Source organism: Myxococcales bacterium (assembly GCA_016712525.1).
In the GTDB taxonomy this organism is placed as follows: domain Bacteria; phylum Myxococcota_A; class Polyangia; order Polyangiales; family Polyangiaceae; genus JAAFHV01.
On the sequence record JADJQX010000001.1, the window covers coordinates 1,721,806 to 1,835,119 of the forward strand.

Genomic DNA, 113,314 nt, shown 5'->3' on the forward strand with positions numbered 1-113,314 from the left:
AGCGCCTTCGAGGGAATCGTGCCCCAGTGCGTGCAACCCCCGCCCACGTCGTGGTGTCGCTCGACGACCGCGACCCTGAGCCCCGCTTTGGCCGCTTGCATCGCTGCGCCCTCACCGCCCGGGCCGGAGCCGAGCACCACGAGGTCGTAATGGGTCGAGCAAGAATCGGGTTCGGCCGGCGCGCTCATCGTGCTCGCGAGGCTACCACGAGCGGGGCGCGCGTGAGGCACCGCGCCACGTCAAGTACTCGGAAGCGCAAGGCTTTCGCGGGCCTCCCGACCGACGCAAAGGCCGCGGTGGCGCGTGGTGCGCGCGGCCGCCTTCCTTGACACGCACCTACGCGCGATCCAAGGTCATGCCGCTGCTGTCGGTGCGTTCGCGCGCGCCGAAGGAACGAAACGCCACGAGCCCGCCGTGTCCCGGCGAGGCGTGAGTCGCCCTTTTCTCCTTCGAAAGCAGCCATCATGGCCCTCCCTGGCTACGTGCGTCCGAGCTCGGACGCTACGTTCTTCCACGTCGACAACCCCCTTGGGGTCGACGTTCGTCTCTTCGCGAATTCCCGCGTCCCCTTCGAGGAAGACGCCTTTCACCAGCTCTTCGATTTCCTCGACGTCGTCCGCGCCATCGACGAGGTGCGCGCCCACGACCGCACCTCTCCCCATCCCTTCTTCGGCGACGCTCCCGCGGGCGTCGATCGCGTCGTCCTCACGCCCGACTTCCACAAAGGCGCGCTCGTCCCTGTGGGCACGGTCGTGCGCGCGAGGTCGTTCGTCGTCCCGAAGGCCATCGGGAACGACGTGTGCTGCGGCATGCGCCTCCTCGTGACCGATTTGCCGGCCGAGGCCATTTTTCCGCACCTCCCGGCGATCGAAGCGCGCCTCCGCGCCATCTTCTTCGGAGGTGAGCGCGACATCCCGATGTCTCCCCGCCAGCGCGAGGCGCTCCTCCGCGGCGGCCTCCCCGCGCTCCTCGACGTGGGCGAGGACAACGCGTCGCGCGGCATCTGGCGGCGCATCGATCTCGCCGCGGCGCGAGACGACGTCGCGCGCGTGCACCATGAAGGACATTTCCCCACGCGCAGGCTCTTCGGCTTCGAGGGGCTCGTGCGCTCTTCGGGGGCCGTCGATGGGCGAGATCCGCAGATCGGCTGCGTCGGCGGGGGCAACCATTTCGTCGAGCTCCAGCGGGTCGACGCGCTCCTCGACGGTTACGCGTCGCGGGCGTGGGGCCTCACGAAGGGGGCGCTCGCCATCATGGTCCACTCGGGCTCCGTCGGGCTCGGGCACGCCGTGGGCGGGCATTTCATGGAGCGCGCGCGGGAGGTGTTCCCGCAGGCCGTCCGTTCGCCGCGGGGCGGTTTTTTCCCGCTCCCCACGCACGGTCCGCGCGCCGAGGAGGGGCTCTTCTACCTCGACGGCATGGGCAACGCCGCCAACTTCGCGTTCGCGAACCGCCTCTTCCTCGGGGAGATGGCGCTCCGGGCCATCGCCGAGGCGACCGGCCGCAACGTGAGCGGGCGTCTCGTCTACGACGCGCCTCACAACGTGGTCTTCCGCGAAGGCGACGTCATGCTCCACCGCAAAGGTGCGACGCCCTCCGAAGGCCCGGAGGCGCCGGACTGGATCGGTCGCCCCGTGATCATCCCGGGCTCGATGGGGGCGGCGAGCTACCTGCTCGCGGGGACGGGGAACGGCGCGGCACTCGAGAGCGCCTGCCACGGCGCGGGGCGCGCGATCTCGCGTGGGCGAGCGGCGCATGCCCCGTCCCGTAGCTTCGGCGATGCGCTCGGGAAGCTCCGGGTTGTCGGGCCCATCGACCCACGATCTCCCATGCTGGCGCGCCGGCGCGACGTCCTCGCGAAATACGAGAAGCGCCTGATGGAAGAGGCCCCCTACGCCTACAAGGACGTCGAGCCCGTGGTCGACTCGGTCGAGGACGCGAACGTCGCGCGCAAGGTCGCGCGCCTTTGGCCCCTCGTCACGGTGAAAGGATGAGCCATCCTCACACGAGCCTCCGTTTGTACCGCTCGCCCCACTCGCGCAGACCGAGCAGCACGGGCTCGAGCGAGCGCCCGAACGCGGTGAGCTCGTACTCCACGCGCGGCGGCACCTCGGCGAACACCGTGCGCGACACGAGGCCGTCCTCCTCGAGCTCGCGGAGCTGCACGGTGAGCATGCGCTCGGTGCAGCTCGGGATCCGCCGCCGGAGCTCGCCGAACCTGTGTTTGCCTCCCTTGAGGAGCCAATAGAGCACGACGCCCTTCCACCGCCCGCCGATGACCCCGAGCGCGGCCTCGACCGCGCAGTTCGATCGATGGTCGTCCCCCCGTCGCGATCGGGTGGCTTCCATTTCCACGATACTTCCCTTTTCGGTAGTACCTGCGGTTTTCATGCGTACTTGCGCCATGGTTCGTACGGTACGACGTTGTCGCTCGTCTCGAAAGGAGCCCCCGTGAAAGCCTACGAAATCGTCCCCCGCGAAACGAAAGACCCGTTCGACGTGCTGGTTCCCACAGAGCGCCCGTCGCCCGAGCCCGGGCCGGGTGAGGTCAAGGTGCGCGTGCGCGCCGCGTCCCTGAACTTCCGCGATCTCTCGATCGCGCGCGGCGCGAAGGGCCGCGCCTCGCCGGTGGTCCCCCTGTCCGACGGGGCAGGGGAGGTCGTCGCCGTCGGGTCCGGCGTCTCGCGGGTCGCGGTCGGCGATCGTGTCGCCGCGTCGTTCTTCCCTACGTGGCTCGACGGTGACCTCTCCGACGCCCACCACGCCCAGGCGCTCGGAGGCGGTCGCGACGGCATGCTCGCCGAAGAGGTGGTGCTCCCCGAGGCGAGCTGGATCCGGCTCCCCGAGCACCTGTCGTTCGAAGAGGGCGCGACGCTCCCGTGCGCGGGCCTCACGGCGTGGCACGCGCTCTTCGAGGCGGTCACGCTGCGCCCGGGTGACGTCGTGCTCGTGCAGGGCACGGGCGGTGTGTCGGTGTTCGCCTTGCAGCTCGCGAAGAGCGCCGGTGCGCGTGTCATCGTCACGTCGTCGAGCGCCGAGAAGCGCGAGAAGGCGCGGGCGCTCGGGGCCGACCACGTCCTCGACTACGTGGCCGATCCCGCGTGGGGCGACGCCGCGCGCGCGCTGACGGGGGGGCGCGGGGTCGACGTGGTGGTCGACGTGGGAGGCCCGGGGACCTTCGATCAATCCGTGAAGGCCCTCCGGTACGGCGGCACCATGAGCCTCCTCGGGGTGCTCACCGGCACGAAAGGGGAGGTGAACACGTACGGCATCTTCCAGAAGACCCTGCGCGTCGCGGGCATCTACGTCGGCTCCGTCTCTATGTTCGAGCGCTTCGTGCGTGCCCTCGCCGCGAACCGCACGAGGCCCGTCGTCGACCGCGTGTTCCCGTTCGACGAGGCCCGTGCAGCCTACACGTACCTCGCGAGCGGGTCCCACTTCGGCAAGGTGGTCGTCGCGATTTGACGTCCCGTCGCGGCGCTCACCCGGCGGGGGGGCCGTCGTCCGTGTCGGGCCTCAGGTTGCCCAAGCCCTCGGGTCGATGCCGGCGCGCTCCTCGGCGTGGCGGAGGGCAGCCTCGCAGACCTCGTCCGTCAGGGGCGCGGGCCACGGCACCTCTCTCGAGCGCGTGTCGTAGTACCTCCCCGTCACGCCCTCGAGCGCGGGCGACGAGGCGAGGTGCACCGAAGAGCGCGAGGCCTTCTCGGCCGACTTCCCGCCGTCGTCGCGCATCATGAAGCGGAAGAGTGGCCACGCGAGGCGCATGAAGAAGGGCATGTCGCCCGCGGTCACGCTCTTCGTCATGCGCGTCACGGCTTGGCCGGGGTAGCAGACGTTGACCGTCGGGGCGATGCGGCGTGACAGCGCGCGCATGACCGCCATCATCGCGAGCTTGTGGTGCGAGTACCGCGTGAGGGGGACGAACGCGCTCGCGCCCTCGAGGTCTTCGAGATCGAGCTTGGCCGGGTGCGACCCTCCCGTGACGGTCACCACACGTGGCCGCTCGCCGCGCGCGAGGTGCCCGCGGAGCTCGTACGTGAGGAGGAGCGGTGCCAGGACGTTCACGGCGAACCCGGTCTCGATGCCGTCGGCCGAGAGCTCGGGGCGGCTCGCCATGAGCCCCGCGTTGTTCACGAGCACGTCGAGCTTCGCGAAGCGCTCCACGAACCCCCGCGCCACGGCTCGCACCCCCTCTTTCGTGACGAGGTCCCCCAGGACGAAGTCCACCGCCCCCGAGCCGGCGAGCTTGCCGCGGAGCTCGAGGACGGCGCGCTCGGCCGCGTCGCGGCTGCGCCCGGAGAGCACTACGGTCGCCCCGAGGCGCGCGAGCCCCTCGGCCGTGGCGAGCCCGATGCCGCCGGTCGCGCCGGTCACGAGGACGACGCGTCCCTCCATGGCTCGCTCTCCGCTCACGGCCGGGCCTCTGCATGTAGATGTGTGCGCACGCACGTATTATGGACTCCGGGCCACTTTGGGTCAACGATGGGGCATGGGCGAGCTCTTCACGAAGCTGGAACGCGCTGCCTGGGGCGGCTTCGTCGTCGCCCAGGGGCGGCTCTTCCAGCGCATCGAGGACGATCTTCGTCGCAAGTTCGGCATCACGCACGCGGAGCTCGAGGTGCTGCTTCGGCTCGCCTTCGAGGGGAACGGGCGCGCGCGCATCCAAGACCTTTCAGCTCGCAGCCTGCTCTCGCGCAGCGGCACGAGCCGCGCCGTGGATCGCCTCGTCCGCGCGGGCTACGTGGACCGCGTAGGCGCCGAGGAGGACGGCCGCGGCGCCTACGCCGTGCTCACGTCGCGAGGTCGAACGCACTTCCTCGCGGCGGCGAAGGCCCACGTGGCCCTCGTCCGGAGGGACTTTCTGTCGCACTTTTCGGCGGACGAGCAGGAGACCCTCGCGGGGTTCTGGCGACGCATCGCAGACGGCACCACCCCTACGGAGCACACCGCGCCCGCCGATCCCGAGCCACCGCGGCCTCGCGCAGCACGGCGCCGCCCCCGCGCGAAAGCGACCTCCCGCTGACGTGCGCGCCCGACCTGCACCCATCCTTCACGTCGCGGGTCGGTCGGGGGCTCGAGCCTCGCGCGGCGACGAAGCCGCCCACTCCGCCGACTTTTGGTAAGCTCGTGATCCCTTGGCGAGCATCGGTCATTTTGCGGTCGGGTTGGCGGCGGGTCGGGCCTACTCGAACGAGCCGTCGACCATGAAGAGGGCCATGGCGGCGTTCTGCGTCGTCTCGATCTGGCCCGACTTCGACGCCGTGGGGTTCCTCTTCGGCGTCGACTACGGCGATCAGCTCGGTCATCGCGGGGCGACGCACTCGATCGTCGTGGCGCTCGTCGTGGGCCTCGCCGCCTACGCCTTCGCCGAGCGCCGTGGCCTCCCCGCGCGTCGCACCGCGCTCTTCACGGCCCTCGTCGCCGTGAGCCACGGCCTGCTCGACACCATGACGTTCGGCGGTGGCCTCGGGTGCGCCCTGCTCTGGCCGTTCTCGGATCACAGGTTCTGGGCGCCGCTGCGCTTCATCCCCGTCTCGCCGATCGGCGCGCGCTTGCTGTCGGCGCGTGGTCTCTACGTGATGGTCGTGGAGCTGCTCATCTTCGCTCCGTTCTGGATCTACGCGACCTTTCCCCGGAAAAAGAAGCCCGCGGGCGACTAGGTGGCCTCGCTCTTCGCCCACGCCGCGCTCCCGCTCCTCGCCTCGAGGGCGCTCGCGCTCCCGAAGAGCCACGAGCGGCGAGCCCTCTTGGCGGGCGTACTGTGTGGGTGTCTACCCGACCTCGACGTCGTCACGTACGCGCTCGAGATCCGCGCCAACGAGCCGCTCGGGCACCGCGGGCTCTTCCACTCGCTGCTCGCGTCGATCGTGCTGGCCACGGTCGCGACGTGGTTCGTGGGGCGCGGCCTCGATCGCCGCGGGCCCGAGCACCGCCGCGTCTTCCTGTTCCTGCTCTTCTCGGCGGCGAGCCACGGCGTGCTCGACGCGCTCACACAAGGTGAGGTGGGCGTGGCGCTCTTCGCGCCGTTCTCGCCCGTGCGCGTCGCCTCGCCGTGGAAGCTCCTGCCCGCGTGCCCGGTCGGGCTCACCGAGTACCTCGGGTATTTCGGCCTCCTCACGTTCGCGAACGAGGTGCTCTATGCGGCCGCGCCGGTCGCGCTCGCGGTGTCCCTCCTACGTTCGCGCAGGCCCGAGCTCGCCGAGACGGAGCCCACACCTCGCCGTGTGCTCCTCGCGTCGGCCGCGTGGCTCGCTGTTGCCGTGGGCCTGCGCGTGGCGATGCCCGAGACGTTCGCGCCCACCGTCCCGCGCGTCCTCGAGCCCGTGGGCACGGCCGACGCGGGGCGCCTCGAGGACCTCCCGCGCGACGGATTGCCCGAGAACAAGCTCGTGACACGCCTCCCCGAGCTCGAGCGCCTCGGCCTCTTCGGTCGCCGCCTCGAGCCTCGCGCCGAGCCATGGTCCTCGACGTTCTTCCCCTCGTGGTACGGAGGCGAGGCAGGGCGATGGACCGAGGGCTCGGTCCGGCTCGGCACGCGCACGCTCACCGGCTTCGATCCGCCCACCGAGGCCGAGGCCCGCGCCTGGCTCACGAAGGCGGCCGGTGGAGACGCCTCCGCCGAAGCGAGGCTCTTCACGCTCGCGCCCACCGAGAAGGTCGACATCGCCTTCGGAAAGCTCGATTTCCCGGCCACGCGCCAGGGGCTCGGCCACTCGCACAACGGTCACCCTCGGTATTGGAGTGGGCGCTGCAACGGCGTCGCCACCGCGTCCCTCGTCGTGCCCGAGCCTTTTCGCGTCGTCGAGGTGGTCGGCCCCTCGGGGCAGAAGGTGCGTTTTCACCCGAACGACGTGAAATCGCTCCTGTCGGTCGCCTACTACACCGCGCAAGACGAGCGCATCGTCGGAGACTTCTGCCGCGAGGTCGCGTTCGACTCGGGCCGCACGTGCAGCATGAGCCCGGCCGTCTTGGTGATCGCCCTCGCGAACCGCATCGGCCTCGCGCGTGAGTCGTTCTTGATCGACGCGCTGCCCACGATCGCGAAGCAGTACTACGCCGTCGCCGCCGCCACGATCACGCTCACCGGCACTCCCCGCGCGCCCGGCACGACGCCTCGCGCACCTGCTCTCGACGGCAAGGTCGACCGCCTCGTCGACGTACGCATCGATCTCGTCGTGAGCTCGACGACCCTCTCCTACGCGAAGGTGAACGTGCCCGACCGGAGCGCACCCGACGGCAGCCGCTACACGCGTGTCGGCGTCGTCCCGGTGCCCATGTCGTACACCGCGGAGCTCGCGCTCGATCGCGACGGAGAGCTCGTGGGTGGCCGCTGGACGGGCGACCCCGCCGACGGCCCGGACGCCATTTTCATGGGCCTCGGAGGCCCCAAGCTCGAGCCCGACGGTCGCCTCTCGGCAGCCACCGAGATCCCCTGGGGCTTCGTGCGCGCGCTCGCCGAAAAGTCCGTCGAAGAGGGCCCCACGACGCCCCGCCTCGACCTCGCCACGTGCGCCACGTGCCGCTGATCACGCCTTCCAGCGCACACGCGCTCGCTACCGCGGGGGCTTCCTCGTCGCTGTCGGCAGAGGGACCAGGGACGGCCCTCGGTCCCCAAATCAACAGGCGACAAGGCGCCGCTCGGAGAACGCATGGAGAACTTGGAGCCTACGCTCGTCTTCGCGCGGGCCGGGCCGGAGGCGCTACGCGGGATCCATACGCGGAAGCGTGCGGATTGCAGGGCTTACCGCAGGCTCGGAGCGTTCTGGTCGTGACGCCGCTTGTCGCCCGCGCGCAGCGCAACCAAGGCCCAGGTCGAGGCGATGGCCGCAAAGACGATGTTGAAGCCATGCAGCCCGACCAGAGCGAGGGGGGCCGCTTCGAGGTGATCGAAGTGCGCGCCCGCATGGATGGCGAGCGCGACCGCAATGCTGCGGCCCGATCTCTCCATGAAGAGCGCGATCACTGGCGCGTAGGCCAGCGTGAAGAGCATATTCATGGCGAAGGTGAGCCAATCGAAACCGGAGGATGTCGGCGTTACGGCGTATGCGAGGTGCCACACGCCCCACATCAAGCCGACGAGCAGCGCTCCGCGCACGGCCCCCCATCGCTCAAGAGCGCGAGCGTGCAAGAAACCTCGCCACCCGAATTCCTCGCCAAGGGGGAAGACGATCATTGCCGCGAATGCTTCCGGGGTGAGCGGCAGGTGCAGCCAGCGATCGGGCGTTCCGCCGATCGCTGTGTAGGAGAGGTTCGCCGCGAGATGAATGGCCGCCGGTGCGAGGAACGCCAGCACGAGCCATTTCGGATGGGTCTTCCATCGTCCGAAGACCTCGCGAAGTGTCTTCCTTCGCCACGCCACGACGAGGGCCGCGAGTAGGGGGCCAAACGCGCTGACGCCCGCGAGGGCGATTGCGCCGGGCGACGGATTTTCGTGTGCCATCCATGCGCGTGCCGCGGGGGCTGCGCTCGTCCACGTGATGGCGCACGCGATTGCGAAAAATAGGGCGATGTCGCTTCCACGTCGTTGCATGCGCGGCTTGTAGACGCGCCTCACCGGGCGGTTCCCCGATGGCGGCATCGAACAGTCATTTTGGCGCGTGCTGTCAGGGATCGTTCCACCGTTTCATCGCGTGGTGCAGCGCCGAGTCGTCCGAGTAGCCGAGCTGCTCGGCGACCTGCGTGTACGTCATCCCTTTCGACAGTAACGCCGGCGCGAGCTCTCGTCGGAGGTGCTCGACGATCGACTCGAAGGTCGTTCCTTCGTCTTTCAACCTGCGCTGGAGGGTTCGAGAGCTCGTTGCCATCAGCTTCGCGGTTTGAACGAGCGAGCATCGTCCTCCGACGAGCGTCGCTCGGACGATGTCGCGAACGACGTTCGAGTGTCGAGAGCTAGGCTGCAGCCGTGCGATGGCCAGCTCGACTTGAACGGTGAAGATGTGTGCAAACGCTTCGTTTGCGTGTCGCAACGGAAGCTCGAGGACGTCACGCGAGAACACGAGCTCGCTCACCCGCGCGCCGAACACGACGTGCTCTCCGAAAATTCGGCAATGCTCGGTAACGTCCACGGGAGCCGCGTGGCGGAACCGAACGCATGCGGGCGCGATCTCGGTGCCCGAAAATGAGCGAACGCCGAGGACCACCTCTGCCAAAAAGCATTCGTCGGCGTGGCGTGCGGCGAGCCCCGCGTCGAAAGGCATCGCCGCCCGGACTACCACGCCGCGAGGATCTTCGATCAGCGCGGCCCGCGGCCCGTCCGTCCAATACGCTTGAATGCGAACCATTCGTTCGAGCGCAACGAGGACAGTGGGACTCGCCATGAGGAGCAGGAGCCCGGGGTCCATGATCCCCGGATCCTGAACGTCCCTTGCGAGCTTCAGACCGAAGTTTGGTTCGTCGATCAACGCGAGCAGGTGATTTTGGAGCCTCTCGGCGACCTCGTAGGGAAGCCGGGCACGTGGATCGGCGAACACGTCGGCCGTGAGACCGAGCTCGCGGATGGCGGAGCCGACATCCGCGCCCCGCCGTTCGCAGAAGCGCAGTGCTCTTGCGAGCTGGAGTGTCGAGATCGCCCCGGCGGAGGCCATGTGGAACGCCTGATGGTTCGCAACCGCCCCTGAAATCCGCGGCGGGTCCCGCCTCTCGCAGAGAGAGTGTGGGTCGTTACGATGGCGCGCCACACAAGATTCGAACTTGTGACCTTCGGCTTCGGAGGCCGACACTCTATCCAGCTGAGCTAGTGGCGCTTCGGGAAACGGCGTCTCTTACCGCGTTCCTCGCCAACCATCAAGCTACATTTGGGGCTCGTTCGCGGAACAATGGGTTCTGGTCAGCGGGACGACCGGTGGATCCAAAAACCACCAGCAAATTCTGCGGGTTACGGTGGGGTTGTAGAGTTCCACCTCACGTCATGGAGTGGGCGCTTCCAAAAAAAACTGTCACAACACGGCCCCAGATCGCATCCGGATCCCCCGGAACGACGGAGACGCCCACATGAAGCTCGCCCGCCTCGCTCTCGCCTCCCTTTTCCTCGCCGCGTGCACCACCGAAGTCATCAAGGTGGATGCGAACGGCAACCCCGTGGGCGGTGGAGGCTCGGGCGACAACGGTGGGCTCCCGTCGGCCCCGAAGTCCCCGGCCGCCAAGGTCGGCATCACGCAGATCGCGGTCTTCCAGGGCGTCAAGGTCCCCGTGGTCGCCGACGGCGCGCGCGTCGAAGAGCGCAACGCCCCGATCGTCGCGGGTCGCGCGGGCCTCGTGCGCGTGTACGTGTCTCCGGCCGAGGGCTTCACCCCGGGCCGTATCGCCGGCGAGCTCACCGTGAAGGGCGCCGACGGCAAAGAGCAGAAGTTCCGCGACACGCGCGGCATCTCGCGGGCCTCGTCCGACGCGACCGCCACCTCCACTTTGAACTTCGACCTCCCGGCCGACGCGTTCACGGTGGGCGCCACGTTCTCGGTCTCCCTCACGGACGACGGCGGCCAGGGGTTCAACGCGTCCCAAGCGCCTGTCCGCTACCCCGCGGGCGACGCCTTCGACGACCTCGGCGTGCAGGCGACGGGCGTCCTCAAGGTGGTGGTCGTCCCGGTGAAGTACGACGCCGACGGCTCGGGCCGCACCCCCGACGTGAGCGAGGCGCAGCTCGGAATCTACAAGCGCACCCTCATGGGGCTCTACCCCGCCACCGACGTGCAGGTCACCGCGCGCGAGCCCTACCCCTGGACGACCGCCATCACGGCGAACGGCGCCGGCTTCGACCAAATCCTGAACGCGATGGTGAGCCTTCGCCGCCGCGACCGCGCCGCGAGCGACGTCTACTACTACGGCGTGTTCGTCCCCCAGACGAGCTTCGAGAGCTTCTGCCGCCGCGGCTGCGTGAGCGGACTCTCGGGCCTCGTCGACGACGCGAGCGACTCGGCGCTCCGTGCGAGCGTGGGCCTCGGGTACGAAGGCACCGAGTCGGCCGACACGATGGCCCACGAGATCGGCCACGCGCACGGCCGCCCGCACGCCCCGTGTGGCGGCGCTCAGGGCGTCGACCGCAGCTTCCCGTACAAGGGCGGCACCATCGGCACGTGGGGCTACGACATCCTCTCGAAGCAGTACGTCTCGCCCGAAGAGGGCACCGACATGATGGGCTACTGCGACAACACGTGGGTCAGCGACTACACGTACGGCAAGCTCTTCGACCGCATCGTCGCCGTGAGCGGCGTGAACCAGGGCATCGCCTCGTCGGCTTCGGCGCAGGGCTCGCAGGGCGGCTCGCCGTACCGCACCTTCACGTTCGACGGCAACGGCGTCCCCACCTCCAGCGAGACGCTCTCCCTCGCCGAAGAGCCCAAGGGCACCGTGTCCGAGGTCGACTACCTCGGCGACTCCGGGGGTGTGGTCGGCCACGCGCGCGCCCACGTCTACAAGTACGACCACCTCGAGGGTGGCATCGTCGTCGTCCCCGAGAACGCCGCGCCGTACGCGAGCCTCCGGGTCCGCGGCCTCACGCGCGTGATGAACGTGAAGGGCCTCCTCGCCCGTCACTGAGCGCGAACGCGGGTTCGGCCCTCCCGGGGCGGCTTGGGGTGACCCGGCCGCCTCGGTGCCTTTCGAAAGCAAAAAGTCTCGTGAATTCGATGGTTTGGCGTCATCGTCGGTCGGATCTTCGGGTCGCCGCGTGGGTCGGATCTCGCGCGGTCGGTCGGGTCGCGCTCGTCCTCCGAGCGTCCTCGCCACGGAACGGGGGCGCACCTTGACACCCCGATGGACCTAGAGGAAAACCCCGCCATGGCCGACTCGCACGCGCACACCCTCCCCGAGCCGAAGACCCCGATGTGGCTGCCTGCCCTCGGCGCGACGCTCTTCCTCATGGCGGGCGTGTGGTGGGCGTACACGAGCTCGAGCCAGCACGAGACCGAGCACGAGCAGGCGAAGCCGGCGGCCTCCGCGCATCCCTGACGTCTCGCCGCGGGCGAGCCCGTTTTCTACATTGTGTTTTGGGGCAAAACCCCGTAACCGCGCACGCGATGAGCTCGCACCGCGTCATCGTCGTCGGCGCCTCCGGTTACTCCGGGGGTGTGCTCGCGCGTCTCCTCGCGTCCCACCCGCACCTCCGCCTCCACGCGGCCACGAGCGACGCACGCGCAGGCAAAAACGTGGGACGTGAGCTCGGCTTCTCGAGCGACGTCGTGTTCGTGCCGAACGCCGAGGCCGAGCGCGCCGCGGCCTCGTGCGACGTGGCCTTCCTGGCGACCCCCGCCGAGGTCTCGGCCGAGCTCGGGCCGAAGCTCGCCGAGGGTGGCCGCACCGTGGTCGATCTCTCGGGGGCCTTCCGCCTCGCGACGGGCGACGATGTGCGTGCACACTACAAGTTCTTGCACCCGCACGCGTCACGGCTCGGGGTAACGCACTACGGCCTGCCCGAGCTCTTCGGGGCGCCTTCGCGGGGCACGTTGGTCTCGAACCCAGGGTGTTACCCCACGCCGACGCTGCTCGGCCTCGGGCCGCTCGTGCGCGCGGGCCTCGTCTCGCCGAAGGGCATCGTGGTCGACGCCAAGTCGGGCACCACGGGCGCGGGTCGCCAGTCGAAAGAAGAGCACTCGTTCGCCGAGGTGGCCGAGAACCTGCGCGCCTACAAGGTGCTCTCGCACCAGCACGAGCCCGAGATCGCGCAGAAGCTCGCCGCGTTCTCTGGCAAGGCCGTCGAGGGCCTCGTGTTCACGCCGCACCTCCTCCCCGTGCGTCGCGGTCTTTTGTCCACCTGCTACGCGCGCCCGCTCACGTCGGCTCCCGCGAAAGACCTCGAAGCGTGCCTCCGTGACACGTACGCCGGGTCGCCGTTCGTCGAGATCGTGTCTCCCGAAGAGGTGACCTTGGCGAGCGTCGTGGGGACGAACATGTGCCGCCTCGGCGTAGCCGCGCGAGGCGACGTGGTGGTGGTGGTCGGCGCGATCGACAACCTGGTGAAGGGCGCGGCCGGGCAGGCCCTGCAGAACGTGAATTTGGCTCTCGGGTTCGACGAGGGGTGCGGCCTTTCGGGCCTGCATAGGAGCGCAGCATGAGGATTCCCAAGGGTTTTTCGTTCGCCGCGACCAACGCCGGCATCAAGGCCCACAAAAAAGACATGGCCCTCGTCGCGAGCGAGCTGCCCTGCAGCGCCGCCGGCGTCCTCACCGTGAACCGCGCCAAGGCCCCGCCCGTCGAGCACGCCGAGAAGCGCCTCCCTGGCAAAGGCATCTCGGCCATCGTGCTGAACAGCGGCAACGCGAACGCCCTCACGGGAGACGCCGGCCGCGAGGACGTGAAGGCCATCCACGCCGCCATGGCGCTCGCCCTCGGCATCCCGCAAGACGCCGTGCTCTCCATGTCGACCGGGGTCATCGGCGTGCGCCTGCCCGTGCAGAAGCTCGTCGCCGCGTGCGACGTGCTCGCCAAGTCGCGCGGGGAGGGCATCGTCGGCGCGGCCGAGGCCATCATGACCACCGACACGCGGGTCAAGCTCACGCACCGCATGCTCACGATCAAGGGCGCGACGGTCACGATCGCCGCGTTCGCCAAAGGCTCGGGCATGGTCGCGCCCGAGATGGCCACGGTGCTCGGCGTCATCACGACCGACGCGGCCATCGAGCCCGAGCGGCTCCAGGCCATGCTCGTGCGCACGACCGACAAGAGCTTCCACTCGCTCGTGATCGACAACGACATGAGCACGAACGACGCCGTGTTCATGCTGGCGAACGGCGCCTCGGGCGTCAAAGTCGAAGACCCGGCCGACGTGGCCGCCTTCGAAGAGGCCCTCACGAGCCTCACCGTGGAGCTCGCGCGCGCCGTAGCCGAGGACGGCGAGGGCGCCACGAAGCTCCTCGAGGTGCGCGTCGGCGGCGCTCCCGACGCCGAAATCGCCCGTGATCTCGCGAGGATGGTGGCCGGCTCGAATTTGGTGAAGGCCGCGATCTTCGGGGCCGATCCGAACTGGGGGCGTGTGCTCGCGGCCATCGGCTCGCGCATCGGCTCCAAGAAGTACGACGTCGACCCGAACCTCTCTCGCGTCTCCCTCCAGGGCGAGGTGGTGTTCGACGACGGCGGCCCCAAGCTCTCCGAGCCCGGCAAGCTCCGCGCGAAGATGCGCGAGCCGCAGGTGAAGATCGACGTCGACCTCCGGGCGGGGTCGGGCGAGGCCACCGTGTGGGGCTGCGATCTCTCGTACGACTACGTGAAGATCAACGCCGACTACATCTCGTTCACGAACGCGTCGCCCGAGGGCGTCGTCACGAAGGACGACAGGCTCACGAACTACAGCCCGAGCTTCAAGCGCTCGCTGCTCGTCGAGGCGCTCTCGTACATCGACAAATTCTCCAAAAAACGGGCAGTCGTGAAATACGGCGGCGCCGCCATGGTGAAAGACTCGCTCAAGGCGAGCTTCGCGAACGACATCAACCTCCTCTGCTCCGCGGGCCTCCTCCCCATCGTCGTGCACGGCGGCGGGCCCGAGATCTCGCGTACCCTCGAGAAGCTGGGCCAGGGCAAGAGCGAGTTCGTCGACGGCGTCCGCGTGACGGGCGTCGAGGACGTGAAGGTCGTCGAGATGGTGCTCACCGGCCGCATCAACACGGAGATCGTCTCCCTCTTGAACCAGAAGAGCGCGAAGGCCGTGGGCGTCTCCGGGAAGGACGCGGGCCTCCTCCGCGCGCGCCGCCTCTACGGCAAAGAGGGCCGTGATCTCGGCATGGTGGGCGAGATCACCCAGGTGAACCGCGACTACCTCGAGATGCTCCTCGAGAAGGGCTACGTGCCCGTGGTGTCCCCCGTCGGCCTCGGCGAGGACGGCGAGGGTTACAACATCAACGCCGACACGGCCGCGGCCGAGATCGCGTGCGCCCTCTCCGCCGAGAAGCTCATCTACCTCTCGGACGTTCCCGGCATCCTCGACAGCGGCGAGCTCATCAGCGAAATCACGGCGAGCGAGCTCCGCCGGCGCATCGACGACAAAATCATCGTCGGCGGTATGGCGGCCAAGGCCGAGAGCATCCTGCGCGCCCTCGCGGGGGGGGTCTCGTCGGTGCACGTCATCGACGGCCGCACTCCCCACGGTCTCATCGCCGAGCTCTTCACCGACCGCGGCATCGGCACGCTCGTGCGAAAGGACTGACCATGGTCATCGAGAACGCCGGCGGATCCATCGCGCGAACGGCCGCGACGGGCGCGGGGGGCATGATCCCCGAGCTGCTCGCGTGGAGCTCGTCGATGGACGACGACTGGGCCCTCGTCCGCGAGGACATCCTCGGGAGCTCGGCCCACGTGACCATGCTCGGCCGCCAGGGGCTCGTCGACAAGGCCGACGCGGGCACGCTGCGGGCCGAGCTGCTCTCCATGTTCGCCCTCGCCGAGCGCCGGGAGCTCTCGCTGCCCACGGGCGAAGAAGACGTGCACATGGCCATCGAGGCCCACCTCACCACCAAGCTCGGCGAGGTCGGAAAGCGCCTGCACACGGCGCGCTCGCGCAACGATCAGGTGTCGACGGCGCTCAGGCTCCACGTTCGCACCACGCGGGCCCACGTCGTCGCGAAGGTGGCCGAGCTCTCGCTCTCTCTCCTCACGCGCGCTCGCGCCGAGGCACAGCTCGTCTTGCCGGCGTACACGCACAGGCAGCGCGCCCAGCCGATCTCGGGCGCCTTCTTGATCGGCGCGTGGACCGCCGGTCTCCTCCGCGCGGGAAAGCGCCTCGCCGACGTCGACGTCTCCGAGTGTCCGCTCGGCTCGGGGGCGTGCTCGGGGTCGAGCTTGCCCATCGATCGCGCCCTCACGGCGAGCCTGCTCGGCTTCTCGGGCGGGCCGACCAAGAACGCGCTCGACACCGTGGGAGACCGCGATTTCTCGCTCGATTACGTGTTCGCGTGCACGCGCGTGCTGCTCGCCCTCTCGCGCCTCGCGACCGACGTGATCGACTACGCGACGAGCGAGTTCGGCTTCGTGAAGCTCGGCGACACGATCTCCGCGGGCTCGTCGATGATGCCGCAGAAGAAGAACCCCGACATCTTCGAGCTGGTGCGCTCGAAGGCCTCGTTCGGAGCGGGCAACGTCGTGCAAATGATGACGCTCGTGCGCGGGCTCCACGCGGGCTACAGCCGCGATCTCCAAGACGATCGCCGCGCCACGCTCGGCACGGGGCCCGTCACGCTCGGCGCCATCGAGGCCGTGTCGCTCGCGTTCCCTCACGTCGTGTTCGACCGCGACGCGTGCCTCCGCGCCGTGTCCGACGGGTCCACCCAAGCGACGGACCTCGCCGAGGCGCTCGTCCGGACCGGGCTCCCGTTCCGCGACGCCTACCGCGCCGCCGGGGCCCTCGTGAAGTACGCGCTCGGCAAGGGTGTGCCCCTCGCCCACGTGACCGAGGCCGACGCGAAGACTGTGCATTCTGCATTCGATTCGTCCGTGCTCGCCGTGCTCGATCCTCGCCGCGCCGTGCTCGCCAAAGAGAGCTTCGGGGGCACGGGCCCCTCGGCGGTCTCGGCGCAGCTCGAGGCCCTCGAGGCCGACGCACGCGCGCTCCTCGCCCGCTCCGAGGGAGACACCCTCGCCCTCATCGCGTCGCGCATCTCCGCGACGGCCATCTGAACCCATCGAAGAAAAAGGCCGGTGCGCCCATGTCGAAGCGCGATTTCCTCTATTTGACCTCGCTCGAGATCGACGAGCTCGAGTCCGTTTTGTCGCTCGCCGAGACGCTCAAGAGCGAGCCGCGTGGCGAGCGCACCAACACGCTCCGCGGGCGCACCGTGGCCATCGTGATGGAGAAGGCGAGCACCCGTACCCGCGTCTCGTTCGAGGTGGGCGTCGCGCAGCTCGGCGGGCACCCCGTGGTCATCGGCACGCAGGGGTCGCAGATCGGCCGCGGCGAGCCCGTCGTCGACACGGCGCGCGTGCTCGCCCGCTACTGCGACGCCATCGTGTACCGCACCTACGAGACGTCGAAGCTCCTCGAAATGGCCTCGTGCGGCGTCCCCGTGGTGAACGCGCTCACCGACGACGGCCACCCCGTCCAGGTCTTGGCCGACGTGTTCACCATGCGCGAGAGCCTGGCCGATCGCCGCCTCGGGCCGCTGCGCGGCAAACGCGTCGCCTTCGTGGGCGACGGCTCGAGCAACATGGTGCGCTCGTTCGTCGAGGCCGCGCCGCTCTTCCACTTCCACCTCGAGATCGCGGCCCCCGAGGGCTTCCGCCCGCCCGCCGCCGAGCTCGAGCGCGCCAAGCCCTGGGTCACCGTGCACGACCGGCCCGAGAGCGCCTGCGAGGGCGCGCACTTCGTCCACACCGACGTCTGGACCAGCATGGGCCAAGAGGCCGAGAACGCGACGCGGCTCAAGGCCTTCGCCGGCTTCACCGTGACGAAGGAGCTCATGGCGCTCGCGCACCCCGAGGCGCGCGTCATGCACTGCCTCCCGGCGCACCGCGGCGAAGAGATCACCGACGACGTGCTCGAGGGTGCGCAGTCGCTCGTGTTCACTCAGGCCGAGAACCGCCTCCACGTGCAGAAGGCGCTGCTCCTCTTCCTGCTCACCTGATCGCCTCGCGAGGCGTGATGACGCGATGACGCGACGCCCCGATCGTGAGGCGCGATCGGGTGTCGTGCGCGTGCGCGTGCGCGGTCTCGAGGCCTCGACTCACGATGTCCTCGTAGCTCACTGGGGTGTCGTTGATCCGGATGTGGACCTTTGCCGTCCTATGAAGGCAAATGTAGGCAAGCGTTCGTTGGGATTCGTCGTCTTGCCGTATCGGCTCGAGAATTCCGTCCACTACGGAAGAAAGCCATCCACACTGGAACATCGGCGTATGGCACGCCAGGTGCTCTAGGAGTCGTCATGGTCAAGCGCGTTCTTCTCGCCCTCGCCCTCGCGTCCTTCACGGTCATCGGTTGCTCGGCAGAGGCCAGCGACGGCAACGACGACGAGGTCGAGGGAGACACGGGGGCCTCCGAGTCCGAGCTCCGCAGCGCGGTGAGCTGCTCGACCGAGCGCATGGACGCCTACTCGGGCGGCTCGCGTATCGGCACCGTCGACGTCATCAAGGTCGGCGGCAAGCGCGTCACCAAGGCCACCGGCCACGCGTTCCTCAAGTGGCAGAAGGCGGCCCACGCGGCCGGCGTGAACATCGGCATCAACAGCGGCTTCCGCACGATGGACGAGCAGCGCTACTTCTACAATTGCTACCAGACCGGGAGCTGCAACGGCGGCAACCTCGCCGCGCGCCCCGGCTACTCGAACCACCAGAACGGCCGCGCGCTCGACGTGTCGAACTCGGGCAGCTCGTGGATGCAGAACAACGCGGCCCGCTTCGGCTTCCGCCGCACGGTCTCGGGCGAGCCGTGGCACTTCGAGTATTTCGGCGACGACCCGGGTGGCCCCTGCTCGGGTGGCAGCTCGCCCGCCCCGGACGACGCGAGCGGTGACGCGTGCCAGAGCGCCACGCTCGGCCGCGAGGTGCCCGAGCGCACGTGTGTGCAGTCGCGCAGCGACAGCCAGTGGTACCGCTGCCGTGACGGGAACTGGTTCGAGACCACGAGCTCGGACTCGCTCTGCTCCGCCCGCCACCCGCTCTGAAGAGCTGTCCGGCTCCGATTCTTGGGCAGATTCTGACCCCACACTCGAGGAGCCGGGTCCTCCGTCCCCTGGCTCCTCTTCGAGGCCCCTTCTCCGCGTTCCGAGCGCGGTGTCGGGGCCTCGGCCTTTCGTGCCCGATCGCGCGGCGCTACTTTCGCGACGCCGTGATCGAGTAGGCGGTGCCCCGTGTGCCGTACGCGGCGTCTTCCCACGCGGCGACCTTCAGCACGACGCCGGCGCGCTCGAGCGACAGGGCCAAGGCCTCTCCCGTGTCGACGGCGTCGGTCTCGGTGTAGCGCTCGCTGCAGAGGCGGCGAAAGTGGCCGATCGCGTCCCTCGGGGCGACCCCTGCTGCGACGAAGCGGTACGTGCGCACGGCGCCCTCGTCCTCGTAGGCGTCCGGTACGGAGCCCGGTAGGGGCGAGAGCTCGTGCCCGAAGGCGTCGATCTTCGGCGTGGGAAAACGCGAGCTCGGGCGCATCTGAGCGTGGTCGGCCGAGAACGTGAGCAGCACGCCGTCGAGCTCTTCGTGACCGTGTGCCCACGCGCTCACCGTGAGCAGAAGGTCCTCTTTCTCGAGCGTGAGGCAGAAGGTGTCTTTGCCGAGCACCGTGTCGAGCGGGCGAAAGTGGCTCTCCCGCGCGGCCTGCGTGTAGTGACCGAAGAGCTGCGGGATGCCGTCTCCGGGGCATAAAAACGACGTGCGCCGTGTGCCCTCGAGGTGCTCGTCGGACGATGGCATGAGCTCGCGGTGAAGCGGCATGCGCGTCGTCCACAGTTCGATGTGGTTCATGCTCCCCCCCTTGTGTGCCTTCGGTACCCGAAAGCTCCCCGAGCCTAGCGCGCACCGCTCCCTCGATCGACCCCGAGAGGACGCAAAAGGGCCTCGCGCAAACCTTTCGGTCTTCGCCGAGAAACACGACGCCCCCCCAGGCTCGAGGCCGGGAGGGGCGCGGGGTCACGCTTCGATGACTACGGTCAGTAGCCGGGCGGGCCACCGTAGCCGCCGCCGGGCGGGCCACCGTAGCCACCACCACCGCCGGGCGGGCCGTAACCCGGAGGCGGGCCACCGTAGCCACCACCGGGCGGGCCGAAGCCACCGCCGGGCGGGCCACCGAAGCCACCCGCGGGGGGCGGGCCAGGGGGAGCGCCGAAGCCACCCGAGAAGCCGCCGCCGAAGCCGCCGCCGTACGCCGGATCCTGGCCGGTGAGGCGCACGTAGACGAGGGCGAGCGCGAGCTGCATGAGCGGCAGCGCGACGAAGAGGCCCACGTAGCAGGCGAGGCAGCCGAGGAGCATCACGCCGGCCGACATGAGGCCGAGCAAGAAGAGCTTCGCCTTGTGGCCGTCGGTGGCCTTCCAGCTCGCGCCGAGGGCGTCGATCGGGCCCATGTTCTTGTCGACCACGAAGTACTGCGAGAGGCTCAAACCGAGGCCGAGGATGATGCCCGGCACGATGAGGAACACGTACCCGAGGGCGACGCCGAGGCCCATCAGGAAGAACGTGGCGAACATCGACGGGAAGCGGCCCATGGCCGAGAAGAGGTCACCGAAGCTCGGCGTTTGCCCCTTGGCGGCCGAGATCCAGATCTTCACGAGGCCCGGCTGAAACAGCATTTGGATGGCCATGCCCACGAGCGAGCACACGCCGTTGATCACCGCGTACTCGTCGCTGTGGGGCTCGAGCACACCGGCCCCGAGCAGCCCCGCCGGGATGAAGCTCGGCACCGCGCCGATGATCCCCGCGACGACCATCGAGAACACGAGCGTGACCCAGTTGGGGCCGAACTTGCTCCACGCGGCGCCGAGGACTTCGCCCGGCTCCCACGGCTGCGGTGCGCCCGACGTGGCTTGCGGTGGAGCGAAGCCTCCTCCGGGCGGGGGTTGGGCGGGTGCGGCGTACGGGTTGTAGCTCATCGCGTTCTCCTCGAAGTTCGGAGGGCGTCACGGTCGAGGCCCCCGAGCGCACGATCATAGGCGGCCCGAGCGTTCGCGCAAAGGTGCCTTGGCGGTCGCGGATTTTGTATGGGTTTCGATGGTTTACGGCGCTACTGCGCGCCGCGTTTGCTCGGCGGGGGGCCCGAGCGCGCCGACGTAGGGGACTTCTCGGTGAGGTCTCTCCGCGACTCGAGCCCCGGAGGAGCCGGTGTGCCCATCTTGGTGGAGCGCCGCTCGCCGCCGAGGCGACCCGAGTGACGGATGTCTTTTCCGCGCACCATGAAGACCACCATCTCGGCGATGTTCGTGGCGTGATCGGCGATGCGCTCGATGTACTTGGCGATCGATTGCACGCGCGTCGCGCGGTAGATGTTGCGCGGGTTCTCCATCATGTACGTGAGGAGATCGCGGAAGATCGAGGCGTAGTAGGCGTCGACCGCGCCGTCTTTCCCGATGACGTGCTCGGCGCGCGTGACGTCGGCCGCGACGAACGCGTCGAGGGCCTCGCGCAGCATGGCCTGGGCGGCCTCGGCCATGTTCACCACGTCGACGTAGGGCTTCAGCGGCGGCTCCTCGTTGAGCTCGAGGACACGTTCGCAGATGTTCACGCCGAGGTCTCCCATGCGCTCGAGGTCGGTCACGAGCTTGAGCGCGATCGTGAGGAACCGGAGATCGCTCGCGACCGGCTGCCTTCGGGCGAGGACACGCAGGCAGAGCTCGTCGGTCTCGACCTCGATGCGGTTGATCTGGCGGTCGGTCTCGAGGGTGCGCTGCGCGAGGTCCGAGTCGCGTTCGATGAGCGCCCTCATGCTCGCCGTGAGCATCTCTTCGACCTTGGCCCCCATGAGGAGGAGCTGCTCGCGGATCTTGCGGAGCTCGCCTTCGTACTCGCGGTCCGTGTGGGCTCGGCTCATCGGGCGTGGATTATGGCACCACTTGGTCAGAGGCCGGACGACGAATCGCGGGCCTCTTTCCGGCCCAAGGTGCTCGCGGCCGCCGCTCGCGCAGAGGCCGACGGTCACGATTCTCGAACAGACGAACATTGGCCGTTTGGGCCGGGACCCAGAACCGGGAGGTGGGGCCCCACCGGGCTTTGCGCGAACGGCCGCGGCGGAGGACAGCGTCCTCCGATGACAAGTCAGGCTAATCAGCGGTCTTGATCGAAGATCATGACCGCTGATTTAGCCGAAGCGACCGGTGATGTACTCCTCGGTGCGGGGGTCCTCGGGGCGCGTGAAGATGTCGTCGGCGAGGCCGTACTCGACGAGCTCGCCCAGGTAGAAGAACGCGGTGAAATCGGAGACGCGCGCGGCCTGCTGCATCGAGTGCGTCACGATCACGATCGTGTAGCGCTCGCGGAGGTCGTGAATGAGCTCCTCGATGCGCGCCGTCGCGATCGGGTCGAGCGACGAGCAGGGCTCGTCCATGAGGATGACCTCGGGCTCGAGCGCGAGGCACCGCGCGATGCAGAGCCGTTGCTGTTGGCCGCCCGACAGGCTCCCGCCGGGTTTGTCGAGCGAGTCTTTCATCTCGTCCCACATCGCGGCTTGCGTGAGCGCGGCCTCGACCACCGCGTCGGGGCTCTGCGCGCGGATGCCGTTCAGCCGGAGGCCCGCGAGCACGTTGTCCCGGACGGACATCTCCGGGAACGGGTTCGGCTTCTGGAAGACCATGCCGACCTTGCGGCGAATGCCCACCGGATCGACCGCCGAGCCGTAGATCGTCTTGCCGTCGAGGAGCACGTCGCCCGAGGTGGTCGCGCCCGGGACGACCTCGTGCATGCGGTTCAAGCAGCGAATGAAGGTCGACTTGCCGCAGCCCGAAGGGCCGATGACCGCGGTCACTCGGTGCTCGACCACCGGCATGGTGATGCCCTTCAGCGCGACGGTGTCGGGGAAGCGCGCGCCGAGGTCCTTCGCGAGCATCTTCTCGGCGAGCGGGGGCGGTGGGGTGCTGGGGGGCGGGTAGGTCGACATGGTCAAGTGGCGTCGCGGCTCTTTTTGGCGAGCGCGCGCGCCGTTACCTGGAAGACGAGGACGAGGGCCACGAGCACGAGCGACGCGGCCCAGGCCTGAGCGTGCCGATCGTCGTAGGGCGAGATCGTGTACGTGAAGATGGTCACCGGCAAGGAAGCCGTGGGCTCGCGCAGATCGTCGCAGAAAAAGCGGCTCTCCCACGCGGTGAAGAGGAGCGGCGCGGCCTCGCCCGACGCGCGCCCGATGGCGAGGAGGGCGCCCGTGGCGACTCCGCGTGATGCGGCCGGGAGCACGACCCTCGCGATCACGCGGTGGCGCGTGGCCCCGAGGGCGAGGGCAGCCTCGCGGAGCTTCTCGGGGACGGCACGGACCGCGACCTCGGTGGCGCGCGCGATCGACGGGATCATCGTGAAGGCGAGCGCCGAGGCCCCCGCGAGCGCCGAGAAGCTCTTGGCCCATACGACCACCACCGAGAAGACGACGATGCCGAGCACCACCGACGGGACCGCCGTGAGCGCGTCGGCCGAGACACGCGCCATGCGTACGAGCTTGCCCTCGCGGTTTTCGGCGAGGTGGATGCCCGCGAGCAAGCCCACGGGCAACGCGATCGCCGAGGCGAGCCCCATGAGGAGCAGCGTCCCCCAGATGGCGTTGGCGACGCCGCCGCCGGCTACACCCGTGGGGCGCGGGAGCTCGGTGAGCGTAGTCATCGAGAGGCCCCGGCTCCCTCGGCCCACGACCGACACGAGCACCGACGCGAGCAGCACCACCGTGAGCGCCGTGGCCGCGGCCGCCACACCGCGCCACACGGCCTCGGTCGTGCGTCGCGAGGTGAGGGAGACCTCGTTTCGTGCGTCGCTCATCGCGCGCCCCCGAGCTCTCCGTCCGCCGGGCCCGTCGAGAGCCCCGCCGTCTTTCTTCGGAGTGTGCGGCGCACGATGCCGTGCGCGCCCAGGTTGAAGGCGAGCGTCACGACGACGAGCACGAGGGCCACCTCGTGGAGCGCGGAGACGTGCAACGGATCGGAGGCGTGGGGGAGCTCGTTCGCGAGCACGCTCGCTGCCGTGTAGCCGGGCGCGAAGAGCGAGCCCGAGATCTCGGCGCTGTTCCCGATGACCATGGTCACCGCCATCGTCTCGCCGACCGCGCGCCCGAACCCGAGCATGACGGCCGCGAAGAGCCCTCGTCGGGCGTGGGGGACGACCACGTGGCGCAAGACCTCCCACTCGGTCCCGCCGAGCGCTTGCCCCGCCTCTCGCAGGCCCTGCGGCACGGCGAGCAGCACGTCCCTCATGACCGTCGCGACGGTGGGGAGCACCATCAGCGCGAGCACGAAGGCCGCGGCGAGCATGCTCACGCCCTGAGAGGGGCCGCGCAGCAGGGCCGAATTTCCCGTCGCGGAGGACACGACGGGGGCGGCGGTGCGGAGCGCAGGGGCGAGCACGAACACGCCCCACATGCCGTAGACGACGCTGGGCACCGCCGCGAGCGTCTCGAGGAGCGCTCCGACCGGCCCTCGAAGGCGCCGCGGGCCGAGCTCGGCGACGTACGCCGCGACGAGGAACGCCCCGGGGACGGCGAGCAGCAGCGCGAGCGCCGACGAGAGAAAGGTGCCGAAGAGGAAGGGGAGGGCGCCGAACTGCCCGTGCATCGGGTCCCACTCGGTGCCGGCGACGAAGCCGAGCCCGAAGACGTTGATGCTCATCTTCGAGCCCTTCGCGAGCACCACGAAGATCACCACGAGCGCGACCACGAGGCCCGCCGAAGCGAGCTGCGCGCCGTAGCGGAGGCCCGCGCCGAGGGCCGAGTCCTGGACCCGCCGTTCGCTCACGAGCGCGCTCCGCTCCATGCTTCGAGGGCCTTCCGTGCCGCGTCGCGCTCGGACGGGGTGAGCGGGCCGAAGGCCGGATCGTGCGGGCCGGGGCCGAACGTCGCCGCGCTCTGGCCTTCGCCGAGCGCCCACGAAAAGAAGCTCGCGACGAGCGTGGCGCGTGGCCCCGAGCCGACGTTCGAGATCGCGTAGATCGTGCTTACGAGCGGGTAACCGTTGCCCTCGGGCGACGGCGCGACGTACGCCCCGTCGGCGCCTTCGAGAGACGCGACGGAGAGCCCGCTCGATCGGGCGAGGCCGAGCTCGAGCACGCCTACGGCGCCGAGCGTCGACTTGAGCGACATGGCCACGCCGCCCGTGCCTCGCGCGCGAACGCCGGTGCCGAGGTTCGGCGCGTCTCCGGCGCCCGCGATCTCCCGAAAGCGCGGGCTCGCCGCCGCGACGTACTCCGAGAATTTCCGCATCGTGCCGCTCCCGTCGGCCCTATGCACGACGAGGACGGGCACGTCGGGGAGCACCTTGCCCGGGTTCGTCCGGGCGATGCGCGGATCGCTCCAGCGAGGGATCTCCCCGAGGAAGAGGCCCGCCAAGAGCTCCCTGTCGAGCTTGAGGTCGGAGACTCCCGGCAGGTTCGCGGCGACGGCCACGGCGCCGTGGGCGAGGGGGAGCTCGACGAACGAAGCGCCGGCGCGCGCGCGTTCCGCGTCCGTGAGGGGAGTGTCGCGGACGCCGAAGTCGACCGTCCCGAGCTCGACGAGCGTGAGGGCTCCCTCGGAGCCCGTGGGTTGGTAGTCGACACGGCCGGGGCCCGGGAACGACTCGGCCCATCGCGACACGAGCGGCGACGCGAGGCTGCCTCCCGCGCCGCGCGCGATCGGGGCGCGGTGGTCCCGCCCGCAGCCGAGCGCGATGACCATGGTCATCGAAACGAGGGCGGCGCGGGCGCTCACGCGAGCACCCTCGCCGAGGGCTGCTCTTTGGGGGTCACCTTTCGCGCCGGGAGGCTCACGGTGAACGAGGTGCCCCGCCCGAGCTCGCTCTCGACCTTCACGGCGCCGCCCATGGCCTCGGAGAGGTGCTTCACGATCGCGAGGCCGAGCCCCGTGCCGCCGACGTCCCGCGAGCGCCCCGGGTCGACGCGGTAGAAGCGCTCGAAGAGCCGCGGCAGGTGAGAGGCCTCGACGCCGGGCCCCGTATCCGCGATCGTGAGGCGGCAGAGGTGGCCGTCGACGTGGGCGCGCAGGGTGACCTTCGCGCCTTCGGGGCAGTACTTCACCGCGTTGTCGACGAGGTTCGTGACGACCTGCTCGAGGGCGCGGCGATCGGCGAAGACCGAGCTCTCGTCGTCCATGTCGACCACGAGGGTGATGCGCTTCTTCTCGGCGCGCTCGCGGAAGAGCCCGACCACGTGCTGGGCGAAGGGCCTCGTGGCGAAGAGCTCGGGGGCGAGCTTGAGCTCGCGCGACTCGATGCGGGAGAGGTCGAGCAGGTCTTCGATGAGGCGCTGGAGGCGCTCGGCGTTGCGCTCGATGATCGACAAAAACCGGTCGGCGGCCTTCGGATCCTTCTCGATGACGAGGCGGACGGTCTCGGCGGCCGAGAGCACGGCGGTGACCGGCGTGCGGAGCTCGTGCGAGACGTTCGCCACGAAATCGCGCCGGAGCGACTCGAGCCTCCGGATCTCGGTCACGTCGAAGAAGACGCCCAAGACGCCGCCGCCCGCGAACGCCGACGCGCGCACGAGCAGGCGCCGGGGCTTGAGCCCACCCACCTCGACCTCGCCCGAGGTCGCCGATTTTACCTTTCGGGCTTTGTCGAAGAGCTCCTTCAGCTCCGCGTGGCGCACCACCTCGAGGAGCGGCATGCCGACCATGTCGCCGCGCACGAGCAGCATCTCGCGGAAGGCCGGGTTCATGAGCGCCACGTTGCCACCCGCGTCGAGCAGCATCACGCCCTCTTGCATGCCTTCGAGGACACCGCTCACGAGATCGCGCTCGGCCCGGAGCTCTTTCAGCGTCGTCGTGAGGCTCGCGGCCAGCTTGTCGAGGGCCTGGCCGAGCTCACGCGACTCGGCCTCTTCGTTCGAGCCGAGGGCCCGGAAGCTCGCTTCACCCTCGTGGATGCGCTTCGCGGCGTCCGTGAGGGGGCGAAGCACGGCCATCGACGCACGCGCCGAGGCCTCGGAGACGATCTGCGCGAAGAGCGCGGACACGAGCCCGACCACGGCGAAGCGCACGCCCGTGAGGCCCCCGGCCTGCACGAGCGCACCCGTGCCCACGAGCGCGAAGAGCCCGAACGAAATGGGAAAAACCCTGCCGCGTACGCCCGTGCCCAACCCCGGTCACCCTGCGACGTCGGGGCTCTCGGCGAACCGATACCCCACGCCGCGCACGGTCTCGATGTAGTCGCCCGAGGTGCCGAGCTTCTCGCGGAGGCGCTTCACGTGCGTGTCGACGGTGCGCGTCGTGATGTCGGCCTCGATGCCCCACACGTCGTTCAGGAGCGTCGAGCGGCTCTGGACCCTATTTTTTCGCTCGAACAAGGTCACGAGCAGCTTGAACTCGAGGGCCGTGAGCTCGAGCTCTTGCCCCTCGGACCACACCCGGTGGGCCCCGCGATCGATCTTTAGCTTCCCGAACTCGACCTGATCACTCGGCTCGGGCTCGCTCGTCCCTCGCCTCAGGATGGCCTGGATGCGGAGGAGCAGCTCGCGGACACTGAACGGCTTCACGACGTAGTCGTCGGCGCCGAGCTCGAAGCCCACCACACGATCGATCTCCTCGCCCTTGGCCGTGAGGATGATCACCTGGGTGCCCTTGAGCTGAGGGTCGCTCTTGATTTGCCGGCAGACCTCGGTGCCGGACATGTCCGGGAGCATGAGGTCGAGGAGGACGAGATCCGGCTTCTTCTCGCGCGCGAGGCGGAGACCCTCGTCCGCCCGCCCGGCGAGCGTGACCTTGTGACCACCCTGCTGCAGGTTGAACTCGAGGATATGCTGGATATCCGCCTCGTCTTCGATGACAAGGATCTTCGCCATGAGCGCATCCTATAGGGTTCTTCCGTGACGGCCAGGTGTCATGGTGGGAGCTTGGGCGCGTCGAAGCATGGGTTATTTCGGTCTCGGCGCGGAGCGTCGCCCGCGGTCTTCGTGCGCGGCGCACGCGCGGGGAACGAGGAGAGGCGCATTGGGCGCCGAAATGATGAGCAAAAACATGGGTTTTGGCTCATAGTGTGCCTGCCCTCGTCCCGGCGCTCCCGCCCATGATCGACCTGGTCCGCGTCATCGTCGTCGTGCCCGCGTACCGCGAAGAGCGGCAGATCGGCCGAGTGCTCGCCACGCTCCCGGCTTCGGTCGACGCGGCGATCGTGGTCGACGACGGGAGCCCCGACGGTACGGCCGACGAGGTGCGCCTCGCCGCCGCCCGAGACCCTCGGGTGACGCTCGTGCGGAACGCCACGAACCTCGGCGTCGGAGCGACGATCGCGCGTGGGTACCGCGAGTCCGCGCGTCTTTTTCCGGGCGAGCGCGCGGCCCTCGTGGTGCTCGCGGGGGACGGACAGATGAGCCCCGACGACTTGCCTCGCGTCGTGGCGCCCATCGCGCGGGGCGAGGCCGACTACGTCAAAGGCAACCGCTTCGTGCTCGAGGGCGTGTCGGCGATGCCGCTCGGGAGGCGCATCGGCGGGCGCGTGTTCTCGCGCCTCACCGCGCTCGCCACCGGGCTCCCCATCGGAGATAGCCAGTGTGGGTACACGGCGCTCGATCGCGACGCCGTCTCGAGGCTCGACATCGACGATCTCTGGCCGGGCTTCGGGTACCCGAACGACCTCTTGGGGCAGCTCGCGGCGAGGGGCATGCGCGTCGTCGAGGTCCCGGTGGCGACCATCTACGGCGACGAGTCGAGCAAGCTCGGGGTTCGACATCTCCCGCGCATCGGCTGGCTCGTAGGGCGAGCCTTCGTGCGTCGCAAGGTGGCGGGGCGCTGAGCCACGGAGGGGCGAAAGGACCGAGGTGTGGGGCAAACGACTCGTCATGGCGAGCCCGCACACGATTTCGAAATGGACGGATGCCGGGCCGGACAACCCACCGTCATGGATCGTCGTTCTCCTGTCGCCCTCGTCGCCCTCGTCGCCCTCGTTGCCTGTGGAAGCGGTGACGCCGACGCGCCCGAAGCCTCGCCGCCCGAAGGCTCGCCCATGGAAGGGACCGTCGAAGACGCCTTGACCGGCTTCGACCCCGCGCGGGACTCCGATGGGTGCACGTTCCTCCCCGAGAGCAGCGAAGGCCGATCCGTCGCCTCGCGGCCCGCGATCGCGCTCCCTCGTCCGGTCCGTTTCTTGGATGGGTACAGCAACCTGAGCCAGGCGACGGCGTGGTCCGTGGGCGAGCACTGGCCGACGGCCCGGGACGCCGACGTCTCGTTCGCCGCCGCGGCGCGTCTCATGAACGTGGTCGGCGGAAAGACGCGAGACGCGGCGATGGTGAAGCGCCTCCGCAGCGAGGGGAAGATCTTCGCCGTGCACTGTGGCGACTACTACCCGAACCGCAAGGACGCGGAAAAACGCGAGGATCCCATCTTGGCCGAGGTGTTCGACGCCACGCGCCACACCGATTTCCTGCGGGCGAAGAGCGACTACCTGGCGGAGAAGTGGGCTCGCCCCTTCGTCAACGAGCTCGACGGGGCGCTCCCGGGCGGCTTCGATGCCATCGTGATCGACGAGGGCAACTCGGAGGACCGCGACGGCACCGTCTCGGCGAAGCTCTTCGTGGAGGCGCTGCGGAAGCTGCGCGTGCGAATCGGGAATCGTCTCGTGCTCGTGTACTCGACGGCTCCCGTGGCCGCGAGCGGCCGAGCCATTCCACCCTACAACCCAGGGGCCGCCGCGTACTCGCAGGTCCTCTGGGCCATCGACAATTTCGCCGATCTCTACCTCGTCGAGGTGTACGTCAAGGACACGAAGGCCGTGCCGCTCTCCACGTTCGACGCGCTCGCCTCGAACCTCGCCGTGCGTCGCCCCGCGTTGATGCAGAAGACGGTCTTCGCTCTGGGGATCGGCTGGGACTACCTGCGATACCCATGCGGATACCGCCCAGGCGAGACCATGACCTATCCCCATGGCACGCCCGGGTGCGCGCCCGCCATGACCATGTTCCAAGACGAGCTGACCGCGATCCGGGCCGGTGCGGCAAGTCGGCGGCTGTCGGCGACGGGGATCGGGCTCTACACCTTCTATCAGTCCGACGCGGCGACGGTGGCGGCCACGAGCGCGCTGGTGAAACGCTACTATCCGTAGGGCGTATGTGTGCGCGCGTGTGCACGAGGTCCCGTGCCTCGTTGTGCCGAGCTGCGGCTCGAGAGCCCGGCCCGCGAGACTGGCGCCGAGCTTGTGCGGCACGTGAGGTGTGCAAAGATTGACTCGTGGCGCATGCGCTCGGCCCTCGCGCCCCGCGGATCCCTTCCTTTCTAGGTCATTTCGCGCGGCATGCCTCCTGCTACGAGGCCCGCGACCCCTTGGACCACTGCCGCATCTGCCACGCCCGCGCGAGGAGAGACATGGAAGGGTTGCGCGTTTCGCGTCGTAAGGCGCTCCTCGGCGGTGTGCTCGCGAGTGTGAGCATCACGCTCGTTTTGGGGTGCAGTGGAGACACGCCCACGCCGCTCGCCGAGCCGAGGGGGCCCGACCTCGTGACCTCACCCACCGGGAGGGACGCGGCACCTCCGACGGAGCCCGAGCCGCTGCCCCCACGCCCGCGAGGGCCTCTGCCTCCCCGCACCGTCGCGCTCGACGTCGATCTCGGGCGTGTGCTCGCCGGCACTCCCGTGAAGCTCGACGTGCCCGCGAACGCCCTCGGGTTCAACGTGGTCGTGCGCGGCGAGGACGACGAAGACGAGGTGTCCATCACCCGAGTGACGAGCCCGTCGGGCGAGGTCGTGCTCCGCGACGCGATCGTCGTGGGGGGGACGTTCGAGTCGGCGAAGGGGCTACGCATCGCCGCGGCCGAGGTGCCGCAGAACCGCCTCGCGTCGACCGTCCCGCTCGAGAAGGGCGCGTGGTCGATCACAGTGGCTGGCAAGGGGACGCTCTCGGTCTCGGCGCGGGTGCAAATCTCCGGAGACGGGGAATTTCACGGGGGCGCGCTCGACATGCACGTCTATCTGCCGCGCGGCCTCGTCGTCGAAGATCCTGGCTCCCCCCACGTGGTCGACGCGGCCCGCGCCGAGCGCGACGCGTCGATCGAGGCGCGCCTCGACGCCTTCTATCGGGCCCTCGAGGCGACCACGGGCATCGTACGCGGCGACGTCACCTTCCACGACGTCGACCCGAGCTTTCGGCGCATCGCGACCAAGCGCGCGCTCGACGCGGCCTTCGCTGCCTCCGCGGGCGTCGTCGCCGACGGCCACCAGTCGGTGCACGTCATGCTCACGAACGAGCTCGCGTTCGGGAACGGCACGTGGGGCGTCGCGTCGGGTATTCCGGGCGCCGCGACGCGCACCGGCACACGCGCGAGCGGCGTCGCGCTGGCCCTCACAGGGGACAATTTCGCGTCCGCCGATGGCCTCGCCTTGTTGCACGAGGTGGGACATTTCGTCGGTCTCAACCACACGACGGAGCTCGTCGCCGGGTACGCCGATCCGCTCGCGGACACCCCCTCGTGCTCCGAGACGATCGACAGGTCACGGCCCTCGACCTTCGCAAGCTGCCCCGACAAGGACAACCTCATGTTCCCGACGCTCGTCTCCGAGAGCCTCGTGCTCTCCGACACGCAGCGCACGATCTTCCGAGGATCCCCGGTGTTTCGTGCGTTCGTGGGCCCCGAGACCGACGCTGGCGCACCCGACGGGGGCGAGAGCGACGCGGCCCTCCCCGACGCCGGGCCGCGCGCGCTCGTCCCTCGGCGTGGCCTCCCGGTGCTTCGCCTCACGCGCTCGGGGCGCGCGCTGTCCGCCGAAGAGGCGATCGTGCTCTCGGGCTCGTGTGGTACCGAGATCGGTGTACCCTACACGCGTGGGCCGGCGCTCTCGCGGGAGGTCTTGCTCCGCATCGCGAAGGACCCCGACCTCGCGGGGATCGTGCGCCAGCGCGCGGCCCGGCTCGCGGCCCACGCCCCCGAGCCCTGAAGACCCTCACGGCCGACTCAGAAGGCGTGACGTCGCACGCGCTCGAACACCCCTCCCGGCTCGGTCGAGAGCCAGAAGAAGGTGCTTCCCGTGAAGTCTCCGAGCCCGCGCTCGACGTTGCTCGGCGCCATCCACGGCGGCACGAGGCTGCCGTCGACCTTGGTCACCGTTCGACCCGTGAGGAGGTACCCGTTGGCCTTGCGGAGGTACGTCGGGTAGGTGCGCTGCGTCGTCGTTCCGGGGAGCACGACGGTCGGCCCGGGGACGGCCGCGCCCGTGCCCGTCCACGTGGTGCTCTCGGAGGTTCGTGCCCACGCCGTGGGCGGCATCGGGCCGGGGGGCCTCACGAGGTTCTGGCCCTCGAGCACGTCGTTCGTGCGGAAATACGTGGGAAACGCGGCGAACGAGGCGCTCTCGGTGGCCGTGTGGAGCGTGGTCTCGACGGTGATGGGGTTGCCAGGTGTCGTCGTGCCCGAGATGGTGCGTACGACCGCGAGCTTCGAGCCATCGGGGCTGAAGATCGCGAGCCTCGACGGCGTCGTGAGCGCGAACGTGTTGGCAGGGTGGGTCGCCAGGAGGGCGCCCCCGCGTGGGTTGCGCTCGTCGATCGTGGTCGTGGTGGACACGGCCACGCGCGAGCCGTCGCGTGAGATCGCGACCGGGAGGCCTTGGGCCTGGGTCCAACTGCCGAGGCGCGTCCACGTGGCCAGATCGTAGGCCGCCGGCTCCTCGGTGACGACGACCGTGCCGAGCTCGTTCACGACGACGCGCGAGGTCGTGGGGATCTCGCGGCGGGACATGAAGGCGCCTGCCGTCGTGTCGAGCACCTCGACGTGATCCGAGAAGGCGAGCACGAGCTTGCCGTTCTCGGCCCCGGCCATGCCTCGGAGGCGCCCGCAACCGAGCTTGCCGAACGTGGTGTAGGACGACGCGTTTCCGAACGCGACGCGGCCCTCGTCGTCGGACATGGCCCAGCCGCCCGTCGTCTCGTCGACGGAGAGGCTCGTGGGCCTCGCGAGCGGCGAGGTGGCGACCGGGATAAGTGTAGGTTGCACGCCTCTCAACGAGACGAGCCCCTGCGCGACCTGGACGTAGTGGCTCCGGCTCGTCATCGGCAGATCGCCACTCACGAGCTTCGGGTAGGTGGCGACGCGTGCGGCCGTCGGGCCCGCGAGCGATTCGATCGTCACCGTGTCGCCGTCCGTGCCGACCGAGTAGTTGCCGACCACTGTGCCCGTCAGCCCGACGCCGCGCTGCTTTCCGTCGATCTCCCGCACGGACGTGACCGGCGTCGGGCCCGAGAAGTCGTGCCAGACGGCGAGCTCCCCGTCGTCGCTGAAGCCGTCGAGGCCACCGGGGAGCGGGCCGACCACGCGTGCCGCGCCGGATTTCGGAATGATTTCGAAGCGATTCTCGAGGGGGCCCGCGAACCCCATCCAGAGCTCGCCCGGGCGCCCGACGAAGACTCCGTCGGTGTAGGGGAGCGCGCCGGGGGTGAGCAGATCGGCCGCGAGGACGCGACGAATGAGCGTGCCCGTGGGCGTGAAGAGCTCGATGGCCGCGTCGGTCACGAGCACCACGTACGAGCCGTCGACGGCCGTGAACGCGCGGTGGGGAGCCGCGGGCGCCGGGAACGTGTGGAGGACCGCGCCCGTGCGGAGGTCACGCGTCTGGTAGGCGCTGCCCTCGAGGGTGAAGAGGAGCGAGCCCGCCAGGTGTGCGGGTGGGCCGGCGAGCCCAGGATCGATCGTCGTGGCCGGGCCTTCGGCCAGCCGGTTTCCGGTTGCGACGTCCCAGAGCGCCCACCTCCCGAACATGTCGACGCCCGTGACCAGCCGGTCGCCGCGGCGCGCGGTGTTTCCTAGCCAGAGCGCGTCGTAGAACGTCTGGTCTTGCGCCGCCGCGGGATCGATCGTGCCGCAGGCTCCCGTGCGCGCCGGGATGGGCAGGTCGGCGTCCGTGCCCGCGTCGCCCGAGTCCGGGACGGACGTGTCGGGGAGCGACGTGTCGGGGACGGATGTATCGGGAGACGACGTGTCGGGGGACGACGTGTCGGGAGACGACGTGTCAGGGATCGATCCGTCCTGAGGAGGCTCGATGGGAGTGTCACCGCAGGCCGGAAAGAGGGCGGCGAGCGCGACGAACGCGGTGGCAGAGGCGGCGCGCAGCTTTTTCATGGTGGTGAGGTCGTTGCGAGATCGGTGCCATCGCGTGCACCTACGGAAAGGACGGGTCCTGCCTCACGCGCCGCAAATGGCGCACCACGCCCGCTACCCGTGCGCTCTCCCTTCAGCGCACGATGACGATCCCGTACGAGAGCGCGAGGTCGTCGGTGGCCTTCACCTCGAACGTGACGACCGTGCCCGCCTGGAGGCCGCTCACCGTGTCTCCCGCGCCGAGCACGAGCGTGGTGCCTCCTCGTCGCACGGTGACGTTGAGCGCCACGGCGCGGTCCATGGGCGACGCCGTGAAGCGTACGGCCGTGTCGCCCGCGACGGTCGTGTAGGTGAAGTGATCGACGTCGCCGCCCGAGTCGATACGGCCGCAGTTGAACGGGACGGGGAGGCGCGCGGGGATCGCGGCCGAGCCGTTCGGCTCTGGCTCGACACACGGGCCATCGGTCGCGGCGTCGACGATGGGTTTCGCGTCGGTTGAGGCGTCGGCGGGTGGCGAGACGGAGCTGCCGCTGTCTTCGGTGGAGGTCGTGATGGGGCCCGCCTCCGACCCCGAGCCCACGGGAGGCTCGCTCTCGGTCGACCCTCCGCTCGTGGGCTCGCCCGGTCCGCCATCGACGGCCGCCCCCGTGAACGCACCCGAGCACGCGAGCGCCGGGAGGACCGCGCCGATGGCGAAGAGGGCCAAGGAGAGAGGACGACGCATCACCAGCCGAAAGCGTAGCTCGCCCGTGCCCGGTCGGCATCTGCTCTGTAGGTTGCCGAAACCATTCGGTAATGTTTGCGTTATGGGGGCGTGGCCTGCCCGAGGGTAGACGCCGCGCGACCATCCCGGCTACGAGTCGCCGATGCGCAGCGTCGGCCTCGACTTCGGAACCACGAACAGCGCCATCGGTGTCGCCGAAGACGACGGGGCCGTGCGCCTCGCCAAGTTCCCCTCGGCGAGCGGGCCGACCGAGACGTTCCGGTCGATCTTGTATTTTGCAGCCGATCGCCGGGACGCGCGTGGTCGGCTCGCGCCCGTCGCGGGGCCACGCGCGATCGAGACCTACCTCGAAGCCGACGGGCAAGGGCGGCTCGTCCAGTCGCTCAAGTCGTACCTGGCGGATCGAGGCTTCCTCGCGACGAGCATCTTTCACAAGACTCACACGGTGGTCGAGCTGCTCACGCTGCTGCTCCGCGAGCTCCGCGAGGCCGCCGAGGCATCTCTCGGGCCGCTAGGCTCGCGCATCGTCGTCGGGAGGCCCGTGCGGTTCGCCCACGCCGACACCGAAGAGGACGAGAGCTTCGCCCTCGAGCGCCTCCGCGCCGCGCTCGCGAACGTCGGCTTCACGGAGGTCGTGTTCGAGTACGAGCCCGTCGCCGCGGCCTACTACTACGAGAGCACCCTCGACCGGGACGAGCGGGTGCTCGTGGCGGATTTCGGCGGCGGAACGAGCGATTTCTCGATCGTCGAGGTCGGGCCTTCGAGCCGAGGCTCGTCGAGGCGCATCTTGGCGAACGACGGCGTGGCCCTCGCAGGCGACGCGCTCGACGCGAAGATCCTCCACCACGTGGTGTCGCCGGTGCTTGGCCTCGGGTCGACGTACAAGGCCATGTTCGGCAAAGAGCTCCCGGTGCCCGTCTGGATCTACGCGAAGCTCCGCCGCTGGCACCACCTGTCGTTCTTGCGCACACCGAAGAACATGGAGCTCTTCGACGAGATCGCGCACGGCGCCGCGGAGCCCGCGCGCATTCGTGGGCTCGTGCACATCCTCGAGAACGACCTCGGCTACCACCTGTACCGCGCGGTCGAGCGGGCGAAGGTCGCGCTCTCGGGCTCGGGCACGGCGCGGTTCGTCTTCGAGGACGCACCGCTCCTCATCGAGGCCGACGTGTCACGCGAGGGCTTCGAGGGCTGGATCTCCGAGGAGGTCTCCGCCATGTCGGCGTGCGTCGATCGCGTGCTCGCCACCGCGGGGCTCGCTCCGTCGGACATCGATCGGGTGTTCCTCACGGGCGGCTCGTCGTTCGTGCCGGCGGTGCGGAGGATCTTCGACGAGCGCTTCGGGGCCGAGCGCGTGCGCACCGGGGGCGAGATGGTCTCGGTCGCGACGGGCCTCGCCCTGCGCTCGCGCGACGCGCACGCCTAAGGAATCCAGTGTGCAGCAAAACATAATGATTCCATGGTCTTACGTCTGGCTGTGCGCGCCGTGGAGCGGCCCGTGCCCGATCAAGGCCCGAACACGATCCCGTACGAAATGGGCGCGACCTCCATCGCGGAGACCTCGAACGTGAGGTTCGAGCCAGCGGTGAGGCCGCTCAGCGTGTCTCCGGCGCCGAACACGAGCGTCGTGCCGGCGCGCCGCACGATGACGCGGAGACCGGGCGCGAACGCGGCGGGCGACGCGGTGAAGCGGACCGTGGTCTCGCCCGACTTGGTCGTGTACGTGTAGTGGTCGACGTCCGTGATCTGATCGATGCGGCCGCAGGTGAAGTTCGGCGGCAGCCGTGCGGGCGCCGTGGGCGCTCCGTTGGGCTCGGGCTCGACGCATGGCCCGTCGGTAGAGCTGTCCGAGGACGACGCGTCTTGCGTGCTAGCGTCCGGTGGCGCGGAGCCGGTGCTCGAGCCGCTGGGGCTCGGCGTGCTCGGCGTGGGCTCGTCGCTCGTGGGCGTGCTCGACACCACCGAGTCGTCGGTGCCGCCGTCGGTCGCCGCGCCCGTGAAGGCGCCCGAGCACGCCACGAGGAGCAGCGCGCTCGAACGCGCGAGGAGGCGTAGGAGGCGGGTCGCCTGCGGAGAGCCCATACCGTCAGGGTATCGGCTCCCCGCACGCTTGGACACGCTCCTGGCGCACTTGCCGCTCCGGTCCGCAGGGTGAGCGGTGCGGCGGCCTCGTCAGTGGAACGTCTTGCCCGTGTCGGCCATGTCGACGAGGAGCTTCGCGGGCGTGAACCGCACGCCGAACCGCGCCTCGTAGCCGCGCAGGCGCTTCACGATCTCCTTCGCGCCCACGGTGTCGACGTAGCGGAATGGTCCGCCGCGGAACGGAGGGAACCCGAGGCCGAAGATGGCGCCGATGTCGCCGTCGCGTGCGCTCCGCAGGATGCCCTCTTCGAGGCAGCGCACCGCCTCGTTGACGAAGGCGAGGGCGCAGCGCATCTGGATCTCTTCGGCCGCGAGCTTCGTGCCAGGGGTCACGCCGAGGAGCGTGTACACCGAAGGATCGACCTTCTTTCCGGCCTGCTTTTTGTCGCCTTCGTAGAGGTAGAAGCCCTTCTTGTTCTTGCGGCCCGCGCGCCCGTCCTTGACGAGCTTCTCGAGGCCCGCGGGAGGGCGCATGCGCTCCCCGAACGCCTGCTGGGTGATCGTGCCCACGTGCGCGCCCACGTCGATGCCGACCTCGTCGATGAGCTTGATCGCGCCGACCGGGAACCCCCAGTCGAGCAGGGCCTTGTCGATCGCGTCGATCGCGACACCGTCGGCGACGAGGTACGCCGCCTCGTTCAGGTACGGGGCGAGGATGCGCGTCGTGTAGAAGCCGACGCCATCGTTCACGACGATGACGGTCTTCCCCTGGGATTTTCCGAGCGCGACGGCCGTGGCCACCGCCACGTCGCTCGTGGCTTTGCCGCGCACGACCTCGAGCAGGGGCATCTTGTGCACCGGGCTGAAGTAGTGCATCCCGACCACGTTCTCGGGCCTCGCGGCCACCTCGGCGATGCGCGAGATCGGGAGCGACGACGTGTTCGAGGCGAAGATCGTCGACGGCGACGTGTGCGCCTCGACCTCGCGCAAGACCGCGTGTTTGAGGGCGATGTCCTCGAAGACGGCCTCGACGACGACCTCGGCGCTCTTCATGCCCGAGTAGTCCGTCGTGCCCGAGACGAGCGCGAGCTGTTGATCGCGCTCCTCGCGGGTCATGCTCCGGCGCTTCACGCGCTCGTCCACGATCTCGCGTACGTACTTGAGCCCTCGCCCGACGCCCGCGTCGTCGCGGTCCTTCAGGCGCACCTGGATGCCGGCCTGGCTCGTCACGTACGCGATCCCGCCGCCCATGAGGCCCGCGCCGAGCATGCCGATCTTGTGCACCTCCCGCGGGGCGACGTTCGGGTCGTCGACGCCCGAGTCCTTCTTGAGCGCCGTCGTCGCGAAGAAGATGGACCTGAGCTGCCGTGACGTCTCGCTCACCACGAGCTCCCCGAAGGCCTTCGCCTCGAGCTTGGCTGCCTCGGAAAATCCTTTCTTTCCGAAGGTTTCCATCACGTCGAGGATGCGCTCCGTGGCCGGGTAGTGCCCGCGCGTCTTCTTGCGGGTGGCCTCGCGCGCCTTCGAGAAGAGCACCCTCTGCCCGATCGGGTTCTTCTCGAGGAGGAGCTTCGTGACGGCCTCGGCGTCGAGCTTGACCGACTTCTTCGCCTTCGAAGGCGCGCCCGACGCGAGCGTGAGGGCCAGCTTCGCGGCCACCTCGACGAGGACGGCCTCGGGGCACACCTCGTCGACGAGCCCCTGCTTCTTGGCCTTGGCGGGGCGCAGGTTCTTCCCGGTGAGGGCGAGATCGAGCGCCGTCGCGATGCCGGCGCGCTCGGCCACGCGGAGCATGCCGTTCGCCGCGGGGAGGAGCCCGAGCTTCACCTCGGGCAAGCCGAGCACGGTCTTTTTGTCGTCGCTCGCGACGATCGCGTGCGCGGCGAGGGCGAGCTCGAAGCCTCCGCCGAGCGCCGCTCCGTGCACGGCCGCCACGATGGGCTTGCCCGCGCGCAGCTCGCCGAGGCGCTTCGCGAGCTCGCCCGCGAGGTCTTCGGCGTCCTTGGCGACGCGGATGCTCGAGAGAAAGTCGATGTTCGCGCCGACGACGAAGGAGCCCTTCTTTCCGCTCCGCAGCACGATGGCGCGGACGTTCGCGTCGCGGCCGAGGGCCGAGAGCGTCTCGGTGAGCTCTTGCCCGAACGCGGGCCCGATGGTGTTGAGCGTCTCGTTCGGGTCGTCGATCGTCACCACGGCGACCTTGTCGTCGCGGAGCTCGAACGTCACGATGGTCTTCTTGGTCTCGTCCGTGCTCATTCGCCCACCTCCAGCACCACCGCCGCGCCCAGGCCGCCCGCCGCGCAGGCCGTGGCCAAACCGAACTTCCCGCCGCGCCTCTTGAGCTCGCGGAGCACCGTGGTCACCATGCGCGCGCCCGTGGCGGCGAACGGGTGGCCCAGCGCGAGCGAGCCGCCGTGCACGTTGAACCGCGTGTCGTCGATCTCGCCGATCGCCTCGCTGCGACCGAGCTTCTCCTCGGCGAACCGTCGCGAGCCGAACGCCTGCACATTGCACAGGATTTGGGCCGCGAAGGCCTCGTGCATGTCGACGAGGTCCATGTCCTTCAGGGTGAGGCCGGCGCGGTCGAGCGCGAGCGGCGAGGCGTAGCTCGGTCCCATGAGCATCCAGCCGGCCGGATCGAGCGCCGCGTACGCCCACGAGCGCAGGTACCCGAGCGGGGTGTACCCGAGCGCCTTGGCCTTCGACTCGCTCATCACGACGAGCGCGCTGGCGCCGTCCGTCAGGGCAGACGAGTTTCCGGCCGTCACGGTGCCGTACTTCTTGTCGAAGGCGGGGCGGAGCTTCTCGTACGACGAGAGCTCGCTGTCGTGGCGCACGAGGTTATCCTCGGCGATCGGCTTGTCGAACGATGGGCCGGGCACGACGTGCATGACCTCGTCGGCGAAGAGCCCGGCCTTCCACGCGGCCGAGGCCCGCGAGTGGCTCCTGTGCGCGAAGGCGTCTTGGGCGGCGCGCGTGATGCCGGCCTCTCGCGCCATCTTCTCGGCGCTCTCGCCCATCGTGAGGCCGGTCGTAGGCTCCTTGATCGCCGGCGGGACGGGCACGAGGTCCCTCGGCGAGAGCTTCGAGAAGATGCGAAGTTTGTCGGCCAGGGTCTTGGCCTTGCTCGCGTCGACCAGCGCGCTCGCGAGCCTGCGCGACACGGTGATGGGGACGTCGGTCGACGAGTCGGCGCCGCCGCAGATCGCCGCGGTCGACTGCCCGGCGAGGATCGACTCGGCCGCGCTCGTGAGCGCCTGGAAGCTCGTCGCGCACGCGCGGCTCACGCTGAACGCCTCGATGTTCTTCGGGAGCCCGGTGCCGAGCACCACCTCGCGCGCGATGTTGGGGGCCGAGACGCTCGGGACGACCTGCCCGTACACGCAGAGATCGATGATCTTCGGGTCGATCTCGCTCCTTTGGACGAGCTCGCGCACGACGATGCGAGCGAGGTCTTGGGCCGAGAGATCGCGGTAGGCCGAGGCCTGCTTGGCGAACGGCGTCCGGAGCCCGGCCACGATGGCCAGGCGCTCACGGCGCGGCGTACCGATGGCAGGCGCGCGGCTCGAGCCGCCCTTGGGCTCCTCCGCGCGCTTCGGTCCGTCGGACCCGCTCGACGCCTGCGCGGCCTTCGGCGCCGCCGCCGCGACCGAAACGCTGGCGCTCGCGCGGCCTCCCGACCCATTCGACCGATTGTGCTTCTTCGACATGAGAGCGCTCTCCCTTGTGGGTCCGCCTTGCCCACCGACCGAAGGCGGTGAATGACGGTTCAGTCACCTTGCGTCCGTTGGTGCGGCGCGTCAAGCTGGTCGGCGATGTGCTCGAAATCACGTTGATTTTCTCGTCTAAAGATGAGTTCGGGCGCTGACGCGCGATCTGTGGTAGGGGGCGAGAGTGGCGCGAACGCTCGCGCCCTTTCGCGGCCCGCCCCTCGGGCCGCTCGCCTGCCGCCAGAAGGTGCACGATGCCGACGCTCCAGGAAGTACTCACGGACGATTCGAAGAAGAGCCAAGTGATCAAAGACTGCTGCGAGCTCATCGACGCAGAAGTGAAAGACAAGGGCGGCATCTCGGGCTTGGCGATCAAGGCGGGCTTCAGCGCGGTGAAGGGCATCAAGCCCGGCTTCGTCGAGGGGGCCGTCGAGGACATGCTCCCGGAGTTCGCGCGCGTGCTCGACCCGATCTACCAGGACGCGAAAGAGCAGAACAAACCCGTCTCCGACTTCTTCGCGGCCAACGCGAGCCGCGTCGCCGACGCGCTCCTCGGCATCACGGACGCGAAGGCCCAGCGCGCGAAGAACCCGATCGCCAAAGGCGCCTACGAGAAGCTCCGCGGCTCGGCCAAGAAGAACGTCGAGGCGGCTGCCCCGCGGCTCGGCAAGATGATCGAGAAATACGCGACCTGAGCCGTTTCGCTCGGGTTGACGAGGGGAGCCACGCACCGGAAGTTGTCCGGGTGGCTCCCCTCGCTGCATTTCGGCGCGTCGTGCTCGTGGGCTCGTGGCTCGGCGCCGCCGCTTGTCACTCCGGTGCGAAGCCCGACGATCCGCCGCGGCCCGCTGCCCCCGCGGCCATCGCGCTTCGGGTCTCGTACGACGAGGTCCGCGCCGAGGCCCACGTCGAGGCAAGCTACCCGGCAGGAACGCGCGGCGTGTTCGCGGTCGAATCGGGCTGCGAGAGCTTCGTGACCGGTGCTCGCGCCTCGAGCTCGGGCGCCCCACTCTCGAACGCCGAGCGAGGCGACGATGGCACCGTGCACGTCGACTGCGCGCGTGGTTGCCGCATCGACTATGTCGTCGCCCTCGGCGCTGCGGCGCGCGCCAAGGCGTCGATCGACACGGCGCGCTCGTTCGGGCCCATCGTCGTCGCGCCTCCCTCCACGTGGGCGCTCTTGCCGGTCGACGCACCGGACGGTGAGCCCGTCGTCCTCGACGTGAGGACACGCGCCGGCACGCGCTTCGTGTCGGGCCTCGGCGCTTCGTCCGACGGTCTGCGTCGCACCACGGTGCGTGGCGTTCGTCGTGGCCCCTATTCGTCGTTCGGTCCGTTCGACGTGCTCGAGCTCCGAGAAGGTGGAGGGAGCCTCCTCGAGGTGGCGCTCCCACGTGGTCGTCGTCGCCCGGGCGACCTAGCCATCTCTCGGTGGGTCATGGCGAGCGCGCGCGCGGTGCGGGAGGGCCTCGGGGTCTTCCCTGCACCTCACGCGGCCGTCATCGTGATCGTGGTCCCGGGAGACGACGTGCACGTGGGCTTCTCGATGGGCGGGTCGTCCATCTTGGCGGTCGTGGGCGAAGACACGAGCGAAGATCGTCTCGCGCGCGACTGGGTTCTCACCCACGAGCTTTTGCACTTCGTCCTCCCGTCGCAACCCGAGGCTCGGGACTGGGCCGAAGAGGGCCTCGCGACGTACGTCGAGCCGCTCGTGCGGGCGCGCGCGGGGCTCGTCTCGCGAGAAGAAGCCTGGGCGGGCCTCGTCCGCGGGTTCCCGAACGGTCAGCCTGCGGCGGGAGATCGGGGCCTCGATCGCACGCGCACGTGGGGGCGCGTGTACTGGGGCGGAGCGCTCTTCTTCTTCGAGGCCGACTACGCGATACGTGCGGCGACGAACGGCAAAAAGACGCTCCTCTCGGCCCTCGGGGCGATGGTCCGCGCGGGGTTCGTGAACGGATCGCCCGCGTCGCTCGAGGCTGCGTTCGCCGAAGGGGATCGCGAGGTCGGTGCGTCCGTGCTCGTGCCGATGCTCGCGCGGTACGGCGTATCCCCCGAGGCCTTCCCGTACGAGTCCCACCTCGAAGAGCTCGGGGTGCGCCCTTCGGGGGAACGCGTCTCCCTCGACGCTACCGCCTCGCGCGCCGCGTGGCTCGGAGCGTTCTAGCTCAGTAGCGGTACTGCCACACCGTATCCATGGTGGCTTTGCCACGGTCTCCGACGGTCGTGGAGAGGGTCCAGTTCGGGGCGAATCGGACCACCACGCTGCCGAGGCTCTTGTCGGGCTCGTGGATCGGTGGTGTGCCGAGCACGTAGGCGAATTTCAGCCAGATATCGCGCGCGACCTGGACCTCGAACTCCGGTCGGGGGTTGTTCGCGTTCGTCATGTCGATGCGCGTCTGCGTCGTGAGCCCCGTGAGCCCGTCGAGCGCGGAGTCGAGGCCCTGGGCGAGGACGTTGCCTCCGAACGCCGCTGCGGCGCGCGTCGTCGCGTCGGGTTTCTGCCCGCTGCTCGGCGTCGCGTTGAATCCGTCGGCGGTCCCGAACACGATGAGCTGCAGGAGCTCGCTCTGGGGGCGCGCCGGCTCCGAGCGGAGCGTCACCTTGCCGGTCTTCACCGGGCCCACGAAGTCGGCGATGACACGCGTGCGGTCCTTCGCGGTCCACGACGCCGTGGCGAGCACCGTCGGGTTCGCTGGGTCCTGTGGGTCGAACGTGACCGTACCTCGCTCGATCGAGAACTTCTTCCCTTGGAGATCGAGCGCGCCCGAGACGAGCTGAACGGAGCCCGCGATCGCCGTGGTGCCCTCCTCGACGTGCACCCGTGGTTCCCCCGTGAGCTGCACCGTGACCATCGCGCCGCGCCGAACGTCGACGTCGCTCCCGAGCTTCACGGCGACGTCGAGGGTCGCTCCACCCGCGCGGCGTTCGTCGTCCGCTCCGCGACGCGCTCTCGGGGGGCGTGCGTCGACGAGCACGCCTCCCTTCAGGACACCGACCTTGATATCGGCGCGTTGCGGGAGCTCTTGCACGGCCTTTCCCGCGAGATCGGAGAGGCGCACGTGCAGGCTCGGGAGGTCGACCGACACCCGAGTGGCTTGGGCCGACCGCCTCACGGTGACGTCGGCGCGGCCGTACACATTTCCGAGCGTCTGCCCTCCGAGCATGACGTCGAAGGGGCGGGCCTTGGCGATCTCGAAGCGCGCGTTCGCGCCCGAGAGATCGAGCCCGTCGAAGCGCGCACGTGCGGCCCCGTCGATCCGTCCAGCGCCGTCGCTCGCGGTGATCCCCGTGACCTCGACTACGCCGCCCGGCAAGAACGTCACTTTGGCGCCTACGTCGCGGAGCTCTTGGCCGAGCGCCGTCGCCACGAAACCGACGTCGCGGAGCTCGGCTCCACCGAACATGCGCACGTCGGTACCTGTAGGGTCGGCGACTACACGGGCGTCGGCGTCGAGTCGACCATCGAGGTCGGCGAGGGCGCTCGCGACGAAGGGGCGGAGCGGGAGCAGTCGGAAGGACTTTGCGACGAGGCGCGCGTCGAGCGAACGCCGTGTGTCGAGGAGCGGGACGAGGCGCGCGCCCCAATCGACGCCGAGCACGAGGTTCCCCTCGAGGTGGCCGTCGCTCTGCTCGACGCGGAGCGCTCCCTCGACGCGCCCGCCCTTCGAATGCACTCGGACCGCTGCCTTCGGAGCCCGCGCGTCGGCGAGACCCGCGTCCGTGAGGCGAAGGTCGAGATCGAGCGCGGCGTCGTCGTGGAGCTTCGAGAGCGTGACGCTGCCGTCGACCGAGCCGCGCACGCGGTCGTCGCCGACGGGTGGGAGCGCCTCGAGCGCGAACGACTCGAACGTGAGCCGCCCCCCAGCCGACCAGGGGATTCGTTCGAACGGCTGCCCCGCGAGGAGCGGGGCGACGGGGACGTTCGCGTCGAGCTCCGCTTCGGCGCGGCCGCGGTTCGAGCCGACGAGGGTGGCAGAGGCGCGAGCGGTCGCTCCGTCGTAGGTGGCGCGAGCGGCGAGGTCGTTCGAGGCGCGAGCGCCGGCGAGCCCGAGGCGCTTGCCGATCACGTCCACAGTGAGGCGCGGGGAGCTCGGAGTGCCTTCGAGCACGAGCACGGCGCTGGCGCTCCCTGTCGTCCCCCGGGGGATGGGCTGAAGCTCCCGAGGCCACGACGCGAGCTCGCGCTCGTTCACCGTCACGCGGGCCGCGAGCGGGGTCGTGAAGAACGCTGCGCGGGCCGAAGCGAAGTCGCGCGCGAGGAGCGCATCGAGCGGCACCGTGCCCTTCGTGTCGACCGCGACGAGCTCGCCGCGGCGGTCGTAGGCGCGCGCGAACGCGGCGGAGAAGCCTGTCGCGCCGTCGATCGTCAGCGTGGCCTCGCCGTCGACACCGGCGACGCGGAGCGGGTCACCCCCGGGGCGCGCCACGAGGAGCTCGAGCCCCGCGGTGTCGATCGCTACCGAGAGCGAGGGGGCACGAGAGGCCGCGTCCCCCGAGAAGCTGCCTCGGAGGTGGGCGCGCCCTGCGACGGGTGCCATGGGCAGACCCGTCGGGGCCAAGAGGCGCGTGAGCCCGTCGAGGTCCGCTCTCGCGTCGATGGTGCCGGAGCCCGTCGCGGAGGCCCACGAAGCGGCGAGCAACGCAGGGCCCGCGAGTCGAACCTGGGTGACCTCGGCCTTCGCTGCGAGCGTGTCGCCGAGCGAGGCGTCGAGCTTCGCCGTCGCGACGTGATCGACGAGGCCTGCGTCGAGCGAGACGTCGGCTCGCGCGATGCCCGGGAATGCGCCGCCCGTGAGCCGAGCGTGGACGACACCCTCGGCGTCCGCGGAGCCGACCGTAGCGTCGGCCGAGAGCACGAGGCGGCCCGAGAGGCCTTGCACGTGAAGGAGAGAGGCGAGGTTCCCGAGCTCGACACCGTCGGTGCGCGCCGTGACACGCACGACGCCGTGGTCACGGGAGAGGCTCGCTTCGACGGGCGCACCGAGCCCAGTGATGGTGATGTGAGGTGCGGAGATGTGGGTGCCGAGCGTGATGGTCGGCGCAGCGGCGTGGAGCTCGGTGCCGTTCGCGGCGACTCGGACATGCGTGTTGTCGAGCGTGAGGCCGCCGTCCGTCGTGGCCGTCGTCGTCGCGTCGAGCCCGTGGATATGGGCCGGGCCCGCGTCGAGGTCGGACGCGTGGAGCGCTGCGGCGATGCGTGGCGCCGTCGCGCTTCCCTCGACGTGGGCCGAGAGGTGAGCCGTGCGCGCCCGTGTGGCGTTCCACGCGAGCCTCGCGACGGTCGCGTCGACCGTGGCGTCGACGGTGAGCGTCCCGAGGTCGAGCGAGCCCCGCGCATCGAGCCCGAGCGTACCGCGCCCCGGCTTCCCGAGGCGTGACGCTCGGGCGAGGTCGACGTTGCCCTTGGCGTCGAGCGAAAGGCGCCCCTTCGTCCCGTCCGTGAGGGCCCTCGGGAGTCGTGCATGGGCCGAGAGCGCGATGCCATCGTCGGCCGCTGCGAGCTCGGCTCGCGCGTCGCCCGTCGCGTCGAGGGTGGCGTCGAGCGTGGTCCTGGGGAGCGTGATCCCGCCGATGTGCGGGGCGTCGACGAGCTCGAGCCGGGCCTCTCCGGTCGTCGCGCCCGCAGCGGGGAACCTCAGCTTCGCCGTGAGATCGGCCCCGAGGCGCGAATCGGGCGCGCTCGGCGAGAAGGTCGCGAGCTCGGCGCCGCGCAGCGAAGCACCGAGCTCTACCTCACGTGGCTCCCGTGGCGTGGCTCGCGCGGTCGCCGTGAGCGTCGCGTGGTCGACGTCGAGGACTACGTGTGTGCGCACGTGCGAGGCGTCACCTTCGGCCTCGAGCGCGGCGGCGACGTTTCCTCGTGGCCTGAACGCCGGAACGAGCGCCCCGAGCACTCCGCACGTGGTCTCCGGGAGGCGAGCGCGCACGCGGGCTTTCCCGTCGAGCATTGCCGCGTCCGCGAAGAGGCTCGTGTCCGACACGGTCAGGCCCAGCACGACGCGGGCGTCGGGGATCGGTCGCGCCCCGCCCGAGAGCACCCGCCCCGTCGCTCGGAGGGTCGCGCGCTGCCCAGGGATCGCGCCGCGGGCCTCGGCGGAGAGCCCGTCGACGTCCACGGCGAGCGCGCCGCCCGAGAGCTCGAGGCGCCCGTCGAGCGGAGCGACCTCGACGTCGACGGCGACTCCGTCGCGGGGGCTCCCGAATATCCATGCGTGATGCACGTGAACGTGGCCGAGGCGGAGCTCCGGGCCGGGGCTTGAGCTCGGGACGGGAGGCTTCGGGCTCTCGAGCGCACGAAGGAGCTTCGGCACCGAGGAGGAGTCACGTCCGACGTCCACGGCCAGGTGGTCGGCGCTCACCTCGTCCAGCGCGACGACGAGCGTCGGCTGCGTCCCCGCCACGAAGCCTACGGCCCGGCGCGCGAGCGTCAGCACGTCGGCGCGCGCCGCGAGCCCTTGGGCCGAGATCAGCACGTCTCCCGTGTCGGAGACGAGCCGCGCGTCGATTCCGCTCACGCCATCGAGGCCGATCCGCCCGACGCGGTCGAGCACGATTCGCCCACGAAATTGCCCGTCGAGCGCGGCGGTCACTCCGCCCGCGACGAGCCTCCGTCCGCGTGGGGTGTCGACGTGCGCGAGCACGGCGACGACGAGCGCGACCACGAAGACGAGCAAAAGCGCCGCCCCTTTCCCGAGGGCCGCGAGGAGGCGTCGTGCGCGGGGTGCCGTTCGGTTCATCAGAACGCCTCTCCGATGCCGAGGGAAATGGCGATCGGCGCCCCGAGGAACGTCGCGGGCGCACGCTCGCTCGGATCCGGGCCACCCAGGACCTGTGCGCCCGGGATGCGGTAGCCGACGTCGAAGCGCAGTGGACCGACCGGCGTCCCGTACCTGGCGCCGAGGCCGCACGACAGGTGGAGGTGCGTGAGGCGGAAGTGGAAGCGCTTCCCCGAGACGTCGCTCGCGTCGCAGAAGGTGGCGGCCGAGAGCTGCCCGACGACGTCGACCCGGAGCTCGACGGAGGCCTCCCAGAGCGTGAACCCCCCGGTGGGGGTGCGGCAGTCGCCCTCGCACACCGTGGTGAGCCGCTGCGCCTTCTGCTCGGGCGTGAGATCGGTGACGTCGGCGTAGGGGCTTATCGCGCGCAGCGGATAACCACGGTTCGACGTCGGTCCTCCGGAGAAGAACCCACGGAAGTACATGAGCTGGTAGTCGAACGTGCGCTCTTCGAGGCTGAGCGAGCTCGGGTCTCCGTAGACGGCGCTGCCGTAGTTGAACGGCAGCAGCACCCCGACGGCGACCTTCGCGGCGAGGGTCGTGCGTTTCCCGAGGGGGACGTACCCGCGTGCCTCGGGCACCACCTTCACGTCCCGCGCGTCTCCGCCGAAGCCGGCCACCTGCATCGCCGTCGCGAAGAAGGCTCCCGAGTGAGGCTTCACCCGATCGTTTCGCAGGTCGACTTGCACGACCGCCTCGGGATACGACACCACGACGGTTCGAAGTGTGTCCGATCTCGTACCGATGTAGGTGAATGGGTAGGCGACCTGAAGGTTGTGGGCCAAGGTTCCGAAGAGGCGTTTGTAGGTTCGCTCGAGCCCGATCGCGTTCCGGAGCTCGCCGTACCCTTGTACGGTCGCGTTCTCGCGGGGATTCGGGTCGAGCAGTACGGGAGCGACGCTCCCACCCGGGCGAAGGAAGCCGCCGGTGCGGCCACCGAAGATCGCGGGTTGCCGGAGATCGAGCTGGAGCTTGGCCTCCGGGAGCGGCTTCTCGGGCGCGACGAAGTTGTTCACGCGGAGCGGGTAGAGGACGACCCCCGCGCCGACGTCGACACGAAAGACCCGGAGCCCGCCGAAGAAGTTCCGGTGCTCCCACCCGGCGAGGCCGTTCACCGCGGTCTTCAGCACGTCGAACTCGAGCCCGCCGCCGAGCCGGAGCGTGCGGAGCTTGGCCGGTGTCACCCTGACGCGCACGGGCACCTTGCCGTCGGGGCGCGGGCCACCCTCGAGAGAAGGCTCGATCTCGACCGACGAAAACACGCCGAGGTCGAGCAGCGCTTGCCGGGCGTCGTCCTGTGCCTGGGTGGAGTACGGGTCGTCCTCGCGGAGCGACAGGGCGGCGCGCACTTTGTCTTCCGGCAGGGCGCCGAGCCCCTCGATCGTGATCTCGCCGAGCCGTGCGGGCGGTCCGGGCTCGACGTGGTAGTGAACGGAGGCGCGATGGCTCACGAGGTCCACGTTCGCTTGTGCCGTGACCGTGGCGAACGCGTGGCCGCGGTCGGTGAGCGCGCGCGTAAGCCCTCGTTTTGCGCCGTCGTAGGCGTCTTCGTCGAACGGCGCCGACACCCCGAGCTTCTCGAGCGCGGCACGCCGAGCCTCGTCGCCGAGGCCGGGGTCGAGCCCGTCGAGCCCGTCGAGGCCGGAGATCCCGAGCGCGCCTACCGTGGTGAGCGGGCCCGGTTCGACCAAGATCTCGACTCGGACGTGATCGCGCGCCGTCGCGTGGATGCGACCGGCGCGGGCGTGCGCTTCGTAGTAGCCCCGCGCGCGGCATGCGGCCTCGATCCGCGCGAGGTCCTTCTGGAGCACCGAGGGCTCGAAGAGCGTGTATTCGTAAACGACCCCGCGAAAGAGCCCGAGGAACTTCTCGCTCGGCACCGTGGCGATTTTCTCGGCGAGCTCGTTCGTGTCGGGGCCGCCAGGGCGCCCGCTCACGTCGCGGACCTCGACGCCGTACACGGCCGAGCGCCCTTCGGGGATCGTCTGGCACCCGGCGCTCGCCAGGGCCGAAGCGATGGCCAGGACCGAGGCGAGCCCGTGGATCGAGGTCTTCCGTGAGCGCGCCGCGCCGAGCTCTCGGGGGAAGGCACGCGCTCTGCACGATGGTGGTCGTGCTCGCCGCCTCATGCGGTACCCCGAGCTTGCCAGGCCCCCCGCTGGCCGCGCACGTGACGGCCGACCTCGTCGCGATCGACGCGCCGCCGCCACCTGCGCGTGTCGAAGAGATTCCGCCGCGCCCTCGTGGAGTCGAGGCCGTGTGGCTCGACGGCGAGTGGGTGCTTCGCGGGTCGCGATTTCGCTGGCGCCGAGGGCGATGGGCGGAGCGTGTGCCGGGCCTCGCGTTCGCGCCGTGGTCCGTGGTCCGCGCCGAAGATGGTCGGCTCTTCATGGCCCCCGGCAAGTGGGTCGACGTTCACGGAAAGACCGTGGATCCGCCGCGCACGCTCGCCGAGGCCGAGGCCTCGAGGGCCCTCGTGGTCGGCGCTACGGGGGAGGAAGAGAACGTCGGGCGTGACCTCCGAGACAACCGCGACGGAGGGGCCGGCCCCCTTCGCGAGCGAAACGACGCGGGGGTACGTTGACCCGCGACGTGCTCTGGATGGCTCTCCAGTGCGTGTCGCTCGCGCTCGCGGTGACGTCGTGGGTCGCGATCGTCTACGGGCAGGCTCGCACGAGAGGCGTGAAGCTCGCGCTCGCTGCGGCGCTCGTGCCTCCCCTCGGCGCCGTGCTCGCGATCCGCGCGAGGCAGCCCGTGCGTGCGCTCGCCTTCGTCGTGAGCCTCTGTGCGTACGTGTCGACACGGATCGTGACCTGACGGCGCGCGGCGTGGACCCGCGGCGACCCCGTCGATCTACCACGCCCATCCGAACGAGCTGCACGGCGCGCCCTCGAGCGTGCCGTTTCGCCGCGTCGGTCTGCGCAGGCGTGAGCCCCGCCGTCAGTGCTCGGCCGTGACCGTGACCCCGCAGGTCGTCTTGGAGACGTCGAAACGCTGCGCCCATAGGTCGTTCACGCCGCCGGTGTAGGACACCTTCGTCGCCGTCTCGGAGGTCTTGGCGAGCCAAACCACGGTGCGCCCCTGGGGGTCGCGGTAGGCCTCGCCGTCGGCTTCGGAGGAAGCTGCGTAATACACGCTGTCGGGAGCGAGGCGGCCCACGAAATGGGCCTTCGCCGTCTCGGAGGGGACGCACGGACCCTCGACGAGGCACTGGTAGAGGCTCTCGTCGGAGTCGATCACGACGAGGTCGAGCGAGCCTTGCGCGAACACGAAGCCGACGGGGTTGTCGCCGCGGTGGGCGCGGTAGCTCGTGTAGGCCTTGCCCGTCTTTTTGTCCGTGATCGTGCGCACCTTCACGAGGTCGTCGTCGGTGGCGAGGACCGCGTCCTTCGCGTTCGTGACGCCGCCGATGCCGAGCACGAGCTGCTGCTTGCGAATGGCCGAGAGCGACGTCGTGGGGCGGATGGTGGTCTCCTTGCCGAACGAGAGGCCCGCCTTTTCGTCGAGCTCGTAGCGGGTCTGCCCGAAGAGGCACACCTGGGCCTTGGCGCGTGCGCTCACCTTGCACTCGTAGACGGAGTCGTCGCCGATGCGGGCGACGCGCGCGCCCGTCCCTTTGGCCATGACGAAGCCGTGCGGGTTGTCGCCCGCCGAGTAGCGGTAGTACGAGAAGACGCGACCCGAGGCCTTCTCGGTGACGTCGCGAACGAAGAGCTCTCCGTCTTGTACGAACCCGAGCACCGCGGCCGGCGTGGTGAGGCCGTCGATGCCCGCCGCGATCTCGACCTTCCGGTACTCGTCGAGCGCCGAGGCCGCCGTGATGCGCGTGACGGGCCCGAGGGTCAGCGCGCGCGACGCCTCGAGGGACTGGCGCGTCCGCCCGAAGAGGCACGCCGCGGCCGAGATGGCGTCCTCGCTCTCGTCGACCACGGCCTCGTCGGGGGCGCCCGTGGTGCCGTCGAGCGCGGACGCGCAGCCGATGAGGGCGCCTCCCGAGGCGATCACGAGGGACACGAAGGCAGCGAACGGAGACGGGGCAGTGCGCATGGGGCCTCGGAGGGTTGAGTCGCACGTGCACCTACATTGGCGGACCTCGTCGCGCAAGGGCCCGCAGCGTGTCGCTCTCGGTGAGCCAAGGCTCGGACGAAGGGCCGCACGGCGAAAGAAGGGCGCATCTGCGCACGACTTGCGTGAGGTGGCGTGGCCGAGCCCACGTGACAGCGTCTTTTTCGGATCGGCATAGGCGCTGCACTTCCTCTCGGCATGGCGCACCAAGTGACTCCTGCCCTCCCCCTCGACAGCTCGTTCGGCCCTCGTGCCCACCACGATCTCTCGCGTCGCGAGCTCGTGTCGGTGGCGCTCGGTGCCGGTCTCGCTGCGGCATGCTCCTCCGACGACGCCCTCGCTCCCGAGACGGAAGAGATGGCCTCGCGCGAGGCCAAGGCCGCGTACCCGAAGCTCAGCCCGACCACGATCAAGGGCACGTACGGCCGCACGCTGCCCGACGGAAAGACGGGCCGATATCAGGTGGCGTACGTCGGCGAGAAGTCGACCCCGGCCGGCACGTTCCATCGCTACCGCAGCACGAGGTCGGGGGCCGCGTCGGGCGCGGAGCTCTGGGTGAACCCGAAGGGAAAGGGTGTGTTCGAGCTCGGTGGCGCCGAGTTCTCGTCCGAAAATGCGGCGGCGCTCAAGGTCGCGAGCCCAGCGACGATCACCCTCGCCGCGCCGGTCGTGGTCGACTTGGGCGCGCCCGTCGGTGTGCCTCAAGCCGCGACCGCACGGGGCGACGTCGCGCTCGCCGGAAAGCCCGTCGTGTCCGCCGAGGCCAAGGGCACGTATACGGTCGTGGCGCGGGGCGTCTCGGTCGAGGGGCCGCAGGGGCTCGTCGTCGCAGGGTGCACGCAGGTGCGCATCGAGGCCGAAGTGCCTATTTTCTTCGGGGCGACGAGCCTCGGGCTCACGGCCGAAATCTGGTACTCGGAGACGCTCGGTGTGGTGCGTGGCGATCTCGGGGGCCCGCTCGCGGGCTTCGGGTGGGGCGTGAAGGGCTCGCGCGGCTCGCACGAGCTCGGCGACGGGTACGTGAGCGTCGAGGCGATGGACATCGTCGGCAAGGGCGCGTCGGCCTCGTTCGAGCTCTCGACCCGCGAGGCACACGGCGTGAAGGACGCCGACAAAGACTCTCACGCGAAGATGCTCGTGGAGCTCCGGTGGGCCGACGACGCGATGGCGAAGACCGACAAGCGCCCCTCGATCGATCCCGTGTTCGGAACCGATACGGGCATGTACTCGGCGACGCTCGAGCAGGTGCCCGTCTCCTTCTTGCACCCCGAGGAGAACGGCAAGGGCTACGTGTACTGGTACTACTACGTGGATCAAGCCGCGAAGAACCAGCCCGTGAACGGCATCGAGTACCACGCCGGTGTCCGCTACGACTCGAGCTTCTCGCCGCTCCGGGTCACCGCGCGTATCGTGTACAAAAAGGTGTAGGTTGCACGTGCGTGGGGCGACCTCGAGGCCGCTCCACGGTCAGTGAGCCGTGGGGCCTCCCGAGAGGGGGAACGTCGCGTCCAGGATGGGCATGGTCGCGAAGGCCGAGAGCGTACCTCCGCGTGCTTCGAAGCCGCGCACGTACACGACGCCGACGCGTAAGGCCAAGGCCCTCGTGGCGTAGCGCTCGGGGATCGCGAGCTCGAACACCCGCTTCGTGTCGTCGAGCCGAGAGTCGCCCGTCTCCGGTCGCAGCGCGCCCTCGCCGAAGGCGCGACGGTGTGCGTCCCAGTCACGATGAAGCGAGGTCTCGAGGTCGGCCACGATGACGCCCGTGTCGGGCTCTTCCAGCCATGCCCTCACCTGGAGCGCTCGAAACACGTCTCCCGTGGGCATCTTGTGGCCGACTCCGAGGGTCGCGAGAGAGAAGCTCGCGCTCTCGGGCGCCCGTGTGACGTCGCGTACCTCGATCGCCCTCCCGAGCGCGGCGGGATCCCGCGAGACACGAAAACGATGATCGGCGCGCCCCTCGCGACCGCGCCGCATGTGGCACGAGGCGCACGGTACGTCGCGGTAGCGGCTCTGCGCGTGCTCGCTCTCCGTGCTCTGGAGGAGCGTCGCCGAGCCCAGGCTCGCGAGCTCGTGGCATTTCGCGCACGGGACCGAAGCTCGCGGCGCGGACGCCACGGCCGCGTCGGTCGAGAGAGCGGCCGAACGCCCGTGCGCTTCGGCCCCGGGGTGGCAGCTCTCGCAGTCGATCCCTCGCGAGGCCCCGACAGCATCGCCCAGCTCGGCGCGCCGAGGCGCGTGGCAGGCTGCGCAAAAGGGGAGGGGCTCTTCGCGGTACGAAGCCTGAAAGTCCGGGCTCGTGAAGCTCTGCTCGTGCATCGAGCCGCGCCACCCCTCGACCTCTTCGGCGTGGCACGAGGCGCAGCCGCTCATACCGCCTCGCCCCTCGGAGGGTGGGGGCTTCGGCGGCGTGTGGTCGCACGCGGCGAGCGTCGCGCCGACCGCGAGCACGATCGCCGCGAGCGAGTCCCTCGTTCCCATGTCAGAACGCGAACGTCCCCTTGGTGACGTCGTAGGTGAAGGTGCGCGTCGGCGTGGGAACGCCGCACACCACCTCGGCGCGGAGATCGAGCGCCTTCGAGGCGAAGGTCGCGAGCGCCCGTGCCTTCTCCACGGTCGGGGCGAGCGCGGCGAGGTTCGAGGTCCCGCGAGCGTCGAAGCTCACGAACGTGATCGTGTCGCCGAGCTCCTGCTTCCCGCGGAGCTTCGCGCGGAGGCTCGGATAGTCCTTCGGAGGCTTCGGGGTCGTGTCGGCGAGCAGCACGACGACGGGCGTCTTGCAGGTCGCGTCGGCGGCAGGGGGCCATGGGTGGAGGCCTCGCCCCGTCGAGCCGTTGTCGCGGGTGTCGCGGCATCGCATGACCTCGCGCGGTCGCTTGGTTCGGTAGATCGCGCGGAACGGCTCGGGCGCCTTCCAGCCGTAGCCCTTCTCCACGCGGCGCACGTTCACGTAGACGTCGTCCGGCGCAGCGGCGATCACACCCTCCACGTGGAGCGGACCTCGTAGCTCGTTCCCGAACGGTGGCTCGGGCAACGGCACGGGCTCCCATACGCCGTGGTCGCGACGAAAGAGCGCGTCCGAGCCGCGGTCGCCCTTCCCCGGAGCGACGATCCAGAACGCGCCGCGGTCGACGCCCACGAGCGCTCCGGCCGCAGGCAGAGCCTCTTCGTGGATCTCGCCGCCGCGCTTCTCCTCGAGCCATGTCTTCGTCGGGAGCACGACGTAGAGCGTGTCGTCGGGGGCGATGGCCCAGCTGAAGCCCGGCGAGAGCCTCGGGTTGAGCTTCGACGGAGCGAGCGTCTCGCCGTCGTATACGAAGAGCGCGCCGTCGAGCTCGAGGATGGCGCGCGCCGACCCCGCGGCGAGCTTCACGCTCCCTCGGGATGGCGCGGGAAGTGGGAGATCGCGCACCGCCTTCGTCGGAGACCATCGCACGAGGGTCGTCGCGCCTTGCCCGTCGGCGACGCCGAGGACCTCTCCGTTCGCGAGCCTGGCGAACGCGTTCCCCGTGGCGAGCTGCGCGAGGTCGGCTCCCGGGACCTTCGCGTCGCGCACCCACCCACCATCTTCTCCGAGCACGCGGAACGACCAGCGCCCGCTGGGCTCGCCCCGTTCGGAGACGGCGTCGGCGCGCTCCGCGAAGAGAAAGCGCCCCGGGCCGTACGCGCCCGCGGCATGAAGCGAGAGCACCGGTGTGCTCCCGGTTCGCATGTTCCCGGCGTCGCCGAATTTCGCGCCGCTCGGGAGAACGAGCTTCCAGTCGGAGCCCTTCGAACCGCTCGTGTAGAAGTCGCTCGCCGAGACCATGCGGCTCGAGACGTCGACGATGGCCCACAGTTTGTCGGGCGCCGTCCCGCCGATCGCGCGAGGCGCCCAGAAGTCGAAGGCGCTCCCGAGCCCCCCGTCGGCGACCGGCGTGAGGCCCTCGTCTCCGACGATCTGCGCCGTGGTCGCTCCGCCGCGTGACCACGGGCCTTGGGTCATTCCGTAGGCAAAAATGGCTCCGTTCTCCAAACGGAAGACCTGGCCGTGGATGCACATCCCATCGACGATCGGGTAGAGCGGCCCCGGGCCACGCGCGCGTGTGCCCCACGGGAGCTCCGGGGCGGCCGCGGCATCGGGGCGCGCCTCGGCGTCGCGATCGGCTCGCGCCACCCCCGCTTCGATCACCGCGCTGCTCGAGTCCCCGGCCGCTGACGCGCCTTTGTCGACGGCGGGTTGCCCGACCGAGTGGCACCCCGCGAGGAGGCCGACGAGGATCGCGCGTGGAGCGCCGAGACGCGAGGCGAGAGGGGGAGGCGGAGAGGCGGCCATCGAGCGCATGAGAACGCCGCTCCTCCCCGTTGTCATCCATCGCGGAAGAGCCGTGGCGTCGAGGGCGTTCGCGAGAGGCGTGTCACACCTTCCCACGTTCGCGCGACGGAGAGTCATGGTCGCGTCGTCCCGCCTCGCTCTCGGGTCGCTCGTCTCGTTGCTCCTGGCGACGGGGTGTGCTTCCCACCTACCTCCGGTCTCCAAGGCACCGCGGAGGGTCGTTTCGTCGCGAGGCTCCAAGCCTCCCGAGAACGAGCCCCCGGAGCGATTCGAACGGCAGCCGCGCGACCTGGGGGCCGAGGAAATCCCGGACGAAGCGGTCGTTCGTGCGATCGCTGCCGTGCTCGCCGAGGACGACGCCGGCCGGCGGGAGGCGCCTCGGGTGCGCTGGGACAAGAAGAGCACTCCGAAGTATCTCGACAGGGTGATCGAGCGTTATGGCCTCACGGCGAAGGAGCGCTCGATGCTCTTCGAGAGCGGTATGGTCGTGCTCTCGCGCGTCCAGTTCCCGAGCTTCGGCGAGGCGATGCACGAGATTCACCGCCAAGAGCTCCCGCTCTTCGTCTCGGCCGACGCCGTCCTCCAGGCCGTGTTCCGCTCCCACGAGGCGACCCTGCTCGCCGCGGAGCGCGTGGCGGCCGATCGCATCGCCGAGATCTTGGACAAAGCGCACGCGACCCTCGGCGTCGAGGCGAAGGGCAAGAGGTACGACCCCGACGCCGCGAAGGACGCCGACCTCTTCTTGGGCGTCGCTCGGACGCTGCTCGGAAAGGGCGAGGTCGTGTCGCACTTCGGGCAAGGCAAGGCGATCGAGGCGATCGCGGAGCGCGCGCGATCGGCCGAAGGGGTCGAGGAGGTGACGATCTTCGGCAGGCCGCGTCGCGTCGATTTCTCGTTCTACGAGCCGCGTGGCGTGTACCTCGACGCGCCCGATCTGCACGATTATTTCCGGGCGATGGTGTGGCTCACGCGCCTCGAGATGAACCTCGTCTCTCGAGGGTCGCAGAGCTCGTCTCCCGTGCTGACGACCGCGGAGACGCCTCGCGAGGCGGAGCTCGCCCTCGTCCTCGCCGACGTCGTCGAGCGCTCCGGCGTGGGGCCCGACGTCGAGAAGATGGACGCTTACGCTCGTGCGCTCGCGGGACCTCGTGAGGACGTCCCGCTCTCCGCGCTGACCGGGTTCGCCAAGGCGCGCGCGATCTCGCTCAAGGACCCGGCCTCGGCGCAGGCCGCGCTCGCCGCCGCGATCGGCAAGGGATACACGCGCACGGTGAACCACCACGTGATGCCCCAGGACACGACCGAGGAGAACCTGCCCGTGATCGCCACGTTCTTCGGCGTGTCGATCCCCGCGGATTCTCGGGCGATCGTCACCCTCGTCCCGAGCGACGCCCCGGTGGCTCACGTCCCCCGCGGGCCGGAGCTCGGGTACTTGATGGGGGCCGACGCAGGCATGTCCTACCTCGACCCGAGCGGAAACCCGGCGCTCCTCCGCAAGGCTCGCGCCGATCTCGAGCGAGGCCTCGGCGGCAAGGACCTCCACGCGACGTGGCTAGACCTCGTGCGGGGCGCGACCCGGGTCCCGGCGGGGGTCGTCCCGAGCTTCGTCGGCACACGCGCCGCCTCGGATCGCCGCGTCGCGATCGGGATGGCAGGCTACGCCCAGATCCACCACGCGCACGTCCTCCATACGTCGCAGGTCTACGATTTCGCGGGCTGCGAGATCCCCGACGCGTACGTCGAGCCTACCGATGGGGCCCTCGACGGCGTCGTCGCGTACGCCGAGCGGCTCGCCCTCGCCGCCCAGAAGCTCCCTCACCGCGACGCCGAAGGGGCGCGTGCGATCGTCGACGACGCGGGGCGGCTCGCCGAGACGGCCCGTGTGCTCCGCAAGATCGCCAAGAACGAGCTCGCAGGTCACGCGCCGAGCGCACGCGAGCTCGCCTTTCTCCGCATGGTGGCCGAGTACGTTCCTGCCCTGCGCGGCTACACGGCGACGGAGCCGGGCCGCTACAACGGCTGGTATCCGAGGATGCACACGTCGCGCGCGAGCGCGTTCGAACAAGTGCCGTACTCGGTCGACTACTTCACGTCGACTCGGAAGAACGAGGTGGCCTTCGTCGGCGAGGGGAGCCCTGTGCTCGGGGTCTTCGTGGTCGACACCGGGGGTGAGCCGAGGGTCATGGTGGGGCCCGTGTCGCGGGCGTTCGATCGTGTTCGCCCCCTCGGAAAGCGTGTGCTCGTCCCCGACGCCGACGACGCGCAGCCGAAGGGGAGCCCGATCGTTTCGGAGCCCGCGCTCGCGGCCCACGAGAAGAGCTTCGTGGCTCCGCTCGCCACGGTGCCGGGCGTCGACGTCACGGTGACCGACGACGAGGTGACCGTCACGAACGACAAGGCATTCTCCGGGGGAACGTTCGAGCTCGTCGGGCCTCATGGGGAGACCCTCGCGCGCGCCGTGGTCCCGAAGATCGCCGCACGGCCCCGCCGCCCTGGCCATGAAGACGACCCCGCCTCCTCGGAGGAGCTCACCGAGGTCCACGTGCCGTTCGTACCCGCGAACGGAAAACGCAGCGGTGAGGCCTCGACCTACCGGCTGCGCCTCGCCTCCGGCGAGGTATGGACGAGCCGCGGAATGGGGATGGGGCTCGAGTACGACACGCACTGACACGTGGTCGAAAGTAGCCTCTTCGTACGTGCGAGGAGGCCTCGACGCGCGCCTGCACATCGGCCAAAGTTCGCCCGTGCAGAGCTCCAGGACGATCGGCGTGGTGGCATCGCTCGTGGCCGTCGCCGCCCTCGCCGCAGCGTGTGCGTCGCCTTCGGGGCCGGCGTGTGTCGGGTCGGTCTCGGAGGCGCTCCGCGTGTGCCAAGGGCCGAACGTCGTCTCGGGGATCGACGTGTCGTCGTACCAAGGGAACGTCGACTTCGCGCGAGTGGCCGCCGCAGGGAACGGGTTCGTCTTCCTGCGCCTCTCGTCCGGGCAAAACGTCGACACCAAGTTCCAGGTGAACTGGCAGGCCGCCAAAGCCGCGGGCTTGGTCCGCGGGGCCTACCAGTACTTCTGGCCTGGCCGCGATCCCGACGCGCAGGTGGACGTGATGGTGCAGACGCTGAAGGCTGCAGGATACACGCGCGACGACCTCCCGCCCGTCCTCGATCTCGAGACCCTGGACGGTCAACCGGTCGCGGCCGTGGTCGCGTATGCGCAGCATTGGCTCCGTCGCGTCGAGGACGAGCTCCACGTGCGCCCCCTCGTCTACACCGCGAATTTCATGTCGAACGTGACCCAGACGTACTTCTCGTCGTACCCGCTGTGGGTCGCGAACTACGGTGTCACGTGCCCGCTCATGCCCACGGGGTGGACCAAGTGGGTATTTTGGCAGAGCAGCGATTCGGGGCGCGTCGATGGCGTCGTGGGCAACGTGGACCTCGACACGTTCGATGGCACCCGCGCGGACCTCCTGGCATTCGCGCGTGGGAGCCACCTGGTCGGTCCGAGCGACGCGGGGGCCGACGTGGCGCCGATCTCCGACGCGGGCCCGCGAGACGCCGCCCTCTCGTTCGACGCCGAAGTGCCTCCCCCACGGCCGAAGCCCGTGCTCCCGAACGTGACCCGCCCCGAGCTCGTCCCCGACGTTCCCTGTCCCTGAGAGCCTCGGGCTCCGGTGTCAGCGGACGAGCACCCTGGCGAACGAGACCTCGGTGCGATCGCCCCCCGCCCCGTTGAAACACGCGACGTTGCCGGCGCGCGGTGCGCGTCCGCAGAACGAGCTGCTCCCGACGCCCAGGAACGAGTCCGGGCTGCCGCAGTCGGTCGCGTTGCCCGAGTCGTTGCCGAGCATGCCGATGCGGACGCGCGCGCCTCCGCGAACGACCGAGAACCCTTCGGCGCTGCAAGCGGGTTGAAGGGAGCTGCCGGGCACGAGGTCGAGCCACGCGGTGCGCCCCAGGTTGGTCGGCTCGGCCGACGCCACGAGCTCGGCGAGAGAGGCCTTCGGGGCCGCGATCTTCAGCGCGCGGGTCGTCGCTTTCGTGTCGAGCTGGAGCGCGACTTCGGCGAAGGGCACGTCGTGGAAAGGCGCGAGCTTCGCCTCGCTCGTCTTCGAGAGGGAGGCGTCCGTCTCGTTGAGGAGCCGTGCCGTGGTCCACAGGTTGGAGTCGAAATCGAAGGTGTTTTTGCTGCCGTCGATGCGCATCACGAGGGTGAAGCCACCCCCGAAGAGCTGCATGTCACACCCCGCCGGATAGGGCGTGGGGGCGGCCTTCGGTTTGATCGTGTACACGGCCGAGACCGACGTGGGGCGCTCGTCTTGGAGCTCCTTGCAGCTCGTCGGGAAGCGGCACGCCCCGGCCTCGCACACGAGACCCTCGGCGCAGTCGCGCGTCATCCCACATCCGCGGCCTGTCGCGCACCCCTTCGAACATCGGCCGCCGCAGTCGACGTCGGTCTCGTCGCCGTCGCGTAGGCCGTTCGCGCATTCGTCGATGGGCGCGGGCTTCGAGGTGTCGCCCGTGGCGTCGCGAGCGTCGTTGCCTGGGGAAGCGTCCTCGCCGGGTGACGGCTCGGCCTCTGGCGAGGCATCGACGATCGGCAGGGCCACCTCGGAGAGATCGAACGAGAGCCCACAGCCGATGCCGAGCACACCGAGCGCGAGAGCCGAGAGCGAGTGTCGGAGGTGGAGCGGGCGCGACATGGCAGAGGAAACCTTGCTCCCCAGTCCCAAGCGAAGCGTAGCACGCAGCGGATTCCGGCGCCCCGCGCATCCCGATCTGCCCATTCGGCATTTGGGGCTGCGTGGCGCTTCGTGTGAAGGGCGGGTGGGACGTCGTCGAGACAAATGGATTCGGGACGAGCCGGACAATTCTTGGGAGAGGTGCGCGGCGCGTGCCCCGCGCTCTTCCCCTTCCTTGGAGCCCACCATGTCCACACGTCTTCTCTCGTTGGTCTCCCTGTCCGCGTGCTTCGTGGCTTGTGCCGTCGGAGCGTGCTCGTCTTCGCCGATCGGGCCTGGGCCCGACGCTGGGCCCGACCTGCCGGATACCGGTGCCCCGTCGCCGGACGGTTCCTCGCCGACCGAGCCGGACGGTGGCCCGGGCGATGCCGCGGCGCCCGACGCCGCGCGCCCCGACGCCACGACCGCGGACGCTGGTAGTTGCGCCGTAGCCCCGTCTCCCGGGCGAGGGGTGGTCGAGGTGCTCACGCCAGCGGCGCTCGGGTTCGAGGTCTCGTCGCTCGGGGTCGTGTGCGACCGAATGGCCCTCTCGAGCGAAGCGAAGGGTGCGGCGCGTTGGTGGGAAGGGGGGACGCTGCGCACGTGCAAGGTCGGCGCCTGCGCGTCGACGGCCGCAGTCGTGCCCTCGTTCGATGTCCACACGAAGACCCGCTTCGTTCGAGAGGGTCATGGGCTCTTGGCCTACGGTGGGACCCAACCCTTCTCGCTCGCGAGCGGGCCGCTCGACACCCCGGGTGACGTGATTCGCGTCTCGAACGACGGTTCGGCCACGCGGCTCGGGACCATCCTCGATCCGGTCGCGGGAGCCGCGGCCACGTTCGGTGGGCTCACGTTCGTGGGGACCTCGCTCGTGCTCGACGTGCGGACCTACCGGAATCACGGAAACGGTAAGGGAATCATGGTGATACGGGACGCGCTCGGTACCCCGGCGGTGGTCGACGTCGTTCGCGGCGGTGAGGTCGACGGGTACTCGGTGGCCACGACCCCCACGAGGCTCTTCGCGCTCGGCGAGGGGTACGGCAGCACGTCGCTCGTGGACGTGGCCGCCGCCAAGACGACCACCTTCTACGGAGGCGCGTTCCGCAAGGGGTTCTTGTGGGGAGAGCGCCTCGTCGGTGTGGGGTGGGATCGGGCGAGCAGCGCGCCGAACACCCAGGTCGCCTGCGAGAGCGACGGCGCGTGCACGTCACCCTCGGTGATCGTGAACCCCGCGCTCCCGAACGACGGGTACCTCGGGATCGTGAAGGACGCCATCGTATGGCACGAGCGCACGACGCCCGAGGCGACGACAGGCACGATCAAGGCGTGTGGGCTCGCGACGTGGGGCACCGCGGCGTGTGTGCCCGAGACGATCGCGAGCGACGTGCCCACGCCCGAGGGGGACGCCCACACGGACGGCCAATCAGTGTATTTTGCATCGAACGGGAGCGCGGTGCGGGTTGGCCTCTGAAGGGCGGCGCCTCGCGCTTCCCGACGATCGCGCGGAGGCGGGGCCGGCTCGGAAGGAGCCCGGGCTCGCCTCACGCGCGCGCCGGGACGATCTCGCTCACGGGTCCTTCGTAGCGGAGGGCCCAGTAGAGCGGCAGCGGCACGAAGAGGCCGGAGACGCGCATGAGCTCCCACCCGAGCAGGAGCTCTTGGCTGCCCTCGTTGACCGCCACGAGGGGCGTGTAGCCGAGGCGCGCGAGGTCGAAGAAGGGGTTTCCCGCGGCGCCGTAGTCGAGAAAATGCGTCCCTTCGTAGCCGCGAGGGAAGCGCGCCTCTCCGCGTTCGCGCACATGGTAGTGACCGAACGTGAGGGCTTTGCCTCGCCGATCGCGCATGGGGACCCTCGGTCCGTCGATCCCGTGCTGCTCCATGCGCACGTTCCACCCGCGCACCCCGTTGCCCCGCTCGTCGCGCACGAACGTCTTCCGGAAGGTGTGCCAGAGGAGCTTCCTCGCGAAGCCCGGGAGGCTCAGGTCCACACCGAGGTACTCGTTGCCCGCGAGCGCGTTCGGGTCGAGCGGGTGGCCGTTCAGGAGGACGCCGTGGAGCGCCTTTGCGTCCATGCCCATGAGATCGTCGAGCGTGATCATGCGGATATTCTCGGGGTAGCGAGGGCCGGCGATGCGCCGACCGCGTGACGTGCGGCGTGTGTGGCGAGGGCCATGATGGCCATTTGAGGGTTCACTCCGAGGCTCGTGGGGAACACGCTCGAGTCCGCGACGTAGAGGGCTCGTGTCGCGTGGTGGCGGAAGTCGAGACCGACGACGCTCTCGGTGGGGCGGCTCCCCATGCGGCACGTGCCGAACATGTGCGTGATGGCGGCGGTGTAGGCGGCAGGGCTCTCCGGTCCTTCGCGCTCGAGCCGGACGAGGTCCTCGACGCGCGAGGTGCGCGGCGTGAAACCTCGCACGCCCGGCGAGACGTGGTCGGCGCCGGCGGCCAGCATCATCTCGCCGAGCACTCGCAGCCCTCGCCGGTAGAGCGCGACGTCGCGCCGCGAAGGGGAGTAGACCACCACGGCCTTCGAGCCGACGAGGCGCACCCGGCCGCGGGCATTCGAGCGGATCGCGCAGCCCCAGTCGACCTGGTGGGCGAGATCGTCGATCTCCTCGGCGAACGTACGGCCCACGCCCGAGAGGCGGCTCGCCATCACCGCGAGCCCGAAGCCGAGCGCCTCGAACTTGAGCCCCTCGCGGCGGAGGCCGGTGACCTCGTGGCCCTGCGTCGCGCCCTCCCACATGCGGACCGGCTCGGGGAATCTCCCTGCCATCGACACACCGGGGTGGCATTGGAAGCCCTCGCCCACGGGGCCAGAGCGGAGCCCGCTCTTCATGAGCAGCGCCGGGGTCTGCACGGCGCTCGCGGCGACGATGACGGCGACCTTCGCGTGGACGACGACCTCTCCACCGCCGGCCGCGCGCCCGCGCACTCCGGTGGCCCTCCCTCGGGAGATCAGGATCGAGGTCACCTCGACCGACGAGAGCACGCGGGTGCCCGTGGCTTCGGCGTCGGCGAGGAGGGTCGCGTCGACCGAGGCCTTTTTCCCTTTCGGGCAGCCCTGCATACATCGACCGAGGCCCTCGCACCCCGTCACGTTTCGCCGAATGGGGCGATGCGCGAGGCCGAGCGCCTCGGCGCCGCGTGCCATGAGCAAGTTCTTGGGGCCGGCGATGTTTCGCTCCGTGTCACGGACGCCGAGGCGCTCTTCGAGGGCGCCCGTGGTCTCGTCGACGAGCTCGAACGGGAGGGCCTCTCCGAGCTCGGGGTCGTTCGCGACCCATTCGGCGTGCACGTCGCGCGGGAGGCGCCAGCAAATCGCCCCGTTGATGGGCGAGCTCCCTCCCACCATCTTGCCTTGCACGAAGGGCGTCGGCGCTCTCCCCACCACGACGGACGCTCCGAGGTCGCGGTACATCGACGCCATGGCCTCGAACGACGACTCGGGGAACTCCGAAGGTGCGAACCACCTGCCCTCTTCGATCACGACCACCTGCGCGCCGAGGCGCGATGCTTCCCGCGCAGCGGCGGAGCCCGCGGGTCCGCTCCCGACCACGACGACGTCGGTCGTGATTGTGTAAGATGCACGAATGTTGCGGCCGTCCGTGCGGTTCATCGGGGCCTCCGAAACGCCGACTCGACATCGGGGGACGAGAAGTAGGCGAGGCTCGCGACGACCTTGAGCACGTCGAACAGCGGGCCGAAGGCTCCGAAGCGAGCCGCGCGCGTGACCACGGCCTCGCGGGACTCGGCGTCGAGCGCCGTGAGGGGCCGTGTGTGCCCGAAGAGCCGCGGCGCGAGGCTCCCGACGACCACCACGGCGACGAAGAGCCCGAGCCGGAGGTGAGAGGGGGAGACCGCGCCGAAGCGGGCCCAGAACGCGCGGAGATCGAGCTCGGAGAGCGCGGGGAGCTCGGGCCTCGGCCTTGGGAGCACGGCCGCGAGCACGGCGTCACGGAGGGCCTCGTGGGAGGGGATCATGCGCGCGCTCCCTTCTCGAACGAGCGCGCGAACCGCGAGACGGTGGTCGCGTCGATCTTGCGGAGGACGGCGTCGATGGTGGCCTCGGCCTTCGGTCCCCCCGTGGCGAGCGCGGCGAGCACTTTGCCCATGGCGCGGGCGTTGTTCTCGGGGGTCGCGTACATGGCGGCGACCAGCCGGGGCGATTCGTCGAGGACCTTGGCGAGCGTGTTGAACACGGAGAGCGCGACGATGTTGCCCGTGATGCGAAGGAGCGCCCGGGCGAACCCGAGGTCGGCCGCGACCAACGCCCGGGGATCGGCAGGATCCGCCGCCGCGAGGGCCGCTGCGGAGGCGGAGAGCTCGCCCGAGCGCGCGAGGATGTCGTCCCGGTGCCGTACGATCAGACGTACCGCGAGGGAGCGACGGAGCTCGAGGAAGTCTTCGAGGACACGCGTCGCCCGCTCGGGCTCGTCCTCGAGCGCGACGAGCCAATACGGGACGAGGCCGACGTCGCCGGCGTCGGCCGGGTCGTTCACGTGGAGACCGCTTCCTTGCCTGGCCTCGACGATCCCTCGCGCCTCGAGGCGCGCGACGACGCGCTGGATCGTCGACGGGTTCACGCCGTTCTGGGCCGCGAGGTCCCGCACCGTGGGGAGGCGCGAGCCTTTCGCGAATCGGCCTCGGAGGATGTCGAGGGTGAGGGAACGCTCGATGTCGGCGACCGAGGTCTCGGGGCTCCGTGGGAGGCTCATGACCAAGTGTGTGATTCAATTGTGTCACACAGTCAAGGCCTCGGGTCTCTTTTTCGGCCCTCGCCCGGTCCGGCCCGGAACGTGCAAAAGCCGACGATGTGCGCGCCTTCCCAGACCTCCGTCCCCCGCGAGCGTTCTTCCCTCTCGTCGTCGTCGGCAGCGCGGCGCTCCTCGGATCCGCCGTCGGCGCGTGCGGCTACGACTGGTCCACGCCACCCGAGAGCACCGACGCTTCGTCGCGCGACGACGGAGGTGCCGGGCCCGAGAGCGGTCCTTCGGGCGAGCAACGCGTGTGCTCGTCGCCGCTCGAGCCGTGCGATGCGGGTTGCCCATCGACCGCCGCGAGCCCGTGCTCTCTCACGTGCAACGGGGGGACGTCGTGCACGGGAACGTGCTCGCGTGCAGGGTGCGCGTTCGTGTGCAACGCGGGCGCTTCGTGCGGCTTTTCGTGCTCCGGCGGAGGCTGCACGGTCGAGTGCGCGCTCGGCTCGTCGTGCAAGGCGGATTGCTCGGGGGGTGGCTGCACGTTTCGATGTGGGCTCGGCGCGTGCGAGACGTCGTGCTCCGGCGGAGGCTGCACGGTGCTCTAATCCGTGCGTCAGTCGTGACGCGCCCGTGCCCTCGGGGCGTCGCTTTCTGCGTCGCCTTTGGCGCACCGCGAGGCCCCGTCGCAGGTGCACGAGCTCGCTCCTCGGAACGTGGAGCAGCACGCGCCACACGCGGCGACGAGAGCCTTCCGCAGCGACGTGCGCGCGCGGTGAAGCCGCACCGAAGCGGCGTTCGGCAGGAGACCGAGCTCGCTCGCGGCACGGGCGACGGGCTCCCCTCGTACGTCGACGGCGCTCACGAGGGACGCGGTCTCCGGGCTCAACGTACGGGAGAGGAGCGCGGTGGCACACCCGCACGCTCCTCGCTCGACCTCGGTCTCGTCCGCAGGTAGCTCGTCGAGCTCGTCGACGTCGGCCCGCGGTCGCTCCGCGCGTTGGGTGTCGACGAGCTCGTTCTTCACGATGCTGTAAAACCAGCCCCGCTCGCGACCGGGGGCGGGGCCGCGAGCGCCTCCCATGGCCGTGTGAGCTTTGAGCGCGGCGGCCTGGAGCACGTCCTCGGCCTCGGTCTCGGTGGCCCCACGTCGGCGCAAGAACGCGAGGAGCGCCCCCCTCTCCCTGCGTAGGAGAGCCATCACGGGGTGCTCCTCGCGTGTCGTCATCGCTTCTCCGCCGCCGGGTCGGTGGGCCCACACTCCCTGGCTGCGCACGAGCAGGGGCTGCACGTGCACGGATCGCAGGCGCAGGGCGCGGCGCAGCACGACGTTCGTTCGTTCGTTCGTTCGCTCTTCGTCGAGGTCTTCTTCGGGTCGGTCATGGTCGTTCTCCTTCGGTGCCCGAGCGTGTCTCGGTGCGTTCGAGGGGAAGACGGCGGCGCCACGATCGATCTTACGTGCCGACGGAGGAAAATCGCACCGTCGCGTAAGTGTCCGAAATTAGGGGCGAATGCTGGGCGCGAAGTCGGCCGGGGCCGTGGGCTCGGGCGCTCGTGTCGCCCTGTGCCTTGCCGTCGTGGGCACCGCAGATAAAGTCCTCGCATGCGCAAGAGCTATCGCGGGGTAGGGCCCCTTCTTCTTTTGGTCGTCGCGGGCGGCGCCGCGTTCACGGCGTGTGTCGGGGACGACCCGGTGGCCACGTCCGACGCCGGCGGTAGCCCCACCACGACCGCGACGACCACCGCGCCCACGGCGACGACCACCGGGACGACGGCCCCCGACGGCGCGACCCCCGCCGACGCCGAGGCCGACACGGCGATCGCGCCGCTGCTCGACGCGGCCCCCGATGGAACGACCCTCATCGACGGCGCCCCGCTCGACGCGGGCAAGCCCATGCCGACGTGCCGCTTGCCCACGCAGAACCCGCTCGCGTTCAACCTCCGTTGCGCGGCGAGCCCCTCGAACCCCACCCCGGGCGGGCGAGTCCAGAACGGCACGTACGTGCTGAACGGCGCGTACGGTCCGCTCTTCTGCCCGAGCGCCTACATCTTCGGGAGCGCCGAGGTGTTCTCGCAAGATGGGGAGCAGTTCCTTCGGTACAACGTCCTCAAGAAGACGGCCACGAACGACCCGGGAACGTCGGTCTCGGGCACTCACTGGCTCAACTACGATTCGGCTTCGGGGCGGCTCCGCGTCGAAGAGATGTGCGATCCGCTCCGCAAGGGGAACGTGCGAACGGGCGAAGTCTCGGTGCAGGGCGCCGATCTCGTCCTCACGTTCACGGGTGGCCAAGAGCGTTGGCAGATGAAGTGAGCGCGCCCTCGCGCCCTGCGAATGCTCCGTCGTGCGCGGCGTGAAATCGGTAGTCTCGAGCTCATGCGCTGCCCGTATCCGGAGAGCATGGTCGATTTCGAGCCCGAGCTCGTGGCTCGCGGCACGCACGAGCTCACCGCGCTCGGGGAGGTGCTCGCGCTGGCCGATCCCGAAGGGCTCGTCGAGCCGAGGAGCCGCGTCCTCTGCGCAGGGCTCTCGCACCTCGGGGTGCTCGCTCACCGCGCTCTCGGAGGCGGCGCGAGCGAAGCGGACGTCTCTCGCGCGTCGGCGCTCCTCTCGCTCGTGACGAAGGTCGACGATCAGATCATCGACGCGCTGCCGTTCCACGGAGGCTCGGAGACCCCCGAGGGGGTCGTTCGCGCTCGCACCACGGAATACCTCGACGCGACCCTCGCCGCGATCGTGGACGGCAAAACGCGCTCGCCTCGCCTCGAGCTCGCCGCGGAGCTCGGTCACAGGCTCAGGGCGCTCGCCTCGACGCCCGCGCGCCTAGAGTCCATGTGGGCCACCCTCGCGGAGGGCTTCGCCATCCAAGCCGACGCCGTGGCGACGCTCACGCGCCACCCTGCCGAGGTCTCGCTCGAGCGCGTGTCTCGCGTCACGCGGGAGATCAGCGGGGCGTGGCTCCACATGATCACGGCGGTCGGTGCCCTCCCGAGCGATGCCACAAGGTCTCTCACCGCGGCCGAAAAGCAGGGCTTCTTCGCGTGGGGCTCGGCGATCCAGCGCGCCGATGCGCTCGCCGACCTCGAGAAGGATCTCGGCGACGGGCACCTCTCCACGTACCCCGGTCGCCTTCTCTTCGACCTTTGCCCCGGCGAGTACCTCGAGGCCGTGCGCACCTTCGACGGGGACGCTCTCTATGCGCTCGTGCACCGCGAGGGCGTCGACGATGCCTGCCTCGGCGACACCGGCGAAGATCCGCGCGCGCTCGAAGCTCTCGGCGCTTTGGGCGAAATACCGAGTTTGCTCGCGTGGATTCGCGGCTATCTCGTAAGGCGGTATCGGGCTCATCCGCGCGCCCGCGGAGCGGCGTACGTCGTCGCTCCCGAGCGGGGCGTGCTCTTTCCTTCCGCGTCGAGGGGGCTTTCATGTTCGGGACGTTGAAGCCGCATTCGTGTGGGCTCGCGTGCGACCGTCGCCACGCGTACGCGACGTTCTATTGTGGGCTCTGCAAGGGGCTCGGCGACCACTTCGGCACGGCCACTCGCGCGCTCCTCACGTACGACGCCGTGTTCCTCGCGCTCGTCGTCGACGGGCTCATGGTCGAACGGGCCGCCCCCGACACGTGCCGATGCCCGATGTTGCCGCTCGTCCACAGGCCCACGGTTCGCCCGGACAGCGTCGCCATGCGCTACGCGTCGGCCATGCAGCTGCTGCTCGTCGATCAGTTCTTGGCCGATCGCAGCGAAGACGGAAAGCGGGTCGCGAAGGTGGCCCGACCGCTCCTCTCGAGCCGTGTCACGCACGCGTACGCGATGCTCGGCGAGCTCGGTGTATCGATGGACGAGGTCCGCGGCTTCGAGCAGGTGCAGGCTCGTGTGGAGCGCAGCCTCGACGCCGACGGGCACGCCGCCTCCGAGCCGACCCGCCGGGCGCTCGGGCTCGCGTTCGAGCGTATGACGGGGCTCCCGGGCGTATCGGAGGAGGTCGCGTCCGATGGAGCGCGGGAGGCGCTGCGTGAGCTCGGTCGCGCCCTCGGCGGGGCGATTTACCTCATCGATGCGCTCGACGACCTCGAGAAGGATCATGCGAGCGGCGCCTTCAATCCGTGCCTCGTCCCAGGGCGAAAAGGCCGTGGCCGCGTCGTCTCGTGGCCTCGTGTCGTGCGTGTGTGGGATGCCCTCTCGGTCGATCTCGCCGCCCTCGACGCGCTCGCGCACACGCTCCCACTCTTGCGTCACCGTGACCTCGTGCGGGCCGTCGTGGTGGGAGAGCTTCGTCGCACCGCGAGGGCCGCGGCAGAGCGGGCGCACGCCTACGCGCGGGCCGAAGGAGAGCGCGAACGCCAGGCGATGGGCGTCTTCGCTCGAGGGCTCTCTTCGCTCGTCGCGGCCTTCGTCTTCGCGTGGGTGTGGCTCCTGTCCCATACGGCGTACGCCCAAAAGGGAGAGACGAAGTCCAAAGATGCGTCCGTCGACGCGAGCGCGAACGACGCGTCGGCGCCACCGAGCTGGCTCCCCAAGCTCCCGAAGCCCACACCCTCTCCGTCGGAGTCGGCGTCGCCTTCGAGCGGGGACTCGCCCGGTGTGGACCCCGCCCTCGATCCGACCGCGACCCCACCATCGGGGGGCGCCAAGGGGAAGGGTGATCCTCCCGAGGTGAAAGGGAAGGGCGGGTCCAGTCGAGGGTGCGGCTGCCTCGACGCGTGCGGAGGCTTTCGTTCGTGCTGCAACGACTGCCCGATCTGCAAAGGCTCCGACCCGTGCGCCTCGTGCTGCAAGTGCGGAAATGGGAAAGACTGCTGCAACTGCTGCGATAGCTGCAAGGGCTGCGACGGCTGCTGCAAGTAGGCGCGCGGCAGACGTGCGCCGAGCGAGTGCGCGCTTGACCGCCAGCGTGGACGCCATCGGCGGCGCGTGCCGGTGGTCGTGTAAATGCTAGTAGTTTCGATAGTTTGTGCGCTTGCGTCGTCTCGACGACTCAGTCGGTCGCGAGGCCCGCGTCCCCGAGACCGAGCGGCCCTTCGGCGCTCGTCACGGAGAGCGAAGCGGGCGACGTTTCTGTCGCCGAGGCCCCTGCCATGGCGCGCATGCCCACGAGCGCGAGGGCGGCGGTGAGGCCGAGCGCGACGGCGGTACGCGCGCGACGGCGATCGCGAGAGACGATCGTTCGCCGTGCCTCTCCGAGCACCTTGGCGGCGCGTGCCTCGTCCCAAGGAACGTCCGCCACGCGGGACTCCTGCACCATGCGATGGACGATGCTCATCGGACGAGCCTCTTCTCGAGCCGAGCCTCGGCCTCGGCGATGCGCCGCTTCACCGTCGCGAGGGACACCTCGCACGCCGCGGCGGTCTCCGGGAGCGTGAGCTCGTCCACGCGGTGAAGACAGAACGGGATGCGAAGCTCGTCGGGCAGCGTCTCGAGCGCCGCGTAGAGATCGAGATCACGCTCGCGCTCGCGTGGCACGTCGGCGCGGATCATCGCCTCGAGCCACCGGAACCCGAAGACGCGGAAACGCCGACGCTTGGCGAAGAGCCGCCGCACGCGCCGGACGGCGAGGAGGCGTACCCACGCGCGCACGGGCACGCTCGGGTCGCGTGAGTCGAGGCCGTCGCGGACGTCGAGGAAGGTCTCTTGGACGACGTCGTCGAGGTCGCGGTCGTTGCCCATGAGGCGGAAGGCGAGCTCGGCCACGTGCCGCGCATGGGCCGCGTAGATCGACTCCAGCGTGAGGCCATGGCTCGCCCCGTCGGCTTCGGCGGCGAACGAGGGCTCGACCGCGTAAGGGGTGGGGAGGGGAAGGTGCATCTGCCGTACCGACGCGAGAAACCCGCATCGGCTCAAATTTCTTCCCGTGAGCCGCTCTCGCCTCGTTCGCGTGGCCTTGGGCGTGCCCGAACGATCCCGCGCCGACGGCTCCGCGCCACTTTCCCCCTCTCTCGGGCTCCTCTTGCTCGGGTTCGCGGCGTTCGTCGCGCTGCTCCTGCCCGAACGAGGTGTCGGTGACGGGGCCGAGCTCTCCGTGATTTCGCGTGCCCTGGGAGCTCCCGGCGCGTTCGTGACCAAGCCGCTCGAGGGCCCGTTGCCCGTCGCTTTCGTCGCGACCTGCTTTCGCCTGACCGCGCGTTACGGTCTCCTCCTCGCGCGCGTCGGCTCGGCGTCGCTCGTGGGTGCGGCCATCGCGGCCACGTTCGTGGCGACCGCGAGGCTCGCGGGGCACCGGGCAGCCGTGTTCGCGGCCATCGTGCTCGGGACGTCGCCCGTCACGATCTCGCTCGCCGGTACGGTCGAGCCCGACGCCGCCACCCTCGGGTTCGGAGGCATCGCCTTCTCCGCGGCGCTGCTCGTCGCGCACGGGGGCCTCTCTCCTCGTCGGATCTTGGTGTGGGCGAGCGTGGGGCTCGCCGCCGTGGTTGGAGGTATCGCGACCCGAGGTGTGCTCGTGGGCGCCCTGCCGGCGTTGGCGCCCCTCCTCGTCCCCAGCGAAGGTAGGTCACGGTGGGCCCGCGTCGGTGTCGTTTTGGTCGTGGGGATCGTCGCCGGCGTGGGCGTGGCGCTGCTCCCGAAGGCCGAAGGCAGCGCGGTCACGTTCGAGGCGCCGCTCGTCAGGCTCGGTCACGTGCTCTTTCCGTGGAGCCTCTTCGTGCCGCTCGTCGTCGCCAAGCTCGTGCGCGAACGAGGTGGCACGCGCCATACGCTCGCGTCGTCGGTGCTCGCGGGTTTCGGCGTCGTCGTGCTCGTGGACCTCCTCGCGACGCGCTCCGGGGCGAGCTTCGTCCCGGCCTGGCCGACCCTGCTCGCCGCGGGCGTCGGGCTCGTCGCGAGTGAGCCAGGAGGCGTCCGGCCGAGCGCGATGGTCGCGGCCTCGGCGATCACCCTGCTCCTCGGTCGCGACGCCGCGAGCTTCCCGGAGCATGCGCTCGCTCCCTACTCGGGTGTGCCGCTGCCCGCTTCGGTGATCCCGAGGCTCGCGCTCGTCGTGCCGCTCGTCACCGGTCTCGCCGTGCTCGGCATGCTGGGCCACGGGGTGCTGCGGCGCGTGCAGCGTGGCTCCTCGGCGGGCGCGTTCATGGTGGCGGCAGGCTCGCTCTCCGCGATCGTCCTCGTTCTCGGGCATCACCGCGCCGTGGCCATGGCGACGAGCTCGTCGTCGGTCGTCGCGAGCTACGTCGCGCGTCGGACCTCGCGGTCGCGTCTCGGCGTGCTCGACGTGCCCAAAGCTCACCTCGGCGCGCTGGGCGTATCGGCCGACGCGGAGCTCTCGAGCGCGGAGATGGCCGCGAGGTGGCTCGTCGAGGATCCTTCACGGTGGCTCGTCGTTCGCCGAGAGCGGCGTGTCGAGGTGTCGGCGGCCTTCCGCGCGCTCGTGGGCCGCAACGTCCCCGAGGTCTCCGATGGCCACGAAGGGGCGCTCCTGCTCCTCACACAGGTCCCCGCCGGCCGCCGCTCGAGCCCCCTCGACGATGTGGTCGGCTCTCGCCTCCCGGACGGGTTCACGCCGCTCTCGGCTTCGTTCGACGTCTCCGTCGATGCGCTCGGGATTCGTCTCCGTGACGGGCGCGGTCGAGCCGTCACGGCGCTGTCGCCTGGCGAGTCCGGGATCGTCGAGGTCGCGTACCGAGCGCGTGCGGCCGTTCCGCCCGGGTACTGCAGCTTCGTGCACGTCGACACGGCGCCCGTGCGAGCCACGCACGAAGACTCGGTCATCGCCGACTATCCCATGCGGTACTGGCGCGAGGGAGACGTCGTCGTCGTCGCTCACCCGATCGTGGTGCCTCGAGGCGCGAGGCCGGGGCGCGCCACGGTGCTCTTCGGCCTCGGCGTGAGCCCCTGCGCGGACGACCGAAGGTCTCTTGTAACTGTTGGTAATCATGTCGGAAATCGTGTCGTTGGAGGGGTGCTCGATGTCCGCTGACCTGCGCTCTCGTGGCCTCTCGGCGCTGGTCGCCTCGATCGCGTTCGTCCTCCTCGTCGCGGCCTTCACCGTGCCCGTGCGAGGAGCTCTGGCCGCGCCCGCTGCGGTCGTGTGCGCGGTCGTGTGCGCCCTCGCCGTCGTACGAGTCTTCGTCGTCTTGCCCGAAGGGGCCGTTTCCGTCGACGTGCGGTCGGTGGTCGTGCTCGTCGGGGCCGCGTGTGTCGGTCTCCAGGTCTCTCTCGTCCTCGCGGTGTCGGGGCGGCTCGGTCCCGTGGGGGCGGGCGCGCTCGTCACCCTCGCCTCGCTCGGTGTCGTCGCCGTACTCTTCCACGCGCGGGACCTGGCCTGCGGGCGCCGCCGTGGAGCCTTCGTCCGAGATCCGCTCTTCTTCGGGACGGTGCTGCACGTGCTCGTCCTCGTGCCCATGCTCGGCGCCTTCTCGCTCGTCGATCCGTGGGAGACGCACTACGGCGAGGTCGCCCGGGAGATGGTCGCGCGCCGCGATCCCCTGTCGCCGTTCTGGGCCAACGAGGGCTTCTTTCGTACGAAGCCCGTGATGGAGATGTGGCTCCAGGCGGCCTTCTTTCGCGCGACCGAGGTCGACTGCGCGTCGGGCAACATGCTGCGCGGGAGCGCTTCGGCCGCTGCGGCGCCCGAGTGGGCCGCGCGTGCCCCGAACGCGGCGCTCGCCATCGTGGGTGGGCTGATGCTCGCGGCAGGGGTCGCGCGTGCGTACGGGAGACGCGCGGGCTTCTTCGCGCAGGTGATCTTGGCGACCACGGCCCACTACGCGCTGCTCGGGCATCAGTCGACCACCGACATGCCACTCGTCGCGTCCATCTCCGCGAGCTTCGGCGCGCTCTCGGTGGCCATCACCCGCGCTTCGAGCGCCGCGCCTGCGCCGCGCACCGTGCGCCTCTTCGGTGTGGAGCTGCCGGCCGCGCCCCGCACGGCGTTGATGGTGCTCTTCGTCGCGCTGCTCGTCCCCGAGCTCGCGCTGCTGGTATCCCGAAATGTAGGCTTCGAGCCGGGCCTCGCCCTCGTGCACGCCGATCGTGTCGTGTCCGGCTCGGCGGGAAACGAAGGGCTCCTCGGGCAGGTCCCGCACCTCGTCACTCGTGTGGCGTATCCGCGTGCGGCTCCAGCGCTGCAGGCGCTCGTCTGGGCCGGGCTCGCGGGCGTCGTGCTCGTGTGGCTCCGAGGTCTCGAACGCCCGCGTGAGGCTTGGGTGGGCCTCGCGTTCGTCGCGGCTTCGGTCGGCACGCTCGCCAAGGGGCCCGCGGGTTTCGTGTTCCTCGTCCTCGCGGTCCTCGTCCTCGCCGTCGTGGAGCGCAAGGCGGCTCCCGCGCTGCTCGGTGCCGCCTTCGTCGGTGCCGCTGCCCTCGCCGTGCTCGTGCTCCCCTGGTTCTGCGCGATGCACCTCCGGCACGGGCGAGCCTTCACCGACGAGCTCGTGATGCGCCACATGATCGGGCGCACGCTCGAGCACCTCCACGACACGAACCAAGGCGAGGACACGAGCGCGCGCTACTACCTGTGGCAGCTCGGGTACGGCCTCTTTCCCTGGGTGGGCATGGCGCCCCTCGCGTTGTCGGGCCCGGGCTCGCTCGTGCGCTCGTGGCGCCGCGACGCCGTGCGCCTCGTGCTGCTCGTGTGGGCCTTCGCGGCGTTCACGTTGGTGACCGTCATGAAGACCAAGTTTCACCACTACGTGTTCCCGGTCGTTCCCCCAGTCGCCGCGCTCGTGGGCATCGAGCTCTCTCGCCTCGGGCGCGGGCCCGCGGAGCGCTCCGCGCCGCGCACGTGGTTCGTCGTTCTGGGGGCCGCGATCACGTTGGGCGTAGGGCTCGACCTCGTCGCCGGATCGCCTGGAATTCCCGGGCGAGGGCAGGCGCGGCTCCTCCACTTGTTCACGTATCTCTACACACGGAGCTGGCCCGAGACGCTCGACTTTCGCGCCCCCCTCGCGCTGTTCTCCGCGCTGGCGGCGCTGTCGACGCTCGCCGTCGCGTGGGAGAAGGTGAGGCGGGTCGCCGCGCTCGTGCTCGTGGGGACGTCGCTCGCGTTCTCGGTCTTCGTGCTCGACGTATACCTCGTACGTACGGCTCCCCATTGGGGGCAGCGTGGTCTCTTCGTGCGAGCGAACGCCGAGAACGCCGAGCGTGACGAGCCCGTCATCGCGTTCCAGATGAACTGGAAGGGAGAGAACTTTTACGCGGGAAACCGGCTCGCCATCGTGCTCAACGACAGCGCTCGCCTTCCGCCGTACCTCGAGGGGCGCCGCAAGCTCGGGCGGACGGAGCTGCTCGCCGTGTGCGAGCACGGGAGAGTCGCGGAGCTGCGCGCCGTGCTCGGCGCCGCGCCGTGGGACATCGTGCCGCTGACGACGCCTGCCGAGAACGACAAGTTCGTGCTCGTGCGCCTTCGGGCGAGGAGGTAGGGGCCAGCGCGGATCCGCTCCGAGCACAGCCAGCACAGCCGGTGGTGCCTACGAGCACGGCCGAGGTTAGGACGCGTGCTCGCGCGAACGCCGCGCCTCGGGGAAGAAGCCGAGGTCCTCCGCCATGGTGAGCCACGCCGAAGCCTCGTCGGCGGTCCCTGGAATCTCACCCGCCGAGATCATGGCGGCCAGCGTCGCGGCGGCGCGCCCGTTTCCGAGGTAGGTCGCGCGCTCGTAGTAGCTCGCCGCGCGCTCGTAGTCGGGTTGCCCCTTGGCGCCCGAGGCGTACGCCGCTCCGACGTTGTAGAGTGCACGCGGATGGTTCGCCGCGGCGGCGCGTTGGAGCCACGCCTCGGAGAGGTCTGCGTTCGCCCGCACCCCGAGCCCCCGGGCGTAGAGCACCGAGAGCTCGAACATCGCGTCGGCGTTGCCCGCCTCGGCGGCGCGTGTGTGGCTGATGGCGGCCGCCACCCCATCGCCGAGCCGAAAGAGCAGGAGCCCTCGGTAGTAGAGCTCGCACGCCGTGAGCTTCGGCACGGCGTCGAACGCCGCGAGGACCCGCCGCATGACCTCCGGGGTCGCCTTCCTCGCGACCTTGACGGCGCGCACGAGCGCCGCACGGTCTCCCTCGTCGACGTCGAAGAGGAGCCGGTCCACCTTGGCCTCGCGCACCGCCGCATCGAGGGTTCCCGATTCGAGCACGAGGGACGGGCGAGGGTCGTCGCGGTGGGGGTTCGCGTGCATCGGTCCTCCGGAGGAAGTGGGCCTCTCGTGGACGTACGGCAAAAGAACGCGCGACCTTCCCGCGGCGAGCGGCGATCCCTCGCCTACATGGGGGGTGAAGTAGGCGTCCCGCGCCTCCGAGGAGATCCGGCCGCTACTGGGGCGCCGACAGGACGGTCGTCGTCCCGCCGCCGGCAGGGGTGCCCGTGTCGAGGACGAGCATGGTCACGAGTGACGGGCCGTTGCTGCCGGCGTTCGCGACGCTGACCCGGTAGTTGTGGTTGGGCACCACGGTGTTCAGGATCACGATGGCGCTCGCGTCGGGGCCGTCGTCCTTGCCGACGAGCTGCGAGGTGGTCAAATCCTCGACGGCCAGGTCGACGTTTCGCGCCCGTGAGTCCGCCCCCGCGAGGACGATGGTCGGGCTCTTGACGAGGTTCAGGCCCGCGAAGCTCGTCTTCTCGTTCGGCTTGAGCACGGTCGCGTAGAATGACCAATTGCCCGACTCGTGGAACGAGAGACCGCCGCGCTGTTGCACCGCAGGGGCCTGCGCGATGCGGCCCGCGCCGGCGAGCACCTTCGAGAACGACTCGACGATGTTCTCGCGAGGCACGTTGTAGCCGCCCGAGCGCATCGACGCGACCGCGACGAAGTTCCCCCCGAGCTGCGAGCGCGTGAGCACGAGCCGTATCTCGTGCACGCCCGTCGCCTTCGGTCGAAACTTCACCACGGGCGTCCTGTCGGCGCTGATGTCGGCGGCGACGGGCATGCCGTTCGCGTCGAGCACGGCGAGGTCGACGTCTTGTGCGCCCGAGGAGCCGCCCCCGAGAAGCACGTACTCGTGGTCTTTCGAGAACGTCTGCCGCATCTTGATCGTCTGGCCGGCGCGCACGTACGCGCCCAAGATCGACGAGCTCTCGACGCTGAATCCGAATTGCGAGCCGCTCTGGAGCTTCTGCGCGGCACCCGCGACGAGGCCGACGGCCTCGGCCATGTACTTCCCGGGGAGCCACTCTCGGTTGGCGGTGGGCGACGGCGGCGGGGTCGGCGGGTTCGGTCGCGCGGTCGGCGGCGGGGTCGGGGTCGTAGGCTGCGACTTGAGCGAGCTCCCGCTTCCGTTCCCGTTGCCCTGCTCGGCAAGGGCGGCGGCGAACCCACCGGGCTTCGGAGCGTCACTCGAAGGAGGCAACGTCGACCCCGAAGGCTCCTGCGAAATAGGCGAGGGCGACGACCGCGGGAGCGAGCTGCCCGGGCCATGGTGCGGGACGCTCGAGCCTCCGCACCCCACGAGGAGACCGAGCGTGACGAGGCACGAGAGAGCAGCGGGCGTCGAAGTGCGCATCTCTTCAGTTCACCTTCACTTCGCGTGTCGCGCAAGCCTCTCTTCCACGGGAGGAAGACCACGGAGCGAGCAGCCCGCAGCCCGTTCGCGTGCCCCCGCCGGCGAGCGCACCTCGTGCGAGGGTGCCGCACCCGCGATCGACGAGCGCGTTGCCGGTTGACGCTCGTGTCAGGTGCGTCGCGAAACGCGAGACGCAAGACGGCGCCGCGAACGACGATCGCACGACGGACGGCTTGAAGGGGCGAGCCCGTGGGAGGTATGTTGGCGAGATCATGAGAAGTCTCACCTTGCGCTCGACATGGCCTTGGATGGGGGGACTCTCGGCCTTGCTCACCGGATACGTGGCGTGCGTCGACTACATCGAGCCCGCCCCCTTGACGCCCACCCCGCCCGTGGAGGTCGTCCTCGACGAAGACGCCGAAATCCCGCGTTCTCCGGCGCCCGAAGCCGGCGGCGAGCCCCCTCGCGACGCGAGCCGCCTGCCCGACGCCACGGACGCCCAGGTCGTCTACCCGGTGCCCCCTCCGCTCACCGGTGGTCATGTGTACTATACATACGATAGGCACGTCCACCGCATCGCGGCGACCCCGGGCGCGGTACCCGAGAACATCTCGACCGCCTTGGACCGCTTCGGCGCCGCGGGGGAAGACGTGCGCATCACGGCGAGCCGCGACTCCCGCTGGATGCTCCTCGACAGCGAGCGGTTCGGCGGCTGCACCGACACGTGCCTCGTGCTCGTGCCGAGCGATCTCTCGCGGGTCGAGGTCGTGCGGCCAGGCGGTCGCGCGTTCACGCCCGAGGGCATCTCCGCGATCAGCGCCGGCACCGGCGCCCTCATCGTGTACCCCGCGGTCGGCGGGCCTCACATGGTCGATCTCTTCGCGACGCGCCGCGAGGGGGGAGGGTGGAGCGCGCCCACCTTGCTCACCGGAGCCTCGACCTACCCCTTCAACAACATGCCCGCCCTCACGTTCGACGGCACCAAGGTCACCTTCGACTGCGGGCAGAATCCCTTCCCCGAGACAGGCAACAACGACGCTTGCGAGGTGGGGGTCGACGGTGCCGGGTTCCGCCGCCTGGCGTCGTCGAACATGCTGCCGAACGCGCGCCAGACGCACGTGCAGAACCCTCACTGGGGCCTCGACGGTCTCCTCTTCGAGGCGGCGTGGCCGGTCGACTCCGGAGATCCTCAGGTCGTCCTCCGCCCCGAGATCATCTGGCGCCTCCCGGGGGATGGTGGTCTTCCCGTGCCGCACCAGCGCTTCGACAACTCCGTGGCGCCGTGCACCATGCCCGACGGGCGCTACGCGTTCCTTTGGCTCGGCAGCCCGAACAACGTGAACGGCGACCACGAGCTCGCCGTCTCGAACCGCGAGGCCACCTCGGCGTTCGTGCTCACGCCCAAGGTCGACGTGACCGACATCGGCATCGGCTGCGCCGACTGACGCAGAGGGCAGACCGCACCGCCGAATCTGTCGCGTTTGTTGATTCGAAGAAATCGCATTTTATTTCTTGACCGGGCGAGGGGCCCGAGCTAGAGATGAATGGCCGGCCCACTTCGGCCGTCGGAGACCCACCATGTTCACGCTTCATTCGACCCAGCTCGCCACCACGTACGAAGGCCTGTCCTTCGTGGGCGGTCGCGCGTTCGGTGCGAACGGCAGCGTCGGCATGGGCGCGGCCTTCGGGCCAGCGCTCCCGTGTGGCAAAGCCCCGAAGGCGGGCCCCGTCACGCGCGATCGGCGCTTCAATCTCGAGGGGGGCCACTCCTAGGCGGATTTCGACGTTCCTGAGGGACGCAGTCGAGGCCGCCCGGGATCCCCCGAGGCGGCCTCCGGCGTTTCTGGAGCTCTCCTCCTCGGTTCACGGCCTCCCCACCTCCCTCGGTCCTCCCTCCTTCCCATCGGTCCAGGGGTCCTCCGCTTCCCTCGAGGCCAGGGGGCACCCGGTCCGCGCGCGCTCCGTCTCCCCAGGGGAAAGGCGCCGACGACAGGGGCCCACCGGGCCCTGCGGTCCCCTTCGCTCCGCCAGGTAGGTGGCGGCAAACAATCGCGATAGTTTCGGTAAAACAAACGTAGTTCTTTGCCCGGGGCGCACGCCGAACGGTTCGGCACCCGGCTTTTAACCGGAGACCCGAGGGTTCGACTCCCTCGCGCCCCACAACGGGACCACGCCCTCCCGCGCGCCGCCACGCGCGGCACGGGAGGGGTGCGCCCGCCTCCACGATCGACGACGGGCTCGTGGCGCAGAGGTAGCGCACCTGGCTCTTACCCAGTGACGCGAGGGTTCGACTCCCTCCGAGCCCACTCCGGCCGATTCGCGCGCCGACGACCGGCACCCGTGTGCCCGCCGCCCCCGCGAGGCCCCCAGATTCCGCACGCCCTCGGTGCTCCGCTCTTTGAAAACCGAAGCCAACGAAACGCGAGGGAGCAGCCCTCCTTCGCGTCACGTGTGCGGCAGCGCCGACTCTCCATTTGCGGAATGGCGCGCGCTGCCGCACACGACGATATTCCAGTGTCGCCTAGTGGCAAGGCGCCCGGTTGTTAACCGGTACTACGGAGGTTCGATTCCTCCCGCTGGAGCCAGCCTCGGCGTGCACGAGGTGAAGAGGGTCGCGAGCTGGACGCAGGATAGCGCTCGTTTGAAACACGAGAGAACGTGGTGCGAGCCCACGGTGACCCACCTCTCTTCGAGAATTTCGTAAGTCTACATTCAGGGGCCGTAGCTCAAGAGGAGAGCAGCCGGTTTGCACCCGGCCGATGCGAGTGCGATTCTCGCCGGTTCCACCAGGGTCGACGTCCGAACGTCGGCTCGTCATCTCCTCGTCCCGATGGATGGGCGCCGGTCTACGAAGCCGGACGTCGAGGTTCGATTCCTCGCGGGGAGACCGCGCCCTTCGGGGCGCTCGTGCCGGCGACTCGCCGGTTCACTGGCCGTGACGCGCTTACGAGCGGCGTGTCGCGCGCATTCCACATTACGGCTCGGAAAGGAGAACGATCATGTCGAACAAGGCACTCTTCGGTTTTGCGGGCAAGGCCTCGCCCGCGACGGCCATCAACGAGGCCGGGGGGAAGGCGTACGCGTTCTCCGCCGAGCACGCCCTCGCCCAGCTCACGGTCACGGGGACGCTCCACAACACCTTCTATGCGAACGCCGAGGATCAGCTCGACAAGGTGCTCTCGCTCGCGGCCGAGGTGTCTCCCGAAATGGTGGCGAAGACCGCGATCTACTGTCGCGAGAAGGGCTTCATGAAGGACGTTCCCGCGCTCCTCGTGGCCTACCTCGCGAAGCGCGACACGCGCCTCATGAAGCTCGTCTTTCCGCGTGTCATCGACACGGGCAAGATGCTCAGGAGCTTCGTCCAGATCGTGCGCTCGGGCCGCGTGGGGCGAAAGTCTCTCGGTACGGCGCCCAAGCGCGCGGCGCAGGGGTGGTTTCACGGCAGGTCTCCGGAGGCGATCTTCCGCGGATCGGTCGGTGCGCAGCCCTCGATGGGGGACGTCATCAAGCTGGTTCGACCGGCTCCGACGAAGGCAGACGGCTCGAAGGACGCGGCACGTGAGGCGCTCTACGGGTACCTCATCGGCAAGGCGATCGACGAGACCGCCCTGCCCGAGACCGTGCAAGCCTTCGAGGCCTTCAAGAAGGCGCACGGCGAAGGCACGAAGGTGCCCGAGGTGCCGTTCGAGATGCTCACCGCGCTCGAGCTCACGCGCGAGCACTGGGCGGCGATCGCGAAGACCATGTCGTGGACGCAGACGCGCATGAACCTGAACACCCTGCTTCGAAAGGGGGTGTTCGAGGACGAGGCCATGGTGGCGCTCGTCGCCGAGAGGATCCGTGACGAGGCGCTCGTACGCAAGGCCAAGGTCTTTCCGTACCAGCTCCTCGCCGCGTTCAAGGCGGCGAACGGCGCGATGCCGAGGGCGATCACGAACGCGCTCCAGGACGCGCTCGAGACGGCGACCGAGAACGTCCCCGACGTGCCGGGAAAGATCTTCGTCTGCCCCGACGTCTCGGGGTCGATGCAGAGCTCGGCGACGGGCCATCGTGGGAGCGCGACGAGCTCGGTGCGTTGCGTCGACGTCGCGGGGCTCGTAGCCGCCTCGTTCATGCGCAAGAACGAGGACGCCGAGATCGTACCCTTCAGCGACGACGTCGTGCCGCTCCCGCGGGCCTTGAACCCGCGTGACTCGGTCATGACGAACGCGCAGTACCTCGCCTCGCTCCCCTCGGGGGGCACGGCGTGTGTCGCGCCCCTGCGTCACCTGAACCGGGCCGGAAAGAACGGCGACCTCGTGGTCTTCGTCTCCGACAACCAGTCGTGGGCCGATTTCCGCCTCGGTGGGCCGGCTACGCGAGGGACGCCGATGGCCGAGGAGTGGGAGCGATTTCGTGCGCGAAACCCGCGCGCGAAGCTCGTGCTGATCGACATCCAGCCCTACACCCACACACAGGTCGCGAATCGCGCCGACGTCCTCAACGTCGGTGGGTTCAGTGACGCCGTCTTCGAGGTCGTGTCGCTCTTCGCCAAGGGAGAGACGACGGGCTTCGTGGACGCCATCCGAGCCGTCACTCTGTGACGTGCTCGCGGCCGGGCGGGGTACACGGAGACGTCCGTGTGCCCCGCCCAGGGACCGCGCCATCTCCGGGACACCGGCGTGGTTCGACTCCACGCGATGGCGCTCGGCGAATGCCCGTGAGGACTACACCCTTGCAATGGTCGAGGTCGCAGGTTCGAATCCTGCCGGTATTGCTCGCAGCACCGTAGCTCAGCCCGGATAGAGCGCGAAAAACGTCCTCACACCTCTTGTCGCCGTCTTCTTTCTCACACATACACACACTCTCTCTCTGTTCGCCCCGGCGGGGACCTCCCCGCCCCGGCGGGCTCCCCGTCGCGGATCGCGCTCCAGCAGCCTTCTGGCGCCTCGGGCGGCACGGTTCGACTCCGTGCACGTGGGACCCGGCGAATGCCGTGAGGACTACATCGGTGTCGCGGGTTCGAATCCCGCCGACTCCTCTCTATGGGGTCGTAGCTCAGGCTGGTAGAGCACGCTGTCCTCACCCTCCCTCGTCGCCGAATTCCTTGCCACCTCCTTGGGAGGGATCACCCCTTCGTACGGCGTGACGTTCTCGGTTCGATTCCGAGAGGTGGCTCCGCGGTGAATGCCGTGAGGACTACATCTACCCATAATGCTCGTCCTCGCTCTCCTCGTCACCGCACTCTTTCTCGTCGTCCAGGTCGTGTTTTGCGTCGATGGTTCAATAGGAGAATTCCGGGGCGCCACCTCGGAGATCCGGGTGCGATCCCCGGTCGACGCTCCGGTCGAATGCCCGTGGGGGCTCCTTACGGTTGGCCCGCCGAGAGGCGGGTGAGGTTCAAATCCTCGCAAAGCCTCCACTCCCTTCGTCGACCTCCGTTCGTGGTGCGGCCTCTCGTCGCGCCACTCCCCTGGGTGTAGCTCAGCCTGGTTTCAAGAGCGCTCGGTCCGGAACCGAGGGGCCGCAGGTTCGAATCCTGCCACCCAGACCATCTTCCGTCGAGCGCGAATCCGCGCGCTCGAAGCTCCAACACGAGGAGGGCCCCATGCCCCGCGAGATACCCAAGTAGCGAAAGACGGTGAACCCATGCGCACGCTCCTTTTGACCCCGTGGATGTCGCCCCACCGAATCATTTCGTGGGAGCGCGCCGTCGTGCTGCTCGTGCTCGGCAAGGTCGACGTGATCTCGGCCTACGAGGACGAGGTGCGTGGTCCGACCCACGTGCTCCCCACGCCGTCGATCGTGCGCATGAAGAAGGGTGGCCCCAGGAACAAGCCGGTCGTGCGCTTCTCCCGCGTCAACGTGTTCACGCGCGACGGATTTCGCTGCCAATACTGCGGCGAGAGGCTCCCCGTCCGCGAGCTCAACTACGACCACGTGGTGCCCCGCTCGAAGGGGGGCAAGACCACGTGGGAGAACATCGTGACGTCGTGTTATCCGTGCAACCTTCGAAAAGGTAGCCGCACGCCGGAAGAGGCCGGCATGACCCTCGCCAAGAGGCCCGTCGTGCCCAAGTCGCTCCCCGTCGCGTCGGGGCTCCGCTTCACCACGAGAGACGTGCCCGAGACCTGGGCCCCGTATTGTCAGGGGCTCCTCGGGAACGCGGTCGTGTCGTGAGCGTGCACCGCGTGAGCCGTGCGGCCCGTCGCGCCCCGAGACGCAAAACCGGGGCAACTCTCTCGAGGTGGCCCTGCCATCTCTCTCCAGGGCGTAGCTAAGCAGCCAAAGCGTCGGCTCGGGGAGCCGGAGATCGCAGGTGCAAGTCCTGTCGCCCTGACCGTGGAACGTTCGAACAACAAAGGAGAATACGTGTCATGAAGCTCTGACCGCGGCCTTCGCCGCAAATCGTGCTCGAATGTCGGTGCGAATCCATCCGTAACTATAACGGTCCTAAGGTAGCGACGTCCTGTCTGTCCGGCCCCGCGCAGGCGTGGGTCCGGTGAGGGAATAGCGAGCTTCGAAGCCCTCGGTGCACGAACACCGAGGGCTCGCGCCGGGAAACCGGCCGAAGCGAGGGAACGTAGGCCGGGGTCTCACGAGGCCCCGGTCGACACGCCGACGGTCGCCCATCTCTCGTCGAGCACGAGACAGTCTACTTTTCGCACGCTCCGACGGCCCGGCGCTTCTCGCCTACGTCGGGGCGCTCGGTTGGCTTCGGTTTGGCGTCCCAGAACGACGACGACGCGCCGCACGTGGTCGTGGGCGCGTCGCAGGGGGGCGAAATCGGCGGACGAGGCTCGCGCGTTCGGCGGGCCCTTTCGTCACGCTCGCAGGCTCAGGCGCTGCAGGGATCGGAGGACGTCGAGATCGGGTGAGCGTCCCCCGTGGGGGCGAGGATCACGTGCCCAGCCTCGAGCTTGGGCGTGTACACGGTCGCCTTGCCACCCGACACGATGGTGACCTCGGGCTTGGCGCCCGCCTTCACCGACCAGGTGGCCGACGTGGTCACGAAGTCGCCCTTTTCGAAGTCGAAGGAGCGGAACGTGGCCTTTCCGCCGGCGGCGAACGTCACGTCGAAGAGGTTCGCCACACCGGGCTTCGGGCCGAACATGGTCTTACCGACGAGCGCCTTGTCGAGGCCGGCGAAGGTCTTCGTGTCGAGGGCGCCGGACACCACGTCACCGAGCAAGCTCGGCGCGAGCACCTCACGCGCGGGTGCCGCGTACGGGCTCGTCTTGTAGACGTCACGGAAGGCCGGACAGGTGGCGACCGCCTCCTGGAGCAGCTCGCCGACGGCCTCGTGGGTGGCGTCGACCGACGACTTGTCTTTGGGGTTCGTGACCGGCTCGCAGACCTTCTTCGCCTTGATGGCCTTGGCGGCGTAGACCGCCAGCTCGTACTTGCGGAGCGCCGGCGTGTAGCTCGCGCCGCAGCTCTGCTTCGACGCCGACGTGATGTCCGCCTCGGACTCGTCGATGGGCGCGTCGGTGGTCTCGACGGCGGCGGTGCACGCGACGGAGGCGAGGGCGAGGGAGGCGAACGCGGCGAAGGCGAAGGTGCGCATGGGAAGGCTCCTGAAAGGCGGGTTCGTCGACCGATAGTGAAACAATCGTGCCACGTTGGCCTACATGTGTGCACCGAGTGATTTCATGTAGTTACGGTGGATCGGCGGGCGTTGGCTCGTGGCCGTGGTGAGGGTGCGATCCATCGCGTGCGATCCAGGGGCCCGGCGCCCGTGGGACGTCCGGTACCATCGGAGGGTGGAGCCGAGCGCGACGACGACGCCGACGGAGGTCGGGCACTACCGCGTCGTGCGGCCCATCGGGCGGGGGGGCATGGGGAGCGTCGTGCTCGCCCGTGACGTGCGCCTCGGTCGCCTCGTCGCGCTCAAGTTCCTTTCGCAGGATCTCCTCGGCTCACCGGAGGTACGGGCGCAGTTCGACGTCGAGGCACGGACGACGGCGAGCCTGTCTCACCCGAACGTCGTGACGCTCTTCGACGTGGGGGAGCACGACGGGCGTCCATGGGTCGCGCTCGAGTACATCGAGGGCAGCACGCTCGCGCAGCGCCTCCAGAACGACTGGCCGAGCGTGCCCGAGTCGGTCCGTATCGGCCTCGCGATCGCGCGGGCCATCGAGGCCGCACACGCCGCGGGCATCGTGCATCGCGACCTCAAGCCGGCGAACGTGCTCCTCGGTGTCGACGGGCGGCCGCGCGTGGTCGACTTCGGGGTGGCGAGGTTCTCGTCGCGTCGGTCCGACGTGCCGCCAGCAGACGACGGCGCCGGAGAGGGCCCCCTCGGGATCTTGGGGACCCCGAGCTACATGGCGCCCGAGCAGTGGGACGGCCGCGACAGCCCCGCGACGGACGTGTGGGCCCTCGGGCTCATCCTCCACCTCCTGTTCGCGCGGTCGCAGCCGTTCCGGGATTTGGACACGGTTCGCATCGTCGCCAAGATGAACGAGCCCGACCCCGTGGTGGTGTCGCCCGAGCTCACGATCGTCGCGCCCGAGCTCGCGCCTCTCGTGGTGCGGTGCCTCGCGAAGAGCCCCGCGGCGCGGCCCACCGCCTCGGAGGTGGTCGTCGCGCTCTCGGCCATCGAGGCGCAAAAAAGAGCCCCCAAGCCGACGGAGAGCCCGTTCCGTGGTCTCTCGGCGTTCTCCGAGAAACACGCGCATCTCTTCTTCGGAAGGGAGGCCGAGATCGCGGGCTTCGTCGAGCGGCTGCGGCATCGCGGCACGCTCGTGGTCGTCGGCACCTCGGGAGCGGGGAAGAGCTCGTTTTTGCTCGCCGGCGTCGTCCCGCGGCTCCGAGAGGGCGCGAGGCACCACGTCGTCGTCGTGAGGCCGCAGGCGAGGCCGCTCCGTGCGCTGGCCGAGGCCCTCGCGGGAGAACGGCGCTCGCGCGACACCGACTCCTTGGCCGAGCGCGACACCGTGGTCGAAGGGGCTAGGGCGCGCTCGACCGAGGACACCGGAGCCGAGGTCGACTCGGTCGCCGACCTCGAGGCGCGCCTCCGCGCGAACCCCGATGTCCTCGCGGTCACGCTCGCCGAGCTCGCCGTCGAACGCGACGCGCGAGTGCTCCTCGTCGTCGATCAGCTCGAGGAGGTCGTGACGGTGACGCAGGACGTGGAGGAGCGGCGCGCGTTCCTCGACGCGCTCGGCTCCGCGGGCGCGGAAGCGAACGAGCCGGTTCGGGTGGTGATGACGGTGCGCGACGATTTTCTCGGTCGGATCCCGTGGGGTAGCTTCGCGCAGCGTGTGCTCTCCGGCGTGGTGCTGCTCGCGCCACCGGAGCCCGACGCGCTCCGCGAGATCGTCACGAGGCCCCTCGAGGCCGCGGGGTACGCCTTCGACGACGCGACGCTGCTCGACGACATGGTCGCCGAGGTCTTCGGTGAGACCTCGTGTCTCCCGCTCGTCCAGTTCGCGCTCAGCCTGATGTGGGCGCGTCGTGACGAAGCTCGGGGCCTCCTTCTGCGGTCGGTCTACGAACGCATGGGAGGCGTGGGAGGGGCGCTCGCGGCCCACGCCGAGGACGTGCTCTCGACGCTCGGCCCGACCGAGGTGGACCTCTGCCGCGGCATTCTGCTCGGGCTCGTGACCGACCAAGGCACACGTCGCGCGAGACCGAGGATTGCCCTCGTGGGGGGCCTCGCGGACGGGGCGGACGCCCTCGTGACGAAGCTCGTCGACGCGCGTCTCCTCTCGGCGCAGCGCGGCGCCGAGGGCAACGTCGAGCTCGCGCACGAGTCGCTCACACGTGTGTGGCCGAGGCTCGCGCGCTGGATCGAGGAGAGCCACGAGGACCTCGCGCTGGCGACGGACCTCGTGACCGCGGCGGAGCGCTGGGATCGCCGAGGGCGACGCGCCGACGAGCTCTGGGAGGGCGACGCCCTGAGAGACGCCGTGAGGTTGCTCTCGCGAGGGACGTCGAAGGTCTCGGGTGTCGCCGTCGCGCTCGTTCGTGCGTCGGAGGCCCGTGAAAAACGCCGTGCGCGTCGTCGTCGTGCCGTCGTCGCATCGATGCTCGTGGCGGCCGTGCTCACGGCGATCGCGTCGTCCATGGCCGCCTGGGCCCTGAGGGAGCGCCAGCGCGACGCGACCCTCGCCGCGCTCAAGGCCGACGACGCCCGCGCCCGACTGCTCGAGGAGCGAGCCCTCGCGAGCTACGCGTCGCTCGAGGTCCACGACGCTCGCGCTCAGCTTCGCGCGTCGCTCGAGTCGCGTGACTCGCTCGCCCTCCGCAGCCTCTCGCAGAAGCTCGCGCGGGATCCGGCGCTGCTCCGTGTGCTGGACGAGGAGGTCACGTACGACGCCCACATCGTCCCCTCGGGTCGTACCTTGGTGACGGCGCGACAGGCCGGCCTCGTCGAGCTCGTCGACACCGTGACGCTGGAGCGACGGCTCCTTCGGGGGCACACCGATCAGGTGCTCGCCGTGGCGACCCTCGCCGATGGTCGGGTCGTGTCGGCGAGCTGGAACGGCGAGCTGCGGGTATGGGACTCGAGCACCGGTGCCAGTCGCCTGCTCCTGAAGCGCGCCGGGTTCTACGGTTTCGCCGTGCGGGGCACGATGGTGGCTGTCACGAGCGACGGGGTGGTCGACCTGCTGACTCCCGATGCCCCTCCGCGCGTGGTCGAGGCGCCGGTCTCGAGGACGTTCGGCATCGCGTTCGAGCCGAGCGGTGAGCGCCTCTTGATCGGGGGAGAGGACGGCAGGGTCCTCGCGCTCGACGTCGCGACCGGTCGCGTCGTGCGCGCGAGCGAAAAGGGCTCGCCTGTAAGAAGGGTCGCGTTCGCCTCGGGACGCTTGCTCGTGATCCGACGGAACGGGACGATGTCGGTGCTCGACGCCGCGACCCTCGCGTCCGTGAGGGAGATCGCTGCGCACGAGGGAGACGCGCGCGGGCTCGTCGTCGCGGGTGATGGGCGTGTATGGACCGGAGGTCTCGATCGACGAATCGTGGCGTGGGATCTCGCCACCGGTCGTGAGCTCGCGTCGCTGCCCACGCGTCTCTCGTCGGTCACGCAGCTGACGGTCGCGCCGGACGGGACCACGCTCGTCGCGTGCGGCCTCGGCGGCGCCGAAGTTTGGGACCTCGCGCGGTTGGGGACGAAGCCTCGAAATCCGGCCCATCCCGACGTGGTCGTCGACCTCCACTTCTCCGCCGACGGCAAGTCGCTCGTGTCTGCCTCGTACCGCAGCATCCTCCGGTGGGACGTGGCGACGGGTGTACCGAGCGCCCGCGTCGTCCGAACGTCCAAGCGCGGCCGGGACATCGCGGTCGACGAGAGACACGGGATCGTGCTGGCGACGGACGAGCGCGGCGGAATGAGCCTATGGGAGATCGAGAGCGGGCGCTTCTTGGCGACCCTCGGATCGCACAACGTCATGCCCATCGGTATGGCCTACGCGGCGGAGCACGATCTCGCCGCCGTGGGGACCTCCGACGGAACGGTGCTCCTCTTCCAGCCGGGCGCCCGAAAGCTCGTGCGCGAGGTCACGGCGTTTGCCGCGGAGGTGAGAGGGCTCGTGTTCTCTCCCGACGGAGCTACCCTGTACGCGGTCGGGACCGACGGTACCGTCGTCGCGATCGCCGTGAGATCCGGCGCCGTGACCCCGGTGGCTCGACACGAAGGGCGTATCCTCGGGCTCTCCGCGTCTCACGACAGGAGAGCGCTCCTCTTGGCCGGACAAGACGGCGTGGCCGCGCGCCTCGATCTCGCGACCAAGACGGAGACCGTGCTCGGGAAATTTCCCGGGAGGCTTCCGCGGCTCGTGGCGTCACCCGATGGGCGTACGGTCGCCGTGCCGTCGTCCGACGGAAACGTGTATCTTCTCGATACTGTGACGGGGCGGCGTAGATCCTTCGTCGGCAATCGGAGCGAGGTGAACGTCGTGGCGTTCGACCCGTCGGGAAAGATCCTCGCCGTCGGGGGCGACGATCACACGGTGCGCCTCTTCGACGTCGAGAAGGGCGAGCCTCTCTGGCGGCCCGATCCCGCCTTCGTCGATGCCGACCCCGGAGCGGCCCCTGCGGGGAAGTCGGATTCGGCGATCCGGTACACGAAGCCGCTCGACGGCCTCGGGGCGGTGGTCGCCTTCGAGAATGGAACTGTCGAAATTCGTTCGGAAAAGGGCGCTTCGGTGAGAACCCTTAGGGACACCCCGAGCAGGCCCTCGACCCGCGTGCTCGCGGGCCCGCTCGGGACGCTCGCGCTCGGCTTCGAAGACGGCACCTTCGGACTTTGGGACACGGCGATGGGGCTCGCGCTCGACCGGGTGACCCTCCACGGCGCCATCGTGGGCCTCCGAATCGACGCGAGCGGGCTCCGAGGGACGAGCGAGCTCGGGGACTCCGCGACCCTCGAGCTCGGCGCGCTCTCGAAGGACTATTGCGAGCTCTTGGCGGAGGTCCGGAAGGACGTGCCCTACGTGTGGCGCGACGGTGCCATCGCGCCCGAGCCTCGTGAGCTCCCCTGCCGCAGACCGTGAAGCGCTCGCGGCCTACGCCGTCAGGGCCAGGTCTCGGGCTCTCCCGATACGGTGGCGAGCCATCGCCAAAGGCGCTCGCGTTCGGCGGCCGTGTCGCTTGCGCGTGTGCTCGAGAGCTTGTGGATCGCGCGCACCCGGCGGTCGAGCCAGAAGCGCCCTGTCGTCGTAGAAGGGAGACCTCGGCTCGCGGCGAGCCACACGAGCGTGTCGGCACCTTCGTTCGGGGTGCGGAGCAAGGGGCGGAGCATCGCACGAAACCTCGGGAGCGAACGCGCGACGCCAGGCGTGTCGGCCCAACCCGGGTGCATCGCGTGGACGACGATCCCACGGCTCGCGAGGCGCTCGGCCAGCATCTCCGACAGCGTGACCTGCGCTCGCTTCGCGCGTGCATACGCGACGACGCCGTCGTACCCGCGGTGGGGCATCTCGAGCCTCGAGGTGTCGAGGGGCTCCGCGTACATACCCCCGGAAGAAACCCAGAGCACACGGGCCGGCGGGCGCGAGGACCCCGCTCGTTCGAGGCACGGGAGGAGCGCCCGCGTGAGCACGAGCGGCCCGACGACGTGGCTCGCGACTGTGGTCTCGATTCCCTCGGGAGAGACGGTCCTCTCGGCGTCGAGCGCGCCCGCGTTGTGGACGAGCACGTCGACCCGCTCGTGCCTCGCCGCGATCTCACGGGCGACCCGCCTCATGTCGTCGAGGTGGCCCGTGTCGCCTCGCGCGATCGTGAGGCTCGCGCCGGGGACGTCGTTCAGGATCGAGGTGCGCACGCGCGCGGCCTTCCCCTCGTCACGCGCCAGGATGCAGACGTGGGCCCCGAGCGCCGCGAGCCTCTGCGCGGTGACGAGCCCGAGCCCCGAGGTCGCCCCGGAGACGACCGCCACACGCCCCTCGAGGCTCGGGAGCGGCTCGGAGTCCCATGCGTCGAGCGACCGCCGCACGCTTGCGCCGATGCGCGTGAAGCTGCCCACCAAGGTTCCTTCGAGGGCGGTGTCGACGATGTCGGAGAACGTGGTCACGCTCCCTTCGATGCCGGAGCGGAGCGCGAAGCTCCAGCCGAATCGACGCTCGCGCTGCTACCGTGCGTTCATGCTCGGAAGCGAACGGAGCGCCATGACCGGCGTCGACCTCGACGACCTCGACCAGGACGCCCTCGACCGATTCGTGATCGAGCGGGCCCCGGAGCTCGTCGCTGCCCTGGGGCGAGACGACGCCGCGATTCGCCTCGGGCTCCTCGCCAAGGTGGCTCCGAGGCTCGCACCGACGCAGGTCGGGCTCTACGTGTTCGGCAAAGTGCCGCAGTACGTCGCGCCCGAGTGGGGAGTCGCGTGTGTCTCGTTCGACGGGCGCACGCTCGCGGACCCCATCGCAAGTCGGGTCGACGCCGAAGGGCCGCTCGCGGTGCTCGTGTCGAAGGCGCTCACGTTCGTCGACGAGGCGCAGCGTGGCTCGTCGGCGCGGTACTCCCCCGCCGTCGTCCGCGAGGTCGTGGTGAACGCCCTCGTCCATCGTGATCTCCGGAGGCCGAGCCGTGTCTCGGTGAGGGTGTTCGCCGACAGGCTCGAGGTGCACAGCCCCGGGGGGCCGCCCGAAGGCTACGCCGACCTCGACGACCTCGCGCGCGAAGGGGGCGTCTCTGCCCCGAGAAATCCACTGCTCGCGTCCGTGGCGAGGCGGCTCGGCCTCGGAGAGCAGCTCGGTCGAGGGCTCGTGCGGATCGTGACCGAGGGTTCGGCGGGGCTCGACGAGCGCGTCGAGATTCGTGTCTCGCCGAAAGACGTCCTCGTGTGCCTCCCCCCGGCGATCGCCAAAGGCCGCCCGCTCAGTTGACCGCGCCGAGCGCTCGGACTTCCCTCGTCGACGCGCGCGCGGCGTCGAGCGCGGCTATGGTCGCCCGTGCCTCGATGTGAGACACTGAGGCATGGCTACGAGTGGACGGCCGTCGCAGGCGAAACGGCAAAAAGAGATCGAACGCACGCAGCGCGCGAAACAGAAGGCCCAAGACCGCGAGCAGCGCAAGGTCGACAAGAAGAACCGCGCTCCATCCGAGGGTGGTGAGGACCCGGACATCGCGGGGATCGTGCCTGGGCCTCAACCCGTCGCCGACGACGACTGAGCCCTCGATCGCTGCGGCACCGACCGACGCATGAGGCCCGACGAGCGCTCGTTCGTCGGGCCTTCGCTCGGTCTCGGCACCGCATCTCCGCGGGTCAGTCGACGACGCCGGTGACGTAGCTCTCGTGCATGGTGATGCCCTTCGTCGGGAGGTTCAGCCCCGAAACCGTGCACAAATAGTCTTTGAAGTTGTACTTTACAATGGAGCCCGCGAAGGGCTCCCGGCCGAGCGAGGCGTGGTCCCCCTCGTTCGTCGCGGGCTCGCCGAGGTCGTCGCGGAGCGTGCGTGTCACGGCCGAGAGCTCGCTCGCCGCGCGGCCCTCGGGAAGGTGCCACCGCCAGGTCGAGAGGCTGATCAGCGTCTTGTCCTTCACGCGGAACGAGAGCTCGAGCTCGTCGAGGTCGGCGGTAGACGCCGAGGCAGGGAGCGCCGATGCGGGCACACGAGCACACGAGTAGGTCGTGTTCTCCCGCGAGGCATTGCACGAGATGCCGTGCCGTTTCGCCCACGCCTCGACGTCCGCGAACGTCGTTTTGTCGAGCTCGAAGCCGAGCGCGTGACGTTTCGGAGCGAGCGCCGTGCCACGCGTCGCCACGATGGCCCGCTTCTGGCTCTCCTCGACCCCTTCGGGGGGAGCGTTGGCGGCGGGGCAGCCGCCGACCTTCATGAGGAGCGGCTTACCGACGCTCGTGTGCAGAAGGCCCATGCCCGCTACGGCGAGCAGACACGTGCCACCGAGCCCTACGAGAGCTCTCTTCACTTTTGCCGAGACGTTCGCCCGTTCGTTCGTGCTCATCGCGCGCTCCTCGTCCTCACTTCGTGGAAATCAGCCCCCGCCGCCCGCGTCGGTCGGGGGTTTGAAGTCTCCCGCGGGGGCTTGCGGGTCGACGACTTGACCCTTCATGCCGATGAGGACCGTCGCGACGGTCTGGATGTCCGCCGGGGCTACCTTGGCGGCGGTGAGCACGCCACCGGCGATCTCGATGAACTTGTCGAACGTCGCACCGGGGATGTGCAGGCGCTCGTGCGTGGCCTTCATGTCGCCGCGGCACGCGTATCCGCTCGGGAGCGTAAGGGGGTATTTCTCGGGGCCGCCCGCCGCCGCGGCGAGCTGCTGGGAGAGGCACTCTTCGATGTCGGCGGGAGTAGGCTTCTCCCCCTTGAGCTGAAAGAAGAAGTACGACTTGATGTTGTCGTTCTTCAGCTCTTCGACGACGATGGCTTTGACCGCGCCGCGAATGCCGTCGATCTTGCCGAGCCGATCGTAGAGCGTGCTCGCGGGGCCCGAGTCGGTCGGGGTCGTCCCGGTCGTGGTCCCGGTCGCCGTGGTGGTTCCCGTGGGCGCCGTTCCCGCGTCGGTCGTCGTCGCCGGGTCGTCGCTGCAGCCGGCGACGATCGCGCCTGCCGAGACGAGTGTTCCGAGCGCGACCGCCAAAATACCTTGTTTTCTGTGCATAAGTTCCTCCTGAGAGCCGTGTCGAGGAGGGCTACGCGCCGACCGGCGGGCCGGATCGCCGCACCTCGCGCTTTTTCGGGAACGAGCTGGTCGAGCCGGGAATTTCGGCGCGCGTGCGTGCGTCGTTCGGGGTCGGGCCGACCGGGCTGCTACCTTCATGGCCATGGGTAATCCTTCTCTCTCTCCCGTGCTCCCGTTCTGGCTGGGTCCCCTCGACGCCGATGGGCTCGCTGCCGCCGACAAGGTGGAGCGCTGGTTCGCCAAGTCGGACGAGCTCGACACGCTCGTTCGATCGACGTTCTCGGACGTTCACGCCGAGCTGCTCCGCGAGGGCCCGTCGTTCGTGCCTGACGGCTCCCGCGAGGCGCTCGCGGCGATCGTCGTGCTCGATCAATTCTCTCGCAACATGTTCCGCGGCACGCCCGCGATGTTCGCCACGGACCCGCTGGCCGAGGGCCTGGCGCGTCGCCTCGTCGACACGGGCGCCCACGAGGAGCTCGCGACGCACGAGCGTGTCTTCGTCTACATGCCCTTCATGCACGCCGAGCGCCTCGAGGCGCAAGAGGCGTGTGTTCGGCTCATGTCGGCCTTGGTCGAGGGCACTACGGGCCGCGCACGTGCGGCGGTCGCCTCGAACGTCCGCTTCGCCGAAGCCCACCGCGACATCGTCGCTCGGTTCGGCCGCTTCCCCCACCGCAACGCCATCCTCGGGCGCGTGTCGTCGGCCGAAGAGGTCGCGTTCCTCACCGAGCCTGGGTCCTCGTTCTGACGTGTGTAAGTGGCCGTATATGTTGAGAAATGAGGGAACGTGGCGAGGCGCTGTAACGCCGCGGCCTCGGGCGACCCGAGAGGGCAACCACGCCCGAAGGAGGCACCTTGCTCGCTGAACGCACACCATCCGAGGCTCTCCCTCACGCCCCGCCCGGCTTCCTCGGCTGGGTGAGCAAACTCGTCCGCACGCACCGCGCCACCCTGCTGGGCAACGCGCGTCGCCGTGGGCTCTCGGCCGACGACGCGCTCGACGCCGTGCAGGACGCCTTCCTCGTCTTCTTGCGGCTCCCCGAGGCTCGCGCCATGGGCGAAGATCCGACCTCGGCGCTCAAGATGCTCACGGTGCTCCTCCGGCACGGCACGATGAACCGCCGCCGCAAGACCCAACGGCGTGCTCGTGGCGACGCCGAGCTCGCCGCGGTGACCCAAGGCACGGACGAGAGCACCGACGAGCTCCTCGTGCGCGTCGAGGAGCTCGCGCGGGTGCGTGGCTGCATCTTGCGCATGGCCGAGCTGCAGCGTCGTGTCGTCGAGCTCTCGCTCGTCGAAGGGCTGTCTCACGACGGCGTCGGCGCGAGCCTCGGTATCTCGGAGGGGTACGCCCGTGTGCTCCTTCACCGCGCCCGCGCGCACGTGCGGGGCTGTACGTTCGACTACGAAGAATCGGAGGCCACCTGACATGTGGACGAGCTCGCGACTCTCACGCGCCCTCGGGATTTCGTATCCCATCGTGCAAGGCCCTTTCGGCGGCGGAAACTCGAGCCCGGAGCTCGCGGCGGCCGTGTCGAACGCCGGCGCGCTCGGCTCCCTCGGGGCGGTAGGCCTCGAGCCCGACGCGATCCGCGCCACGATCGACGCCATTCGGTCGCGCACGCCTCGGCCTTTCAATATCAACCTTTGGGTGCCCATCCCCGGCGAGGACGACGTTCGCCCCACCGCCGAAGCGCGGGAGCGGGCTCTTGGGCACGTTCGAGAGCGCTACCGAGCGCTCGGAATGGACGACCCCGCTCCGCGCGAGGACGTGCCCTTCGTCGAGCAGGTCGAGGCGCTGCTCGATGCGCGCCCTCCTGTCTTCAGCTTCGTCATGGGCATTCCCGACAAGGCCATTTTGCGTGAGGCCCAGCGGCGAGGGATCGTGACGATCGGGACGGCGACGACGGTCGACGAGGCGGTGCGCATCGAGGAGGCCGGGGCCACCGCGGTCGTGGCCTCGGGGAGCGACGCCGGCGGGCATCGTGGCTCGTTCTTGTGCCCGGTCGAAGCTTCGCTCGTGGGGACCATGTCCCTCGTTCCCCAGATGGCGCGCGCCGTGGGGATTCCGGTGGTCGCGGCAGGGGGTATCGCCGATGGGCGGGGCATCGCCGCCGCGCTCGCCCTCGGGGCCGACGCCGTCCAAGTGGGGACGGCCTTCCTCGTGACACCCGAGTCGGGTGCGCCGCCCGCGCACAAGGCGCTGCTCGGCACCGCGGAGTCTCGGTTCACGCGTCTCACGCGCGCCATCACGGGGCGCTACGCGCGCGGGATCGACAACGGGCTCATGCGGAGCCTCGAAGCGGCGTTGGGGGACGTGCTCCCGTATCCTGCGCAACACTTCCTCACGAGCGCGTTACGCCGTGCCGCGGGCGCCCAAGGGATTGCGGACAGCGTGGCGCTCTGGGCAGGGCAGAATGCCGCGTCGGCGCGCGCGATGCCTGCCGCCGAGGTCGTGGCCACCCTCGTCCGCGAGACCGACGAGGCCCTCGCGAGCGAGAGGCTCAGGCCGCGAGACGTTCACGGCGCGTGACGTCCACCAGGTAGGCCCGCACGCGTCGTGGGCCACGCAACCCTTGCACCTCGGCGGCGAACGGTTCGTCGTCCGCCGAGATGGCCCGCGCGCGCCCGGGAAAATCCGCGGCCCAACGGTGGCACATGACGTGCCTCGTGGTGGGCATGCGCCGCCGTTCGTTCGTTCGCTCCGTGGTCCTCACCTCCGTGGTTGCGATGGTAGCCGCCGCCTCGTGCTCGGGGGACGACGCCCCGTACGCCGTCGACGGAGGGGAGCTCGACGCGCAGGTGGGAGCCGATGCGGGCATCCTCGACGCGACCGTGCCCGACGTCTCCCTCGACGCGCCGCGCGACACGAGCGCGCCCCGGGACGCGACGGACGATGGGCCGAGCGACGCCACGATCGACGCGGAAGCGGGGCTCGACGCGAGCCTGGAAGGTGGGGCCGATGCGTCCGCCGATGCCTCCGACGCGTCGCTCGACGCCGCCGACGCGGCTCCCGAAATCGACATTTACGATCCGGCGCTCGTGCCTCAGTTCGAGCTCACGCTCGACGCGGCGGCGCTCGCGATCCTGTCCAATCCGAGCACCGTCGAGGCCGATCGCAAGGCCTGGGCGCACGGCACTCTCCGGTACGGGGGAGAGGTGTATCCCGATATCGGTGTACGTCGCAAAGGCTCCTCCACGTTCCGCGCGCTCCCCCAGAAGGCCGCGTTCAAGCTCCGCTTCGACAAGTACGGCGGGCCGAAATTTCACGGGCTTCGTGAGATCACGTTGAACAACGCGATGAGCGACGGGACCTTCCTCGTCGAGCGCCTCGCGTACCATGTCTTCCGCGGCCTCGGGCTGCCCGCGCCGCGGTGCAACTCGGCTACGCTGCTCATCAACGGGGCCGACTATGGCGTCTACGTGAACGTGGAGGCGCCCGACAAGGTGCTCATGGCCCGCCTCTTCGGCGCGAACGCCCAGTCGCTCTACGAGGTGGCCTACGGGAGCAGCTGGATGGGCGGGGAAGACGCGGGCTTCGAAGAGGAAGTGGGAGACGGCACCAAGGCCGACCTCCAGCCGCTCTTCGCCGACGTGCGCGCGGCCCAGCCCGCGACGCTCTTGAACGACGTCTCGGCGCACCTCGAGACGGGCCGCTTCGTCACGTTCGCCGCGGCCGAGGCCGTGACGGGACACATCGACGGCTACGGATTCGGCATTTGGGGGTCGCACAACTACTTCATGGCCTCGGAGAAGAATGGCAAATTCACGCTCTTGCCCTGGTCGCTCGACCTGACGTTCTCGAACAACAACGGCGTCGTCGACGTCACCCAGCCGAAGCCCGCGAACCCGAGCGGCGCCGGGACGACGTTGCTCCAGCGCTGCAAGACGAGCCCGACCTGCTGGCCGGCCTACGTCGCCGAGGTCCGCCGCGCGACGACGGCCTACGAGGGAATGGGGCTCCTCGGGCTCGCTCAGGCGTGGCACGCCCAGATCGACGCGCGAGTCCTCGTCGACACGAAGAAGGAGCTCACGAACGCGGCCTACGCGGGCGAGACCACGAAGCTCATGACCTGGATCACGAACCGCCCTAGCGTCGTGCGTACACAGCTCGGACCTTGAGCGCGGCGCGCGTTCGGCGCGGGTCGGCCTCGATCAACCGACCTTCACGCGTGTGGAGACGTGCCCGACGCGGCAGCTCCCCGCGCGGAGCGAAAGCTCGCCGTGGCCTCGGACGACGAAGGTCACGGAGCCCTCGCCGGTGTTCCCTCGGCTCCGCTGGAAATAGAGCGCGCCGGAGCCGTCGTGGAGGCCTCGGCCCCAGCCGTCGAGGTGACCTACCGTGCGCGGAGCTCGGTCGGTGTCGACGAGCTCGAGACCTTCGCCCGTCGCCGTGATCCTCACGGGCTCGGCGTGCTCGAGGGATTTTGCCGACGAGAGCACGTAGGTGGGCAAGTAACCCGTGTTGCGCACGGTGACGGTGACCTTGAAGAGGTCTTCGGCAAGCGGCTCGACCTCGGGCGGATCGATGAAGAGCCTCGGGGCGAGCGACGCCACACGCGCGAACGCCCGCGATTGGGCCTCGCACACCTCGGGGAGGATCTCGTACGGGGGGTTCCAAAGGCCGACGCGCGGGTCGACGCCGCCGACCTCCACGTCCCCGAGCTGCGCGTGGCGTACGGCCTTCCATGGCCGAACGACGCGCCCTTGGTTGTGGGTCGCGTCCCACTTTCCGAGATCGATCATCTCGTTTCGACCGAGCTCCGAGTATGCCAGAACGAAGCGCTTCTTGCGCGGCATTCCGATGCGGGTGAAGAGATCCCAGAGCTCGACCACGTACGCGATGGCGCCGCGCTGGTGGTAGGCGTAGTCCGTGAGGTCGCCGTGGAGGGGCTTGTCGGGCTCGTAGGTGAACTCCTCGAAGCCGGACACCATAGGATACCCGGTGATGTCCTCGGCCCACGCGCCGATCTGCCGAAACAGGGCGAGGTCGTGGGCGTCCATTTTGTTGTCGGGGAGGTGACCCAAGGGGCGAATGAACACCCCTCCGAACGTGTGCCCGTTCAACCAGGCGAAGATCTCGGGGTGCCGCGTCGTGTGCTCGACCACCGCGCGCGCCTCGGGCTCCGACAGCGCGAACGCGCCGGCCCCGGCTTGTTCGTGCGGGGGCGCCCACGACCAGGGGAAGTTGCGGTTCAAGTCGGTTTGATTGTCGGAGAGAAAATGGGGAGACGGGACGGTGTGCCCGTCGAAGTTCTCGATCCGGCCCTCGGGATAGAGCTTGTAGAAGGGGCCTTCGTCCTCGATGCGCCTCGGCAACATCAGGCCGGGCACCTCGACGCTCTCGACGTACTCGCCCCCCGGATCGCGGACGCGCATGAGGAGGGAGAGCCCGTCGCCATCCACGTCCTCGGAGATCCATCGCGCGTGGCTCTTCGCGGGGCGCTCGTCCCGCGGGACCGAGCGCACGTAGCGGCCCGTCTGGAGCACGGCCTCGGCGCCGTCGGGCGACATGCGCGGGAGGACCATGAAGAGCACGTCCTCGAGGGCACGTGCCGCGGGGGCGGGAAGGTCCCGGAAGCCTGCGGCCGGGTCCGCGTGGAAACGAATCGCATCCTCGGCGATGGCGAGCGCCATGCTCGACCCGCAGAGCTCGCTCGCGTGCATGTTGCCGTCGACCCATACCGTGGGGCGTCGGCGGTCCGGCTCTTTGCCGATCGTGAGGAGCCATAGCTCGCGCCCCTCGGGGGTTCGTCCGATCGAGGTGAGCCGCACCACCTCGGGGAAGGCGTCGGCCCAGGCTCGCACCTGGCGGGTGAGCTCGTCGTAGGAGAGGTAGCGGTGACGAAAGCCCACGGAGAGCGTGGCGAGCACGGCATCGGCAGACGGCATGGCGCCGTACGTTACGCGGAAGGTCCGGGGCCTGCACAGGGAGCCGCTCGGCCGCCGGCGCACGGTCGAGGTCTCTCGGTGGTCCCGGGGCGCGAGCGTACGGATCTTGTAAGTGTCCGAAAGGAATGGCGAATGTGAAAATCGTAGGGGCCCTGTAACGTTTCGCCGTCGCCCGTCGTGTCTCGTTCGCTCGGTCGTCGGGCGAAAGGTGCGGACATCATGAAGGTCGTCGTCGTCGGTGGGGGGCTCGGTGGGTTGGTCGCGGCGGTGTTGCTCGCGGAGGGCGGAGCTCGGGTGACGGTGCTCGAGCGGGCGGAGGTCGTCGGGGGTCGCGCGAGGACCACGTCGCGTGACGGCTTCGCGACGAACCTCGGTCCGCACGCCGTCTACCGTGGGGGGCACGCCGAGCGCGTCCTTCGAAGCCTCGGCGCATTCGCCGACGGGAGGCCGCCCCTCGTGCGTGGGTATGCGCTCTACGAGCAACGTCTCCATACGCTGCCGGCAGGGGCGATCTCGGTGCTCACGACCGGGCTCTTCGATCTCCGGGATCGGGTGCTCGCGGCCAAGGTGCTCGGCGGCGTCTCGAGGCTGCGCGCCGAGCCGAACGAGAGCTTCGGTGCGTGGCTCACGCGCTCGATCGCGAGACCTCGCGTCGCGCAGGTCCTCGCGATGTTCGCGCGTATCGCCACGTACGTGCACCCCGTGGAGGTGCTCTCCGCGAACGACACGCTGGAGCAGCTCGCCCTCTCGATCCGCGCAGGTGTCCGCTACGTGCACGGCGGATGGGGCGTGATCGTCTCGCAGCTCGTACGTCGCGCGGCCACGCTCGGCGTCGACGTGGTGACCGGGATCGGGGCAGCTCGCGTCGGGCTCGTTTCCGGGCGGGTGAGCGCCGTCGTACGGACCGACGGGCGTGAGATCCCGTGCGACGCCGCGGTGCTTGCCGTGTCTCCTCGCGCGGCCTCCGAGCTCCTCCCCGAGAGCCGTTCGCTCGAGCGGGCGGCTCGCCTCGCCGAGCCCGTGGAGATGGCGTGCCTCGACGTCGCCACGGGGCCGCTCGTGCGCCCGGCGACCACCGTCTTCGGAGTCGACGAGCCGCTCTACGCTTCGGTGCACTCGGCGTCGGCGAGGCTCGCACCGGAGGGCGGAAACGTCGTTCACCTCGCTCGTGCGCTCGCGCCCGGAGAGCGCGCCACGCGTGACGAGCTCGAGGCGCTGCTCGAGCGTTTTCAGCCGGGCATCGTAGTGCATCATGCACGCTTTTTGCCTCGCATGACGGTGGCGTTCGCGCGCCCGGACGCGGCGCTCTCCGGGCTCTCGGGCAGGATCGGGGGCACCGAAACACCGAACCTCGCGCTCGTGGGCGATTGGGTCGGGCCTCGAGGAATGCTGCTCGACGCCGTGCTCGCGAGCGCCGAAGATGCGGCGCGATGCTTGCTCGAGGGTCGGAGAGCGCGATGGAAGGCGAGCGCGTGAGCCTCTCGTCGGAGGCGGTCGCGCGGTACCAAAAGCGCATCTTCGGGCTCGCGTACCGCATGACGGGTACGGTCTCCGACGCCGAGGACGTGGTCCACGACACGTGGGTCCGTTTCATGAGCCACCCTCCCGCGCGCGGAGGTGAGCTCGACGACGTGGGCCCGTGGCTCGTCACGGTGGCCACGAACGTCGCGCGCGACAGGCTCCGGAGGCGCCGACGCGAGCGCTACCTCGGCCCGTGGCTCCCTTCTCCCGTCGACACGTCGAGGCTCGACGTCGAGCCCGTGTCCCCCGATGGAAGCGGCGAGGCGCGCTACACGCTGCTCGAGAGCGTGAGCTATGCCTTCCTCGTCGCGCTCGAGGTGCTCACGCCTACGCAGCGGGCGGTGCTCCTTCTGCGTGATGTGCTCGATCAGCCCGAGCGCGCGGTCTCCGAGGCCCTCGGCCTCTCGCGCGAGGCCGTGGCCGTACACCTGCATCGCGCGCGAAAGAAGATGGTGCGGCACGATCGAGCGCGCCAAGGAGCGAGCCCCGAGGCCTCGCGCGGCGCGGTGATCGCGTTCGTGTCGGCCCTCGCGCGGGGAGACCTCGAGGAGGTGAAGTCGCTCCTCGCCGAGGACGTGGTCAGCCTGTCGGACGGCGGGGGCGAGGTGTCGGCGTCGGTGGTCCCGCTCGTCGGACGGGACCGTGTGGCTCAGGCGTGGGTGTCGATCACACGGTTCGCGCCCGCGGTGGACGCGGCCGAGCTGCGCGAGCTGTCGGCTACGTCCTTCTTCGTGGCCTCACGGAGCGTGGTCGAGCGTGAGGCGCGGCTCGTGGCGCTCACGTGCCGCGTCGACTCGGAAGGGAAAATTGCGGCGATCTACGCGGTGCTCGCGCCGAAGAAGCTCGTGGGCGTCGTCGACTCGTCCCGGATCGGCCCTTAGAGCCGGGCACGGGCACGGGCACGGGCACGGGTGAAAGGGGGAGAGGAGAGAGAGCAAGATGCCTAGGGGCAGGTGGCGTTCGACGGGCACGGGCACGGGCGAGAGGGTGGGAGACTAGGGACAGGCGGCGTTCGACGGGCGTGGGGTGGCGCCATTTTGGCCTTTTCCGCACCACGAGGGGTACGCGGCCGGGAGCGCGCGAGACGTGTACGGAGACTGCCCCGCGCCGAGCCAGTACGGATGATCGAGCACGAAGCTCCACACCGCGTCGAACACCACACCGCCCGCGGGCGGCGCGTCGAACGGGGGCACGGCGTGCCCGCAGTTGTGCACGCACTCCAGGAAGAAGTGCCCGTCCGTGGTGAGCGCTCCCTCGAGGCGCTTCGACGCGCGATCGAAATTCATGATGGGCACTTGCTCGGGGTACGTGTCTCCCGAGCCACCCCAGAGCACCATGGCCGGCAGGCGGTGCGGCGTCGTCGCCCAAGGGCGCACCACGTCGCCGACTCCACCCGAGAGCGAGACCATGCTCGCGAGCCGCTCGGAGCGCACGGTGGCGAGCTGCGAGGTCCATAGGGCGCCCGCGCTCACGCCGACCGAAGAGACACACTCCTTGTCGACGGCCATCGCTCGGCCCACGCACGCGAGCATATCGTCGAAGAAGCGTGCCTCCTCGTCGACGCGCCCTTGGCTCTGCGTCGCCTCGAAGGGCCAGCGGAAGAGCGCGTCTCCCTTGGGGGCGGGCACAACGGCCACGAACCTGCGCGCGTCGACGGCGGCCTGCACGGCGAGCTTGGTGAGCACGTCCTCGGGGCTTCCGCCGAGCCAGTGCCAGAGGAACACGACGGGGAGCACCTCGCCTGCGACCGCAGTCGTGGGCTTCACGACGAGGAAACGCCGCTGCGCGCCGCCGCTCGTGATGTCCGTGTAGGTCGGCGCGAACGACAGAGCAGGGCAAGTGCCGGCGTAGGTGGGGAGCGCCGGCGCTCGCGGGGTCCCCGGAGGCCCTGGGACCTTGCAGCTCGCGGTCGCGATGGCCGTGGCAGCGTCTGCGGAGGCGGCGTCCGCGGGGCCTCCGTCGCTCGTGCTGCTGTCGCTCGAGCTCGCGTCGCTCGGCGCGCTGCCGTCGTTCCGGGCGGTCGACGAGGGGCTCGCGGACGGAGAGCTCGAGGTCGAGGGAGAGGTCGACGCGGCCGGTGGCTCCTCGCTCGAGGGCGCGCTCGAGGTGCCGCAGGCGAACGACGAAGCCGCGATCGACGCGGCGAGGACCGAGAACAGGAAGAAGGGGCGGCGCATACGAAGGACGAACGCACTACCACGCGCCGGCGGACGTGCAACGTGCAGGTGCCCGTAAACGCCCAGGATTTCGTGACGCAGAGCGACGCGGCCCAGCCGCCCGCGGCCGCTACTTCTTCTTCGGCGGAGCCTTCGGGGCAGGCTTCGGCGGCGCCTCGGGCATGGGAGGTGCCCCGTACATCGCCACGACGGCGCTGGGGTCACCCGTGGGAAGCGTGGGCGCGCTCGTGGTCGACGGCGCGGGCTTCGGAGGATCGACGGCCCGAGGGATGGATGCGTCTGGCGTGTCGACGGGGGGCGGCGCGCCGTACATCGCGACGGGCGAGGTGTCGGGAGGGGGAGGGGTGAGCGGTGCGGGGCCGGGCTCCGAGGGTGTGCACGCCGCCACGCTCGCCGCGACGGCGAGGCCACCGAAGACCAGCGCGGCTCGCGACAGACCCGAAGGGTTCGTGCTTACCGGAGCGGCTGCGCGGAGCGTGACGGTCGCCCCGCAGAACGGGCACGCGGACTCGGTCTCACGAAGGTGGCGGGTGCAGGCGGAGCAGGTCACGAGGGCCATGCCCGATTCGTCTCACAGTCTTCGCAGGAGGGAAAGCCTCACCCGTGCTCACGCCGGCCCCGGCTTACGGCGCCGTGCGTACCCCGAGCGCCGCCACGAGCATGGCGCCCCAGCCCACGAGCATCGCCACGCCACCGAACGGTGTCACTGCGCCGAGCGCTCGCACTCCGGTCAGGGTCATCGTGTAGAGGCTGCCCGAGAAGAGCACGATGCCCACCGAAAACGCGACGACCGACACCTTGGGCGCGGCGCTCTCCGTTCGCGAGGCGAGCACGGCGACAAGGCCGAGCGCGAGCGCATGGATCGCTTGGTAGTGCGCGCCCGTCCCCCACCATTCGAGGCGCTGCGCCCCGTCGGCGAGGGGGAGCATCTTCGCTTTCAGGCCGTGTGCGCCGAACGCACCCAGCGCCACGGCGAGGAAGCCGAAGGCCGCCGACAGGAGCCACGCTGCTCGTTCCATGTCCGCTCTATACGGTCGTCTGCCTCGGACGGAAAGGCCCGTCAGGGGAGGACCATCTCGACGTGAGGGATGCCGTCCTCGTCGTAGGGCTCGCCCTCCGGGACGAAGCCGAGCCTCCGGTAGAAGCGCTCGAGGTACCGCTGCGCCCCGATCCGGATGGGGCGCCCGTGACGTGCCGTCGCGCGCGAGATGGCTTCGCGCATCAGCTCTTCGCCGTGACCTCTCTTGCGGACCTCGGGGCTCGTGACGACGCGCCCGATGGCGGTCTCCGGGTAGCTTTCGCCGGGGCCGAAGATGCGCGCATAGGCGACGAGCGCGCCGGCCTCGTCGACTCCGAGGAGGTGACGCGCGCGTTCGTCCTTGCCGTCGAGATCGAGGTAGACGCACGTCTGCTCGACGACGAAAACGCGGGAACGCAGGGCGAGCACCGCGTAGAGCTCGTGGACGGAGAGCTCGTCGAACGCCTTGTCGTGCCAGGTCAGCATGGGCGTGAAGGTAGCAGAAGGGCCGTTCGTGCCGGTACGGTGGAGGGGCTTCGGCAGGCACAGCCGGTAGTGCTTCAGGGCACAGCCGGCGGTGCTTTGGGTGAGGTGCCGGGGAGCGAGCCATGTAGGCTTACGCGCCGTGGAGCTGGATCATCTCTTCGTGTTCGTCGATGGACCGAGCGAGGCCGAAGAGGCGCTGACGCTGCTCGGGCTCGACGAGACGTACCGGCGCGTTCATCCGGGGCAAGGGACGGCGAACGTTTGTTGCGCCTTCGACGACGCGTACCTAATGTTCGGCTCACGAGGTCGTACGCGGCGTGAACTGCCGTGTCGCACTGCGTCGAACTCAACGAACTAGGGCGAACGTGATGTTCATGGCCTTCGTCACGCCACCGCAGAAAATTGTGAACCGGACGACGCCGCCCGGTCCCGCTGGCGTGCGCTCCCATCGCCAGTAGCCAACGAATTTCTTTGCTGAAGGGCAGGTTGCAATCTCGCTCGGAGTGGGTACGGACCGCTCATATCGCGTGATCTCTCCGTATTGTGCGCTGAGATCGGCGAATGCCGCATCTGCGTTGCCATCGCTGACCGTCGCGAGGAGCAGCACCTCGCAGACAGCTCCAAGTGCGCCGTCTTGGCAGGTCCTGAGGAGCAGCTCACCGCTGGCCGCCCACCACCCAGGCGTGCCGATCGGGCCCGAACAGACGGCACTTGCCGTATCGTCGCCAGCTACAACGGGCGCCGAGTGCTCCCTGCATCGCCCCAGTTCTTGGTTCATCGGTGCACCGATACGGATCCCAAACGGTGCGATTGGAAATGCTCGGGTAGGTGCAGGAGGTGGCCCCTTCGGGGCGGGGGCCGGTTCGGTAGCTGCTTCCTTGGGCATCTCGAGCTTCCGGAGCGTTTCACAGGCAGTCTTGCTGTCCCTGTCACACGCAAGGCCCAGGAAGCGCACGGCAAGCTCATAGTCTGCGTCCTTACGGTGGCGCACGAAGTCTTTGGCGTGTGCCTTTCCAGCCCGAAGGCAGGTCTCGGAGGCGCCTCCGTCGAGGCACCTCGCTTCGCAAGCCGGGACGGCGCCGCCGAGGCAGCGTTCGAGCTGGGCAACCTTCTGAGATGCGGGGTTGGGCGCTTGCGGGGGCGGCTCTTCTGGCGCGCAGGATGCGAGCAGGCAGACGATGAGAACGAATCGAGAGAGGCACACGAAGGTGATGTTACGGCAATTTGTGGCGCCGAGTACCGCCTCATGTTCGCGACAACGACTTCTCCAGGTGCCCCCATGCGGCCGAGGCGATCAGTGAACTCTCGATAGAAGCCCTTCTGGCTCGCGCCCGGAGGTCTCAGCCTCGCGCCTCTTCGCTGCGCACGCGTTGCGCGCGTCGTTTGCCCGTGGGAATATTGGCGCCCGTCGTCGCAAGCCGGCTCACGGGCGTCTCGACGACCTTCCGACCGGCATCCGCCGCCTTCCACGTCCCTATGCCTCCGCACGTTCCCATCGGCAGCGCGAAGAGTGCGACGAGGAAGAGGATCGTCGCCGTGGGGCGGCGTTCGCGCCGCTCGAGCGCCGTCGGTGGCGATGGCGCCGGAGATGGTCCGCTCACGGGTCACCGCTCCGGGTGGCTTCGGCCCATCGCCGCATCATGACCTGGAGAATGCACCAACACGAAGCCGAGGTGAACGGGGCGAGGCGGATGGCGCTCGAGGTCGAGAGCACCGCCGCGCCGTACCGCACAATGCCCTGGCGCCCGTTGCGCGGGCAGCCCTAACCTCCGCCCATGCTCCCGGAGAAGGTAGGTCGTCGCGGTGGCGGATGGGTCGCCCTCCTGGTGGTGCTCGTCGGGTGCAACAGGCCGCCACGAGGTGGCTCGGGGGCGGCTGGCACGGCGGTCCTCGCGCCGACGGACCCGAGCGCCCCGAGCGCGGAGGCGAGCGCCACGGCGACGACGCGAGCCGTGAGCGACGGGGGACCTGCCTCGATCTCTACGGCGATGCACCCGGGGAGCAGCCGGCGATGGATCTCGTCGGGCACCTCTACGTCGACGAACGGGCGCGCCACGCGGGCAACGGAGTCGGCCTTCGCCCGTATATTCTGAAGCTCGATCGCCCGCTTTGCGTGAACGGCATGCCCCCTCGGGACGACGGCACGGTCGATCCGTACGTGCCCGAGGTTCACGTCGCGACGATGAAGCGGAGCCCCGATCTGCGAACCCTGAAGGACACGAAGGTGCGAGTCCATGGGCGCCCGATGGGAGCGATGACGGCGTGGCACACGAGGCCCGTGGTGCTCTGGGCGACGGAAGCGGAGCGGCTCACCCCCGCTCCCGCAGCACCGCCGCCGCAACCTCTCGGCGCCGGGAAGCACTTCGGATACATCGACGCCGTCGACCGCGCGCACAAGACGCTCACCTTCGACGTGGCGACGCTCTACCGCGGCAAGGCGGCGGTCCTCGAAGCGAAGAAGCGCGAATCGCTCCTCGGTGTGACCGGCGGAGACGACGCGAGCACGTTCGTCGTCGACGAGGACCCTACGCGGCGAACGCTGCCCGTCGCGAGCGACGTCGTCGTGGACGTGCTCGTGACCACGCCGGGCGGAGCCACGTCACGGTCGCGCGCGTCTCTCGGCTTCTTCGACGCGAAGGACGCAGGCGATTCGGAGCGCGAGCCCTTCGAACGCGCTTGGGAGCTCACGCTGAAGGACGGCAAGGTCGTGCGCATCGACGAAGTGGAGCGCTGAGCGCGACGTGCTCGTCCTCGCGACGCCGGTCACGGCCGTCCGACCCCGCACGATGCGAATCACGGCTTTGGAGCGCGAGAGGCCTACCGCCCTGGGCTGAGGCATGACCGAGAGTGGCATCCCCGACATGGCGTCGACCTTGGTTCGATCCTCGCACCTTAGTCACCGCCGGTCGGCTGCTGCAGGGCCCCGTAACTCCAGGGGTTTCGCACCATGTTCGGCTCGGGGCCGGCGGACGGCGGGGCTTTTCTCTTGGCCGGAGAAGGGCCCCACCGTAGCTTGGTCGATCGTACCAACGCCGAATCTGGCCAAGGGGGAGATCGAAATGAAACGTTCTACGAAGAGCTCTGCGCTCGTCCTTCTGTCCGCCTGTGTGGTCGTTCCTCTGGCGTCGATCGCGGCGTGCAGCAGCGATCCCGCGAGCACCGAGGATGGCGGCACGGCGCCGACGCCGACGCCGACGCCGACACCGACGCCGACGCCGACGCCGACGCCCACCCCGACGACGGACGGATCGATTCCCGATGGATCCACCCCACGCGACGCGGCGCCGGCCGATGCGCAAGCGGACGGCGGGGCTTGCGGGGCCAAGGGCAAGTCGGACCTCAAGATCGACCCGGCCATCAGCAGCACCACGGCGGACAACAAGGTCACGGTTCAGATGGTCGATACGTGCCAGGGGACGAGCGCGGCCTTGCCCTACACGACGCCCCGCCTCCGCTTCGAACCGACGGATCTCACGAACCACTATTTCTTGGTGACTTCGACCAATCCGGCAGACTTCTACAAGTCGGCGAGCGTCGTTTGGAACTACGGACTTGCCGGTGTTCGGCACGACGCCGACATGAAGATCGTGGCCAAACCCGGAGTCGGAGGCGCGGTGGACATCTTCGGCGCGAACTACGATGCGACCAAGGCCCACTTCGTCGTCCAGCTCAACAGGGTGGCCGCGACGTGCGACGTCTCGGGGTACACGGTCAGCGTCGTCGGTCACCCGGAGGCGGTCGTCCAGTACACGAACGGGGGTTCCTTCGCGGTCGATCCCGCGTTGGCGGCGAGCGCCGGGGACCGAGGCGCGTTCGCCTACATCTCGAAGGTGAACGTGGGGGCCGGGCTCGTGGAGATCGTGGGGACGAAGACGGGCTGCAAGCTCGTGGGCGTGGCCTTCCCGGCCCCCATCACGACGAACAAGTACCCGCTCGTGGCCGATACGGCGACCTACCTCGTCGCCAACACGGCCGTGCAGTAGACGAGAGTGGACGAGATGGACGCCTCCCTCGCCCCCGAGGTCGGCGTCCGCGTGGTGGCTCGCGAGTCCCAGGGGAGGTGCGCTCTTCGGCCGAGCTTCCCGAAATGTTTCGGTCGCTTGCCGCACCTCCAGCGCCGCCACCAGGCGCTTCGGGGGGGGTCGCGGTGCCAGGTCGAAGGACTTCCAGCGCCCCCGCGGGTGGTTCTGCTACACGGATGGCGTGCAGGCGGGTGGGCGCGTCGTCGCGGGGAAGTACCGCATCGAGGGTGTCGTCGGAGAGGGCGGCATGGGCACCGTCGTCCTCGCGACCCATCTCGGGCTCGGTCAACGGGTGGCCCTCAAGGTGCTGCGCACCCGAGACCCGAGCCTCGCAAGCCGCCTCGTGCGAGGGGCTCGAGCGGTCGCGGAGCTTCGTGGCGAGCACGTGGCGCGAATGCTCGACGCGGGCATCCTCGAGGACGGCGCGCCGTACCTCGCGATGGAGCTGCTCGCCGGACGTGATCTCGGAGCCTACCTGGTCGAACGCGGGCCGCTCTCCGTAGGCGAGGCATGTGCATGCATCCTGCATGCGTGCGAGGGGCTCGCCGAGGCGCACGCGCGCGGCATCGTCCACCGCGACATCAAGCCCAGGAACCTCTTCCTCACCCAACGCGTCGACGGCCGCCCCATCGTCAAGGTCCTCGACTTCGGGATCGCGAAGCGGCTCGGCCCCGGGGTGGTCTCGGCGAGTGGTGCTCTCACGCGGGCTGGCGAGATCGTGGGCTCGCCCGCCTACATGGCCCCCGAGGGACTCAAGGGGTTCCCGGAGGGCGATGCGCGCGCGGACGTGTGGTCGCTCGGCGTCGTGGCCTACGAGCTTCTCACGGGGCGGCTCCCCTTCGACGCGCCGAGCTTGGGAGCCCTCGTCGCCATGGTGCACGAGCCGCTCGCGGTGCCGCTCGGCGCCGCCCGAGCCGACGTCCCTCCCGCGGTCACTGCAGCCGTGGCTGCGTGTTTGGTCGCCGACCCGGCGCGCCGTATGCCCGACGTCGCAGCACTCGCCGCGGACCTCGCGCCGTTCGCGAGCACGGGCTACGGAGAGGTCCGTGATGCTCCGGCGCGCGTGAGGGCCATCCTATCGGGCTCGGCCGCGCCCACGCACCGCGCGAGCAGCGTCCCTCCGAATGCGAGCCAAGACGCCTATCGAACGACACAGTCGTTCCAAGGGGCCGAGATCGATGCTCGTCCCAGACCGGGGGCGAAGGGCCGCGGCGTGCTCGTCGCGGGGATTCTCCTCGCGATCGGGCTGCTCGTGACCCTCGCCGCCGGGGTCACGCTGCTCGTCCATCGCCAGGAACCGAGAGACGCAGCCGCGGTCGCCCCGAGCCCGAGCGCGAGCGCGAACCCGGTCCCGACCCCTCGGGGCGCCCCGACGGAGGCTCCGCGACCGGTCGAGCCGAGCGCCTCTCCCCCCTCACCAGTGGCTCCTGCCCCAGCTCCTGCCAGGCCGAAGGCCTCACCCTCCGCGTCGACGATACCCCCCATAGCTCCGGCCGATGGCGGTGGCGTGAAGGAGATCGATCTCGCGGCAAAGGGGACTCTGAGCGTCTCCGTGTTTCGACCGCATCTGTCCCTAGGGCTGGCGAAGCGCTGTTATGCGCCGTTCCTCGCCCAGAACCCTTCGATCGAGGGGCGGTTCGTCTACTCGACCTCGGTACAGCCCGACGGCACCCTGGCGCGCACCACCGCCGGCGGCACGCTCGACTCGGCGACCAAGGACTGCCTCCTCGGGAGCCTCGATCGCGTCGCCTATCCCCGCTCGAGCGGGAAGACGGACGTGACCTGGATCCTGCAGATTCGAGGCGCGTCTGCCCCGCATTGAGCGCCGAGGGAACTACGAGGCCGGCTGTTTCTTCCCAAGCCCGTGCCTGACGAGCAGTTTGTAGAGATACACGCGCCCAATCCCTGCCGCGCGCGCCGAGGCCGCCATCTTCCCGCCGTGTGCGCGGAGGAGGGCCTCGAGGTAGGCGCGTTCGAAGGTCGCTATCGCTCGATCCCTGGCCGCGGAGAAGGGCTCGTCCACGTTCGGCTGCGCGGCGCTCGGACGCGTGGGCTCGGGAGTCTCGAACGCGTCGTCGTCTTGAGGCAGGATCTCGTCGAACACGAGGCATCGCTCGAGTGTGTTGCGGAGCTCGCGCACGTTGCCGGGGAAGGGGGCACGCGCGAGGTCGGCGAGGAACGGAGGCGCGAGGAAACGTGCCAGTTGCTCGGGTGACGCGCCGAAGCGCTGCAGGATGGCGCGGGCGAGGGAGGGCAGGTCCTCCGGGCGCTGGCGGAGCGGCGGAAGTGTCACGCGGACGACAGCCAAGCGGTAGTACAAGTCCGGCCGGAATCGCCCGATGTTCGACTCGGCGCGTAGGTCGCGGTTCGTCGCCGCGACGATCCGGACATCCGTCTTGATGGCTTGGCTCCCCCCGACCCGGCGGACCATCCGAGACTCGAGCACGCGGAGGAGCTTCGGCTGGAGCGATGCCGGCAGCTCACCGATCTCGTCGAGAAAGAGCGTGCCACCGTTCGCCTCCTCGAAGACGCCGATACGTCGCTGCGTCGCGCCGGTGAACGCCCCCTTCTCGTGCCCGAAGAGCTCACTCTCCAGCAAGCTCTCGGGAATCGCGCTGCAGTCGAGGACGACGAAGGGCCCTCCGCGGCGTGGGCTCTCGGTGTGGATCGCCTCGGCGGCCTCCCCCTTCCCCGTGCCCGTCTCGCCGTCGAGCAGGATGGTCGCGTCGCTCGCCGCCGCCTTCTCGAGCTTCCCGAACGCCGCGCGCATGGCGACGGAGGTCCCCACCATGTTTCCGAAGGACGAGCGCGGCGAGACGGGGATGGCGCTCCGTGTTTCGGCGAGATCGAAGCGCAGCACGGACGCGCCGAGGCGCAGCACCGCCTGGGGTCGGACGAAGGCGTCGAGCACCGTGACGCCGTCCACCTGCGTGCCGTTCTTGCTCCCGAGATCGCGAAGTCGGGCGCGTCCGTCCTCGAGGCCGATCTCGGCGTGGTAGCGCGAGACGGTCGGGTCGGGGAGGACGAGATCGTTCCCTTCTTGTGCGCCGATGCTGCACGGCCCGCCACGCGACTCCCACATCGTCCCCTTCGCGGGCCCGTCGAGCACCGTGAGCCGGAATTTCCGCACCTCCGGCGCGATCGGGCCGGCGTCGTGGGAGGTCACGGTCCCCGTGCTGCGGTCTTTGAGCGACATCGGGTGAACGCTACCACATGGGGGTAGGCTCGCCCTTCCGTGCGGCCTCCGCGCGGCGCGCTCGAGCTCCGATGGCGAGTCTCGAGCGACCGTCGGCGGAACCACGAGGTGTCAGTCCGACCAGCTGCGGAAGACGACGATGCGGTCGACCAGATAGCCAGGGGCGACTCCGTCGGTGTCGACGTTGAAGCGCACCGACGATTGGCTCGTCGTCGGGCGGAGCTCGGCGGAGCACACGGTCGTCCAGGTCGACGTTGGATTGAAGGTCACGGACCCCATGATCGAACCGCCGCTCGAGAGCTGCATGCGGCCCGGGTTCGGCGTGCTCGAGGCCGTCGCGTCCTTGACGTCGAAGCAGATCGTGTAGCCCTTGCCGGCGACGAGCGCGAAGTTGTCGTTCGATCGCACGTCGACGTCGCGGCTCACACCCTGGCGGCGGTCGACCCGGAGCGCCCAGTTCGGCCCGGTGCCCTCCCCGTCGGGGAGTATCATCGCAGGCTGCGCGTCCACCGCGTCGAGCCATGCCGCGCGCTCGTCGGCGAGCTCGAACGTGGTGTAGGTCCAGTCGCGCGCCACCGACATATGGCTCAACGTGGCTTGAGCCGAGCTCCCGGCGAGGACCTCGAGGCGGGCGCCCACCGGCGCCGTAAACTCGAGCGTGTGCGTGCCCGACATCGTGGCGAAGACGTTCTTCCGCGTGACCTCGGCTCCTGCGCCGTCACGGACGACCAGGGTGATCATGCCACGCGTCATCGCCACGCGTACACCCCACCGGTACCGAACGCCGGGCTCCAGGTTCAGCTTCTGGTGGGAGAGCACCGTGCTCGTGCCCGACGTGGTCCGAGCGATGTCGACACGCGCCGCGCTCGGCCGAAACACAGCTTCGTTGGTCTTCGACCACAGCGCGTTCCGGCGCGGGCTCTCGAACCCTAGCCAATAGAAGTCCCGTCGGTGCTCGCCGCTCCGCTTCTCGAGGTCCTCCTGGATATCGACGAGCCAGTTCGAGTCGCGATCGATCCACGTCTCTTTGTAGCGGTTCGGATCGAGCCCGAGGGCGGAGATGGTGCCCTCGTCCCAGGGCTTGAACCCGGCACACTCCGAGCTCGACCCCGTGCGCGACGCGCCATAGTAGAGAATGTTGTTCATCGAGCCTGCGGCGCGGCCCCGAGCTCCCGTCACACTGGCCGTGGTGAGCGGGCCGACCTGGATTCGTCCCGAACCAACGTTCACATGAGACGAGCCGCTCGCGCCTGGCTGGCCCCAGAGGTCCATCGTGATGCCGGTCGCGTTGTTGGACGCCACGTACCAGCCGTTGTCGCTCGTTCCCGTGACCTTGCCCGGTGAGTACAAAAGCGCCCCTTGGCTCCCGATGCCGAGGTTGTCGATGCTGTTGCTCCAGACGGAGAAGAGGTCCGTGCCGACGGCTGGTACGTTGGTGTCGAAGTCGAGATATCCGTATTTGTCGCCGGGGTTCTCGCCGTTGGCGTTCGCTCGGCAGTGGTAGAAGATGGTGTCGGCGTCACAGAAGGTGGACACCAGGGGGTCGCAGACGAAGGCCTCCTGGTCGCCTCGCGTCACGTCGACGTCACGGTAGGTGCGAAAGATGGCCGTCGACCGTTGTTGCCCACAGTGCGCGGCGGTCATCAGCACGTTCGGGCCGACCATAGTCGCCGAGCAGCCACCGGCGGAGAGGAACGTCGGCGTCGCGTAGCTCGTACGCGCGACCATCGGGTTCGGGTAGTACCGAGCCGCGGCCTCGGCGACGCCGCCAATCTGGTTCGTGAGCGCGTTGTCGCTCGTGCCGGTCGTGCTCGCGGGCGCTT

At 69.7% G+C, this 113,314-nt stretch carries 94 protein-coding genes and 7 tRNA genes (2 of these 101 running past the window's edge); 53 read left to right on the plus strand and 48 right to left on the minus strand.

Features of this window, described 5'->3' with window-relative positions; genetic code table 11:
* A protein-coding gene (gene sthA, locus IPK71_07335) for a Si-specific NAD(P)(+) transhydrogenase (GenBank protein MBK8213553.1) crosses the window boundary here: on the minus strand, positions 1 to 188 show its beginning. The gene continues 1,234 nt to the left of window position 1, outside the view; 188 of the gene's 1,422 nt are visible here — the first part of the coding sequence; it begins with the start codon at positions 186 to 188; its stop codon lies beyond the left edge, outside the window.
* A 276-nt stretch (positions 189 to 464) separates the two neighbouring features.
* On the opposite strand from sthA, the gene IPK71_07340 reads away from it, so the two are divergent.
* Complete coding sequence (locus IPK71_07340; protein MBK8213554.1) at positions 465 to 1,994, plus strand: RtcB family protein; 1,530 nt, start codon at positions 465 to 467, stop codon at positions 1,992 to 1,994.
* A gap of 7 nt (positions 1,995 to 2,001) precedes the next feature.
* Here IPK71_07340 and IPK71_07345 read toward each other — a convergent pair whose 3' ends face one another.
* The gene (locus IPK71_07345) at positions 2,002 to 2,349 is read right to left on the minus strand and encodes a helix-turn-helix transcriptional regulator (protein ID MBK8213555.1); all 348 of its coding nucleotides are present in this window, start codon (positions 2,347 to 2,349) and stop codon (positions 2,002 to 2,004) included.
* On the opposite strand from IPK71_07345, the gene IPK71_07350 reads away from it, so the two are divergent.
* Complete coding sequence (locus tag IPK71_07350) at positions 2,314 to 3,465, plus strand: NAD(P)-dependent alcohol dehydrogenase (GenBank protein ID MBK8213556.1); 1,152 nt, start codon at positions 2,314 to 2,316, stop codon at positions 3,463 to 3,465. The two genes, IPK71_07345 and IPK71_07350, sit on opposite strands and share 36 nt — an antisense overlap.
* Positions 3,466 to 3,516: 51 nt before the next feature.
* Here IPK71_07350 and IPK71_07355 read toward each other — a convergent pair whose 3' ends face one another.
* On the minus strand, positions 3,517 to 4,413 hold the full coding sequence (locus IPK71_07355) for an SDR family NAD(P)-dependent oxidoreductase (GenBank protein ID MBK8213557.1): 897 nt from the start codon (positions 4,411 to 4,413) through the stop codon (positions 3,517 to 3,519).
* Positions 4,414 to 4,489: 76 nt separating this feature from the next.
* On the opposite strand from IPK71_07355, the gene IPK71_07360 reads away from it, so the two are divergent.
* From IPK71_07360 to IPK71_07370, 3 genes are all read left to right on the plus strand, one after another.
* Positions 4,490 to 5,023 carry a MarR family transcriptional regulator gene (locus IPK71_07360; protein ID MBK8213558.1) on the plus strand — a complete coding sequence of 178 codons (534 nt, stop codon included), beginning with the start codon at positions 4,490 to 4,492 and terminating at the stop codon, positions 5,021 to 5,023.
* A 112-nt stretch (positions 5,024 to 5,135) separates the two neighbouring features.
* On the plus strand, positions 5,136 to 5,660 hold the full coding sequence (locus IPK71_07365) for a metal-dependent hydrolase (protein ID MBK8213559.1): 525 nt from the start codon (positions 5,136 to 5,138) through the stop codon (positions 5,658 to 5,660).
* A complete protein-coding gene (locus tag IPK71_07370; GenBank protein MBK8213560.1) occupies positions 5,661 to 7,526 on the plus strand; it encodes a metal-dependent hydrolase in 1,866 nt (621 codons plus the stop codon).
* Between the two features lie 215 nt (positions 7,527 to 7,741).
* Here IPK71_07370 and IPK71_07375 read toward each other — a convergent pair whose 3' ends face one another.
* The 3 genes from IPK71_07375 to IPK71_07385 all read right to left on the minus strand — a co-directional run bounded on the left by IPK71_07375 (position 7,742) and on the right by IPK71_07385 (position 9,743).
* A complete protein-coding gene (locus IPK71_07375) occupies positions 7,742 to 8,530 on the minus strand; it encodes a CPBP family intramembrane metalloprotease (GenBank protein ID MBK8213561.1) in 789 nt (262 codons plus the stop codon).
* Positions 8,531 to 8,603: 73 nt separating this feature from the next.
* Positions 8,604 to 9,677 carry an AraC family transcriptional regulator gene (locus IPK71_07380; GenBank protein MBK8213562.1) on the minus strand — a complete coding sequence of 358 codons (1,074 nt, stop codon included), beginning with the start codon at positions 9,675 to 9,677 and terminating at the stop codon, positions 8,604 to 8,606.
* Positions 9,667 to 9,743: transfer RNA gene (locus tag IPK71_07385), tRNA-Arg, on the minus strand. The genes IPK71_07380 and IPK71_07385 overlap by 11 nt, the downstream gene beginning before the upstream one ends.
* A 247-nt stretch (positions 9,744 to 9,990) precedes the next feature.
* Between IPK71_07385 and IPK71_07390 the strand changes: the two genes are divergently transcribed.
* From IPK71_07390 to IPK71_07420, 7 genes are all read left to right on the plus strand, one after another.
* Positions 9,991 to 11,535: a hypothetical protein gene (locus IPK71_07390; GenBank protein MBK8213563.1), complete on the plus strand. Its 1,545-nt coding sequence runs from the start codon at positions 9,991 to 9,993 to the stop codon at positions 11,533 to 11,535.
* 240 nt (positions 11,536 to 11,775) lie between these two features.
* The gene (locus IPK71_07395; protein ID MBK8213564.1) at positions 11,776 to 11,946 is read left to right on the plus strand and encodes a hypothetical protein; all 171 of its coding nucleotides are present in this window, start codon (positions 11,776 to 11,778) and stop codon (positions 11,944 to 11,946) included.
* A gap of 68 nt (positions 11,947 to 12,014) precedes the next feature.
* Positions 12,015 to 13,049, plus strand: a complete 1,035-nt coding sequence (locus tag IPK71_07400; GenBank protein ID MBK8213565.1) for an N-acetyl-gamma-glutamyl-phosphate reductase — start codon at positions 12,015 to 12,017, stop codon at positions 13,047 to 13,049.
* A complete protein-coding gene (argJ, locus tag IPK71_07405; protein MBK8213566.1) occupies positions 13,046 to 15,133 on the plus strand; it encodes a bifunctional glutamate N-acetyltransferase/amino-acid acetyltransferase ArgJ in 2,088 nt (695 codons plus the stop codon). The genes IPK71_07400 and argJ overlap by 4 nt, the downstream gene beginning before the upstream one ends.
* A gap of 2 nt (positions 15,134 to 15,135) precedes the next feature.
* Positions 15,136 to 16,599, plus strand: coding sequence for an argininosuccinate lyase (gene argH, locus IPK71_07410; protein ID MBK8213567.1), 1,464 nt, complete (start codon positions 15,136 to 15,138; stop codon positions 16,597 to 16,599).
* 29 nt (positions 16,600 to 16,628) lie between these two features.
* Positions 16,629 to 17,543: an ornithine carbamoyltransferase gene (argF, locus tag IPK71_07415; GenBank protein MBK8213568.1), complete on the plus strand. Its 915-nt coding sequence runs from the start codon at positions 16,629 to 16,631 to the stop codon at positions 17,541 to 17,543.
* 297 nt (positions 17,544 to 17,840) lie between these two features.
* On the plus strand, positions 17,841 to 18,578 hold the full coding sequence (locus IPK71_07420; GenBank protein ID MBK8213569.1) for a D-alanyl-D-alanine carboxypeptidase family protein: 738 nt from the start codon (positions 17,841 to 17,843) through the stop codon (positions 18,576 to 18,578).
* Between the two features lie 148 nt (positions 18,579 to 18,726).
* Here IPK71_07420 and IPK71_07425 read toward each other — a convergent pair whose 3' ends face one another.
* From IPK71_07425 to IPK71_07465, 9 genes are all read right to left on the minus strand, one after another.
* The gene (locus IPK71_07425) at positions 18,727 to 19,371 is read right to left on the minus strand and encodes a hypothetical protein (GenBank protein ID MBK8213570.1); all 645 of its coding nucleotides are present in this window, start codon (positions 19,369 to 19,371) and stop codon (positions 18,727 to 18,729) included.
* A 185-nt stretch (positions 19,372 to 19,556) separates the two neighbouring features.
* The gene (locus IPK71_07430) at positions 19,557 to 20,495 is read right to left on the minus strand and encodes a hypothetical protein (protein ID MBK8213571.1); all 939 of its coding nucleotides are present in this window, start codon (positions 20,493 to 20,495) and stop codon (positions 19,557 to 19,559) included.
* Positions 20,496 to 20,626: 131 nt separating this feature from the next.
* Positions 20,627 to 21,430, minus strand: coding sequence for a phosphate signaling complex protein PhoU (gene phoU / locus IPK71_07435; protein MBK8213572.1), 804 nt, complete (start codon positions 21,428 to 21,430; stop codon positions 20,627 to 20,629).
* Between the two features lie 267 nt (positions 21,431 to 21,697).
* Entirely contained in the window at positions 21,698 to 22,492 is a 795-nt protein-coding gene (pstB, locus tag IPK71_07440; GenBank protein ID MBK8213573.1) for a phosphate ABC transporter ATP-binding protein, read from the minus strand.
* Positions 22,493 to 22,494: 2 nt separating this feature from the next.
* Positions 22,495 to 23,355: a phosphate ABC transporter permease PstA gene (gene pstA / locus IPK71_07445; GenBank protein ID MBK8213574.1), complete on the minus strand. Its 861-nt coding sequence runs from the start codon at positions 23,353 to 23,355 to the stop codon at positions 22,495 to 22,497.
* Entirely contained in the window at positions 23,352 to 24,323 is a 972-nt protein-coding gene (gene pstC / locus IPK71_07450) for a phosphate ABC transporter permease subunit PstC (GenBank protein ID MBK8213575.1), read from the minus strand. Before pstC ends, pstA begins: the two co-directional genes overlap by 4 nt.
* On the minus strand, positions 24,320 to 25,273 hold the full coding sequence (locus IPK71_07455) for a phosphate ABC transporter substrate-binding protein PstS (protein ID MBK8213576.1): 954 nt from the start codon (positions 25,271 to 25,273) through the stop codon (positions 24,320 to 24,322). Before IPK71_07455 ends, pstC begins: the two co-directional genes overlap by 4 nt.
* The gene (locus IPK71_07460; GenBank protein MBK8213577.1) at positions 25,270 to 26,601 is read right to left on the minus strand and encodes a PAS-domain containing protein; all 1,332 of its coding nucleotides are present in this window, start codon (positions 26,599 to 26,601) and stop codon (positions 25,270 to 25,272) included. The genes IPK71_07455 and IPK71_07460 overlap by 4 nt, the downstream gene beginning before the upstream one ends.
* A 63-nt stretch (positions 26,602 to 26,664) precedes the next feature.
* Positions 26,665 to 27,360 (minus strand): response regulator transcription factor, encoded by a 696-nt coding sequence (locus IPK71_07465; GenBank protein MBK8213578.1) that lies wholly within the window; start codon positions 27,358 to 27,360, stop codon positions 26,665 to 26,667.
* A gap of 224 nt (positions 27,361 to 27,584) precedes the next feature.
* Here IPK71_07465 and IPK71_07470 point away from each other — a divergent pair, with 224 nt between their 5' ends.
* The 3 genes from IPK71_07470 (at position 27,585) to IPK71_07480 (ending at position 31,444) form a co-directional block, all read left to right on the plus strand.
* Positions 27,585 to 28,310 (plus strand): glycosyltransferase family 2 protein, encoded by a 726-nt coding sequence (locus tag IPK71_07470; GenBank protein MBK8213579.1) that lies wholly within the window; start codon positions 27,585 to 27,587, stop codon positions 28,308 to 28,310.
* 105 nt (positions 28,311 to 28,415) lie between these two features.
* Positions 28,416 to 29,618, plus strand: coding sequence for a hypothetical protein (locus IPK71_07475; protein ID MBK8213580.1), 1,203 nt, complete (start codon positions 28,416 to 28,418; stop codon positions 29,616 to 29,618).
* Between the two features lie 260 nt (positions 29,619 to 29,878).
* Positions 29,879 to 31,444: a hypothetical protein gene (locus IPK71_07480; protein MBK8213581.1), complete on the plus strand. Its 1,566-nt coding sequence runs from the start codon at positions 29,879 to 29,881 to the stop codon at positions 31,442 to 31,444.
* A gap of 17 nt (positions 31,445 to 31,461) precedes the next feature.
* Here IPK71_07480 and IPK71_07485 read toward each other — a convergent pair whose 3' ends face one another.
* A complete protein-coding gene (locus IPK71_07485) occupies positions 31,462 to 33,621 on the minus strand; it encodes a hypothetical protein (protein MBK8213582.1) in 2,160 nt (719 codons plus the stop codon).
* Between the two features lie 112 nt (positions 33,622 to 33,733).
* A complete protein-coding gene (locus IPK71_07490; protein MBK8213583.1) occupies positions 33,734 to 34,327 on the minus strand; it encodes a hypothetical protein in 594 nt (197 codons plus the stop codon).
* A gap of 139 nt (positions 34,328 to 34,466) precedes the next feature.
* Here IPK71_07490 and IPK71_07495 point away from each other — a divergent pair, with 139 nt between their 5' ends.
* Positions 34,467 to 35,750 (plus strand): Hsp70 family protein, encoded by a 1,284-nt coding sequence (locus IPK71_07495; GenBank protein ID MBK8213584.1) that lies wholly within the window; start codon positions 34,467 to 34,469, stop codon positions 35,748 to 35,750.
* An 80-nt stretch (positions 35,751 to 35,830) separates the two neighbouring features.
* On the opposite strand, the gene IPK71_07500 is transcribed toward IPK71_07495, so the two are convergent.
* The 3 genes from IPK71_07500 to fadI form a co-directional block, all read right to left on the minus strand.
* Positions 35,831 to 36,406, minus strand: a complete 576-nt coding sequence (locus IPK71_07500) for a hypothetical protein (GenBank protein ID MBK8213585.1) — start codon at positions 36,404 to 36,406, stop codon at positions 35,831 to 35,833.
* Between the two features lie 90 nt (positions 36,407 to 36,496).
* Entirely contained in the window at positions 36,497 to 38,662 is a 2,166-nt protein-coding gene (gene fadJ, locus IPK71_07505) for a fatty acid oxidation complex subunit alpha FadJ (GenBank protein ID MBK8213586.1), read from the minus strand.
* A complete protein-coding gene (fadI, locus tag IPK71_07510) occupies positions 38,659 to 40,116 on the minus strand; it encodes an acetyl-CoA C-acyltransferase FadI (protein MBK8213587.1) in 1,458 nt (485 codons plus the stop codon). Before fadI ends, fadJ begins: the two co-directional genes overlap by 4 nt.
* Before the next feature lie 254 nt (positions 40,117 to 40,370).
* Here fadI and IPK71_07515 point away from each other — a divergent pair, with 254 nt between their 5' ends.
* Positions 40,371 to 40,811, plus strand: coding sequence for a hypothetical protein (locus IPK71_07515; protein MBK8213588.1), 441 nt, complete (start codon positions 40,371 to 40,373; stop codon positions 40,809 to 40,811).
* Between the two features lie 50 nt (positions 40,812 to 40,861).
* Positions 40,862 to 42,280, plus strand: coding sequence for a hypothetical protein (locus IPK71_07520; GenBank protein MBK8213589.1), 1,419 nt, complete (start codon positions 40,862 to 40,864; stop codon positions 42,278 to 42,280).
* Between the two features lies 1 nt (position 42,281).
* Here IPK71_07520 and IPK71_07525 read toward each other — a convergent pair whose 3' ends face one another.
* Together IPK71_07525 and IPK71_07530 are read right to left on the minus strand one after the other, a co-directional pair.
* A complete protein-coding gene (locus IPK71_07525) occupies positions 42,282 to 46,853 on the minus strand; it encodes a translocation/assembly module TamB domain-containing protein (GenBank protein MBK8213590.1) in 4,572 nt (1,523 codons plus the stop codon).
* Positions 46,853 to 49,021, minus strand: a complete 2,169-nt coding sequence (locus IPK71_07530) for a BamA/TamA family outer membrane protein (protein MBK8213591.1) — start codon at positions 49,019 to 49,021, stop codon at positions 46,853 to 46,855. The genes IPK71_07525 and IPK71_07530 overlap by 1 nt, the downstream gene beginning before the upstream one ends.
* Between IPK71_07530 and IPK71_07535 the strand changes: the two genes are divergently transcribed.
* The gene (locus tag IPK71_07535; protein MBK8213592.1) at positions 49,006 to 49,476 is read left to right on the plus strand and encodes a hypothetical protein; all 471 of its coding nucleotides are present in this window, start codon (positions 49,006 to 49,008) and stop codon (positions 49,474 to 49,476) included. The two genes, IPK71_07530 and IPK71_07535, sit on opposite strands and share 16 nt — an antisense overlap.
* Before the next feature lie 8 nt (positions 49,477 to 49,484).
* Positions 49,485 to 49,709 carry a hypothetical protein gene (locus tag IPK71_07540; GenBank protein ID MBK8213593.1) on the plus strand — a complete coding sequence of 75 codons (225 nt, stop codon included), beginning with the start codon at positions 49,485 to 49,487 and terminating at the stop codon, positions 49,707 to 49,709.
* A gap of 123 nt (positions 49,710 to 49,832) precedes the next feature.
* Here the strand turns inward: IPK71_07540 and IPK71_07545 are convergent, their stop codons facing one another.
* Positions 49,833 to 50,939 (minus strand): hypothetical protein, encoded by a 1,107-nt coding sequence (locus IPK71_07545; protein ID MBK8213594.1) that lies wholly within the window; start codon positions 50,937 to 50,939, stop codon positions 49,833 to 49,835.
* Between the two features lie 228 nt (positions 50,940 to 51,167).
* On the opposite strand from IPK71_07545, the gene IPK71_07550 reads away from it, so the two are divergent.
* A complete protein-coding gene (locus tag IPK71_07550) occupies positions 51,168 to 52,385 on the plus strand; it encodes a hypothetical protein (protein ID MBK8213595.1) in 1,218 nt (405 codons plus the stop codon).
* Positions 52,386 to 52,424: 39 nt separating this feature from the next.
* On the opposite strand, the gene IPK71_07555 is transcribed toward IPK71_07550, so the two are convergent.
* Together IPK71_07555 and IPK71_07560 are read right to left on the minus strand one after the other, a co-directional pair.
* On the minus strand, positions 52,425 to 53,435 hold the full coding sequence (locus IPK71_07555) for a cytochrome c3 family protein (GenBank protein MBK8213596.1): 1,011 nt from the start codon (positions 53,433 to 53,435) through the stop codon (positions 52,425 to 52,427).
* Position 53,436: 1 nt separating this feature from the next.
* Positions 53,437 to 55,278 (minus strand): hypothetical protein, encoded by a 1,842-nt coding sequence (locus tag IPK71_07560; protein MBK8213597.1) that lies wholly within the window; start codon positions 55,276 to 55,278, stop codon positions 53,437 to 53,439.
* A gap of 106 nt (positions 55,279 to 55,384) precedes the next feature.
* Between IPK71_07560 and IPK71_07565 the strand changes: the two genes are divergently transcribed.
* Together IPK71_07565 and IPK71_07570 are read left to right on the plus strand one after the other, a co-directional pair.
* Positions 55,385 to 57,937 (plus strand): DUF3160 domain-containing protein, encoded by a 2,553-nt coding sequence (locus IPK71_07565; protein MBK8213598.1) that lies wholly within the window; start codon positions 55,385 to 55,387, stop codon positions 57,935 to 57,937.
* 76 nt (positions 57,938 to 58,013) lie between these two features.
* Positions 58,014 to 58,922, plus strand: coding sequence for a hypothetical protein (locus IPK71_07570; GenBank protein MBK8213599.1), 909 nt, complete (start codon positions 58,014 to 58,016; stop codon positions 58,920 to 58,922).
* 18 nt (positions 58,923 to 58,940) lie between these two features.
* Here IPK71_07570 and IPK71_07575 read toward each other — a convergent pair whose 3' ends face one another.
* On the minus strand, positions 58,941 to 59,966 hold the full coding sequence (locus tag IPK71_07575) for a hypothetical protein (GenBank protein MBK8213600.1): 1,026 nt from the start codon (positions 59,964 to 59,966) through the stop codon (positions 58,941 to 58,943).
* Between the two features lie 226 nt (positions 59,967 to 60,192).
* On the opposite strand from IPK71_07575, the gene IPK71_07580 reads away from it, so the two are divergent.
* Positions 60,193 to 61,455 (plus strand): hypothetical protein, encoded by a 1,263-nt coding sequence (locus IPK71_07580; protein MBK8213601.1) that lies wholly within the window; start codon positions 60,193 to 60,195, stop codon positions 61,453 to 61,455.
* A gap of 70 nt (positions 61,456 to 61,525) precedes the next feature.
* Here IPK71_07580 and IPK71_07585 read toward each other — a convergent pair whose 3' ends face one another.
* From IPK71_07585 to IPK71_07600, 4 genes are read right to left on the minus strand one after another with little or no spacing between them, the layout of a single operon-like run.
* On the minus strand, positions 61,526 to 62,083 hold the full coding sequence (locus tag IPK71_07585; GenBank protein MBK8213602.1) for a hypothetical protein: 558 nt from the start codon (positions 62,081 to 62,083) through the stop codon (positions 61,526 to 61,528).
* On the minus strand, positions 62,080 to 63,606 hold the full coding sequence (locus tag IPK71_07590) for a GMC family oxidoreductase (GenBank protein ID MBK8213603.1): 1,527 nt from the start codon (positions 63,604 to 63,606) through the stop codon (positions 62,080 to 62,082). Before IPK71_07590 ends, IPK71_07585 begins: the two co-directional genes overlap by 4 nt.
* Complete coding sequence (locus tag IPK71_07595) at positions 63,603 to 63,971, minus strand: hypothetical protein (protein MBK8213604.1); 369 nt, start codon at positions 63,969 to 63,971, stop codon at positions 63,603 to 63,605. The genes IPK71_07590 and IPK71_07595 overlap by 4 nt, the downstream gene beginning before the upstream one ends.
* The gene (locus IPK71_07600) at positions 63,968 to 64,705 is read right to left on the minus strand and encodes a FadR family transcriptional regulator (protein MBK8213605.1); all 738 of its coding nucleotides are present in this window, start codon (positions 64,703 to 64,705) and stop codon (positions 63,968 to 63,970) included. Before IPK71_07600 ends, IPK71_07595 begins: the two co-directional genes overlap by 4 nt.
* 98 nt (positions 64,706 to 64,803) lie before the next feature.
* Between IPK71_07600 and IPK71_07605 the strand changes: the two genes are divergently transcribed.
* Complete coding sequence (locus IPK71_07605) at positions 64,804 to 65,295, plus strand: hypothetical protein (GenBank protein MBK8213606.1); 492 nt, start codon at positions 64,804 to 64,806, stop codon at positions 65,293 to 65,295.
* An 8-nt stretch (positions 65,296 to 65,303) separates the two neighbouring features.
* Here the strand turns inward: IPK71_07605 and IPK71_07610 are convergent, their stop codons facing one another.
* A complete protein-coding gene (locus IPK71_07610) occupies positions 65,304 to 65,915 on the minus strand; it encodes a hypothetical protein (GenBank protein MBK8213607.1) in 612 nt (203 codons plus the stop codon).
* Entirely contained in the window at positions 65,912 to 66,070 is a 159-nt protein-coding gene (locus IPK71_07615) for a hypothetical protein (protein MBK8213608.1), read from the minus strand. The genes IPK71_07610 and IPK71_07615 overlap by 4 nt, the downstream gene beginning before the upstream one ends.
* A gap of 220 nt (positions 66,071 to 66,290) precedes the next feature.
* Here IPK71_07615 and IPK71_07620 point away from each other — a divergent pair, with 220 nt between their 5' ends.
* The 3 genes from IPK71_07620 (at position 66,291) to IPK71_07630 (ending at position 69,535) form a co-directional block, all read left to right on the plus strand.
* Positions 66,291 to 67,001 carry a hypothetical protein gene (locus IPK71_07620; GenBank protein ID MBK8213609.1) on the plus strand — a complete coding sequence of 237 codons (711 nt, stop codon included), beginning with the start codon at positions 66,291 to 66,293 and terminating at the stop codon, positions 66,999 to 67,001.
* Positions 67,002 to 67,064: 63 nt separating this feature from the next.
* Positions 67,065 to 68,129, plus strand: a complete 1,065-nt coding sequence (locus IPK71_07625) for a hypothetical protein (protein MBK8213610.1) — start codon at positions 67,065 to 67,067, stop codon at positions 68,127 to 68,129.
* On the plus strand, positions 68,114 to 69,535 hold the full coding sequence (locus IPK71_07630) for a hypothetical protein (GenBank protein MBK8213611.1): 1,422 nt from the start codon (positions 68,114 to 68,116) through the stop codon (positions 69,533 to 69,535). The genes IPK71_07625 and IPK71_07630 overlap by 16 nt, the downstream gene beginning before the upstream one ends.
* A 130-nt stretch (positions 69,536 to 69,665) precedes the next feature.
* Here the strand turns inward: IPK71_07630 and IPK71_07635 are convergent, their stop codons facing one another.
* Both IPK71_07635 and IPK71_07640 read right to left on the minus strand, forming a co-directional pair.
* On the minus strand, positions 69,666 to 69,950 hold the full coding sequence (locus IPK71_07635) for a hypothetical protein (protein ID MBK8213612.1): 285 nt from the start codon (positions 69,948 to 69,950) through the stop codon (positions 69,666 to 69,668).
* Positions 69,947 to 70,492, minus strand: a complete 546-nt coding sequence (locus tag IPK71_07640; GenBank protein MBK8213613.1) for a sigma-70 family RNA polymerase sigma factor — start codon at positions 70,490 to 70,492, stop codon at positions 69,947 to 69,949. Before IPK71_07640 ends, IPK71_07635 begins: the two co-directional genes overlap by 4 nt.
* Before the next feature lie 46 nt (positions 70,493 to 70,538).
* Here IPK71_07640 and IPK71_07645 point away from each other — a divergent pair, with 46 nt between their 5' ends.
* Both IPK71_07645 and IPK71_07650 read left to right on the plus strand, forming a co-directional pair.
* Positions 70,539 to 72,599 (plus strand): hypothetical protein, encoded by a 2,061-nt coding sequence (locus tag IPK71_07645; GenBank protein ID MBK8213614.1) that lies wholly within the window; start codon positions 70,539 to 70,541, stop codon positions 72,597 to 72,599.
* Positions 72,589 to 75,039: a hypothetical protein gene (locus IPK71_07650; protein ID MBK8213615.1), complete on the plus strand. Its 2,451-nt coding sequence runs from the start codon at positions 72,589 to 72,591 to the stop codon at positions 75,037 to 75,039. The genes IPK71_07645 and IPK71_07650 overlap by 11 nt, the downstream gene beginning before the upstream one ends.
* Before the next feature lie 66 nt (positions 75,040 to 75,105).
* On the opposite strand, the gene IPK71_07655 is transcribed toward IPK71_07650, so the two are convergent.
* Complete coding sequence (locus tag IPK71_07655; protein MBK8213616.1) at positions 75,106 to 75,783, minus strand: SEL1-like repeat protein; 678 nt, start codon at positions 75,781 to 75,783, stop codon at positions 75,106 to 75,108.
* A gap of 133 nt (positions 75,784 to 75,916) precedes the next feature.
* A complete protein-coding gene (locus IPK71_07660) occupies positions 75,917 to 77,104 on the minus strand; it encodes a hypothetical protein (protein MBK8213617.1) in 1,188 nt (395 codons plus the stop codon).
* 272 nt (positions 77,105 to 77,376) lie between these two features.
* Between IPK71_07660 and IPK71_07665 the strand changes: the two genes are divergently transcribed.
* The 10 genes from IPK71_07665 (at position 77,377) to IPK71_07710 (ending at position 83,423) form a co-directional block, all read left to right on the plus strand.
* The gene (locus IPK71_07665) at positions 77,377 to 78,549 is read left to right on the plus strand and encodes a hypothetical protein (GenBank protein MBK8213618.1); all 1,173 of its coding nucleotides are present in this window, start codon (positions 77,377 to 77,379) and stop codon (positions 78,547 to 78,549) included.
* Between the two features lie 133 nt (positions 78,550 to 78,682).
* The gene (locus IPK71_07670; protein MBK8213619.1) at positions 78,683 to 78,877 is read left to right on the plus strand and encodes a hypothetical protein; all 195 of its coding nucleotides are present in this window, start codon (positions 78,683 to 78,685) and stop codon (positions 78,875 to 78,877) included.
* Positions 78,878 to 79,192: 315 nt separating this feature from the next.
* A tRNA-Lys gene (locus tag IPK71_07675) sits at positions 79,193 to 79,264 on the plus strand.
* A gap of 74 nt (positions 79,265 to 79,338) precedes the next feature.
* A tRNA-Lys gene (locus IPK71_07680) sits at positions 79,339 to 79,410 on the plus strand.
* A gap of 204 nt (positions 79,411 to 79,614) precedes the next feature.
* Positions 79,615 to 79,689: transfer RNA gene (locus IPK71_07685), tRNA-Asn, on the plus strand.
* Positions 79,690 to 79,819: 130 nt separating this feature from the next.
* Positions 79,820 to 79,893: transfer RNA gene (locus tag IPK71_07690), tRNA-Ala, on the plus strand.
* A gap of 210 nt (positions 79,894 to 80,103) precedes the next feature.
* Positions 80,104 to 81,687, plus strand: a complete 1,584-nt coding sequence (locus tag IPK71_07695) for a TROVE domain-containing protein (GenBank protein ID MBK8213620.1) — start codon at positions 80,104 to 80,106, stop codon at positions 81,685 to 81,687.
* An 869-nt stretch (positions 81,688 to 82,556) separates the two neighbouring features.
* Positions 82,557 to 82,637 (plus strand) — tRNA-Pro (locus IPK71_07700).
* A gap of 95 nt (positions 82,638 to 82,732) precedes the next feature.
* Positions 82,733 to 83,263 (plus strand): HNH endonuclease, encoded by a 531-nt coding sequence (locus IPK71_07705; GenBank protein MBK8213621.1) that lies wholly within the window; start codon positions 82,733 to 82,735, stop codon positions 83,261 to 83,263.
* An 87-nt stretch (positions 83,264 to 83,350) separates the two neighbouring features.
* A tRNA-Pro gene (locus tag IPK71_07710) sits at positions 83,351 to 83,423 on the plus strand.
* A gap of 498 nt (positions 83,424 to 83,921) precedes the next feature.
* Here IPK71_07710 and IPK71_07715 read toward each other — a convergent pair.
* Positions 83,922 to 84,650, minus strand: coding sequence for a hypothetical protein (locus tag IPK71_07715; protein MBK8213622.1), 729 nt, complete (start codon positions 84,648 to 84,650; stop codon positions 83,922 to 83,924).
* Between the two features lie 196 nt (positions 84,651 to 84,846).
* On the opposite strand from IPK71_07715, the gene IPK71_07720 reads away from it, so the two are divergent.
* The gene (locus IPK71_07720) at positions 84,847 to 89,586 is read left to right on the plus strand and encodes a protein kinase (protein MBK8213623.1); all 4,740 of its coding nucleotides are present in this window, start codon (positions 84,847 to 84,849) and stop codon (positions 89,584 to 89,586) included.
* Positions 89,587 to 89,606: 20 nt separating this feature from the next.
* Here IPK71_07720 and IPK71_07725 read toward each other — a convergent pair whose 3' ends face one another.
* On the minus strand, positions 89,607 to 90,617 hold the full coding sequence (locus IPK71_07725) for an SDR family NAD(P)-dependent oxidoreductase (GenBank protein MBK8213624.1): 1,011 nt from the start codon (positions 90,615 to 90,617) through the stop codon (positions 89,607 to 89,609).
* Positions 90,618 to 90,675: 58 nt separating this feature from the next.
* On the opposite strand from IPK71_07725, the gene IPK71_07730 reads away from it, so the two are divergent.
* Both IPK71_07730 and IPK71_07735 read left to right on the plus strand, forming a co-directional pair.
* Positions 90,676 to 91,416, plus strand: a complete 741-nt coding sequence (locus tag IPK71_07730; protein ID MBK8213625.1) for a hypothetical protein — start codon at positions 90,676 to 90,678, stop codon at positions 91,414 to 91,416.
* A gap of 91 nt (positions 91,417 to 91,507) precedes the next feature.
* Positions 91,508 to 91,702 (plus strand): hypothetical protein, encoded by a 195-nt coding sequence (locus tag IPK71_07735; protein MBK8213626.1) that lies wholly within the window; start codon positions 91,508 to 91,510, stop codon positions 91,700 to 91,702.
* 94 nt (positions 91,703 to 91,796) lie between these two features.
* Here the strand turns inward: IPK71_07735 and IPK71_07740 are convergent, their stop codons facing one another.
* Both IPK71_07740 and IPK71_07745 read right to left on the minus strand, forming a co-directional pair.
* Complete coding sequence (locus tag IPK71_07740; GenBank protein MBK8213627.1) at positions 91,797 to 92,498, minus strand: hypothetical protein; 702 nt, start codon at positions 92,496 to 92,498, stop codon at positions 91,797 to 91,799.
* A gap of 30 nt (positions 92,499 to 92,528) precedes the next feature.
* Positions 92,529 to 93,158, minus strand: coding sequence for a hypothetical protein (locus tag IPK71_07745; protein MBK8213628.1), 630 nt, complete (start codon positions 93,156 to 93,158; stop codon positions 92,529 to 92,531).
* A 157-nt stretch (positions 93,159 to 93,315) separates the two neighbouring features.
* Between IPK71_07745 and IPK71_07750 the strand changes: the two genes are divergently transcribed.
* The 4 genes from IPK71_07750 to IPK71_07765 all read left to right on the plus strand — a co-directional run bounded on the left by IPK71_07750 (position 93,316) and on the right by IPK71_07765 (position 97,301).
* Positions 93,316 to 93,927, plus strand: coding sequence for a DUF924 domain-containing protein (locus IPK71_07750; protein MBK8213629.1), 612 nt, complete (start codon positions 93,316 to 93,318; stop codon positions 93,925 to 93,927).
* Positions 93,928 to 94,097: 170 nt separating this feature from the next.
* On the plus strand, positions 94,098 to 94,607 hold the full coding sequence (locus tag IPK71_07755; protein MBK8213630.1) for a sigma-70 family RNA polymerase sigma factor: 510 nt from the start codon (positions 94,098 to 94,100) through the stop codon (positions 94,605 to 94,607).
* A gap of 1 nt (position 94,608) precedes the next feature.
* Positions 94,609 to 95,712 carry a nitronate monooxygenase gene (locus IPK71_07760; protein MBK8213631.1) on the plus strand — a complete coding sequence of 368 codons (1,104 nt, stop codon included), beginning with the start codon at positions 94,609 to 94,611 and terminating at the stop codon, positions 95,710 to 95,712.
* Between the two features lie 146 nt (positions 95,713 to 95,858).
* A complete protein-coding gene (locus IPK71_07765) occupies positions 95,859 to 97,301 on the plus strand; it encodes a CotH kinase family protein (GenBank protein ID MBK8213632.1) in 1,443 nt (480 codons plus the stop codon).
* A gap of 33 nt (positions 97,302 to 97,334) precedes the next feature.
* Here the strand turns inward: IPK71_07765 and IPK71_07770 are convergent, their stop codons facing one another.
* The gene (locus tag IPK71_07770; protein MBK8213633.1) at positions 97,335 to 99,071 is read right to left on the minus strand and encodes a peptidase M14; all 1,737 of its coding nucleotides are present in this window, start codon (positions 99,069 to 99,071) and stop codon (positions 97,335 to 97,337) included.
* 219 nt (positions 99,072 to 99,290) lie between these two features.
* On the opposite strand from IPK71_07770, the gene IPK71_07775 reads away from it, so the two are divergent.
* Positions 99,291 to 100,547: an FAD-dependent oxidoreductase gene (locus IPK71_07775; GenBank protein ID MBK8213634.1), complete on the plus strand. Its 1,257-nt coding sequence runs from the start codon at positions 99,291 to 99,293 to the stop codon at positions 100,545 to 100,547.
* Positions 100,544 to 101,473 carry a sigma-70 family RNA polymerase sigma factor gene (locus tag IPK71_07780; protein ID MBK8213635.1) on the plus strand — a complete coding sequence of 310 codons (930 nt, stop codon included), beginning with the start codon at positions 100,544 to 100,546 and terminating at the stop codon, positions 101,471 to 101,473. The genes IPK71_07775 and IPK71_07780 overlap by 4 nt, the downstream gene beginning before the upstream one ends.
* A gap of 114 nt (positions 101,474 to 101,587) precedes the next feature.
* On the opposite strand, the gene IPK71_07785 is transcribed toward IPK71_07780, so the two are convergent.
* The 4 genes from IPK71_07785 to IPK71_07800 form a co-directional block, all read right to left on the minus strand.
* Entirely contained in the window at positions 101,588 to 102,769 is a 1,182-nt protein-coding gene (locus IPK71_07785) for a hypothetical protein (GenBank protein ID MBK8213636.1), read from the minus strand.
* A gap of 109 nt (positions 102,770 to 102,878) precedes the next feature.
* The gene (locus tag IPK71_07790) at positions 102,879 to 103,328 is read right to left on the minus strand and encodes a hypothetical protein (protein MBK8213637.1); all 450 of its coding nucleotides are present in this window, start codon (positions 103,326 to 103,328) and stop codon (positions 102,879 to 102,881) included.
* A gap of 64 nt (positions 103,329 to 103,392) precedes the next feature.
* On the minus strand, positions 103,393 to 103,788 hold the full coding sequence (locus IPK71_07795; GenBank protein ID MBK8213638.1) for a DUF423 domain-containing protein: 396 nt from the start codon (positions 103,786 to 103,788) through the stop codon (positions 103,393 to 103,395).
* A gap of 41 nt (positions 103,789 to 103,829) precedes the next feature.
* Positions 103,830 to 104,273, minus strand: a complete 444-nt coding sequence (locus IPK71_07800; protein ID MBK8213639.1) for a GNAT family N-acetyltransferase — start codon at positions 104,271 to 104,273, stop codon at positions 103,830 to 103,832.
* A gap of 139 nt (positions 104,274 to 104,412) precedes the next feature.
* On the opposite strand from IPK71_07800, the gene IPK71_07805 reads away from it, so the two are divergent.
* Positions 104,413 to 104,631: a VOC family protein gene (locus IPK71_07805; protein MBK8213640.1), complete on the plus strand. Its 219-nt coding sequence runs from the start codon at positions 104,413 to 104,415 to the stop codon at positions 104,629 to 104,631.
* Here IPK71_07805 and IPK71_07810 read toward each other — a convergent pair.
* Positions 104,620 to 105,051 (minus strand): hypothetical protein, encoded by a 432-nt coding sequence (locus IPK71_07810; protein MBK8213641.1) that lies wholly within the window; start codon positions 105,049 to 105,051, stop codon positions 104,620 to 104,622. The genes IPK71_07805 and IPK71_07810 overlap by 12 nt on opposite strands.
* A 1,032-nt stretch (positions 105,052 to 106,083) precedes the next feature.
* On the opposite strand from IPK71_07810, the gene IPK71_07815 reads away from it, so the two are divergent.
* The 3 genes from IPK71_07815 to IPK71_07825 all read left to right on the plus strand — a co-directional run bounded on the left by IPK71_07815 (position 106,084) and on the right by IPK71_07825 (position 110,117).
* On the plus strand, positions 106,084 to 107,007 hold the full coding sequence (locus IPK71_07815; GenBank protein MBK8213642.1) for a hypothetical protein: 924 nt from the start codon (positions 106,084 to 106,086) through the stop codon (positions 107,005 to 107,007).
* 325 nt (positions 107,008 to 107,332) lie between these two features.
* The gene (locus IPK71_07820; GenBank protein ID MBK8213643.1) at positions 107,333 to 108,256 is read left to right on the plus strand and encodes a hypothetical protein; all 924 of its coding nucleotides are present in this window, start codon (positions 107,333 to 107,335) and stop codon (positions 108,254 to 108,256) included.
* A 220-nt stretch (positions 108,257 to 108,476) separates the two neighbouring features.
* Positions 108,477 to 110,117 carry a serine/threonine protein kinase gene (locus tag IPK71_07825; GenBank protein ID MBK8213644.1) on the plus strand — a complete coding sequence of 547 codons (1,641 nt, stop codon included), beginning with the start codon at positions 108,477 to 108,479 and terminating at the stop codon, positions 110,115 to 110,117.
* A gap of 12 nt (positions 110,118 to 110,129) precedes the next feature.
* On the opposite strand, the gene IPK71_07830 is transcribed toward IPK71_07825, so the two are convergent.
* Positions 110,130 to 111,491, minus strand: a complete 1,362-nt coding sequence (locus IPK71_07830; protein ID MBK8213645.1) for a sigma 54-dependent Fis family transcriptional regulator — start codon at positions 111,489 to 111,491, stop codon at positions 110,130 to 110,132.
* Positions 111,492 to 111,602: 111 nt separating this feature from the next.
* Positions 111,603 to 113,314: the 3' portion of a hypothetical protein gene (locus IPK71_07835; protein ID MBK8213646.1), read on the minus strand. It continues 121 nt past the right edge of the window; the window shows 1,712 of its 1,833 coding nt (coding positions 122-1,833); the start codon falls outside the window, past its right edge; the stop codon is at positions 111,603 to 111,605.

What these genes read in the sequence shown, in the direction of transcription:
- IPK71_07545 (MBK8213594.1), bottom strand. Translation starts at nt 50,939, where the DNA reads ATGCGCACTGCCCCGTCTCCGTTCGCTGCCTTCGTGTCCCTCGTGATC.
- IPK71_07585 (MBK8213602.1), bottom strand. Translation starts at nt 62,083, where the DNA reads ATGATCACGCTCGACGATCTCATGGGCATGGACGCAAAGGCGCTCCAC.
- IPK71_07785 (MBK8213636.1), bottom strand. Translation starts at nt 102,769, where the DNA reads ATGCGCCGCCCCTTCTTCCTGTTCTCGGTCCTCGCCGCGTCGATCGCG.
- IPK71_07740 (MBK8213627.1), bottom strand. Translation starts at nt 92,498, where the DNA reads ATGAGCACGAACGAACGGGCGAACGTCTCGGCAAAAGTGAAGAGAGCT.
- IPK71_07670 (MBK8213619.1), top strand. Translation starts at nt 78,683, where the DNA reads ATGTTCACGCTTCATTCGACCCAGCTCGCCACCACGTACGAAGGCCTG.
- IPK71_07565 (MBK8213598.1), top strand. Translation starts at nt 55,385, where the DNA reads ATGGTCGCGTCGTCCCGCCTCGCTCTCGGGTCGCTCGTCTCGTTGCTC.
- IPK71_07665 (MBK8213618.1), top strand. Translation starts at nt 77,377, where the DNA reads ATGAGAAGTCTCACCTTGCGCTCGACATGGCCTTGGATGGGGGGACTC.
- IPK71_07750 (MBK8213629.1), top strand. Translation starts at nt 93,316, where the DNA reads ATGGCCATGGGTAATCCTTCTCTCTCTCCCGTGCTCCCGTTCTGGCTG.
- IPK71_07715 (MBK8213622.1), bottom strand. Translation starts at nt 84,650, where the DNA reads ATGCGCACCTTCGCCTTCGCCGCGTTCGCCTCCCTCGCCCTCGCCTCC.
- IPK71_07425 (MBK8213570.1), bottom strand. Translation starts at nt 19,371, where the DNA reads ATGAACCACATCGAACTGTGGACGACGCGCATGCCGCTTCACCGCGAG.
- IPK71_07495 (MBK8213584.1), top strand. Translation starts at nt 34,467, where the DNA reads ATGCGCAGCGTCGGCCTCGACTTCGGAACCACGAACAGCGCCATCGGT.
- IPK71_07790 (MBK8213637.1), bottom strand. Translation starts at nt 103,328, where the DNA reads ATGGCCCTCGTGACCTGCTCCGCCTGCACCCGCCACCTTCGTGAGACC.
- IPK71_07475 (MBK8213580.1), top strand. Translation starts at nt 28,416, where the DNA reads ATGGATCGTCGTTCTCCTGTCGCCCTCGTCGCCCTCGTCGCCCTCGTT.
- IPK71_07395 (MBK8213564.1), top strand. Translation starts at nt 11,776, where the DNA reads ATGGCCGACTCGCACGCGCACACCCTCCCCGAGCCGAAGACCCCGATG.
- IPK71_07695 (MBK8213620.1), top strand. Translation starts at nt 80,104, where the DNA reads ATGTCGAACAAGGCACTCTTCGGTTTTGCGGGCAAGGCCTCGCCCGCG.
- IPK71_07620 (MBK8213609.1), top strand. Translation starts at nt 66,291, where the DNA reads ATGCGCAAGAGCTATCGCGGGGTAGGGCCCCTTCTTCTTTTGGTCGTC.
- IPK71_07580 (MBK8213601.1), top strand. Translation starts at nt 60,193, where the DNA reads ATGTCCACACGTCTTCTCTCGTTGGTCTCCCTGTCCGCGTGCTTCGTG.
- IPK71_07345 (MBK8213555.1), bottom strand. Translation starts at nt 2,349, where the DNA reads ATGGAAGCCACCCGATCGCGACGGGGGGACGACCATCGATCGAACTGC.
- IPK71_07400 (MBK8213565.1), top strand. Translation starts at nt 12,015, where the DNA reads ATGAGCTCGCACCGCGTCATCGTCGTCGGCGCCTCCGGTTACTCCGGG.
- pstA (MBK8213574.1), bottom strand. Translation starts at nt 23,355, where the DNA reads ATGAGCGACGCACGAAACGAGGTCTCCCTCACCTCGCGACGCACGACC.
- IPK71_07795 (MBK8213638.1), bottom strand. Translation starts at nt 103,788, where the DNA reads ATGGAACGAGCAGCGTGGCTCCTGTCGGCGGCCTTCGGCTTCCTCGCC.
- argJ (MBK8213566.1), top strand. Translation starts at nt 13,046, where the DNA reads ATGAGGATTCCCAAGGGTTTTTCGTTCGCCGCGACCAACGCCGGCATC.
- fadJ (MBK8213586.1), bottom strand. Translation starts at nt 38,662, where the DNA reads ATGAGCACGGACGAGACCAAGAAGACCATCGTGACGTTCGAGCTCCGC.
- IPK71_07660 (MBK8213617.1), bottom strand. Translation starts at nt 77,104, where the DNA reads ATGCGCACTTCGACGCCCGCTGCTCTCTCGTGCCTCGTCACGCTCGGT.
- IPK71_07465 (MBK8213578.1), bottom strand. Translation starts at nt 27,360, where the DNA reads ATGGCGAAGATCCTTGTCATCGAAGACGAGGCGGATATCCAGCATATC.
- phoU (MBK8213572.1), bottom strand. Translation starts at nt 21,430, where the DNA reads ATGAGCCGAGCCCACACGGACCGCGAGTACGAAGGCGAGCTCCGCAAG.
- IPK71_07390 (MBK8213563.1), top strand. Translation starts at nt 9,991, where the DNA reads ATGAAGCTCGCCCGCCTCGCTCTCGCCTCCCTTTTCCTCGCCGCGTGC.
- IPK71_07800 (MBK8213639.1), bottom strand. Translation starts at nt 104,273, where the DNA reads ATGCTGACCTGGCACGACAAGGCGTTCGACGAGCTCTCCGTCCACGAG.
- IPK71_07810 (MBK8213641.1), bottom strand. Translation starts at nt 105,051, where the DNA reads ATGAACCAAGAACTGGGGCGATGCAGGGAGCACTCGGCGCCCGTTGTA.
- fadI (MBK8213587.1), bottom strand. Translation starts at nt 40,116, where the DNA reads ATGTCGAAGAAGCACAATCGGTCGAATGGGTCGGGAGGCCGCGCGAGC.
- argF (MBK8213568.1), top strand. Translation starts at nt 16,629, where the DNA reads ATGTCGAAGCGCGATTTCCTCTATTTGACCTCGCTCGAGATCGACGAG.
- IPK71_07595 (MBK8213604.1), bottom strand. Translation starts at nt 63,971, where the DNA reads ATGATCCCCTCCCACGAGGCCCTCCGTGACGCCGTGCTCGCGGCCGTG.
- IPK71_07560 (MBK8213597.1), bottom strand. Translation starts at nt 55,278, where the DNA reads ATGCGCTCGATGGCCGCCTCTCCGCCTCCCCCTCTCGCCTCGCGTCTC.
- IPK71_07745 (MBK8213628.1), bottom strand. Translation starts at nt 93,158, where the DNA reads ATGCACAGAAAACAAGGTATTTTGGCGGTCGCGCTCGGAACACTCGTC.
- IPK71_07820 (MBK8213643.1), top strand. Translation starts at nt 107,333, where the DNA reads ATGAAACGTTCTACGAAGAGCTCTGCGCTCGTCCTTCTGTCCGCCTGT.
- IPK71_07525 (MBK8213590.1), bottom strand. Translation starts at nt 46,853, where the DNA reads ATGAACCGAACGGCACCCCGCGCACGACGCCTCCTCGCGGCCCTCGGG.
- pstB (MBK8213573.1), bottom strand. Translation starts at nt 22,492, where the DNA reads ATGTCGACCTACCCGCCCCCCAGCACCCCACCGCCCCCGCTCGCCGAG.
- IPK71_07350 (MBK8213556.1), top strand. Translation starts at nt 2,314, where the DNA reads ATGGTCGTCCCCCCGTCGCGATCGGGTGGCTTCCATTTCCACGATACT.
- IPK71_07830 (MBK8213645.1), bottom strand. Translation starts at nt 111,491, where the DNA reads ATGTCGCTCAAAGACCGCAGCACGGGGACCGTGACCTCCCACGACGCC.
- IPK71_07650 (MBK8213615.1), top strand. Translation starts at nt 72,589, where the DNA reads ATGTCCGCTGACCTGCGCTCTCGTGGCCTCTCGGCGCTGGTCGCCTCG.
- IPK71_07730 (MBK8213625.1), top strand. Translation starts at nt 90,676, where the DNA reads ATGCTCGGAAGCGAACGGAGCGCCATGACCGGCGTCGACCTCGACGAC.
- IPK71_07480 (MBK8213581.1), top strand. Translation starts at nt 29,879, where the DNA reads ATGGAAGGGTTGCGCGTTTCGCGTCGTAAGGCGCTCCTCGGCGGTGTG.
- IPK71_07470 (MBK8213579.1), top strand. Translation starts at nt 27,585, where the DNA reads ATGATCGACCTGGTCCGCGTCATCGTCGTCGTGCCCGCGTACCGCGAA.
- IPK71_07760 (MBK8213631.1), top strand. Translation starts at nt 94,609, where the DNA reads ATGTGGACGAGCTCGCGACTCTCACGCGCCCTCGGGATTTCGTATCCC.
- IPK71_07615 (MBK8213608.1), bottom strand. Translation starts at nt 66,070, where the DNA reads ATGACCGACCCGAAGAAGACCTCGACGAAGAGCGAACGAACGAACGAA.
- IPK71_07515 (MBK8213588.1), top strand. Translation starts at nt 40,371, where the DNA reads ATGCCGACGCTCCAGGAAGTACTCACGGACGATTCGAAGAAGAGCCAA.
- IPK71_07530 (MBK8213591.1), bottom strand. Translation starts at nt 49,021, where the DNA reads ATGAGGCGGCGAGCACGACCACCATCGTGCAGAGCGCGTGCCTTCCCC.
- IPK71_07765 (MBK8213632.1), top strand. Translation starts at nt 95,859, where the DNA reads ATGCGCCGCCGTTCGTTCGTTCGCTCCGTGGTCCTCACCTCCGTGGTT.
- IPK71_07600 (MBK8213605.1), bottom strand. Translation starts at nt 64,705, where the DNA reads ATGAGCCTCCCACGGAGCCCCGAGACCTCGGTCGCCGACATCGAGCGT.
- argH (MBK8213567.1), top strand. Translation starts at nt 15,136, where the DNA reads ATGGTCATCGAGAACGCCGGCGGATCCATCGCGCGAACGGCCGCGACG.
- IPK71_07575 (MBK8213600.1), bottom strand. Translation starts at nt 59,966, where the DNA reads ATGTCGCGCCCGCTCCACCTCCGACACTCGCTCTCGGCTCTCGCGCTC.
- IPK71_07775 (MBK8213634.1), top strand. Translation starts at nt 99,291, where the DNA reads ATGAAGGTCGTCGTCGTCGGTGGGGGGCTCGGTGGGTTGGTCGCGGCG.
- IPK71_07640 (MBK8213613.1), bottom strand. Translation starts at nt 70,492, where the DNA reads ATGCACCTTCCCCTCCCCACCCCTTACGCGGTCGAGCCCTCGTTCGCC.
- IPK71_07430 (MBK8213571.1), bottom strand. Translation starts at nt 20,495, where the DNA reads ATGAGCTACAACCCGTACGCCGCACCCGCCCAACCCCCGCCCGGAGGA.
- IPK71_07360 (MBK8213558.1), top strand. Translation starts at nt 4,490, where the DNA reads ATGGGCGAGCTCTTCACGAAGCTGGAACGCGCTGCCTGGGGCGGCTTC.
- IPK71_07375 (MBK8213561.1), bottom strand. Translation starts at nt 8,530, where the DNA reads ATGCAACGACGTGGAAGCGACATCGCCCTATTTTTCGCAATCGCGTGC.
- IPK71_07500 (MBK8213585.1), bottom strand. Translation starts at nt 36,406, where the DNA reads ATGGGCTCTCCGCAGGCGACCCGCCTCCTACGCCTCCTCGCGCGTTCG.
- IPK71_07625 (MBK8213610.1), top strand. Translation starts at nt 67,065, where the DNA reads ATGCGCTGCCCGTATCCGGAGAGCATGGTCGATTTCGAGCCCGAGCTC.
- IPK71_07555 (MBK8213596.1), bottom strand. Translation starts at nt 53,435, where the DNA reads ATGGGAACGAGGGACTCGCTCGCGGCGATCGTGCTCGCGGTCGGCGCG.
- IPK71_07590 (MBK8213603.1), bottom strand. Translation starts at nt 63,606, where the DNA reads ATGAACCGCACGGACGGCCGCAACATTCGTGCATCTTACACAATCACG.
- IPK71_07735 (MBK8213626.1), top strand. Translation starts at nt 91,508, where the DNA reads ATGGCTACGAGTGGACGGCCGTCGCAGGCGAAACGGCAAAAAGAGATC.
- IPK71_07815 (MBK8213642.1), top strand. Translation starts at nt 106,084, where the DNA reads ATGGGTCGCCCTCCTGGTGGTGCTCGTCGGGTGCAACAGGCCGCCACG.
- IPK71_07485 (MBK8213582.1), bottom strand. Translation starts at nt 33,621, where the DNA reads ATGAAAAAGCTGCGCGCCGCCTCTGCCACCGCGTTCGTCGCGCTCGCC.
- IPK71_07705 (MBK8213621.1), top strand. Translation starts at nt 82,733, where the DNA reads ATGCGCACGCTCCTTTTGACCCCGTGGATGTCGCCCCACCGAATCATT.
- IPK71_07655 (MBK8213616.1), bottom strand. Translation starts at nt 75,783, where the DNA reads ATGCACGCGAACCCCCACCGCGACGACCCTCGCCCGTCCCTCGTGCTC.
- IPK71_07770 (MBK8213633.1), bottom strand. Translation starts at nt 99,071, where the DNA reads ATGCCGTCTGCCGATGCCGTGCTCGCCACGCTCTCCGTGGGCTTTCGT.
- IPK71_07420 (MBK8213569.1), top strand. Translation starts at nt 17,841, where the DNA reads ATGGTCAAGCGCGTTCTTCTCGCCCTCGCCCTCGCGTCCTTCACGGTC.
- IPK71_07610 (MBK8213607.1), bottom strand. Translation starts at nt 65,915, where the DNA reads ATGACGACACGCGAGGAGCACCCCGTGATGGCTCTCCTACGCAGGGAG.
- IPK71_07630 (MBK8213611.1), top strand. Translation starts at nt 68,114, where the DNA reads ATGTTCGGGACGTTGAAGCCGCATTCGTGTGGGCTCGCGTGCGACCGT.
- IPK71_07340 (MBK8213554.1), top strand. Translation starts at nt 465, where the DNA reads ATGGCCCTCCCTGGCTACGTGCGTCCGAGCTCGGACGCTACGTTCTTC.
- IPK71_07635 (MBK8213612.1), bottom strand. Translation starts at nt 69,950, where the DNA reads ATGAGCATCGTCCATCGCATGGTGCAGGAGTCCCGCGTGGCGGACGTT.